Annotated in this window: 134 protein-coding genes, 3 tRNA genes, 3 rRNA genes and 1 pseudogene (2 of these 141 cut by a window edge); 48 read left to right on the forward strand and 93 right to left on the reverse strand. The window is 39.5% G+C overall.

Features of this window, described 5'->3' with window-relative positions:
• The 8 genes in view from CVT15_RS08155 to CVT15_RS08190 are tightly spaced (at most 14 nt apart) and all read right to left on the reverse strand, a layout consistent with a single transcriptional unit that may run on beyond the window.
• Positions 1-1,073, reverse strand: the 5' portion of a protein-coding gene (locus CVT15_RS08155; RefSeq protein WP_107898016.1) for a site-specific integrase. Its footprint begins 163 nt before the window's first position; 1,073 of the gene's 1,236 nt are visible here — the first part of the coding sequence; its start codon is at positions 1,071-1,073; its stop codon lies beyond the left edge, outside the window.
• Positions 1,066-1,551, reverse strand: coding sequence for a hypothetical protein (locus CVT15_RS08160; RefSeq protein WP_107898015.1), 486 nt, complete (start codon positions 1,549-1,551; stop codon positions 1,066-1,068). The genes CVT15_RS08155 and CVT15_RS08160 overlap by 8 nt, the downstream gene beginning before the upstream one ends.
• Positions 1,548-1,940 carry a hypothetical protein gene (locus CVT15_RS08165; RefSeq protein WP_107898014.1) on the reverse strand — a complete coding sequence of 131 codons (393 nt, stop codon included), beginning with the start codon at positions 1,938-1,940 and terminating at the stop codon, positions 1,548-1,550. Before CVT15_RS08165 ends, CVT15_RS08160 begins: the two co-directional genes overlap by 4 nt.
• 14 nt (positions 1,941-1,954) lie before the next feature.
• Positions 1,955-2,779, reverse strand: coding sequence for a hypothetical protein (locus CVT15_RS08170; protein ID WP_107898013.1), 825 nt, complete (start codon positions 2,777-2,779; stop codon positions 1,955-1,957).
• The gene (locus CVT15_RS08175) at positions 2,776-3,012 is read right to left on the reverse strand and encodes a hypothetical protein (protein ID WP_107898012.1); all 237 of its coding nucleotides are present in this window, start codon (positions 3,010-3,012) and stop codon (positions 2,776-2,778) included. Before CVT15_RS08175 ends, CVT15_RS08170 begins: the two co-directional genes overlap by 4 nt.
• A complete protein-coding gene (locus tag CVT15_RS08180) occupies positions 3,009-3,353 on the reverse strand; it encodes a hypothetical protein (protein WP_107898011.1) in 345 nt (114 codons plus the stop codon). The genes CVT15_RS08175 and CVT15_RS08180 overlap by 4 nt, the downstream gene beginning before the upstream one ends.
• A 3-nt stretch (positions 3,354-3,356) precedes the next feature.
• The gene (locus tag CVT15_RS08185; RefSeq protein WP_107898010.1) at positions 3,357-3,824 is read right to left on the reverse strand and encodes a hypothetical protein; all 468 of its coding nucleotides are present in this window, start codon (positions 3,822-3,824) and stop codon (positions 3,357-3,359) included.
• 13 nt (positions 3,825-3,837) lie between these two features.
• The gene (locus CVT15_RS08190; protein WP_107898009.1) at positions 3,838-5,259 is read right to left on the reverse strand and encodes a hypothetical protein; all 1,422 of its coding nucleotides are present in this window, start codon (positions 5,257-5,259) and stop codon (positions 3,838-3,840) included.
• Positions 5,260-7,364: 2,105 nt separating this feature from the next.
• Between CVT15_RS08190 and CVT15_RS08195 the strand changes: the two genes are divergently transcribed.
• Entirely contained in the window at positions 7,365-7,625 is a 261-nt protein-coding gene (locus CVT15_RS08195) for a hypothetical protein (RefSeq protein WP_107898008.1), read from the forward strand.
• A 341-nt stretch (positions 7,626-7,966) separates the two neighbouring features.
• Here CVT15_RS08195 and terL read toward each other — a convergent pair whose 3' ends face one another.
• The 42 genes from terL to modA form a co-directional block, all read right to left on the reverse strand.
• A complete protein-coding gene (gene terL, locus CVT15_RS08200) occupies positions 7,967-9,646 on the reverse strand; it encodes a phage terminase large subunit (protein WP_107898007.1) in 1,680 nt (559 codons plus the stop codon).
• Positions 9,636-9,920 carry a hypothetical protein gene (locus tag CVT15_RS08205; RefSeq protein WP_107898006.1) on the reverse strand — a complete coding sequence of 95 codons (285 nt, stop codon included), beginning with the start codon at positions 9,918-9,920 and terminating at the stop codon, positions 9,636-9,638. Before CVT15_RS08205 ends, terL begins: the two co-directional genes overlap by 11 nt.
• A complete protein-coding gene (locus CVT15_RS08210) occupies positions 9,917-10,471 on the reverse strand; it encodes a putative peptidoglycan-binding domain-containing protein (RefSeq protein ID WP_107898005.1) in 555 nt (184 codons plus the stop codon). Before CVT15_RS08210 ends, CVT15_RS08205 begins: the two co-directional genes overlap by 4 nt.
• Positions 10,464-10,610 (reverse strand): anaerobic ribonucleoside-triphosphate reductase, encoded by a 147-nt coding sequence (nrdD, locus tag CVT15_RS08215; RefSeq protein WP_107898004.1) that lies wholly within the window; start codon positions 10,608-10,610, stop codon positions 10,464-10,466. The genes CVT15_RS08210 and nrdD overlap by 8 nt, the downstream gene beginning before the upstream one ends.
• Positions 10,598-10,981, reverse strand: coding sequence for a hypothetical protein (locus tag CVT15_RS08220; RefSeq protein ID WP_107898003.1), 384 nt, complete (start codon positions 10,979-10,981; stop codon positions 10,598-10,600). Before CVT15_RS08220 ends, nrdD begins: the two co-directional genes overlap by 13 nt.
• Complete coding sequence (locus CVT15_RS08225) at positions 10,968-11,177, reverse strand: hypothetical protein (protein ID WP_159070238.1); 210 nt, start codon at positions 11,175-11,177, stop codon at positions 10,968-10,970. The genes CVT15_RS08220 and CVT15_RS08225 overlap by 14 nt, the downstream gene beginning before the upstream one ends.
• Complete coding sequence (locus CVT15_RS08230; protein ID WP_107898002.1) at positions 11,143-11,496, reverse strand: hypothetical protein; 354 nt, start codon at positions 11,494-11,496, stop codon at positions 11,143-11,145. Before CVT15_RS08230 ends, CVT15_RS08225 begins: the two co-directional genes overlap by 35 nt.
• Entirely contained in the window at positions 11,493-12,101 is a 609-nt protein-coding gene (locus tag CVT15_RS08235; protein ID WP_196373520.1) for a DUF7338 family protein, read from the reverse strand. Before CVT15_RS08235 ends, CVT15_RS08230 begins: the two co-directional genes overlap by 4 nt.
• Positions 12,064-12,213, reverse strand: coding sequence for a hypothetical protein (locus tag CVT15_RS08240; protein WP_180998518.1), 150 nt, complete (start codon positions 12,211-12,213; stop codon positions 12,064-12,066). The genes CVT15_RS08235 and CVT15_RS08240 overlap by 38 nt, the downstream gene beginning before the upstream one ends.
• Positions 12,210-12,548, reverse strand: coding sequence for a hypothetical protein (locus CVT15_RS08245; protein ID WP_107898330.1), 339 nt, complete (start codon positions 12,546-12,548; stop codon positions 12,210-12,212). The genes CVT15_RS08240 and CVT15_RS08245 overlap by 4 nt, the downstream gene beginning before the upstream one ends.
• Positions 12,549-12,559: 11 nt before the next feature.
• Positions 12,560-14,164 (reverse strand): gp53-like domain-containing protein, encoded by a 1,605-nt coding sequence (locus CVT15_RS08250; protein ID WP_196373521.1) that lies wholly within the window; start codon positions 14,162-14,164, stop codon positions 12,560-12,562.
• Entirely contained in the window at positions 14,161-17,913 is a 3,753-nt protein-coding gene (locus CVT15_RS08255; RefSeq protein ID WP_107898255.1) for a hypothetical protein, read from the reverse strand. Before CVT15_RS08255 ends, CVT15_RS08250 begins: the two co-directional genes overlap by 4 nt.
• On the reverse strand, positions 17,810-19,621 hold the full coding sequence (locus tag CVT15_RS08260) for a hypothetical protein (RefSeq protein WP_159070261.1): 1,812 nt from the start codon (positions 19,619-19,621) through the stop codon (positions 17,810-17,812). The genes CVT15_RS08255 and CVT15_RS08260 overlap by 104 nt, the downstream gene beginning before the upstream one ends.
• Positions 19,622-19,624: 3 nt before the next feature.
• On the reverse strand, positions 19,625-20,263 hold the full coding sequence (locus CVT15_RS08265; protein ID WP_230853922.1) for a virion core protein, T7 gp14 family: 639 nt from the start codon (positions 20,261-20,263) through the stop codon (positions 19,625-19,627).
• Positions 20,264-20,276: 13 nt separating this feature from the next.
• Positions 20,277-20,759, reverse strand: a complete 483-nt coding sequence (locus tag CVT15_RS08270; RefSeq protein ID WP_107898252.1) for a hypothetical protein — start codon at positions 20,757-20,759, stop codon at positions 20,277-20,279.
• Entirely contained in the window at positions 20,756-23,407 is a 2,652-nt protein-coding gene (locus CVT15_RS08275; RefSeq protein WP_107898251.1) for a hypothetical protein, read from the reverse strand. The genes CVT15_RS08270 and CVT15_RS08275 overlap by 4 nt, the downstream gene beginning before the upstream one ends.
• Positions 23,388-24,716, reverse strand: coding sequence for a hypothetical protein (locus CVT15_RS08280; RefSeq protein ID WP_107898250.1), 1,329 nt, complete (start codon positions 24,714-24,716; stop codon positions 23,388-23,390). The genes CVT15_RS08275 and CVT15_RS08280 overlap by 20 nt, the downstream gene beginning before the upstream one ends.
• Before the next feature lie 56 nt (positions 24,717-24,772).
• Positions 24,773-25,825 carry a hypothetical protein gene (locus tag CVT15_RS08285; RefSeq protein ID WP_107898249.1) on the reverse strand — a complete coding sequence of 351 codons (1,053 nt, stop codon included), beginning with the start codon at positions 25,823-25,825 and terminating at the stop codon, positions 24,773-24,775.
• Positions 25,826-25,852: 27 nt separating this feature from the next.
• A complete protein-coding gene (locus tag CVT15_RS08290; protein ID WP_107898248.1) occupies positions 25,853-26,560 on the reverse strand; it encodes a capsid assembly protein in 708 nt (235 codons plus the stop codon).
• Between the two features lie 9 nt (positions 26,561-26,569).
• Positions 26,570-26,800, reverse strand: a complete 231-nt coding sequence (locus CVT15_RS08295) for a hypothetical protein (protein ID WP_107898247.1) — start codon at positions 26,798-26,800, stop codon at positions 26,570-26,572.
• Complete coding sequence (locus CVT15_RS08300) at positions 26,793-28,364, reverse strand: portal protein (protein WP_107898246.1); 1,572 nt, start codon at positions 28,362-28,364, stop codon at positions 26,793-26,795. Before CVT15_RS08300 ends, CVT15_RS08295 begins: the two co-directional genes overlap by 8 nt.
• Positions 28,365-28,375: 11 nt before the next feature.
• Positions 28,376-28,576, reverse strand: a complete 201-nt coding sequence (locus CVT15_RS08305; protein ID WP_107898245.1) for a hypothetical protein — start codon at positions 28,574-28,576, stop codon at positions 28,376-28,378.
• Between the two features lies 1 nt (position 28,577).
• Positions 28,578-28,787, reverse strand: coding sequence for a hypothetical protein (locus CVT15_RS08310; RefSeq protein WP_107898244.1), 210 nt, complete (start codon positions 28,785-28,787; stop codon positions 28,578-28,580).
• A 214-nt stretch (positions 28,788-29,001) separates the two neighbouring features.
• Entirely contained in the window at positions 29,002-29,889 is an 888-nt protein-coding gene (locus CVT15_RS08315) for a hypothetical protein (protein ID WP_107898243.1), read from the reverse strand.
• A complete protein-coding gene (locus CVT15_RS08320; RefSeq protein ID WP_107898242.1) occupies positions 29,858-30,316 on the reverse strand; it encodes a hypothetical protein in 459 nt (152 codons plus the stop codon). The genes CVT15_RS08315 and CVT15_RS08320 overlap by 32 nt, the downstream gene beginning before the upstream one ends.
• Positions 30,313-30,570 (reverse strand): hypothetical protein, encoded by a 258-nt coding sequence (locus tag CVT15_RS08325; protein WP_107898241.1) that lies wholly within the window; start codon positions 30,568-30,570, stop codon positions 30,313-30,315. Before CVT15_RS08325 ends, CVT15_RS08320 begins: the two co-directional genes overlap by 4 nt.
• On the reverse strand, positions 30,571-30,738 hold the full coding sequence (locus CVT15_RS08330) for a hypothetical protein (RefSeq protein ID WP_159070260.1): 168 nt from the start codon (positions 30,736-30,738) through the stop codon (positions 30,571-30,573).
• Between the two features lie 149 nt (positions 30,739-30,887).
• Positions 30,888-31,070, reverse strand: coding sequence for a hypothetical protein (locus tag CVT15_RS08335; RefSeq protein WP_107898239.1), 183 nt, complete (start codon positions 31,068-31,070; stop codon positions 30,888-30,890).
• Positions 31,063-31,386, reverse strand: a complete 324-nt coding sequence (locus CVT15_RS08340; protein ID WP_107898238.1) for a hypothetical protein — start codon at positions 31,384-31,386, stop codon at positions 31,063-31,065. The genes CVT15_RS08335 and CVT15_RS08340 overlap by 8 nt, the downstream gene beginning before the upstream one ends.
• On the reverse strand, positions 31,379-31,747 hold the full coding sequence (locus CVT15_RS08345; protein WP_107898237.1) for a YopX family protein: 369 nt from the start codon (positions 31,745-31,747) through the stop codon (positions 31,379-31,381). The genes CVT15_RS08340 and CVT15_RS08345 overlap by 8 nt, the downstream gene beginning before the upstream one ends.
• Before the next feature lie 219 nt (positions 31,748-31,966).
• On the reverse strand, positions 31,967-32,455 hold the full coding sequence (locus CVT15_RS08350; protein ID WP_107898236.1) for a hypothetical protein: 489 nt from the start codon (positions 32,453-32,455) through the stop codon (positions 31,967-31,969).
• Positions 32,456-32,553: 98 nt separating this feature from the next.
• Positions 32,554-33,483: a DNA cytosine methyltransferase gene (locus tag CVT15_RS08355; protein WP_107898235.1), complete on the reverse strand. Its 930-nt coding sequence runs from the start codon at positions 33,481-33,483 to the stop codon at positions 32,554-32,556.
• 111 nt (positions 33,484-33,594) lie between these two features.
• Positions 33,595-34,248, reverse strand: a complete 654-nt coding sequence (locus CVT15_RS08360) for a DNA polymerase (RefSeq protein ID WP_196373522.1) — start codon at positions 34,246-34,248, stop codon at positions 33,595-33,597.
• A gap of 185 nt (positions 34,249-34,433) precedes the next feature.
• Positions 34,434-35,825: a DNA polymerase gene (locus CVT15_RS08365; protein WP_107898233.1), complete on the reverse strand. Its 1,392-nt coding sequence runs from the start codon at positions 35,823-35,825 to the stop codon at positions 34,434-34,436.
• Between the two features lie 14 nt (positions 35,826-35,839).
• Positions 35,840-37,489, reverse strand: a complete 1,650-nt coding sequence (locus CVT15_RS08370) for a DnaB-like helicase C-terminal domain-containing protein (protein ID WP_107898232.1) — start codon at positions 37,487-37,489, stop codon at positions 35,840-35,842.
• Between the two features lie 2 nt (positions 37,490-37,491).
• Positions 37,492-37,935, reverse strand: a complete 444-nt coding sequence (locus CVT15_RS08375) for a helix-turn-helix domain-containing protein (protein ID WP_107898231.1) — start codon at positions 37,933-37,935, stop codon at positions 37,492-37,494.
• Entirely contained in the window at positions 37,920-38,324 is a 405-nt protein-coding gene (locus CVT15_RS08380; RefSeq protein ID WP_196373523.1) for a GxxExxY protein, read from the reverse strand. The genes CVT15_RS08375 and CVT15_RS08380 overlap by 16 nt, the downstream gene beginning before the upstream one ends.
• 28 nt (positions 38,325-38,352) lie before the next feature.
• On the reverse strand, positions 38,353-38,988 hold the full coding sequence (locus CVT15_RS08385; RefSeq protein WP_107898230.1) for an ssDNA-binding protein: 636 nt from the start codon (positions 38,986-38,988) through the stop codon (positions 38,353-38,355).
• A gap of 12 nt (positions 38,989-39,000) precedes the next feature.
• The gene (locus CVT15_RS08390) at positions 39,001-39,291 is read right to left on the reverse strand and encodes a hypothetical protein (protein WP_107898229.1); all 291 of its coding nucleotides are present in this window, start codon (positions 39,289-39,291) and stop codon (positions 39,001-39,003) included.
• 105 nt (positions 39,292-39,396) lie between these two features.
• Positions 39,397-41,877 (reverse strand): DNA-directed RNA polymerase, encoded by a 2,481-nt coding sequence (locus tag CVT15_RS08395; protein ID WP_107898228.1) that lies wholly within the window; start codon positions 41,875-41,877, stop codon positions 39,397-39,399.
• 400 nt (positions 41,878-42,277) lie between these two features.
• A complete protein-coding gene (locus tag CVT15_RS08400) occupies positions 42,278-42,937 on the reverse strand; it encodes a molybdate ABC transporter permease subunit (protein ID WP_103577432.1) in 660 nt (219 codons plus the stop codon).
• An 8-nt stretch (positions 42,938-42,945) separates the two neighbouring features.
• Positions 42,946-43,644, reverse strand: coding sequence for a molybdate ABC transporter substrate-binding protein (gene modA, locus CVT15_RS08405; RefSeq protein WP_107898227.1), 699 nt, complete (start codon positions 43,642-43,644; stop codon positions 42,946-42,948).
• 129 nt (positions 43,645-43,773) lie between these two features.
• Here modA and CVT15_RS08410 point away from each other — a divergent pair, with 129 nt between their 5' ends.
• From CVT15_RS08410 to CVT15_RS08460, 11 genes are all read left to right on the forward strand, one after another.
• A complete protein-coding gene (locus CVT15_RS08410; RefSeq protein ID WP_103577316.1) occupies positions 43,774-44,862 on the forward strand; it encodes a nicotinate phosphoribosyltransferase in 1,089 nt (362 codons plus the stop codon).
• Between the two features lie 8 nt (positions 44,863-44,870).
• Complete coding sequence (locus tag CVT15_RS08415; protein WP_103577317.1) at positions 44,871-45,368, forward strand: chemotaxis protein; 498 nt, start codon at positions 44,871-44,873, stop codon at positions 45,366-45,368.
• A 112-nt stretch (positions 45,369-45,480) separates the two neighbouring features.
• Positions 45,481-46,296, forward strand: coding sequence for a menaquinone biosynthesis family protein (locus tag CVT15_RS08420; protein WP_230854000.1), 816 nt, complete (start codon positions 45,481-45,483; stop codon positions 46,294-46,296).
• Complete coding sequence (fliQ, locus tag CVT15_RS08425; protein WP_223154231.1) at positions 46,293-46,562, forward strand: flagellar biosynthesis protein FliQ; 270 nt, start codon at positions 46,293-46,295, stop codon at positions 46,560-46,562. The genes CVT15_RS08420 and fliQ overlap by 4 nt, the downstream gene beginning before the upstream one ends.
• Positions 46,559-47,356: a UDP-N-acetylmuramate dehydrogenase gene (locus CVT15_RS08430; protein WP_103577319.1), complete on the forward strand. Its 798-nt coding sequence runs from the start codon at positions 46,559-46,561 to the stop codon at positions 47,354-47,356. The genes fliQ and CVT15_RS08430 overlap by 4 nt, the downstream gene beginning before the upstream one ends.
• Positions 47,357-47,364: 8 nt before the next feature.
• Positions 47,365-47,853 carry an addiction module antitoxin gene (locus CVT15_RS08435; RefSeq protein ID WP_103577320.1) on the forward strand — a complete coding sequence of 163 codons (489 nt, stop codon included), beginning with the start codon at positions 47,365-47,367 and terminating at the stop codon, positions 47,851-47,853.
• A 62-nt stretch (positions 47,854-47,915) separates the two neighbouring features.
• Complete coding sequence (gene recA, locus CVT15_RS08440; RefSeq protein ID WP_002940852.1) at positions 47,916-49,013, forward strand: recombinase RecA; 1,098 nt, start codon at positions 47,916-47,918, stop codon at positions 49,011-49,013.
• Positions 49,013-50,263, forward strand: a complete 1,251-nt coding sequence (eno, locus tag CVT15_RS08445; protein ID WP_103577321.1) for a phosphopyruvate hydratase — start codon at positions 49,013-49,015, stop codon at positions 50,261-50,263. The genes recA and eno overlap by 1 nt, the downstream gene beginning before the upstream one ends.
• Before the next feature lie 104 nt (positions 50,264-50,367).
• Positions 50,368-50,550, forward strand: coding sequence for a hypothetical protein (locus CVT15_RS10240; protein WP_180378667.1), 183 nt, complete (start codon positions 50,368-50,370; stop codon positions 50,548-50,550).
• Positions 50,551-50,555: 5 nt separating this feature from the next.
• Positions 50,556-51,416: an AMIN domain-containing protein gene (locus CVT15_RS08455; protein WP_103577323.1), complete on the forward strand. Its 861-nt coding sequence runs from the start codon at positions 50,556-50,558 to the stop codon at positions 51,414-51,416.
• Positions 51,417-51,492: 76 nt separating this feature from the next.
• Positions 51,493-52,557 carry a tyrosine-type recombinase/integrase gene (locus CVT15_RS08460; protein ID WP_103577324.1) on the forward strand — a complete coding sequence of 355 codons (1,065 nt, stop codon included), beginning with the start codon at positions 51,493-51,495 and terminating at the stop codon, positions 52,555-52,557.
• Positions 52,558-52,875: 318 nt separating this feature from the next.
• Here the strand turns inward: CVT15_RS08460 and CVT15_RS08465 are convergent, their stop codons facing one another.
• The 8 genes and pseudogenes from CVT15_RS08465 to CVT15_RS10070 all read right to left on the reverse strand — a co-directional run bounded on the left by CVT15_RS08465 (position 52,876) and on the right by CVT15_RS10070 (position 61,651).
• Complete coding sequence (locus tag CVT15_RS08465; protein ID WP_103577325.1) at positions 52,876-54,009, reverse strand: glycerate kinase family protein; 1,134 nt, start codon at positions 54,007-54,009, stop codon at positions 52,876-52,878.
• Positions 54,006-55,400 (reverse strand): GntP family permease, encoded by a 1,395-nt coding sequence (locus tag CVT15_RS08470; RefSeq protein ID WP_103577326.1) that lies wholly within the window; start codon positions 55,398-55,400, stop codon positions 54,006-54,008. Before CVT15_RS08470 ends, CVT15_RS08465 begins: the two co-directional genes overlap by 4 nt.
• A gap of 165 nt (positions 55,401-55,565) precedes the next feature.
• Positions 55,566-56,531, reverse strand: coding sequence for a phospholipase A (locus tag CVT15_RS08475; protein WP_107898257.1), 966 nt, complete (start codon positions 56,529-56,531; stop codon positions 55,566-55,568).
• Positions 56,524-57,099 carry a molybdenum cofactor guanylyltransferase gene (locus CVT15_RS08480; RefSeq protein WP_103576437.1) on the reverse strand — a complete coding sequence of 192 codons (576 nt, stop codon included), beginning with the start codon at positions 57,097-57,099 and terminating at the stop codon, positions 56,524-56,526. The genes CVT15_RS08475 and CVT15_RS08480 overlap by 8 nt, the downstream gene beginning before the upstream one ends.
• Before the next feature lie 185 nt (positions 57,100-57,284).
• Complete coding sequence (locus tag CVT15_RS08485) at positions 57,285-58,007, reverse strand: hypothetical protein (RefSeq protein ID WP_107898226.1); 723 nt, start codon at positions 58,005-58,007, stop codon at positions 57,285-57,287.
• 161 nt (positions 58,008-58,168) lie between these two features.
• Entirely contained in the window at positions 58,169-59,434 is a 1,266-nt protein-coding gene (gene leuC / locus CVT15_RS08490) for a 3-isopropylmalate dehydratase large subunit (protein WP_103576439.1), read from the reverse strand.
• Positions 59,435-59,518: 84 nt separating this feature from the next.
• Positions 59,519-61,447: pseudogene (locus CVT15_RS08495) on the reverse strand (TonB-dependent siderophore receptor); the annotation flags it as partial.
• Between the two features lie 12 nt (positions 61,448-61,459).
• Positions 61,460-61,651: a hypothetical protein gene (locus CVT15_RS10070; protein ID WP_230853924.1), complete on the reverse strand. Its 192-nt coding sequence runs from the start codon at positions 61,649-61,651 to the stop codon at positions 61,460-61,462.
• A 232-nt stretch (positions 61,652-61,883) separates the two neighbouring features.
• Between CVT15_RS10070 and CVT15_RS08500 the strand changes: the two genes are divergently transcribed.
• The 3 genes from CVT15_RS08500 to CVT15_RS10075 all read left to right on the forward strand — a co-directional run bounded on the left by CVT15_RS08500 (position 61,884) and on the right by CVT15_RS10075 (position 63,872).
• Complete coding sequence (locus CVT15_RS08500; RefSeq protein WP_107898256.1) at positions 61,884-63,206, forward strand: NFACT RNA binding domain-containing protein; 1,323 nt, start codon at positions 61,884-61,886, stop codon at positions 63,204-63,206.
• 3 nt (positions 63,207-63,209) lie between these two features.
• The gene (locus CVT15_RS08505; RefSeq protein WP_103576441.1) at positions 63,210-63,554 is read left to right on the forward strand and encodes a hypothetical protein; all 345 of its coding nucleotides are present in this window, start codon (positions 63,210-63,212) and stop codon (positions 63,552-63,554) included.
• A 132-nt stretch (positions 63,555-63,686) separates the two neighbouring features.
• On the forward strand, positions 63,687-63,872 hold the full coding sequence (locus CVT15_RS10075) for a hypothetical protein (protein ID WP_269059543.1): 186 nt from the start codon (positions 63,687-63,689) through the stop codon (positions 63,870-63,872).
• A 141-nt stretch (positions 63,873-64,013) separates the two neighbouring features.
• Here CVT15_RS10075 and CVT15_RS10350 read toward each other — a convergent pair whose 3' ends face one another.
• The 7 genes from CVT15_RS10350 to CVT15_RS08540 form a co-directional block, all read right to left on the reverse strand.
• On the reverse strand, positions 64,014-64,460 hold the full coding sequence (locus CVT15_RS10350; RefSeq protein ID WP_087586583.1) for a ComEA family DNA-binding protein: 447 nt from the start codon (positions 64,458-64,460) through the stop codon (positions 64,014-64,016).
• A gap of 223 nt (positions 64,461-64,683) precedes the next feature.
• Positions 64,684-64,802: ribosomal RNA gene (rrf, locus tag CVT15_RS08515) — 5S ribosomal RNA — on the reverse strand.
• 133 nt (positions 64,803-64,935) lie between these two features.
• Positions 64,936-67,840, reverse strand: a 23S ribosomal RNA gene (locus tag CVT15_RS08520).
• 328 nt (positions 67,841-68,168) lie between these two features.
• A tRNA-Ala gene (locus tag CVT15_RS08525) sits at positions 68,169-68,244 on the reverse strand.
• A gap of 12 nt (positions 68,245-68,256) precedes the next feature.
• A tRNA-Ile gene (locus CVT15_RS08530) sits at positions 68,257-68,333 on the reverse strand.
• A 94-nt stretch (positions 68,334-68,427) separates the two neighbouring features.
• Positions 68,428-69,938, reverse strand: a 16S ribosomal RNA gene (locus tag CVT15_RS08535).
• Together the 16S, 23S and 5S rRNA genes with 2 tRNA genes alongside form the textbook arrangement of a ribosomal RNA operon.
• 446 nt (positions 69,939-70,384) lie before the next feature.
• Positions 70,385-70,759 (reverse strand): RidA family protein, encoded by a 375-nt coding sequence (locus CVT15_RS08540; RefSeq protein ID WP_087586721.1) that lies wholly within the window; start codon positions 70,757-70,759, stop codon positions 70,385-70,387.
• Between the two features lie 96 nt (positions 70,760-70,855).
• On the opposite strand from CVT15_RS08540, the gene CVT15_RS08545 reads away from it, so the two are divergent.
• On the forward strand, positions 70,856-71,329 hold the full coding sequence (locus CVT15_RS08545; RefSeq protein WP_084041562.1) for a cysteine permease: 474 nt from the start codon (positions 70,856-70,858) through the stop codon (positions 71,327-71,329).
• A gap of 32 nt (positions 71,330-71,361) precedes the next feature.
• Here the strand turns inward: CVT15_RS08545 and CVT15_RS08550 are convergent, their stop codons facing one another.
• From CVT15_RS08550 to CVT15_RS08560, 3 genes are all read right to left on the reverse strand, one after another.
• Positions 71,362-71,922 carry a Fe-S-containing hydro-lyase gene (locus CVT15_RS08550; RefSeq protein WP_084109801.1) on the reverse strand — a complete coding sequence of 187 codons (561 nt, stop codon included), beginning with the start codon at positions 71,920-71,922 and terminating at the stop codon, positions 71,362-71,364.
• A gap of 9 nt (positions 71,923-71,931) precedes the next feature.
• Positions 71,932-72,777, reverse strand: coding sequence for a fumarate hydratase (locus CVT15_RS08555; RefSeq protein WP_084041560.1), 846 nt, complete (start codon positions 72,775-72,777; stop codon positions 71,932-71,934).
• A 240-nt stretch (positions 72,778-73,017) separates the two neighbouring features.
• Positions 73,018-74,328, reverse strand: a complete 1,311-nt coding sequence (locus CVT15_RS08560; protein ID WP_230854001.1) for a hemolysin family protein — start codon at positions 74,326-74,328, stop codon at positions 73,018-73,020.
• Between the two features lie 201 nt (positions 74,329-74,529).
• Between CVT15_RS08560 and CVT15_RS08565 the strand changes: the two genes are divergently transcribed.
• Positions 74,530-75,843, forward strand: coding sequence for a sodium-dependent transporter (locus tag CVT15_RS08565; protein ID WP_103576919.1), 1,314 nt, complete (start codon positions 74,530-74,532; stop codon positions 75,841-75,843).
• A gap of 44 nt (positions 75,844-75,887) precedes the next feature.
• Here CVT15_RS08565 and CVT15_RS08570 read toward each other — a convergent pair whose 3' ends face one another.
• Entirely contained in the window at positions 75,888-76,334 is a 447-nt protein-coding gene (locus CVT15_RS08570) for a DUF411 domain-containing protein (protein WP_103576918.1), read from the reverse strand.
• 109 nt (positions 76,335-76,443) lie between these two features.
• Here CVT15_RS08570 and CVT15_RS08575 point away from each other — a divergent pair, with 109 nt between their 5' ends.
• The 5 genes from CVT15_RS08575 (at position 76,444) to CVT15_RS08595 (ending at position 80,669) form a co-directional block, all read left to right on the forward strand.
• On the forward strand, positions 76,444-77,412 hold the full coding sequence (locus tag CVT15_RS08575) for a putative transporter (protein ID WP_103576917.1): 969 nt from the start codon (positions 76,444-76,446) through the stop codon (positions 77,410-77,412).
• Between the two features lie 437 nt (positions 77,413-77,849).
• The gene (locus CVT15_RS08580) at positions 77,850-78,653 is read left to right on the forward strand and encodes a M48 family metallopeptidase (RefSeq protein WP_103576916.1); all 804 of its coding nucleotides are present in this window, start codon (positions 77,850-77,852) and stop codon (positions 78,651-78,653) included.
• Between the two features lie 2 nt (positions 78,654-78,655).
• On the forward strand, positions 78,656-79,138 hold the full coding sequence (locus tag CVT15_RS08585) for a GNAT family N-acetyltransferase (protein ID WP_103576915.1): 483 nt from the start codon (positions 78,656-78,658) through the stop codon (positions 79,136-79,138).
• A gap of 43 nt (positions 79,139-79,181) precedes the next feature.
• Positions 79,182-79,269 (forward strand) — tRNA-Ser (locus tag CVT15_RS08590).
• A gap of 209 nt (positions 79,270-79,478) precedes the next feature.
• Positions 79,479-80,669 (forward strand): tyrosine-type recombinase/integrase, encoded by a 1,191-nt coding sequence (locus tag CVT15_RS08595; protein ID WP_107898328.1) that lies wholly within the window; start codon positions 79,479-79,481, stop codon positions 80,667-80,669.
• On the opposite strand, the gene CVT15_RS08600 is transcribed toward CVT15_RS08595, so the two are convergent.
• From CVT15_RS08600 to CVT15_RS08670, 15 genes are all read right to left on the reverse strand, one after another.
• Entirely contained in the window at positions 80,643-80,825 is a 183-nt protein-coding gene (locus tag CVT15_RS08600) for a hypothetical protein (RefSeq protein ID WP_107898327.1), read from the reverse strand. The two genes, CVT15_RS08595 and CVT15_RS08600, sit on opposite strands and share 27 nt — an antisense overlap.
• The gene (locus CVT15_RS08605; RefSeq protein ID WP_196373524.1) at positions 80,822-81,004 is read right to left on the reverse strand and encodes a hypothetical protein; all 183 of its coding nucleotides are present in this window, start codon (positions 81,002-81,004) and stop codon (positions 80,822-80,824) included. The genes CVT15_RS08600 and CVT15_RS08605 overlap by 4 nt, the downstream gene beginning before the upstream one ends.
• Positions 80,997-81,356, reverse strand: coding sequence for a YopX family protein (locus tag CVT15_RS08610; protein ID WP_103576512.1), 360 nt, complete (start codon positions 81,354-81,356; stop codon positions 80,997-80,999). The genes CVT15_RS08605 and CVT15_RS08610 overlap by 8 nt, the downstream gene beginning before the upstream one ends.
• 11 nt (positions 81,357-81,367) lie before the next feature.
• On the reverse strand, positions 81,368-81,817 hold the full coding sequence (locus CVT15_RS08615) for a hypothetical protein (RefSeq protein ID WP_230853925.1): 450 nt from the start codon (positions 81,815-81,817) through the stop codon (positions 81,368-81,370).
• Entirely contained in the window at positions 81,804-82,058 is a 255-nt protein-coding gene (locus CVT15_RS08620) for a hypothetical protein (RefSeq protein ID WP_107898265.1), read from the reverse strand. Before CVT15_RS08620 ends, CVT15_RS08615 begins: the two co-directional genes overlap by 14 nt.
• A 77-nt stretch (positions 82,059-82,135) precedes the next feature.
• Positions 82,136-82,879 (reverse strand): hypothetical protein, encoded by a 744-nt coding sequence (locus CVT15_RS08625; RefSeq protein ID WP_107898266.1) that lies wholly within the window; start codon positions 82,877-82,879, stop codon positions 82,136-82,138.
• A gap of 148 nt (positions 82,880-83,027) precedes the next feature.
• Positions 83,028-83,621 carry a helix-turn-helix domain-containing protein gene (locus CVT15_RS10085; protein ID WP_230853926.1) on the reverse strand — a complete coding sequence of 198 codons (594 nt, stop codon included), beginning with the start codon at positions 83,619-83,621 and terminating at the stop codon, positions 83,028-83,030.
• Between the two features lie 50 nt (positions 83,622-83,671).
• Positions 83,672-84,142, reverse strand: a complete 471-nt coding sequence (gene ssb / locus CVT15_RS08635; RefSeq protein ID WP_107898267.1) for a single-stranded DNA-binding protein — start codon at positions 84,140-84,142, stop codon at positions 83,672-83,674.
• Between the two features lies 1 nt (position 84,143).
• A complete protein-coding gene (locus CVT15_RS10090; RefSeq protein WP_230853927.1) occupies positions 84,144-85,052 on the reverse strand; it encodes a hypothetical protein in 909 nt (302 codons plus the stop codon).
• Between the two features lie 11 nt (positions 85,053-85,063).
• Positions 85,064-85,807, reverse strand: a complete 744-nt coding sequence (locus tag CVT15_RS08645; protein ID WP_107898268.1) for a phage regulatory protein/antirepressor Ant — start codon at positions 85,805-85,807, stop codon at positions 85,064-85,066.
• Entirely contained in the window at positions 85,807-86,010 is a 204-nt protein-coding gene (locus tag CVT15_RS08650) for a hypothetical protein (RefSeq protein ID WP_103576507.1), read from the reverse strand. Before CVT15_RS08650 ends, CVT15_RS08645 begins: the two co-directional genes overlap by 1 nt.
• Before the next feature lie 389 nt (positions 86,011-86,399).
• Positions 86,400-86,828 (reverse strand): TFIIB-type zinc ribbon-containing protein, encoded by a 429-nt coding sequence (locus CVT15_RS10095; RefSeq protein ID WP_230853928.1) that lies wholly within the window; start codon positions 86,826-86,828, stop codon positions 86,400-86,402.
• A gap of 1 nt (position 86,829) precedes the next feature.
• Positions 86,830-87,678 carry a hypothetical protein gene (locus tag CVT15_RS08660; RefSeq protein WP_107898269.1) on the reverse strand — a complete coding sequence of 283 codons (849 nt, stop codon included), beginning with the start codon at positions 87,676-87,678 and terminating at the stop codon, positions 86,830-86,832.
• A 69-nt stretch (positions 87,679-87,747) separates the two neighbouring features.
• Positions 87,748-88,554 carry a PD-(D/E)XK nuclease-like domain-containing protein gene (locus CVT15_RS08665; protein WP_107898270.1) on the reverse strand — a complete coding sequence of 269 codons (807 nt, stop codon included), beginning with the start codon at positions 88,552-88,554 and terminating at the stop codon, positions 87,748-87,750.
• A 62-nt stretch (positions 88,555-88,616) separates the two neighbouring features.
• The gene (locus tag CVT15_RS08670; protein ID WP_107898271.1) at positions 88,617-88,964 is read right to left on the reverse strand and encodes a hypothetical protein; all 348 of its coding nucleotides are present in this window, start codon (positions 88,962-88,964) and stop codon (positions 88,617-88,619) included.
• A gap of 536 nt (positions 88,965-89,500) precedes the next feature.
• On the opposite strand from CVT15_RS08670, the gene CVT15_RS08675 reads away from it, so the two are divergent.
• The gene (locus tag CVT15_RS08675; RefSeq protein WP_107898272.1) at positions 89,501-90,562 is read left to right on the forward strand and encodes a type I restriction endonuclease; all 1,062 of its coding nucleotides are present in this window, start codon (positions 89,501-89,503) and stop codon (positions 90,560-90,562) included.
• A 36-nt stretch (positions 90,563-90,598) separates the two neighbouring features.
• On the opposite strand, the gene CVT15_RS08680 is transcribed toward CVT15_RS08675, so the two are convergent.
• The 9 genes from CVT15_RS08680 to CVT15_RS08720 form a co-directional block, all read right to left on the reverse strand.
• Positions 90,599-91,042: a hypothetical protein gene (locus tag CVT15_RS08680; RefSeq protein WP_103576501.1), complete on the reverse strand. Its 444-nt coding sequence runs from the start codon at positions 91,040-91,042 to the stop codon at positions 90,599-90,601.
• The gene (locus CVT15_RS08685; RefSeq protein ID WP_103576500.1) at positions 91,032-91,625 is read right to left on the reverse strand and encodes a Panacea domain-containing protein; all 594 of its coding nucleotides are present in this window, start codon (positions 91,623-91,625) and stop codon (positions 91,032-91,034) included. The genes CVT15_RS08680 and CVT15_RS08685 overlap by 11 nt, the downstream gene beginning before the upstream one ends.
• A gap of 105 nt (positions 91,626-91,730) precedes the next feature.
• Positions 91,731-91,907, reverse strand: a complete 177-nt coding sequence (locus tag CVT15_RS08690; RefSeq protein WP_159070264.1) for a thermonuclease family protein — start codon at positions 91,905-91,907, stop codon at positions 91,731-91,733.
• Positions 91,904-92,260, reverse strand: coding sequence for a hypothetical protein (locus tag CVT15_RS08695; protein WP_107898273.1), 357 nt, complete (start codon positions 92,258-92,260; stop codon positions 91,904-91,906). Before CVT15_RS08695 ends, CVT15_RS08690 begins: the two co-directional genes overlap by 4 nt.
• The gene (locus CVT15_RS08700) at positions 92,257-92,442 is read right to left on the reverse strand and encodes a hypothetical protein (protein ID WP_107898274.1); all 186 of its coding nucleotides are present in this window, start codon (positions 92,440-92,442) and stop codon (positions 92,257-92,259) included. Before CVT15_RS08700 ends, CVT15_RS08695 begins: the two co-directional genes overlap by 4 nt.
• Before the next feature lie 197 nt (positions 92,443-92,639).
• Complete coding sequence (locus tag CVT15_RS10100) at positions 92,640-92,783, reverse strand: hypothetical protein (protein WP_230853929.1); 144 nt, start codon at positions 92,781-92,783, stop codon at positions 92,640-92,642.
• Positions 92,784-93,080: 297 nt separating this feature from the next.
• On the reverse strand, positions 93,081-94,028 hold the full coding sequence (locus CVT15_RS08710) for a hypothetical protein (protein WP_107898276.1): 948 nt from the start codon (positions 94,026-94,028) through the stop codon (positions 93,081-93,083).
• 33 nt (positions 94,029-94,061) lie between these two features.
• Positions 94,062-94,784 (reverse strand): XRE family transcriptional regulator, encoded by a 723-nt coding sequence (locus CVT15_RS08715; protein WP_107898277.1) that lies wholly within the window; start codon positions 94,782-94,784, stop codon positions 94,062-94,064.
• A gap of 455 nt (positions 94,785-95,239) precedes the next feature.
• Entirely contained in the window at positions 95,240-95,557 is a 318-nt protein-coding gene (locus CVT15_RS08720; protein WP_159070265.1) for a hypothetical protein, read from the reverse strand.
• Positions 95,558-95,599: 42 nt separating this feature from the next.
• Here CVT15_RS08720 and CVT15_RS08725 point away from each other — a divergent pair, with 42 nt between their 5' ends.
• The 25 genes from CVT15_RS08725 to CVT15_RS08845 all read left to right on the forward strand — a co-directional run.
• Positions 95,600-95,914: a hypothetical protein gene (locus tag CVT15_RS08725; RefSeq protein ID WP_196373525.1), complete on the forward strand. Its 315-nt coding sequence runs from the start codon at positions 95,600-95,602 to the stop codon at positions 95,912-95,914.
• A gap of 83 nt (positions 95,915-95,997) precedes the next feature.
• Positions 95,998-96,810 carry a hypothetical protein gene (locus CVT15_RS08730; RefSeq protein WP_107898280.1) on the forward strand — a complete coding sequence of 271 codons (813 nt, stop codon included), beginning with the start codon at positions 95,998-96,000 and terminating at the stop codon, positions 96,808-96,810.
• A 12-nt stretch (positions 96,811-96,822) separates the two neighbouring features.
• Positions 96,823-97,665: a helix-turn-helix domain-containing protein gene (locus CVT15_RS08735; RefSeq protein WP_107898281.1), complete on the forward strand. Its 843-nt coding sequence runs from the start codon at positions 96,823-96,825 to the stop codon at positions 97,663-97,665.
• On the forward strand, positions 97,662-98,288 hold the full coding sequence (locus CVT15_RS08740) for a DUF6475 domain-containing protein (protein ID WP_107898282.1): 627 nt from the start codon (positions 97,662-97,664) through the stop codon (positions 98,286-98,288). The genes CVT15_RS08735 and CVT15_RS08740 overlap by 4 nt, the downstream gene beginning before the upstream one ends.
• A complete protein-coding gene (locus CVT15_RS08745) occupies positions 98,285-98,503 on the forward strand; it encodes a hypothetical protein (RefSeq protein WP_107898283.1) in 219 nt (72 codons plus the stop codon). Before CVT15_RS08740 ends, CVT15_RS08745 begins: the two co-directional genes overlap by 4 nt.
• On the forward strand, positions 98,493-99,326 hold the full coding sequence (locus tag CVT15_RS08750) for a DNA adenine methylase (RefSeq protein ID WP_159070266.1): 834 nt from the start codon (positions 98,493-98,495) through the stop codon (positions 99,324-99,326). Before CVT15_RS08745 ends, CVT15_RS08750 begins: the two co-directional genes overlap by 11 nt.
• On the forward strand, positions 99,326-99,994 hold the full coding sequence (locus CVT15_RS08755) for a DNA-methyltransferase (RefSeq protein WP_107898285.1): 669 nt from the start codon (positions 99,326-99,328) through the stop codon (positions 99,992-99,994). Before CVT15_RS08750 ends, CVT15_RS08755 begins: the two co-directional genes overlap by 1 nt.
• Positions 99,991-100,293, forward strand: a complete 303-nt coding sequence (locus CVT15_RS08760) for a hypothetical protein (RefSeq protein WP_107898286.1) — start codon at positions 99,991-99,993, stop codon at positions 100,291-100,293. Before CVT15_RS08755 ends, CVT15_RS08760 begins: the two co-directional genes overlap by 4 nt.
• Positions 100,293-100,688, forward strand: coding sequence for a VRR-NUC domain-containing protein (locus tag CVT15_RS08765; protein WP_107898287.1), 396 nt, complete (start codon positions 100,293-100,295; stop codon positions 100,686-100,688). Before CVT15_RS08760 ends, CVT15_RS08765 begins: the two co-directional genes overlap by 1 nt.
• Positions 100,689-101,066, forward strand: coding sequence for a hypothetical protein (locus CVT15_RS08770; protein ID WP_196373526.1), 378 nt, complete (start codon positions 100,689-100,691; stop codon positions 101,064-101,066).
• 9 nt (positions 101,067-101,075) lie between these two features.
• Positions 101,076-101,603: a helix-turn-helix domain-containing protein gene (locus CVT15_RS08775; RefSeq protein WP_107898288.1), complete on the forward strand. Its 528-nt coding sequence runs from the start codon at positions 101,076-101,078 to the stop codon at positions 101,601-101,603.
• Complete coding sequence (locus CVT15_RS08780; RefSeq protein WP_107898289.1) at positions 101,596-102,855, forward strand: phage terminase large subunit; 1,260 nt, start codon at positions 101,596-101,598, stop codon at positions 102,853-102,855. The genes CVT15_RS08775 and CVT15_RS08780 overlap by 8 nt, the downstream gene beginning before the upstream one ends.
• A gap of 29 nt (positions 102,856-102,884) precedes the next feature.
• On the forward strand, positions 102,885-104,282 hold the full coding sequence (locus CVT15_RS08785; protein ID WP_107898290.1) for a DUF4055 domain-containing protein: 1,398 nt from the start codon (positions 102,885-102,887) through the stop codon (positions 104,280-104,282).
• The gene (locus tag CVT15_RS08790; protein WP_107898291.1) at positions 104,269-105,636 is read left to right on the forward strand and encodes a minor capsid protein; all 1,368 of its coding nucleotides are present in this window, start codon (positions 104,269-104,271) and stop codon (positions 105,634-105,636) included. Before CVT15_RS08785 ends, CVT15_RS08790 begins: the two co-directional genes overlap by 14 nt.
• Positions 105,637-105,858: 222 nt before the next feature.
• Positions 105,859-106,449, forward strand: a complete 591-nt coding sequence (locus CVT15_RS08795) for a hypothetical protein (protein WP_107898292.1) — start codon at positions 105,859-105,861, stop codon at positions 106,447-106,449.
• A gap of 4 nt (positions 106,450-106,453) precedes the next feature.
• Positions 106,454-107,425 (forward strand): major capsid protein, encoded by a 972-nt coding sequence (locus CVT15_RS08800; RefSeq protein WP_107898293.1) that lies wholly within the window; start codon positions 106,454-106,456, stop codon positions 107,423-107,425.
• A gap of 10 nt (positions 107,426-107,435) precedes the next feature.
• A complete protein-coding gene (locus CVT15_RS08805; protein ID WP_107898294.1) occupies positions 107,436-107,732 on the forward strand; it encodes a hypothetical protein in 297 nt (98 codons plus the stop codon).
• Positions 107,729-108,193, forward strand: coding sequence for a DnaT-like ssDNA-binding protein (locus tag CVT15_RS08810; RefSeq protein WP_107898295.1), 465 nt, complete (start codon positions 107,729-107,731; stop codon positions 108,191-108,193). Before CVT15_RS08805 ends, CVT15_RS08810 begins: the two co-directional genes overlap by 4 nt.
• A complete protein-coding gene (locus CVT15_RS08815; RefSeq protein ID WP_107898296.1) occupies positions 108,187-108,552 on the forward strand; it encodes a hypothetical protein in 366 nt (121 codons plus the stop codon). Before CVT15_RS08810 ends, CVT15_RS08815 begins: the two co-directional genes overlap by 7 nt.
• Positions 108,549-108,935 (forward strand): HK97 gp10 family phage protein, encoded by a 387-nt coding sequence (locus CVT15_RS08820; RefSeq protein ID WP_107898297.1) that lies wholly within the window; start codon positions 108,549-108,551, stop codon positions 108,933-108,935. The genes CVT15_RS08815 and CVT15_RS08820 overlap by 4 nt, the downstream gene beginning before the upstream one ends.
• The gene (locus tag CVT15_RS08825; RefSeq protein WP_107898298.1) at positions 108,928-109,317 is read left to right on the forward strand and encodes a phage tail terminator-like protein; all 390 of its coding nucleotides are present in this window, start codon (positions 108,928-108,930) and stop codon (positions 109,315-109,317) included. Before CVT15_RS08820 ends, CVT15_RS08825 begins: the two co-directional genes overlap by 8 nt.
• Before the next feature lie 2 nt (positions 109,318-109,319).
• On the forward strand, positions 109,320-109,817 hold the full coding sequence (locus CVT15_RS08830) for a hypothetical protein (RefSeq protein WP_107898299.1): 498 nt from the start codon (positions 109,320-109,322) through the stop codon (positions 109,815-109,817).
• Between the two features lie 3 nt (positions 109,818-109,820).
• Complete coding sequence (locus CVT15_RS08835; RefSeq protein WP_107898300.1) at positions 109,821-110,165, forward strand: hypothetical protein; 345 nt, start codon at positions 109,821-109,823, stop codon at positions 110,163-110,165.
• Positions 110,166-110,320: 155 nt separating this feature from the next.
• The gene (locus CVT15_RS08840; RefSeq protein ID WP_107898301.1) at positions 110,321-110,518 is read left to right on the forward strand and encodes a hypothetical protein; all 198 of its coding nucleotides are present in this window, start codon (positions 110,321-110,323) and stop codon (positions 110,516-110,518) included.
• A 66-nt stretch (positions 110,519-110,584) separates the two neighbouring features.
• Positions 110,585-111,172, forward strand: the 5' portion of a protein-coding gene (locus tag CVT15_RS08845; protein WP_107898302.1) for a hypothetical protein. 36 nt of this gene lie beyond the right edge of the window; the window shows 588 of its 624 coding nt (coding positions 1-588); the start codon lies at positions 110,585-110,587; the stop codon falls past the right edge of the window.

The following is a 111,172-nucleotide window of genomic DNA, read 5'->3' on the forward strand; positions in this document are numbered from 1 at the left end:
AGTCCGTGAGTGTTGTTTTCTCCCTTATATCCTAAATGGTTTCTTACAGCCCACCACATACGATTTGCTGTATCGTGGTTTAGATGAGTTATGGGGCACTTGTTTAAGGGTAGGTCTTTGCAGTTATCATAAGCACCTTGAGATACCCAGTAGTAAGCCATACGAAGCACTTGGTCGTCTTTAGTTTCAGTAAAGAGTTTGCGAGCCTCTATTTTACTTACGCTCTTAGCTATTTCTAAGCGTTGTTTTATGGCTCTAAAAACCTCCATAACGTTCTCTCCACAAGGCAGTGTCCTGCTTTGTCCGTTCTTCGGAGCCCCTATGATAGTTCCAACACCTTTGTGCGTCTTAACTGCCCTAGAGATAGTGATAGTATCATACTCAAAACTAATATCCCCTAACTCAATAGCAAAGTATTCAGCAGGTCTTAGCCCAAGATTTGATAACACTATAAAGAGCTCATATAGCTCTACACTAGATAATGCTTTAGATTTCTTAGCTCTGTTATATAAAAACTCTTTAGCACTAAGTAGTTCATCATCTCTTAGAGCAGGTCTTTTGCCTACTACTTGCCTAGCTTGAAGTCCTTTGAAGTTCGGTTTAGATTTAAACTTAACTACTTCAAGGCCTTCAAGTATCCTAAGGGCTGTACCTAGAGCTACTAGAGATGAGTTAAAAGAGTGAGGCGAGTATATCTTACCATTAACTCCTTTGTTTAACATCTTATCTTTTAGCTCGTATAAATCAGCTGTCGTAAGTGCAGATACTTCTTTGTCTCCTATGGCTTTTATAATCCTATTTAGACACACTCTATAATGTGTTGTATCATCTAGGTACTGCCAGTATCTGTCGTGTAAGAAGTCTAAGGCTTCTGAGAGTTTCATACCACCTCTAGCTGAGCTTACATCAGTTTCCCATAACTCATCCTCAGCTTTGCCTTTGCGTATTCTTTCTTTCCACTCTTTTTCTAATCTTAGAGCTTCTGCTTTGGTGCTGTTGGGGTATCTCCTTTGAAACCTAACACCATCTATAAGAAAATCACTGCACCAAGTTCCACTCTTATTCTTATACATCCTTACGCTCCTTTTTGCATCTTAAGCCCTTTGGCGTTCTAGTCTTTCTATCTAGCTCATACATATCATAGTAGTGCTGAAGTCTTTTGTAGATAGCATCAGCTCCACCATAAAGCTTTGCTTGTTTCTCTAGTATCCTTATAAGATACTCCTCATCGCTTTCCCCTTTAAGTCGTCTTGTGTAATGCCTAGATGGTTTAGGCTCTGTCTTTATTCTTTGTTGTTTTATTAGCCCTTTACGATAGTTTTCTATCTGTATTTCTGCTCCGGATATACCACAAACAAGCCAAACGCAAAACAACCCAAAGACACCCCAAGCATTATACTTTGGAAACCATTGCATTTCCTCTACTATTGTGGCAATAATAAGCCCAGCCAAGAATAGCAGAAAGGCTATCTTAGGCACTCCAAAGGCATTAAACCCAAGAAACCTAAGCTCATCTTGTGTTAGCTCTTGCCCTAATACTTTGAGTTTCATTTGCTTGCCCTTTCCTTGATTAATTCCTCTAGCAACTCTTGACTTCTTTCCTTATACTCTCTTGCATATTTGTCATAGAGGTTTATCATATCTTGATTAAAATCAGGTGTGTTGCCTAAGCCTAAAAGCACACGCTTTATCATTTGTTTCTCAGTTTCATTGAAAAAATCCTTACCACATTTAAATCCAATGTAATTTCCCTCTACTCTAAGAAAAGGAGGCGTAAGTAAATCTTTAGAAAACTTAAACTCTTTCCACGTATCGGTTGGCTCATCCTTATATTCTAGCTTATTGCCTAAGGATAAATGGTGAATAAGATAAAGTCTATTCTGTCTATCCCCATCATTATAAAACTCTAAAAGTCTAACGTCTAAAGGCTTCTTTACCATCTCTCTATCTCCTCTCAGTTATACCCATAATAAAGCTTGCTATAATCAAAGCCAATCTCATCACCATAATACATACCATCATCTCCGTAGCATATAGCATCATCATAATAGCTGCATAACGTATCACAATCAGCCATAAACTCTTTACTATTTAAAAACTCTATAATCTTACCAGTGCTAAGAGTTTTAAGAGTGTTAAGTGTTGCTGAAAAGTCTATAAACTCATTATGTGTATGCTCGTGCTGGTATCCTATTGATAAGTTTATGCAAGCTATACCAAGAGCTCTTGCAAGGTTGCTTGCATCAGTAAAGCTCCCCCAGTCGCTATTATAACCCATAGCTTCAAAAAGGCATATTAATTCTTGATTATCATAGCCATATAATGCCAGCTCATTACTACCCTTTCTATCAAGACCTATAAAAGAAGTAACGTTAAGCTCTTTAATAGTATTAACGCATTTAGCACTCCCTTGTCCCCCTATCTCTTCATTAACAAAGAAGCCAAAGGCATAAGGCACACCTCTATCCATTAGCTTAAGAGCTATATAGCATCCGCAGCGGTCATCCCCACCTAAGCAAGCACAATCAGAGTTTGGTAATAAAGCTATATAGTTTCGCCTTACATATAAATCCCCTTTAGCTGGGGCTTTAGTGTTTCTAGCATCATTTATTGTGTCTATATGTGTGCATATAAGGGCATACTGCTTTTGTCCTTTTGGTGTAAATATAATACCCCCATCAGGTATAACAATCTTTTCATAATCAACGTAAGTTAATCCATTTAAATATCTCCATAGGCTTTTTTGAGAATGTCCTAAAAGTTTTAATAAATCCCTCATATTCTTACCCCTCCAGTAGGTATAGCTCTATTATTGAGCATTATAAAATCCCTTGAGCTTACATATATTTCTCCAGCTGCATAAGCTGTCCTAAGCTCCCTAAAGTTTGTCTCTGGGCAATGCTTTATTCTCTTACCACACATTGCCTTTACTCCTCCGCTATCATTTATATCAATAGCACCTTTAAAAACTGAGCCATCCCTTGATAATTTAAAATAACCTTTAACAATCATTGTGCTACCTCCTGCTTTAGTAAGTTTTCATTGTATATTTGCTTAATATATTTTAGTAACCCCATATTTTTTAGAGGGCTCTTTATATCCTTTAACCAAGCATCAAAAAGCCTTTCTCCCTCTTTGCTTATTATGTTTATATAAAAGTTTTCAAAGGCTACTTCGTCTTTGTAATAATGCCCTTGTAGTTTATCCAGCTTTTTAAAGAAAACCTTTTGGATATAAAAGGTATCATCTATAACATCTAGGTATAATCTGCCGTGTCCCTCGTGTCTTTGCTTGCCTTGTTTAAGCCTCCCATAAAAGGGGATAACTATATTCTTTTTTGTAAAAGTTTTCATAGCTTAGTCCTCCTTTGTTAATAGCTTTGTTTCTATGATGCGATATATGCCACCTATATCCAAAGTCACTAGGGGTGGTAGGCTATCTATTTTATAAAACTCATAACCCCTTTCTGTCTTTTTTGATACCAAAGAGATAAGCCCCTCTTTTGTAAAGTTTAAGGTTATATGTCCTAAACCTCCCACGTAAACACGCTTAGGCTCAGTATCGAAAAGGTAAGCCTTACGCTCAGGGGCTGTAAAGTTAAATACCTCTTTTAGCAGGTTACAAAACCTGCTTGTAGTTACACTATAAAAACTATTATCAAAATATAATATATCTCTACCCTTTTTTATTACAAGTATAGTTTTGCCGTAATCCTTTACAGTGTATGTATCCCGAATAAGAGTAGCCTCAACGTGTCCGCCATAAGTAAAATCTTTATAACCCCAAAGGGCTTTAATAAGCCCCTCTTTATTTCTTACTATCATAATGCACCCCTTATTAAAATCCATATTTCTCTACAAGCTCGTCTAAAAGCTCGTCCGTCCAGTCGCTCATACAATCCGCTAGGCGGTCTTTTAGGTCTCTAGCACTCCAAGAGGTTGGCACGTATTCATCTATTTCATCAATGAATATGGCATCGTCTATATGTATGTATTCATCATCATAAGCAATATATGCTGCATTATCTATATGTATTCTTTTAAACTCCATGTCAGCATAGGGCACATAGTTTGGATTATCAGTAAACACCCATTGATTAGTCTCTATATCCTTAGCAATGCCACTATCGTGCTCAAAGGTTCGTTCGCCGATATAATCATCCTCTATGGTTGACCAAAGGGCATTATTTTGATGAATATAGTCGCTTAAATAGTTACTATATACTGCCTCATCTCTGTATATGTAGCTATCTTCATACGATGAATATTCTGCATCTTCTTCGTCAATATCTTCATTGTAATAGCTACTGTATACTTTGTCATCATCGCTTAAAGCCTCTAAGTCTGTACCACCCAGTTCATCAACGTTTAAAAAGGCACGCTCAAAGCCATAATCGCTGTATAGCTCTTTTAGGTTATCATCTTGGTAGCCCTTATTGCTCCAGTCATAGCAATAAAGGTTATCCCCCCTAAGCATACTAAACGTATCAAGCCATGCTATATTATGTATTCCTTTAGGGGCTTTAACATAAAAGCCCTCTGTATCAGGCTTTAAAGTATTGTTTTGCTTACCCCATAATAGGCTAATCCCCTCAGCCTCAAGAGCCTTTACAAATGCTATGCGGTCGTCGCTGTCGCCATAATAGAGTTTATCAGCCCAGCGAGTATTTAAATATTCATCTGTCGCATTATTAAAGATTATGCCATTATTCCATACAATAGCCCTTGCAGCTATCCTTGAGCCTATACGTAATAATGCCATCTTTGCCATATTGTCTATACACTCAAAACGATGCCCCTTACCACTTTGACAAGAGCTAGGTAACCCCTCAAGGTTATATCCCTCAGAAACTTTTACAAACTCTAGTTTAGGCTGGGGCTTTGTATTTGTTAATAGCTCTATTAGTTTTTCATCAAGATTAGCAGCTTTGCAAAAATCCGCTTTTAAGCTGTCTTTGATTTTTGAAATTTTTGGCTCAAATCCTTGTTTTTGTTTAATGTTAAATAATGTGCCATTACTCGAAACAAGATAGCAAGGGGCATTAAAATCTATTGTTGTGCGTATATGAGTAGGTATTCTTAAAAGCTCAAGGCTACCTTTAGCATTTTCTATTAATAGAGCTTTACCGCTGTATAGCATACCATCAATAAAAAACTCATTTTTACCGTCTTGGACTAGCTCACGCCATCCCTCAAAAGTACCACTTGTTAAGCTTTTGTAGATGCTTAAAGCCAAGTTTAATGTATCATTTGATAACATTTTATTTGCCCCTCCTAAAGGGCGTATTTAGTGCTATATTGCACTTTATACAAGCGGATAAAATCCGCAACTTCCAAAGGGCTTAAGACGTTTTAAACTTGGTAGGTTATGGGCGTCTTTAGCCTCTTTTTTATATCTCTTTTAACATTATTTACAAAACCTTTTAGAAACTCTTTATAACCTTTTGGCTATCTCTAGGCTTTTTCAAGCTCCTTTTTGTTTTGTTGAGAGAATTATTGCATAAGTTAGCTTAAATAATTCTTAACAACAAAGAGAATTTATTTATTTTTGAAAAGAAAATACTTAAGAGACTAGCAAAGCACGATAACAATGCTATTTTAGCTATAAAATGTAATGGTAATTACAGAATTATTTTGGGGTGTTTGAGTAGATATTTAAGGCAGTTTTTGGGGTGTTTAGGCTTGTAGTGTATATGGTTGTGAGAGTGTATTAAGAGGGCTTTGGGCTTGCTCTTGGGTTGTTCGGGAGTGTTTGGGCTTTTATGGGAAAATAAAAATAAGTGAGATAAAAAGTGTAATAATGATTACAGAATTGAAAAAAAAGAGAGATAACAAAAGCTAGGGCAGCTTTAGGCATCTCTCAAGGGATTATAGGTTTGTTTATATTAGCCATTACTTCGGCTTGCTCTTGGATTAGCTTTAATAGCTCTTGGCAGCTCTTTATATCTCTTGGCTTTTGTTTTGGATTGCTCTAGCTTTATTTATAGGATACTAACGGCTAACGTAACCGAGCGTATTATTTATAAAGATAGCGATTTTAAGGCGTTTGTATAGCTTTAGCTTTAGATAGTAAGGGATTTTATAAGGGATTATCTAGCAATGTTTAGATTATTTAGCTTTTGTTAGGCTATCTTTTGGCTATATATGATTAATTATTATTCTTTATAGGGCTCTTGGCTTGCTGTGCTTTGCCTGCCCTAGCTTTTAGTGCGTGGCTCTAGCTTTTGTTAAGGGGCTTATTTATCGAAAATCTTAAGGGGCTATGGGGGAAAGGCGGAGACCCTAAGCGTTATCTAGGGTTTCAAATATTTTTCCCATTTTCTTAAACCACTCATAAGGTAATCCTTAAACAACTTTTAAGACAATTCTTAAGCAATCCTGATGAAATCCCAAAGAAATCTAAAGTAATCCTAGACCACTCTTAGATGAGCTCTTGGTTGTCCTTAAGAAACTCAAAGCTTCTCTTGGCTATCATAGGCTACTCTTAACAATCTTTAGCTTCTATTAGCTCTCATATATCAATAAACGTTAATAAACCTATCTAGGAAGCTCTACAATCAACGAAAGGTCTCTAAGAGTATTTTGTATTACCTTAGGTTAGTTTTGCTCTCTATGGCTCTCTAAATGCTTCTAAATAACATATAAGGCTTATTCCTATATCCAAGAGACAACCTATGGCTATCTCTCAGGTATAGTTAGGGAGCTTCAAAGGTATGTTATCTCTGCTCCGAACTATCTGTTTATATCCCTATAGCTGACTTCAGCCATAGTTAAAGGAGTTTTGACATTATCTACCTCTCCAAACGTTTTTATAAATCCAAGCCATACCTAGCTCATCTAAGTATGGCTTGGTAGGTAGCTTTAACTACCTAGGGGGATATGTGATCTTTGTTTTAAAGACATCTATAACAATCCTTTTAACAATCCCAAAAGGTCATAGCTTTTGAGTAAGTTAAAGGTATCTTATAGCTATCTTTAAAGCTAGTATGCTTATCTTAAGGACACCCTTTATAAATATTCCTTATAGGTTTTAGATTAAGAACTCCTAAGCTATCCCTAAACTATCCCTAGAGTATCACAGAATATATCTCTGTGTTATTCTAGAGTATCCTTTAGATTATCCTAGAGTTATCTAAGAGTTATCCTTAAGTTTTCTATATCCCCCCTACCCCCCTTTTCTCCTATAAGTGGCGTGTGACTTCTAACGCCCTATTTTAGGGGCTTCTAGCGTTTAAGAAAAAAGTTTAAATATCAAGACATTATTGGTGTATTTTAAGTCTTGTTTAAGTATTTTTATGTTATGTTTAGCTCACTATGAAACATATATACACAGTGCCTATTACTCAGGACAACTTACATTATCTAATGCAAGACCTAGTAAGAGGCGATGAAATAGTCTTAATGAGTATCAAGCTTCTAGGCAAGAATGCTAAAGAAGCCCTAAGAAACTTTGGCTCTCTAAGTACAAAGGCTAAGGTCTATACAGCAGCAGGACTAAGAGTGGATAGGACACTAATAAAGAGAGAGTTCAAGCCACCTGAGCTAGCTCCTCGCTTCTCTGTGGCTGATATGGATTACATCCTTCCTTTTACTGAGCCTAGATTTGATTATATGAATAACAAATAGAAAATCAATTCTAAGGCATCTAGGAGGCTCTAGGTTAAACGAAAGGGTTGCTAGAGGTATAATCTATCGTCTAAAGACGTTCGTTCTTTGTAGAAGCTCCTAGACCCATTTATAAGCCTTAGCGTTTCTAAAGACCATTTTTAGGCTATTATTTAAAAGTACTCCTTTAAATGGGCTAAGAAATCATAAACGTTCATAAAGCTATCTAGGAGGCTCTCTATTGCATTTTAGCTTTAAAGAGGGTAATTACACTACCCTAATAGCGTTCGTTTAACTACGAGCTTCCTAGACACCTTTATGAATGAAATGGGAGAAACATTTAGCTTCCCCCTTAACTTTAACTATATAAACTTCCTAAACTTTGTTCTTTCTCTCTTACTCATATTAAGCTCGGCTAAGTATTCATCAAGTAGCTTGTTATCAATGCGTTCTTGATAGTTCTTTAGGAGTTTCTTAGGGTCAGCTCCAACTTGCTTTTGCCAGTAAGCTACTGCCATAGCTAGTGCATCGAGGCGGTCATCGTGCCTTAAAGAGCCTCTATCTTTTGTTATATGAGTAAGTTGATAAAACAAGCTATATACAAACCTGCTATCGTCATAAGAGCCATCAAGAAATGGCTTTAAATCTTCCTTAACAGCCTTATAGTCAAAGACAAGCTTATGAGCATTTAGGACTGGCTCAAGGGTGTCTATGATACGTTTCTCTTTTTGGGTTGAATGAGATACCTCAGAGACAGCACAAGGATAGATAGTATTTAGTATAGGCTTAAGTAGCTCTACATACATACCATCTCCAAAGTTACTCTCTACTAATATCTCATTTACCCTATGTTCTTTAGCTATCGAGGCTAGCTTTATGAGTGTCTCTTCGCTGTAACCACCGCTAAGACCACCACAAGCTGTGGCAAATAACCTACCGTGAAGATGTTTAACTACTGCATAACCAGTCTCATCTCCACCTCTACCACTTGGGTCGATAGCCATTACAGCACCAGTATAGGAGGCATACTCACTATCACAAAACATAGGATAAAACCATCTATCTCCCTCAAAACCAACGTTAGGTAGCTCTCTTATTATCTGCTCTTTAGCACTACCATAGCTAAGGTTTATTGGTGCTTTGTCATAAGGCAAGCTAGTAACTACCAAATCTCCAGTCTTAAGAGGGTATCTCTCACTATCGCTTAAGCTAGTATCTAGCATATATTGAAGAGCATAACCACTTCTACCATAAGAGAGCCTACGTTCGTTTAGGTCATCTTTTGTAAATCTCTTAGGGTCCGTTGGAGTTCCTGCTGGTTCTCCTCTTTCTATCATCTCTTCAATGCTAGGGGCTAGTGCTCCGTTATAGGTATCCTTTTGAGGTATCTCCGCAGTCCAAACTCTGCAATGAAACCCAGTAGCCCTTAGCTTGTTATAGATACTCTCTTCAGTTTGTGGTGTTCCTAAGTATATTATCTGAGATGTCTCCTTTGGTGTTAATATAGCTTCAAACTCTTTTACAGCTTTAAGTAGCTTCTCTCTTAGGTCTGCTGTGGCTGAGTTATTAGGCACTTCAACGTCATCTGCTATTATGTAATCAGCACGTGAGCCAGTAAGCATAGATGTGATACCAAGTGATTTAACACTAGGGGCGTGGCTGGCTAAAGCTGGAGCTACATCAAAAGCTACCTTTGATTGCCTTTGGTCGCTTGTAGGGATTAGATGTTGAAGTATAGGTAACTCACATATTAATCTCTGCGTAAATACACTAAAGTCATCAGCTCTTTGTTTAGAAGCTGAGACAACTAATACCTTAGCTTGTGGGTCACGTAGTAGTAACCAACAAACAAAGCTTGACGTTATCCAAGACTTTCCTATACCTCTAAAGCCCTCTATAATCTTTCTTTTTATATCAGGCTCTTGTAGATAATCTGCTATTTGAAACTGTACTGGGGTTGGGTTAGGGAGATTTAGGTGTTTCCATACTATAAAGAGAAACTGCTTAAAGTCTCCCTTTATACGTTCTAAATCACTCTCCATCAACTATCTCCTCAGGCTCTGCTATGATTTCTCCATATTTATTTAGCTTAGGTAGTCTTGGCATATTCTGTGCTAACTCAGCAAGAAACTCATCAGGGTTCTTTGCAACATCAAGGTCTCTTAATGTAAAGCCATTATCCTTTAGGAGTGTTATAGCATTTCTTATATCCTTACTGTCTGCTTCGCCTCTCTTTAGCTTCTCAATAGTGTCTTTTAGAGTTAGCTCCATAATGTCTATAAATAGACCTTGTATTCTCTCTTTTGCTTCATTCATACTGCTTTTGCTCTCCTTATCCAGCCTTGCCTATTTATAGCAAGACTAGGGTCTCTCTCGATGAGTGATTGGTAGTAGGCTATCTCAAGCCTATCGTAACCTAAATCAAAGGCTAGTGTATCATAAGCATTTATAGCTCTTATAGTCTTTTCTCCTATGATGCCATCAACACTTACTCCAACTAGTTTTTGGGCTGCTTTAATAGCATTGGCTTGACCTGCATTTACACCAAAGACAAATATCTCATTTGCTTTTACGTTATCTTCTATGTAATCAAGCTTCATTACATCCCAAAACTCACTCTTATAAAACCTATATACAAGCTCTTTTAACTCACTATCTTTTGATAAGAGCACACTAGCTTTCTCTAAGTTGCCCGTCTTATCTATGGCTTTTAATACTTTATTCCAACCAGCCCAAGATGGATGAGCATATTTGTAGATGCCATAAAAAGTTATATCCTTTTCTTTAGGGTTTTTATGCAAAATATCAGAGCTAGAGGAGAACTCTAGGCTCTCTAAGAAACCCATTGCTTCTTTAAAGTTAGCCATTAGCTCTCTCCTTAAACTTTACTCTCTCTTTATGCTCTGCTTTTTTACCTATGTTAAAGCTCTCTATTGGTCTGTGATAGCCCATAACTCTTGTATAGATAACACATCTTGTTCTTTTACTATCATCTAGTTTAACCATTTATCATCCTCACTCTCTCTGTTTTTTCTCATTGTTGGAGGCATAACTGATTGATAAGTAACACTACCACTTTGATTAAATCTAACCTCTTTACAGCAGTCGTGAATGCTCTCTGTCTTTACCTTGATTTCCTTTAGGTCACTTCTGATTTCACTATTTAAATCCCTTGTGTAATCCATAGCTTGTTTAAAGAGCTCATTACTTACCTTGCCATTTTCAGCTAGTTGGTGCATAGGCTCTTTAAGAGCTTTAATAGTGTAATAGCAAAACCCAACTAGCCCAAAGACAACCAAGATTAATATACTCACTACTCCAAGCTTGTCAGCTTGTAGAGCAAAGTTTAAGACTTGCCCTACGCTATTCTCGTCCATCCCTTTTCCTTTCGTATTCTTTTATAGCTTCTAAGTTTTTTACACACTTCTCATAACCACTATAAACATCTATTAGTAGCACGCCAGCATCACTTTGATTTGTTACATTTCTATCTGCGATGATAGGAGCTTGTAGCAAGTGGTTGGGTATCTTGTCATACTTATTTACTACTTCCTGCTTGCTTTCGCAACCCATCAAGCACATAAGATACGCTAAGGTTAAGAGCGTTAGACATATCTTTTTTATCTTCATTTAGTACCCTTTCTTTGACTTTATTTGATTTTTGTTCTATGGCTTGTCTTTGTTTGCTGGCTTTTTCTATAACATCAAGCTTAAGAGATATGAGCCTATCTTGCTCGTTTATCTCATCTTTTAGCCTAAGGTTCATCTTATCGCTAGCACTTAATCTCTCTTTGGTAACGCTTAGCTCATTGTCTAAGCTTTGATACCTATACCCAAGAAATAGAGTAGTTAGTAGCAAGAAGCCACTAAGATATAAACTAGGACTTATCATTGCTCTTCCTCTACCCTCTTAAATGGATTTACACACCACACGCTTTTTAGCACTTTCTTATCATCTGCTTCAAGATATGTGCTTTTGTTCCCTTCATTCATCCCACATATATCCATAAGCTTCCAGCCTAAATATATTCTGCAATAAAACTTAGATTTGCCATATCTTATTTCTTTGTAATAACCAAAACGCTCACGTCCATCTTTAAGTCTGCAAGTCACTAGACACTGGGTGCTTTTTGCCCCTTTGTTTTCTGTAGCTAGAATATCGCCTACACTTTCTACACTGCTTGCATCTATATCTTCAACCTTTACGCCTAGATACTTCGCGCTAAAGTTTCCTATCCTGTTACGATAGAGCCAACAAAGCCTTGCAAAGTAGGTTCTATTTTTTGGCTCTTTAAAGTGACATCTCCTCCACCCATCATCGCCATTTATGCCATAGTCGTTCTCATCAAACCAAGCAGCCCACTTTGGCAGATGCTCGCTCTTTTCATCGCAAGCTAGCAGAGCGATAGGCACGATGATAAAATGCACTATCTCAAGCGGTAGCTCGGTGGCTACATTTTTAAGAATTTGTAGTTTTTGTTTCGGTTTTAGTCTCATCTTTCACCTCTGCCTTATACTTAGGGCACTTAGGACAACCCTCCCAAGTGCAGTTACCATCTTTGTCTATCTTTGACGCACACACTTCGCATCTTTTTACTCTTGTTCTCATTTTTTTAGCTCCTCTCTTTGCACTATTAGCTCTTTTAACTCCGCCCTTAAGCTCTCTAGCACGGCGTTGTTGCCAATGATAAGAGCATGCTTTATATCATCTTCGCATTCTCTTATCTGCTTTTCAAGCTCAGCTAGTTCATCTCGCTTTGGTTCCGTTTCTATCCTGACTAGTTTTTTATTTTTTGTATCTACGCTATTTGCATTTTCGTTTAGAGCTCTTAGCCAGTCCTCGTCCGAGATTTCAATATTAGGCGTTGGGATAGTATCGTGGATTTCATCATCGTAGTATCCTAGCAGCGTTTTTTCTTTTTCATCGTAATGGGCATATTTCATAGTTTCTCCTTTTAATGTCCTATTGCAATCCAGTATGCAGGATATGCACTATCTGTATCGGTATTTTGAATAGTGAATTTTTCCTTGAAAAATCCATTAATATGCACAGAATAGATACCGTTGTTCGGACTTGGCAGTCCAGGCGTTGCCACTACCGATAGCGTCCAGTTTGGAAAAACTATAGGGAACATTATCTCTCTTTCTTCGCCTACGCCTAGATTTTGAATTTGCCCCCATTGGAGTATAAGCCCCGTTGGCAGCCCAACCCAGCCACTTGCACCCACACTGCCTCTTGAAAGTCCTAGTGCCTCCTTGAACTTTGCTAGCGTTGCAAATCTCATGTGAGACGGACTATTTTTGCTTGCTTGTGCATTTCGAAAACATATCTCGCTATTTGCATCAAGATTTTTGTCTTGAGCCTCTGTTCTCATTAGAAAATGATCTGCCGTTATCCATCTTCCTACAAAGTCTCCGTTTACATCTCTACCAACTATTGTGTTAGCAGTATTTAATGGGGTTGAAATTTGCTTAGCAAAGTTCTTTGCAGTAACAAATCTGATATGTTTTGGGTCATCCTCTTTAAGTTGCTGTTGACGAAAGGCTATTTCACTATTTTCATCAAAGTGGGTATCTTGTGCTATTGCCTTTTGTAAGAAGTGTGAAGCAATAACCCATCTTCCTACAAAGTCTCCGTTTACATCGCGTCTTACTAAAGTATTGCTGGAAGAATTAGATGTCGCCTCTTTTAGCATGTCAAGATTATATCCATCGGCAGTAACTACCTCTTTCCATGGATGCCAGCCACGGTCGAGATTATTTGTGCGATAAAATATCGGTTTTGTTCCGTCCTGAGATATTTGAACTATTGTCTGTTTGATCCAGTTTGCGTCTACGCGCTCTACAAGAACGTGAGCGTGCCTTGAGCCGCCGTAAGGCTGTGGAAATGTACCAGAGGTTTGATTTTCGACTGCACGATAAAAGCCAGTAGGGGTAGTGGTATCATCAATGTTTCGCAAAACAGGCATATTATCTAGCCCACCTAAGCCATAGTCACCTATTTTTAGGAATTTTTCATCGGTTTCTTGTTTGGTATATGCATCGTTTTTGTCAATCTTTTGTTTCAATGCTGCCATAAGAGTAGCTTCAGCACTATCAATTAACTCCTTTATCTTTTTACTAGAGTATGTCTGGATTAAGTTACTAGTGGCATCATCAATAACTCCCATTATCTTTAGCTTCTCTAAGCTAACCTTTAAAGCTTCTAAGTTACTCTTAAGAGTATTAAGCTCTGTTTGCCTGCCTTTAAAGTCATTAACAACATCTCTTATTTCTCTAAGAGCTGTTGTAGCTGTATTAATGGCTTCGCTAGTTTTACTATCTAACTCAGTACTTTTAGCAAGAGCCTCTTCTTCCAGCTTAGTTACAGCATCCTTTTCTTTTTTAAAATACTTAATAGCCCAAGACTTGTTTATGGCATCCCTATCATCTTTAGGGTCAGCCACATAAGCTATTCTTGAGCTTTTAGCATCAATTACTCTGCTTCCGTCAGGCAGATGATAGCTTTTTAAAAACTTATCATCTGTTCTCTCATTTTCTCTAAAAACTTCGTCTATCATTGTTTATCTCTCCTTAACATCCAAAGTGGTCTTTGTCTATTTGCCTCATTAGCAAGAGCAGGGTCAAACCTTGTTTCAATATCTTTTTGTATCTTTGCCTTAACCTTATCTATGCGTTCTTCCTCTTTGGTTACATAGATTTGTTTAGCATTTGTATAAAAGTTTGAGATTATCTCTTGAATAAAGGCAGCCTTATCGCTATCTAGCATTAGCTCTTGATAGCTTGGGTTATTTAGTAGATTTGTTAGGGCTTCTTTTAAACCCAACTCTTTAACAATACCTCTAATAATGGTTTTATCAACAGCCTCTATTGGTAGATTAACACCATTAAAACTAATAGTATTTCCCTTTAGGGGCTCTACATCAACTCCAAGACTAGCTAGCTCATACTCTAAAGAGTTTCTATCAAATACAGCTGTATTGGTAACACCAAAGAATAGCTTTTCAGACTTAGCTCTAGGTTCTCCAAAGAGGTCTAAGGCTACTGGCATCTTTCCAAAAGGTGTATTAGCCATTATATAGTCCAGAAACTCTTGCTTCTCTGTCTTGCTATCATCAAGCCAGTGCTCTCTTATAACTTTATTAGCCGAGCTCATAGGGACAAAAGAGCCTATCATATTGTAAGCGTACTTAGTCATACGCTCCCCTTTATCGTTGTTAGGGTCACTAAAGAGGTTCATAAAATCTTTTACACCCTTTAGATAGGTCTTATCTGTTAGGGTCTTTGTAACTGCTCCAATCGTTGCTATGAAGTAACTCTCATCTTGTTCAGGGTCGCTCTCTACTTTATCCCAAGCACTAAGAGTGTTAGCTACAAGGGCTACTAGAGATGATACTGGGTCAAGCCCATCAAAGCTATAGGCTTTATCTCCTATGATTATGCTGTTTTCAGGGATATTGGCTAAGCTTAAAGCATTTCTTACTTTGCTATCTGTTGTAGTTATGATTAAGCCATTTCTATAAAGCTCCCAAATAGCTCCTATTAAAGAAGCACTAACAACTACTTGAGATATTGCTTGAGCCTTTCTTGTTCCTCCAGCTGCAAAATCACTTAACCACTCTCTACTAAAAGCATTAAATGGTGGCATTCTTCTTAATAGCTCTTTTGTGATATTTCCTGGAGTTGTCCTAAATGGCACAGCAAGTCTTGCTGCCATCTTCATAAGGATATTAGGGCTGTTTGCCATCTCTTGAAGCCAAATGAGAGGTTGGTTTATACCTATTGAGCCCTTTGCTAAGTTATGATATATAGGCTGTGTTAAAGCATCAAAGGGGTTAGCCTTAGAAACTGGAGTTGTAAAGGTTGTTCTTCTAGCTACGTCTATGGCTCTGCTGTGCTGTTTAGTGGTTGGATTATTAATCACATTACTGAAATACTCAGCTTGCTCTAGCTTTGAGCCAAACTTAAGACCTTTTTCATTCATAGTCTCTATTGCTTGTCTATAAAGCTCCCCTTTATAAGCTATGTTTTTAAACACTTCATCTACACCTGTTAAGGCTCTAAAGATAAAGTTATAGGTTAAATCAGCCACGTAGTCTTTAGCATTAGCTTGCTCTCTCATCGCTTTAGGGATTAGCTTGCCATCTTCATCAAACATCTTTCCAAAGAGACCTTTAACGTTAGCTGTTAAAGCTTCGTTCCACTTCTCGCCTATATCAAGCTGAGGCTTATTTGTTAAAAAGGCTTTTATGGCATTACCATTCTTACCATCTTTAGAATATTTAGCTAGCTTTAGGCTATCTTTAAAACCAGCCACATAACCAGCCCATTTATAGTAGTATTCTTTAAAATGCTTTAAATCTCTGTCTATGATGGTTCTACCACTAAGAGCTAATAAGTGCTCTGTCTCTCTTAAGCCAACCATTGTTAAGTTGCCAAGAATGTTTTTTAAGTGCGTAGCTGGAGATGAGAGCATACCTCCTTGTCTTGCACCAAAGACTACATCAAGCCAGTCGCCACCTCTTGAAGCCTTTTTGGTTAGGTTAGCTCCCTCTTTTATGCTTCTTTCATAAGCTATTGCATACGAGTTTAAAGCTTTGTTTATGCCTGAGAGACCTCCAAGATTAGTAACATTCATCTCAAGCTCTTCAGCTGGTAGGTCTTTTATTTTAAATGGCTTATCTAACATCTTATGAGCGTTTAAGCCTCTACCTATCTCTGAGCTTATGCCTTTAAACATATCTTGCATACGTCCGTGCTGAAGCATCTTTGTATAAAGCTCTGTTGCCTCTGCTAGATCAGTAGCCCCTTTTGCTGTATAAGCTTTGATACCATCATATAAATCCTTACCAAAGTCATTTAGAGTTCTACCTATGGCTACTACTTTAGCATTAACATTTAGCACACCTTTGTAAGCATTTCTAACAAAGTCCATATCCACATCATAAGTGTTAGAGATTTCCTCTACCTCTTTGTGGGATACTTTGGTTTTGTTAAGACTGCTCTCTAACTCATCTACATGGGCTACAACGTCGTCTTTAGTTACAAGCTTTTCTGAGATACTCTTTGGGGCTTCTTTAGCTTGCATAGGCTCGCTCTCTTTGCCCATAAGCTTATTGGCTCTACTGGTATCAAGGGCTTCTTGAAGCTCTTTTGTTCTCTCTTTATTGATAGTTTCTTTTACCTCTTCTTTAGGTATCTTAAGCCCTTTTTCTCTTGCAACTTCCTCTATCTTGTTTTCATAGTAACCTGCTGAGCCATTAGCTTTTATAGCAATATCTCTTTTAATAAGACTTATGCCTTTAAAAGCTCCTTCTACAAATGCACCAAGCCCAGCATTCTCTAATGTATGCTTAAACCTTAGCATAGTAGCACTATCCCCTTCTTTGGCTCTTAAGGCATCAAAGAGAGCGTTATCTATTGGGCTATCTTTAGCAAGATCACTAAGCTTGGTATCTTTACCATCAAAGGCTGTAAAATCTACACTAGCACCTCTAGCCATACCAAGTAGTGCTGGATTTTTAATGGTATTTGCAAAAGCTCCGGCTTTAGTTACACCTACATAAGGGATTAAGAATTGAGCTAAGGTTCTTATGCTCTCTCCAAAAGTATCTTTATCTTTTGGGAGTATCTTAGAGAAGTCTATAATGTCTTGTTCGTTAGGGTCATTAGGATATAAAGACTTTTGGTGCTCTATCATCTCTCCTAAGTTTTTACCACTCCACACATCATCAGCCCAAATCTGAGCCCTCTCAGGTAATCTTGAGATACCTCTTACGCTGTCATATACTAAATCCTTAGTGTTTTCAGCTGCATCTAAAGCACCCCCAAGAGTGTTATAGCCAGTCTCCCATAGGTAGTATTTAAGCTTATTGGTGTGATACATCCTATATCTCATATCATCAATATCTGTCATAGCCCCTATGTTGGCTAAAACGTTAGCGTCCTCTGGGCTAATATTTACTAAGCCTTTGTTTCTAAGGTTATATCCAGCTCTTGCTATATATGCTCCGTCTTCATCTATCAACCCCTTTTTATAAAGCACGTAAGCATCATCAGCTGATTTAATATTAAAAGGGTCAGCTACTTTGCCTTGCTCGTTTAAAGGGTAATCAGGAGTAGGGGTGTTATCTATTGAGATACCTAGCTGTTCTCTAAGAACCATAGGCTCAGGCATAGTGGCTTCTTTAGTTGATGGACTAGCATCACTTATTAAAGAAGTCTTTGTCGAGCTCTCCTTTGCCTCCTGATGTTGTAGATTTGAGGTCATCATATTTTCCACTTGTGATTGGTCTTTTGCTACCTGCATCTACTTTATCCTTTTGTGTTGTCTTTTTTCCTATATATTCAGGGTTTATAAGCCCACTATCTTCGTTTATAACTCTTGATGTTAATTCATCAAAGAAGCTGTTTATATCGCTTATGCTTACCTTTCTACCCTCTTGCTGTGCTCTCTCTAAAAAGCGAGTACACTCTCTATTTATTAGTTGTAGAGCTTTTGTGGCATCTCCTTGTAGCTTTTGACCTAACGTATCTAGCATAGGTTTTCCTACACGATTTTCTAAAGCTTCTTTTAGATATGTAAAGGACTTCCACTCAGCTGTTCCACTACCCATACCTATGCTTTTTAGACCAGTCTCTGTATCTCCTATGCTCTTTAACAAGCTTGAATAATCAGCCTTTGTAAGGTTTGCCTTGTTTGCTTCTACGTCCTCAAAGGTAAGCTTGCCTCCTTGATTTCTTAGTAGTAAGCGAGTATAGACCTCAGTATTAGAAGTCTCAGCAAAGCCTGCATTTTGACTTAGGCTAACACTAGCTTTCATAAGTCTTGCTCCCTCTTCTGCACTTATCTGACCGCTATTTATCATTGAAGCTACTTCAAAAGGCATACTATTGGCTTGTTTAGTCTTGCTAGCTGGGTCTAAAAGGTCATTAGAAAATATTCGCACCCAAAGGTTAGCTGCATTCTTTTCTTGAGCTTTCTTAAGTAAAGCCTCTTGCTCTTTCCTATACTCCTCTTTAGCCTTTATGCTTTGAGCTTCTAGGTTGTTTATGATGTCCTTATATGGCATTGATAAAACTCCAGCCTTAGAGTTGCTATCAACTACCTTGTCATAAAGTAAAGTTCCATCAGCATCTCTTAGATTTCTAAGGGCATATAGGGTTGTATCAGCTCTTTTAAAGTTACCCACTGCAATATCATCAAGCACCTTATCTCCAGTTCTACTTACCACAAAGCTTGCTAGCTCGTTTGGGCTTATGTAATCTCCTCCCTCGCTTTGCCTTGTTTGAATAGATATGGAGTTCATAGTCTCTTGAAATGAAGCAGGGTTTAAGTTGCCTTTATCATATAAGCTATCCACATAGTGGTTTATCAAAGTGCCAGTAGAGTTTAAAAGCTTATTTCTTCTATCTTGGATGTAAGCCTTGTTATACTCCTCTTCTCCAGCAAGCAAGGCGTTTTTAGCCATTAAAATACCACTCTCACTCATCATTCCATTACGTTCATTTGAGTTCATATACTCTTCATTAAAAACACTCTTATATGTATCTTTATAAAGGGCATCTATCCTTGCTCTAGGGTTTGGGTCATCTACAAAGTAGTTGCTAGCCTTTAACTGCTCTAAGAACTGAGCCTTTAAATCAACTGCTCTAGCTTCATCCTCAGTAGCTCTATAACCTCTCTTGTAAGCCTCTTCAGAGTGCAAGAAGCCACTAACCCTTGAGCTATCCATCTCAAGCCTCTCGTTGGCATCTTGCATACCTCTTAAGGTATCTTCCTTTACATTCTCTTGATATTTAGCTCCTGCTATCCTTACAGTGTTACCTGCAAGCTCTTTTAGTAGCCCTCCTATCCTAGCATTTTGTCCTGCACGCTGCACGTCAGAGTTTAGGCTCAAATCAGTAGGCACATACATGTTTATAGGCTGTGCTACAACGCTTGGCACTGACGAGCTACGAGATAGCATAGGGGTATCAACTCTCCTAACTGCTATCCTAGAGTTTTCTATTCTCATTTATTACCCCCAATTCGACTTAAAGTTAGGTGCATGAGAAGAGCTTTTAATCATAAGGTTCTGTACGTGGCTAGCTCCTGCTTTTGTAGTTTTAGATGTTGCTTGTGAGCTTTGTTTTAATAGCCCTGCATCTCCAAAAGCAGAGCTTACTGAGCCATACATCTGCAAGCCTCCCACAGCTCCTGCAAGGGCTGCTTCAAGTCCTGTTGCGCCCCCACTTTTATATTGTGACCTTAAGCTAGCTGTTTTGTTTGAATAGTTGCCAGACATTCTCTCATACTCTCTAGCATTCTGAGCGCGTTCGTTCTCTTCATTTTGGTTTATAACACTTAGGTCTTGGTTCTCATTAAATCTTGAAGCATTAAATAGTGCATCTATTGAGTTACCAACTAAACCGCCACTCTCAACTCTTAACCTAGCTCTCTCACGTAGAGCCTCAGCCTCTCTTTTTTGCCTCTCAACTGCTCCCTTATCTGCTATCTGCTGGCTTTGTTCTTTTAAAGCTACTTGCCCAGCCATCATGTTGCTCTCTTGTTGCTTTAACTCAGCGTCTATGGCTCTGTTTTGTGCTTTACCTTGCTCTATGGTTTGGTAGGCTGTAGTTGCCATAGACATAGCTGCCATTGCTATCGGTATAGCCATCATATAACACATCTTAAAAATCTCCTTTATCTAAATAGAATAAATCAAATAGCTCGTCTTTGTCTTTGAAAGTTACGTAGGTATTAGCAAACTTAAAGCCTAAGCTTCTAAGCCACTTTATAGAGGGTTTGTTATTTAAGCTTACATAGTTATAAACCCTTGTAAGACCCAGTTTAAAGAAGCAGTAAGCTATGCCATCATAACAAAATGAGTTAGTGCTAAATAAGTGCTTATTAAAAAGCTCATCGCTACAAAGCACCCATACAATACCTATGCTCTCATCCTTGCTATCTCTAGCAACTCCACCAGCCCCTATGCACTTCTCATCTTCATCTAGTAGTAGCCAAGCTATGATAGAGTTATCTAGGCTTTCCTTTAGGGCTTGTTTAGGGCTTATATCGCTTTGTGCTTTTAGCTCATCTACCTCACGCTTGCAAATCTTAAGAGCCTTAGCTATCTCCCAATAGCTAGGCTTATATGTAAGTGTTCTTATCATAGTGGCTTATCTATTAGTGAGGTTAGGATTTCAAAAGATACTGACTGGATATATACTGGCTTAATATCAGCACTCTCTATACAAAGCTTATTCTCTTTGGCTTCTCCACGAAGTATGAAAGTCTTTTTAAAGATTTTAGGAGGGTAGTTTTGATTAGGTATAGCCCAAGTATATTTAAGCCTCTCTTTATCAGTGCCATAGTCTTTTATACTTATACTTGTGTTAGCCCCTTTTGATAGGTATATAGTAGCTCTTCTTAGGAGTGTTCTACCATCTATTGAGCCAACTACATCATTAGTAAACTTTAGAAAGATAGGGGAGAAGTGGTATCTAAAGCGGTATTTATACCCTAGCTTTGCGTAAGGAGCTATCCCAGCCTTAAACTGCTCGTAGGTATACTCTTCATTTGTTAAAGAGTTTCTTAGCATATACTCTTTACCAATGCCCTCTACTAGATTAATATTATCAGGGGAGACCTCTTTTAGAAAGTCTAAGCACTCATAGTGGCTTCCTACTCTACCTAAATCTATCTTACCAAATACTCCACCATCAAAGAATAGATAGAGTTTATCTTCAAAACAAAAGACACCTAACACGTTTCTACAAAACGTCCAAACACTCCAAGAGCTTTGGGTCTTTTTATCTCCACTCCAAGCATACTTATAGACATATAGCTTTTTTGAGCTATTGCATACAAAGAGTAAATCCTCATTAGCCATACCAGCTATAAGGCTTCCTAAATGAGAGCTTTCTAAAAGGCTTGGCACGTGGTCTGTGATACTTGGAGCATCATTAATCATCCCATCACTTTGTATAAAATACTCTCTAACGCATATCTCATTCCAGCCTTTAGGCGATAGAAAGTAGGTCATTTGTCCTAAGCTAATAGGTCTTACTGACCCATCAAAAGGATAGGATAGAATAGGGGCTACGTTTATAGTCTTTGATGATAATGGGTCATTACCACTATTAAGGATAAACTGCTGGTCGTCTCCAAATATCATAAGGTTATCTCTACTCGCTTTTGCATAGTAAAGCGTAGTTACAGAGGTTGATGGCACATCCACATCTATTGGAGCATCATCAAGGGCATCTGTAACAGTGCTTGCAAAGAAGTTAAAGAAGTCTCCAACCTTTGTAAGAGATACTGACTGACCACTTAATATCCCAAGCCTATTTGAAAATAGAAAGATGTCATTTATGGTATTATCAACAAAGCTAGGGTTTGGGTTTGAGTTCTCATCTCCTACAGCTCTATCAGCCCATAAGCAATACTCTAGTGCAAAGTAAAGACCTAAAGGATTGCCTGCACTTTTATATCTTGCAACGTCTTGTTTTCTAATAAGCTGTAAAGGCATAGTAGCATTATCAAATCTATGAAAGCCATTAGGCTCTCTATACTCTTTCCATACACCAGTTGTTGATATTCTCTCGCCATCTTTTAGATAACTATTTTCAAATCTAACCCAGTATGTCCCCTCATCACTATCAGTCTTACCAACTATTTGAAGCACAGTTCCCTCAGGAGCTTTAGGAGGCAGGGATGTAAATGCTTGGGCTCTACCTTTAAAAGCTTTAAGAGCTGCATCTCCCCAGCTATCCCCCACCTCTATATCAAAGTCTTTTTTATCTTTAGCCCAAACCTCTATAACAGCTCCATAAAGCTTTGTCTCAAAGTTACCGTTGCTTTGTGAGTTTATCTGACTAGCTAGGTTTGAAGCAATTACCTCTGTTCTATATGTGCTTCCTTGATTTGTATTACCAGTTGTATAAGATACCTCGACCTTTACAGAGCCCTCTTTGCTGTTTAGCTTAACTCTGTAATTCTGCTCTGCTACACCTTTACTTACATAGATGATAGCCTTTTTATCATACTCTATATCATTTACTATGTTACCACCTAGAGTAGAGTAGGTAAGCCTATCGCTGGTATCTACTACAAACTTAGTGCCATCAGCCCTTCTAAACTTAAACGTAAAAGAGCTACCCTCTTTGGTTATATCAGTAGCAGAAAAGCCAGTTCTAGCATTTATCTGCTCTCTTAGCTCCTTTAAGACATCCTCTTCATCCTCTAGCTTCTCTTTAGGTGTCTTAGCACCTTTAACGTGGGTATAGGTTGCTAGTGTAGTGCCATCCACTTTTATAAAGTAAGCTCTTGTTTCATCGGTATAGCCCTCACTTTTAGTACTTACCTTTACTTCAAAATCAGAAGTTGCCTTAAAACTATCAAAGGTCTTTTTCATCTTTACATCTCTACGTTTATTAACTATAAAGGTGTAGTCCCCTATGGTAGTCATAGCTATATCTGTTCTAGGGTTTTTAGCAGTTATATAGTTTTGATGGGATGCTAGCCCCTCGATAGGATAGGTAAAGCCATTTAGGTTCATAACCCTTAAATCTCCACCTGAGCTAAGGCTGATGATATATCTCTCTTTTTCATCTCTATTTATAGTATGCCAAAAGGTGTAATAGCCAACGCCTTGCATCTCTTTTATAAGCTCTACTGGAGGTCTTTGACATAGCCCATAGACTAAAGAGCTAATAGCATTTTCTTGGTAATCTCCTTGTGTTTCAAGCCTAAGCGTTGGAGCTTGCTGACTCATACCATTAAATAATCCAGCATAGTGTTTAGTTATTAGAGTTTGCATTTGCTACCTTTAATCTATATTTAGCTCTTACACTAGATGTAACAGCCTCAGGGTTATTATCTTTATCAAGTATCCTTGAGACACTCTTGGAGCTCATAAAGGATAGCGGAGATAGGCTCTGACCTGCTAGGGCTTTAGCTCTAATAAGCGTCATCTCATCTAAGACATACTTTCTAGGATTTATAATGGCTGTTGGTTGATGTAAGAAGCTGGCTTTATATCTTGCATAGTTAAATACAGCCTCAGGTATGTCTTTATCTTCCACACCCTCTTCAATACCAAGCTCAATCTTAATCTCTCTTAAGGCTCTCTCATAGATAATTTTAGGGGATATTAGATTTGTTATAAGGCTCGCTTCTGCATTATCCATATCCTCCAACGTTATTGGTCTTTGAGCCTCTGTTGGGATAAGAATGCTTTGCAATCTAAACATAGTTTTATTTAGAATGTAATCCTCTATTATAGAGTTAAACTCGCTCTCTATATATCCATAAGTAGTTATAAACTCATCTTTAACTCTTATATAAAGCTCAGGCGGATAAAGTCTGTTTGCTATTATTGCTAAGCGTAAGTCAAGTTCGTTTTGGTTTTTTTCAGCATCTGATATGACATAATCATCAGTGCTTAGGATTGACTTTTGAAAGTTATAACAAGCTAGAGTTCTTAGAGTTTGTGTTATATTACTAGGTTTTGATATATCAACTGGGATTACATTACTAAAGCCATATATTGCAAAGAGCTCTTTAGCTGTGGCTTCAAGCACTTCATTAGGTACTTCTCTTTTAGTTATTAGCCTCTTTTTAAAATCCAAATAACTTCGCTCTACACTCTCAATACTAAGTGGATACTCATCTACTTTAGCAAAGAGGATTGCTTCTAGCTTAATAAGTGCTAGGTTTTGCTTTAAGCTGTTAGGCACAAGAGCACTAAAGCTGTAAAGCTCTCTTAGCTCTGTATCAACTTCTGCTTGAATGTTCTTTGGTATTAGTCTCTTTCTTATGATAGCTCTTTTATTATAGGCTTCATCCTCTACCGTAAACTCATGCAATACTTCGCTAGATACTACGTTTGTTTGAAACTTACGCCCAGCTACTGCCACAACTAAGTTATACACCTCTATTGACATATTATTAAGTGTTTCTATCTCATTATATGTAAAGTCATCGTTTGTATAGGGTAGCTCATCTATTGCATTTTGTAGCATACGCTTAGCCATAAGTGCACTAGGGTCATCCATATCATCTAGCATCTCTTGACCTATGCTTAACAATAACGTATTTACTGCATCTTTTATTCTATCTCTTGGCATTATTCCTCCTTATTTTATTTTTGACAAAAAAAAAGGGAGCATAACGCCCCCTTATGTTATGCGTGTGAGCCTGCTGGAAGCTTGCCTGCTCCAACTCTGTTTCTATCATAGATAACCTGACCCCAGTTAGCTGGTAGTGCAGACTTACGGATTTCTACGGCACATTCTGGTCTAAGTACACCCATACCACAAGCTAGGCTAGCACGTGTCCAAGTGCCCATACGACCATTATCATCCCAAATCTTAGTGGTAATATCTCCACCTTTTAACACGCCTACTGCTTCATCAGTACCTACGTAAGCAACAGTACCCTCGCAGTTAATTCCGTGATACTCATCATAAAACTCAGCATTAGCTGGCTTTGTAGCATCAACTGTTGGTAGGTAGTTATGGTAAGTTAGTGGGATACCGCCAATCTTAAACACAGTGCCTTCAGCATAATCTCCCACGTTGCCATAATCTTTGTTAAGCAAAGTTCTATTTTCTACTATTTCAAAGTAGACATCAGGAGTTGTTACAGCAAAGATTTGCCCTGTAACGTTCTTTTTGATAAGCTCTTTTTTGGCATTAATCAAAGCCTTAGCAAAGGCATTTACTCTTGTTGCTAAGTCTGAGTTAGCTAGGTCAGCATTAACGATTACAGAGCCTCCTTGATATTCATCCATTACGTTCTTTAGGCGTGCTGCTGTAATAAACTTCATCTGAATGTTTCTATCATACTTTTGAGCTAGGACTTCTCCCATCTTTCTTGTATACTCTTTACGAGCATCGTAGTGAAGCATACTCTCGTTAAAGTCATCAGTGAAGAATGAGCTCACAAGAGGTCTATCAAGAGTAAGCTCAGACTTATCGTGAGCTACTTCAGAGCCTTTGATGTGCTCTCCAGCGTTGTGGTAGTAAGCTCCAATTCCACCTACGTGCTCAAAGCGTAGTGACTTAGCACCACTGATTTCTTTTCTTTGGTACTTACCCTCCATCGCAACTGTTTTCTCAAAACTAGCGATGATTTCTCCAGTTACTTTCTCTGTTAAAAGCTCTCTATCTTTTGTTTCAAGCCCACTAAATGAGCCATTCTTAGCTCCACTATTCAAAGCTGTTGCTTTATCCATTTATATTCTCCTTATTTGTTCTTATATTTATTGTCTAAATCCACCTAGCTTTAATGTATTAGCTAGTCTTTCATCTACTTCTGCCCTATATTGTGGGCTCTTGTTATATCTCTCATCAGCTATTGCGTTGGCATAATCTCTGCGTGTTAAGAAAGTATCATCCCTAAGTTTTCCACCACTTGTATCTCCCATAGTTAGCTTAGGCTTATTTGAGCTAGCTAGACTTTTCCTTGCATATAGACCTTTAATGGCTGTATTCATACGTCTTTGGTTGCCACTATTTATAGCTTCGTTATAGTCTTCTATCTCATCTTCTGTAAGGTTTTCACTAGCCCAAGCTATCATCGCTGTGTAATCATCTTTACCACCAACTAAGTTATAAGCTTGGTTTGCTGCTTGTTCTGTTACATAAGCCGAAGCTACCTTTAGGTTCTCTATATAGTTATCCACTAGATTTTTAGGAAATGTTTTGTAAAGCTCCTTGCGTGAAGCTTCTCCTATATCTCCAGTACTTCTTAGTTCATTCTCATATCTTGAGTAATCGAAGTCTTCGCTAGGGTCATAAGTCTGTCTATGAGTATCTTGTGATTTCTCTGCTGTGATTTCAAGACCAGCATCTTGTCCGCTGTTAGTGGTCTTACTATCAGTTGTTTGAGTAGGTATCTCTGTCTTGCTTGGCTGAGCGTTAATCTCGTCATTAACAGCCATTTGGTTATCAATATTGCTACCATCCATTACCTCTCCTTAAAATCTGATTATTGTTTGATTACCATCTACAACTTCGCCTGAAGTTATGGTGCTATTAACCTTAAACTCTGCACTCTCACTAAAGCCTTTTGCCTCTACTGCTAAGCTGTCAGCGTTAGATTTAGGTTGCTCTTTAGTTTCCTCAGCCTGCTCTAGGTTCTCGTTAGCTTGCTCTTGGTTTTCTAAGTTTTCTTTGTTTTCTGCATTCTTGCTATTATTTCTAGCCATTTATCTCTCCTTGTTGTTGTGTCATTTGTTGCATTACGCTTGGATCTGTCATAGCTTTGCTAATACCACTCACTAAGTTTGGAGTAGCCTTACTCATAAGCTCTTGTTGTTGTGCTTGTTGTTGTTGCTGTGCTATCGTCTCAGCATCCAAGAGTATGTCAGTATCCTTTATACCTAGCGATGTGGCTAGGCTTTTAAGCACGTACTCATAGTTAATCATAGAAGCTGCTTGTGGTGCTAGAGTGCTCGCTGTTTGCATAAAAGTTATAATCTTGTTATAGTCTTGTCCTCTGCCTAAGCCCTCTAAACCAGTTGTGATAAGTGGTTCTATGTTCTCACTACCATCAGGGAATGCTCCGCTCTCTCTAAGCTTTTGTATCTTTAGCTTGATATAAGGGAGTTGAAACTCCTGAGATAGCACACTATATGTGCCTCCTAAGCTCTCTTCAAGCTCACTTGCCATTGTTCTTATCTCTTCAGCTGTTACCCTCTCAGCTTGTCTTTGTATGCTGGAGTTCATCATAAAGTGAAATGCTAGGTCTTGTTTAAGGTCATTAACGCTCTCTCTTATGGTTGCTATATCTGCGTTCTTATTAACTTGTAGCACACTAACATCTTCTGCATTACCCTCAAGCACCTCTAAGTTTTCAGCATTAGCTATATCAATACTTCTAGTTGTGCCGTTAGGTGCTACAAAGAAAAGCACTTTTGCACTAGCACTACTAGCTTCTAGCCTTGCTTGAGATAAGCCCTCTAAGCTCCTTAAGTCTCCTATGACTTCATCCACATAGCTTCTGCCATAGTTCTCATTAGGTAGTGCAGACCACCTGAGAGCTAGATAGGGTAGCTCATCTTTCTCAAACTCTCCATCAGCCTCAGGTAAGTTAAAGCCACCCACTTCTTGAGCTGTTATCCATTTACCTTTGTCTTTATCAAGATAGACCCTTGTATAAAGCTCTACGTAGTTTTTAGAGCTCTCTAGCTGTTTTGTTTTAGCCAGTACTGCATTTTTAATGGTTTCATCAGTTATAGCCATAGGAGCTATTTGCTCTTTTATTAAAAACTCTAGTAGGTTGCCTAGTGGGTCTCTTTGACATACATATTGGTCTAGCCTATAAATCTTTAAGGATGCCCCTTTAACATCACTAGGGAAGTAGAGCAGGGCGTTACCAGTAATGATTAATAGCCTTAAAAACTGAAAGATTTGCACCCTCTCTCCACTAGCTTCTATATGATTTACTAACACACTCTCCATCTGCGATAGCGTAGCTTCTACGTCTGCACTCTTAGAGCCCTCTTGCACTAAGCTAGGGTCAATGGTAAATCTGAAAAATGGACTATTAGGTGGAAGTAGGGTTAGCATAAGCTTTGAAGCTAAGGTATTAACACCTCTAGCCCCTTGTGATTGAAAGGGTTTATAAAGCTTTGTTTGCTCATCACTGCCATCAGGCGGTAGTAGTGAGGGGATGGTAAGCTTAGCACACTCTCTTGCTCTCTCTAAGACAGAGCTACGTTTATTTTCTAACTGCTTGTATCTGTTTGCTAGAGAAGTTACCTCTATCATTTAGCTCCTTTCTAGCCCATTATGTTTAATCCAGTACCACTATCAACTGTCTTTTGGATTGGTATAGTAAGCCTTGAGCTTCCTCTACGTTTCTTCTTTTGGTTCTTGCTATCCTCACTATCTCCTACCTTTAGTTCTGCTGTCTCAGCTGGAGCTGGTGGTGGTGGAGCTGGTTGTGGGTCTGGTGCTCTTCGTTTTCCGCCTCCGCACATATTAAATGTCCTCCTTATGTTTTTGTTGTTTTGTTTTCTCTAGTTCATCTAATAAAAAATCTATTACACTTCTTTGTCCTAACTTAAAGTAGAGTTCTTTCTCACTTAGGTTAAAGTCAGGGCTTCTTGTGTTTCTTATGGATAATCTAGGATAAGCTTCATCTAAAGCCATTACTAATCTCTCGTGATTTATGTTTAATGGTATAGCCATATAACTCCTTTAGGATAATCTATATAATCCCCCCTTACCCCCTTTGGAGAATGTGTTTTTCTCCTATAAGTGGCGTGTGATTTCAAATGCCCTATTTTAGGGGGTTTCTAAAGTTGCAATAAGCGGACTTTATAATCTCTCTTTTACCCTTTTAGAAAGTGCTTTTCTCCTATAGGGGGGCAAGGTTCTACAAACGTCGTATTTTAGGGGGTTTCTAAAGCTGTGGTAAATGAGCTTTTTTAAGGTCAATATTAAGGGGTTTATAGTTCCAAAGGATAGGCTTACCACCTTTAAACTCATCAACTCTTAACATCCTTGCAACTCTAGCTTGTGTAAGGGCCTCTTTGATTGCTTTAGTTTTGTATGTGTCAGGGTTGCCCTCCATCTCTTTGTAATAAGACTTTATATACCAAGAGATAATAGCCTCCCATATATCATCACAAGGTAAGCTCTTTTGGATAGTCTTATCATCCTCTAAGCTTATTTGCCACTTTAGGTATTCATCTAGGATTTCCTCAGCCTTTACCTTACCTATGCCTTTACAACCGCCATAACCATCTGTGCTGTCTCCAGTTAGAACCTGCGTATAAAAGACCCTTTGTCCTTGAGCGTAGTTAAGCTCGTATCTTAAGTCCTTACGCCAGTTGTAGTGCTCTCCCTCAACTTGGTTAAGGTCTTTATCTATATGGGCTAAGATGTTGTTTAAGGGGTCATTGCTAAGATGTATAGAGCAAGCATCGTCTGCTTCTATCTTAGTGGTTATCTTCGCACCATACTTATCCACTGCATACACTTTTAGCATTGGTAAGAGACGTGGTTTTGGTAGGTCTTTTCTGTTGTGTTTGTAGGTTGGTAGGATGTCATACCTAAAGTTTGTTGCACCTGTAAGATAAAGCTGTGTCTTAGAGCATCTTATGCTATCTTTAAGTTTCTCTATGGCTTCATCTAAACTCTTTTTTGCTCCCTCTTCATCAAGGACTACTGCTTGGTTATCTTCTGAAAAGTTAAAGGTGCTCTCATTAACACTAGCAGCCTCATAGAGCAAGCTATCCGCATCTACGATAAGTGTCTTATCTCTTTTCTTTAATAATCTCCTTGCCAAATATAAGCTCCTCTATATCTTCTTTACACAAATCCTTGCTTCTGTTTTCTTCATAGGCTCTGATTAAATACTCCATAGCCATATTTAAATCCACGTTACCTACTGGCACAGTCTTACTTAGTATCTCAAGCATTAAAAAGCCTTGATTGGTTAAATCATTTACGTAAGCTAAGTCCTTTCTATGTGCTGAAACGTTATCCCCATAGTAGGTTGATATTAGTCTAGCTTGAAAGACCCTTAGCCAAAAGACGTAAGAACAATACTGATAAACCATCTCTGTCATATTGTTGGCTATATAACCTGCCATAAAATCTGATGAGATGTCAGACATCTTTAGGGCTACCTTGCTAGGTAAAAACTCATTAGACATATTCTTGTTGTTGATAGCCCAGTCAAGTATCCTCTTTTGTTTGCTCCCATTTATCACTTTTCACTCTCCTTTATTTTTAGTAGTATTAGATAGCCTATAAGGTCAGTTATGGTGTCTTCATTGTAACTCTCATTACCTTTTGCTATACGACTTAGCTTGTCATCTATGCGAACCCTTAGACCCTCTAACTCATCAGCCTTGCTAAATATCCTCACTGGCTCAAAGGCTGAATTGCCATAGCTCTCATTTTTCTTTATAAGGGTTGCACCAATATCAGCTAAAACGTCTGTTACGCTCTCTTTAAAGCTCATCTAAACCTCCTTTATGTAGTAGCCCTTATATCTTCTCTCTTTAGGTTTAAGGGTATTATTTAGCTCTTTAACTCTAGCAAGAGCAACTACACGTGATGAATAAGTAGCTATTGTCTTAACCTCATTTGAGCTCTTATCAAACTCATATATCTCGTAACTCTTTGCCATAACTATCCTTTACAACGTGAGGCTTGACGATAAAGATACCTGCCTCCTTATCTGCTCTCTCATTTTGTTGCTCTGCTTCAAACTCTGCTAGCTTCTCATCAAAGAAACATTGATGAAAGTGCGACCTATCATCTTTGATTATTCTGACTTCATATATTTTTATCATCTCTTATAATTACCTCCACATCACTTTCTTTTATAAAATCTATAAGCTCTTTCATAGCTTCAGCCTGCTCGTTGGTAAGCCTTATCTCTATAACTTCCTTAGACTTGTCAAACGCCTCTAGGCTTGTAAGGGCGGCTAGGTGTTTTTCTTTTTCTGGGCTACTCATCTAGTTGTCTCCTTTTCTCTCTTTCTTTTTCTAAACTGGGCTTACTTCTCCAAGCCCACCACTCAGCACCATCATACTCTTCACGTTCTAGCCAGTCAGGGGTATCTTTAAAGGTTATCCAACCATCCCAATACTGCAAGCCATAGCCACTATCATAAGTAAGCTCACTTTTTGTTACTACGTCCCACTTGATTTCATCGCTACCCATATAGGTAGGGTTCTCTGATAAAGTCCAGTCTCTTACATACTCAAGCTTATACTCAGCTACTTTGTGATCTCCTATGCGCTCTATTGTTTCTTGTTTAAAGTTAGTCATTGAGTAACTCCTTATTTTCATAGGTGTTACCTAAGACTTCCAAGTCAGAAACATTATTAAGATACTCCGCGTAACGTTCTTTAGCTGTTATTAAAAAGCTTGCACCATCCTCATAGTATTTGACTTTTCCTATAAGCTCCGTGCCATTTAGTGTGCGAAAACTTACAATATCTTTTTCAAATATTCTGTGGTTATTAATATCCTTTTTACCAGTGTATTGCATAACATCAAAACGCTTAGTATTCTCTAGCATAGCTCCAAAAGAAGCGCAGCTGGTTTTCCAGTCGTCATAGATATGCTCTACGTCATAGTACATTTTCTCTTGTTCTTTATCCCATGCTCTATATCTTGGTCTCATCATTAACTCTCCAATAGTTCTTTTATATCTATTAATATAGTCTTTATAAAACCTAAAGGGTCTTTCATAAACTCTTTAAAGTTCATTACTATGTATAAAGGGGTACTTACTAAGAATATAACTGAGCCAAGTAGAACCACATATACTGAGAAAAACACTAGTCCTATAAGGGCTAAAAAGCATTTACTACTTTTAAGGCTATTTTTTGTATAGTTTTCATCTCTATTTCTCCTTTAATGCAAAACCTAAAGCATACATAGGTCTCCATTTAGTTATATGGTGGCTAGATGCAAACTCTTTATCAGCTTCTTTTATAGTGAATCTCCAAGCAGTAATTAGTCCCCACTTCTTAGTAGTGCAGTCATAGGTCTCAAAGTACCATAGGACATTCTCAACACTGGTATAACGTTCGCATAATTCTCTTAACGAGAGTTCCGAACAACTATTAAGCCTAACTCTGTCGTTGCACATTTCTGTAAGGGTATTTATAATAGGACTAGCTTTCCCCTCATCCCTTATAAGGACTATCTTATCTCCTACTTTAAACTTAGGTGCAGTTTCTTCAGGCTTTATTCGATAAATGCACTTTTGAAAATCCCAAACATCATTTACCTTAGTTTCCCACCACCCATGTATGGTGTAGATTTCCACGGGCTTACCCTCAGAAAAAGCCTTAATAACTTCCATCTTTCCTTCCGTTGTCATCCTCATCGTATATCCTTTAAAATCGTTTACAGAGCCTTAAAGAGCAATTAAGCTCTTAAGGCTTCATTTATCATCCAAGAAGCGTTCGCCCTTTGTGGAGCTTCCTAGACACCTTTATGAGCTTCTTTGATACTTTCTAAAACCATAGTAAGCACATTTAAGCTCATTGCATTTCCTGCTTGCTTATACATTTGAGAGTTACTAACAACTATCTTGTAGCTATTATCAAAGCCTTGAAGTCTTAGATACTCTCTTGGAGATAAAACTCTTATCTTGTCTTGTATAAGCACTTTAACTTGATTGTTTCCGCCTGTTCCTGCTGCTGCTAGTAAGCAAGGAGAGATACCAGCAATGCTATAAACTCTTGCTCTATCTAACCTAGCACTATCTACCTTCGCCACTTGAATGATGGATGAGCCTATTGGTTTTGGTAAGAGTTCATAAGGTTTGTTTAAATACTTGTTGTTATTAGTATCCAAGAAGTCTTTGATGCTCTTAGTGAGCTTTATAGGCTTTTTAAAGCTAATACCTAAATCCTCTTTACTTCCAACTAAATATAGTCTCTCTCTGTTTTGAGGTATGCCGTAGTCTTTAGTGTTAAGGATTTGATATGTTAAGAAATATCCCAGTTCTTTAACGTATTCTAGTAATGTGTTAAAAGTCTTACCCTTGTTTATACTTAGAAGTCCTTTAACGTTTTCAAAGACAAAATACTTTGGTCTAGCTTCTTTTAAAACTCTTAGGTATTCATAGAGAAGTTGTCCTCTTTCTCCTGCTATGCCTGCCCTTAAACCTGCAAGAGAGAAGTCTTGACAAGGGCTACCACCTATTAAGATGTCTATCTTATCTTTGTATTTAGAGCCATCTATCTCTCTTATATCTTTGTAAAACTCTTCACAAGAGACGTTAGCTTCAAAGCTAGCTCTAGCATACTTATCTATCTCACAAGCAAAGACGCATCTAGCATCATCAAACACAGCCTTAGTAGCTATCTCAGCAGTTCCAAGCCCACTAAATAGCGAGCCTAATCTCATCTTATTACTTCTATAAAAACCATCATAGCTATCAAGCCAACACTGCTTGAAAGCATAAATCTATTAAGGGCAATATCTATCTTTTCTTCAAATAACATCATCTATCCTTTATTAATGTGTTTCTTTCCAAGAGTTGCCTATCTTGGCTTCTCCTGCTAGTGGTATCCTAAACTTAAAGAACTCCGTAACAAGCTCAAAACTCTTTAGGCATATCTCACTAACTCTAGTGACATACTCTTCCTTGACTTGGATTTGCACCTCGTCGTGAATGTTTGCCACAAACTCATAATCTTCTCCAGCCCTTAGCTCCCTTTGTAAGAGTTCATCAAGGGTTATTAGATACTGCTTCATCACAATAGCTCCAGCACTTTGTAAGAGCACGTTAAGAGCTGAGTGTGCTGAGCGTATCTTTAGCGTTCGCCCATCTAAACCTTTAATAAACTTTTGGGATTTTGCTTTAGCTGCCACGTCTTCACGTAGGCTTGTAAGAGCTGGTAAGCTTTTTAAAAATCTCTCTTTGATAAGCCAACCATCTATGGCATAGCAGATAAGATCAGAGTTAAGCTCCACCCATCTGCCTTTGCTTACCTTAGTGTAATGCTTACCATCTTTTGTAAAGCTATCTTTTAGAAATCTCTTTTTGTATTCTTCATATTTTTTAGGATACTCAGCCTTAAGTTTCCTAACTTGCTCTAAGGAGTTGTTGATACTTAAGCCTATCCTTAAGTCTCCTCCGCCATAAAGCCAGCTATCAGTTACGTTCAATAGGGGTCGCAAGCCCCTACCAGCCTTTGTAGGCATCTGTATATTTCTATACAGCTCAGACTATATCTTCATCCTATCTCTAGGAGCAAGGCGTTTCAGACACCATAAGCTTGTGCCTTACATAATAGTCGTTGCACCTTCCAAGCATAATACTTGGCTTGGCTCAGGATTGTCTTTAGCATTACCTAGTAAGAGTTCCCCTGAATTAACCTTGTTTTTGTCATTATAGTTACCCATAAAGTCATCCTTAACTTGTTAGTCAAGATGAAAGTTTTTGCTGAGTTTCTCGTAGGCAGTCCAGCAGCCTTTTGGTTTGCTGTGTGTATATCTCCACTAACTACCTCACGTCCATAAGCTCCGTCATCATAACGTGCTAGATAATGTGAGAGTGTCCTAAGCTCAAGTCCGCTAGCATCACAGCCAACTAACTTGTAGCCCTTAGGTACTATAAAGAGTTCTCTAAACTCTGTTTGATAATCTCCTGCTGCTCCATAAAGGTAGTTACCTTCTTTGTCTAGCTTTACAGCAGGCACTTGTGCGAGGTTCGGAGATGAGTGTGTCATCCTACCAGTTACCGCTCCACAGCTATTTACATATCCGTGAATACGCTCGTCTAGCTCACAGCACCCTATAAGAGCTTGTGAGCCAGTAGCTAGCTGTGAAAGTCTTTTGGATATTAGCTGATACTCACAGAGCTTAGGGGCTTCAGGGTAGCTTAGGCTCTCTAAGACCTCTGTATCAACCTTAGGCTCTCTAGTATCCGTATAGCTTTCAGGATGCCATTTATATTTTTCTATAAAGAATTTAGCTATATCAGCTCCTGAGCTTGGCTTAAACTCCTTTAGCTTTAGCTTCGTAAATGGCACACCCTTTGTGTATCCTTTAGTCTTGTTATTGACCTTTGGGATAAACTCTCCCTTGCTCTCTAGTCTAGGTGGAAACATTTCTCTAAACTCTTTTAAGAGCTCACTTTGTCTTTGTAGTAGCATTATGTAGAAGTCCTCAGCCTTGTCCTTATCAAACATAAATCCAAAAGCTATCTGTCTTGAGATAATCTCTTGTACCTTATGCTCTAAGGTAAGGGCATAGCTATCCTCTAGGTTAAACTTCTTAAGATATTCTAATAGAGCTACTGTTACTCTAACGTCTTGCTCGCAGTAGTCGCTCATCTCTTCGCTCCACTCTTGCCAGTCAGTAGTCTCTCCGTAATCTCCCTTTAAAACTCCTAAACGCTCTCCCCAAGCTCTTAATGAGTGTGAGCCATAAAGTTTAGTGCTTATAGCTTTCTTTGCTAGGTCGTACTTCTTTATATCTGCTAAGGCTAGCCTAACCATCACAAGGGTGTCTAGGATTTTCTTAGGTTTAAAGGAGGGGTATAGCTTCTTTATAGCTGGTATATCAAAGGCTATAATGTTATGACCACATATCTCAGCACCATCAAGTCTAGCTACACCTTCGCTAGTATGTTCTTTGTCATATCTTTTATATTGTTTTGTATCTGTATCATAGATAGTCATTGTGTGTATCTTGGATAGCTCATTAAGTAAGCCATCAGTCTCAATGTCAAAAACTAGCATTGCTCTCCTTTTTATTAAAAGTCCGTGTTTTCCACAGCTTTGTTTTCTACAACTTTAAAGTGTTCATTGTCATCTTCTTCTATTGCTTCAAGCCTACCAGTCTCTCTGTTATATCTTAGGCTATCAGCCACTCCAGTTATCCCTATCTCTCTGTTCTTTAGGATACGAAGTGTCGAAGTATCTTTAGCATCTCCGTCAGCTTGTTGGTTACGTTCAAGGGCGATTACACTATCACTTAGTTGCTCTAGTGCTCCACTACCTCTTAGGTCTGATAAGCTTACTTGAGCTCCCTCGTTAAAGCTTCCTTTGCTTGTTCGTTTAAGATGGACTATCGCATCTATATGACACCCAGTCTCTTCTACAAGTGAGCGTAAAGAGGTCATAAGCATATCAATGTCCTTACGTTCATTTTCGCTCTCATTACCACTTATAGCTATGCTTATATGGTCTAAGAATACGTGGGTTACTCCAAGTCCTACAACCATATAGCGTATCTCGCTTAGTAGGTGTTCGCTCTCTAGTGAGCCAAAGTGTTTATAAAAGATTACTCTGCCACTATCAAAGAGTTTAACCTTAGAAGCTTGCCACTCCTCAGGGGTTAATAGACTTGGGTTGTATCTTAGCTTTGCAAGTGAGATGTTGTTATCAAGAGCTATAAAGGCTTGAGCTGTCTTCTTTATGTTCTCTTCAAGAAATATCATCCCTATCTTTGCATTGTCCGAAGCTAACACAAAGTGATAGGCTAGCTCACGAAGTATTGTGGATTTGCCTATACCGCTTCCAGCAGTCCAAATGATAAGCTCGCCACCTCTTGAACCTAGTGTCATCTCTTGAAGTCTAGGGTAGGGGTAGGCTATGCCTTGTTTTACTGGAGCTTTTAAATCATCTAGGCTTAACTCGTTTGAGCTTATGATGCCCTCAGGTCTCCATGCCTTTGCCTCTTTAATGTTCTTATGAATATCAGCTAGCATTCCTTTTACAAGCATATCATTAGCATCTTTACCACCGCTCCAGTAGCATAGCTTTACACTACCTGCTTTGAATAAAGTAGCACACTCTAGCATAGCCTTACGTCCTACCTCGTCATTATCAAGAGCTAAGATAATAGTTTCATATTGACTAAGATAATCTAGTTGCTTAGCTAAAGCTTTCTTAGCTCCCTGAGCTCCATTAGGTATGCTAACTACTGGTCGTTTATTGTTATAGACCTGAGAAACGCTAAGGGCATCTATCTCTCCCTCTACAATGATTATGCTATTTGCGTTCTCCTTGCTCCAAAGCTGTGCTCCATATAATGGGAGATGCTTGTCTCCAAGAACTGCAAAGCTTTTATCAGGGTATCTAACTTTCTGAGCCACTACCTCTTGCTTATCGTTGTAGTAATTTGCTATCTGACACGTGTTGCCTTTGCTGTCCTTGCCTATCTGATAATTCCAAAAAGCACAAGTAGCATAGCTTATCTCCCTCTTATTTAGAGGTTTGATAGCTCCATTAGTTATCATTGCACCTTTTACTTTTGGCTCAGGTTTTTGTGTTTGCTTCATATCATCTGCCTTTCCTGCTTTCTCACACACAAAGCAATATGTAGAGCCATCAGAGTAAATAGCTTTACCATCACTACTGCCACAGAGCTCACAAGGCTCGTGTCTCAGAAAGTCTGCCATAGCTATCTCCTTAGCTTTTGTGCTACGTCTTCTAGTTTTACTAACAGCTCTTTGCCTCTCTCATCTTCCATAACTAAAAGACCAGACTTATAAACACCTGTTACAAAGCCTTTCGTTCCATCTATTAGTTCTACTCTGTCATCTATTTTGAAGTTTCTTATGTTAAATATACGCCGTCCATCTAGTGCTTCTCGCTTCTCTGCTTCACTTAGAAGTCTCCAAGATGGGTCTAGCTTATATTCAGCATATTTAGAGTTGCTGTACTTTGACCTCTTTAGCTTTGTAGTGATGTTCCAGCCCTTGTGCCTTAGGTTATGTATGTGGTAGGCTAGAGTTGAGCCAATAAGCCCTAGCTCTCTTGTAGCAACCACTGGGTTAAGTCTAAGTCCAAGCTTTAAAAACTCTAGGACTTGTTTTTCTTGGTTGATTATTATCTTTTTAGCCATTGCTTTATGTACTCCTTATTTGTAGTATTCGTTGGCTCAGCTATCCAAGCAGGGGGGATATGCCCCTCACTGCACTTAATGTCATTACTCTTACACCACATTGCATAGGATGTCTTAGAGCCTTTATTTATTTTTTGGTTTTGATTTTGAAACACGAAGCGAATGTCTAGATTAGGGTAGTTAGCCTTGATAGCCTTATGCTTTTGTCTATCAGGGCTAGTAAAACGTCCTTTAATCTCTACGATTATTCCGTTAGCTAGCACAAGGTCAGGCACGTAGTGTTTGATTTTTTGGATAGGTTGATAGGGTATCTTGATAGGCTCATACTCATAAGCTATCTTAAACTTTGTAAGCTCATCAGTGAGAGCAGCCTCAAAGCCACTCCGCACTCTCTCTCCTTGCTTGTTTAGCTGTGGCTTAGAAGTCCTCATCATTGACTTCATCCTCAGCTGTGTCATCGTCTGCATCCATAGACGGAGTTAAGCTGTAGCCTTCTTCTTCTCCAAAGCCATAATCTTTAGCGTCTCCATTACCACCACTTACAAGGTTGATAATCTGGACTGCATTTAGATACAGAGTTACGCCATTGTTTGTGCCATTGAAGTATCCACTTGGGCTGAAATTAACTATCATAGTAGTGCCATTGTAGATTGAGATAGGCTCTTTTATCTGTTTGCATTGAGCGTCAAAGACAGCTGGAGCTACCTTCTCAACTCTCTCGCCTTTCTTGTTTATGAAGCTAGCCTTAGCTTTAAACTTAAACACAAGATTACCAGTCTCATCACCATTATCATCAGTCTCAGGCTCAAAGCCAAGATGCTTAGGCTCTTTCTTAGCTTTCTTAGGGTCATCTAAGGTTGCCTTGAAGTCATCATAGGTAGCTTTTATCTTCGCTACTATCTCTTTAGTCTTTGGATTGTCTTCACTAAGAACTAAATCTACGTGATACTCCCCTTCATCTTTGAAGCGAGTATCTGGCTCATATAGCCAGCACCATCTAGCTTCTCCAATAGGTGTATTAAGTTTTGCAAGTTTCTTTTTTGTTTCTGCCATAAGCTCTCCTTTTTATATAGTTTGTAGCAGTTGGTCTAATGAGCGAATATATCTATTCTGTCTCATATAAGATTGATTGTTTAATAGTCTCTTTACATCTCTCTCATAAACTCTATTTGGTGCATCTAGTGCATCTGTTTTATGTTGTAAGAGTTTTTTAAGTGGTATGCCTTGAGCTATAACCTCTTTTAACTGACACGGATGTAGCCCTATTGCTACGAGTTCCCAATATAGTTTAGAGTTTAGCTGTTCTCCTTTCTTGAGTTTGTTGTAAGCTGTTGTGATTGTTTTGTTAAATGTCATAAAATGCCTCCTAAAGGTTTTTCTTCCTATAAGTGGCGAATGTTAGGGAGTTATTTTTATAAAAAGGTATAGATTAAGATTAGGTTAAGCCCTAAAAAGATAGGGCTAAGAAAAGAAGTATGTAGAGTTTAGGACTTTTGTAATATCTAAGTTACCTTGTTTAGGTAGCTCAGGGAGCTTCTTAGCATTCTTAGGGCTGAGCTGTGATGCTATTTCATCTCTAAACTTTGCTAGGTTATTTTCACTATACATCTTAACAAACTCTTCGCGAAGCGTATCACGCAATGTATCTGTGTTTCCTGCGTGAGTTGCAAAGCTGTCATGTATCATTGCAAAGTTTTCTACACCTTTATCTAGGCAGGCATCAACTGTGAGGACTAGATGTGAAGCATCCATTGAGTGAATATAGTTCGGAGATTGTCCGTTAGTTGTAGCTCTGCTATCTATCTTTTTATCACTATCTTTTGCCTCTTCTTCTACGCTCAGTCTTACTCTAGTGCCTCCCCAATATGTTTCAACAAGCTTTGATGTTAGCTTGCGATACTCTTGCTTTACCTTGAAGCCACTTGGAGTAGTCCAATAGAGTGGTTTATCTTCTTTTGATGCTACTTTTGCCATATCTTTTAGAAAAGCCATAGCGTCCTTTGAGGCTACTACAACTTTCTCTATGCCTTCTTTGTTTCTATCTGCTAGATACACGCACATCTTGGCAAAGCTTGTATCAACAAAGGTATAGTCTTTTGGGTTAAGCTCTGATAATAGCTGTCCTTTCATACCGTCTCTACTAACACCATAAGGAGTTGTCATAGTATTTCTCTTTGTAACTTTTCTATCAACCTTTCCTACTAAAGGTTTAGCTTCAAGAACTCCGTTAGCTGCATCAATCTCCACAGCCTTTGAGACTTCTTTCGCTACCTCTGCATAGATGTCATTAGGTTTATCCTCATCTCCATTTATAACATTAGTAGCAAGAGCTCCTCTTTCATCAAGCAACAGTGCTGAGAAGTGCTGTATGCCACTACAAGAGCCATCAAGAGGCACTGGTAGATAACTAAGAAACTCAGAGCTATAACTACTAGCTACATAATCACTCCACTCAAAGCAAAAGGCTAGAAACTTAAATGGCTCATCTGCTTCAAACCACCACTTATTCTCATAAGGGTCTTTAGCTACCATTAGGATGTCTTTCTCGTGAGCTTTAGCCCAAGTCCATCTCTCAATCATAGGAAGCTTATCATCTCCAAAAGTATTAGCACCAAGCATTGAAAGCCATTTAGCTCCCTCAGCTCCTAGAGCTACACCATTAGCAAACTTTAGGAGTGCTTTTGATAAGTCATTACCTTGTGGGTTAGGGCAACCACCACTTTGTAATGGGTATATCCTGCCTCTCCAATCTAAGTTATAGCAGTAGTAAAACTCTTGCTCGTCTTTAAACTTCATAGCAGTAGCTAGCTGAGACACAAGAAGAAGTCTTTTACCTCTATCACTTACTTGTTTTCTATGTGCTGTTCTACTAGCTTTCTTCCACTCTGCAAAAGCTTCAGGATTTGTAGCCTTAAACTGCTTATATTCTTCATCCGCAGCATCTATTGGTAATCCCTCAGGTCTAGGGACATAATCAAGTTCAGTTCCACTTGTTATTTCAAGATCAGATATTTCTTTATCTAACTCTACGAAATGCTGAGCTACCTCTAGCACTCTCTTGTTTATACACCAAGCAGTGTCTTGCAGTGCGTTAATAGCTCTATAAACCTTAGGCATCTCGTAGTCTTTTAGATAGTTGTTAGGCTTACCTGAGAGGTTCTTTACTAATGGTACTTGTAATACTGGAGTTAAGAAACCTCCTAACTTTCCTACTTCGTATGGTTTAGGCTTAACAAGCATAGGATAGAGTATAGGGGTAAGAAGCTCACACTCTCCCTCTACCTTTACTAGATACTCTCTAAACTCTTTTGTAGGAGTTAGGGTTTTAGCTATTCTATTATAACCATCTCGCTTATCGCCTATTTCAAATACACCAGTAGAAGCTATAAGAATATCTAAGAGTTTCTGACCTATCAAGAGTTGTTCTTTAGCATCTAATGTCTCTCTTGTAAAGTCCTCAGTCTCATCCATAAATCTATGAAAGCCTTTAGCTATCTTTTCTTTACTTACGCGTTTTTGTAGTTGGCTTTTAATATAGAAGTCAGCAGTTATAGCAATCCTAGAATTAACAGCCTTGTAGTTTTTGATATTTAGCTCTTCTAATAGAGCTTTAGCTATGGCTGTGGCTACGGATACTAGCCTAGTCTGCTTAGTGCATACGCTATTAAAGATAATCTTTAGAGTTATATATCCAGCCTCAGCATATCCTATACGCTCTATAAAGTCTTTAATAAACCTTTCATTATGCGTTAGCCTACCTTTCTTGTAAGTCATCAGACCTTGCATAAAAGGTTGCATAAGTTGATAGATAAGTACTGAGCTAACCTTAGTTTCTCCGTAGCCACCTTTAGCTTTAGCTTTAGCTACTTCTTTTCTTATCTTCTCAACACCTTCGTTAATACCCTCAAGTTCAAGATTTAATTGTCTTTGCTCTAGTGTCATAATGTCCTCCTTTATGGACTTTTAGTAAGACCAAGAGAAAGACAGAGAGTTCTATAACCATCCTATGGATATCTAAGAGTAATCCTTTACAATCCTTTACCCCCCTCTGCTCCTCCTATAAGTGGAGTGTGTTAGGGAGTAAAAAGATTAAAATCTTCACGATTAAGATTAACCTAAGCTAATAATAGTAATAAGAATAGGCTCAATTCTTCCTATTAGTCTAACCTACTAACGACATAAAAAGGTAAAAGTTTAGGGGTAGGGACTTCCTGCGATTTTCCCTATAAAGTTAATAAGAATATCACAGAAAGCCTTAAGATTACGGGCTTCAAACCCGATGACTGGGCGGTTGACCGTCTGGTGGGGAGTTCGATTCTCTCATCCTCTCGCCACTCTCATTTTAAATTTTGCTTTTATCAAGCAAATTTATAATCCCAAACAAAATAAAGCTTAATACAACCAAAACAAGGCTTAAAACTAGAGCCTCATCGCTTTTACCATCATATACGGCATTATAAATGGCAAGCGAGATAGTGTCGGTTTTTCCTATTATATTTCCGCCAAGTATAAGTGTTATGCCAACCTCGCCAAGCCCACGCGAGATCGCTAAGATAAAAGCCGCTGCTACGCTTTTTGCAACACATGGGAAGAGCACGAAAATAGCTGTTTGAAATTTATCTTTTCCAAGGCTATATGCTGCTTCACTTAGGCTTTTTGAAAGTGAGCCAAGAGCAGATGCGACAGGCTTTACAAAAAGTGGTAGCGAAGCTATAAAAGCAGCTAACACAAGAGCCTTAAAACTAAAAATAATTTCTAAATTTAAAGCCTTGCCGACGATGCCATTTTTGCCAAGCAGATAAAGCAGTAAAAATCCAGTAGCAATGGGCGGAAAGATGAGTGGAAAAGTTACGATCATCTCTAAAATGGCTCTAAGTTTACCTTTATAAAAGGCCAAAAGATAAGCTAAAGCCAGCCCAAAAACGATAAGCAAAGCCCCTTGGCACAAAACGACCTTTACACTTAAAAATAGTGGATCAAATAGCCAAGAGAGCTCTTGCAAATTTAGCCTTATCTTATGCCAAATTTAGTGTAAATTTCTTTTGATCTCTCGCTTTTTAGCTCAGTTAAAAATTTCTCACAATCAGCCTTTTTATCGCATCCTTCAAGCTTCGCAGCCACGATGTTTGCTGGAGCGTAAAGCGATTTGTCTATCAAGACAAAACTACCAAATTCATCTTTGTGTGCATTTAGTTCGGTTTGGTTGATGAATCCAGCATCAACTTCGCCGTTTAATATATATGTAACGACCTGTGGCACACCAGCAACTGCTAAAATTTTATCCTTTAGCTCGCTGCTTAAATTCGCTTTTTGCATAAATTCATTCGCCCTTTTGCCATAAACCGTCTTTACAGCATCTGGCATAGCGATCTTAGAAAGAGCTTTTAGCTCGTCAACTTTTTCTATTTTCACGCCCTTTTTAGTAGCTAATACCAAGGCGCCTGAGCCTAAATTTACATACTCGGCGATCTTTAGATCAGACTTTTTCAAAAAGTCCTCATCGCCCACTATCACGTCAGTTTTGCCCTCTTTTGCCTGCGCCATGATCGCTGTGATGTTTGCAAAAGAAGTATCGATATTTACGCCATCTTTTTTGAGATTTTGCGCGACTGCTTCAACTATCTTTTTATATCCACCACCCGCACTTACTAGCAAATTTTCATTGCCAAATGCAAATAGTGCAACCATTAGAAGTAAGAACTTTTTCATATTTTTCCTTTAAAAGTAAAATTTCAAGATTTTATAAAATACACTCTTATACATTCTTAAAATATATTTTTATAACTTATTCGGATTTTTGCCAAAATGGTATAATCCCAACAAAACAAAAGGACAGACATGAACGAACTTGAGCTAAAGATGCAGGGCAAGATAGATAGGCTAACAGACAAGACCTTTAAGCTAGATCCAAGGATCGGCGAGGGCTACTTTACTGCGAAATATTTTCTAAAAGTAAATGAGATAATTAAGCAAAACTTACCAGATCAGCATGTGACGATGCAGTTCTTTCAAAGGCGCGATGATATCGTACTTTGTGGCATCGACGAAGTTTTAGCCGTCATCAATAAATTTGCCAAAGACCCAATCGAGCTTGAAATTTATGCGCTTAATGATGGCGATGTCATAAATGCAAACGAGCCAGTTTTAAAGATAAGCGGCAAGTATGAAAATTTTGGCTTTTTAGAAAATGTGATCGATGCGACACTTACTAGAAGAAGCTGCGTAGCGACAAACTCAAGAGATGTGATAAGAGCGGCAAATGGAAAGGACGTTTTTAGTATGGCGGATAGGCAAGATGACATCTGCACGCAACCAGGCGACGGCTATGCATCATTTGTAGGCGGTATCAAAAAAGTCGCTACTGACGCTCAGGGCGAGCTTACGGGGCTAAAAGGTGGTGGCACCATGCCTCATGCGCTTATTCAAATGTGCGGTGGAGATATAGTAAAAGCCTCAGAAATTTATGCTAAAACCTTTGAAAATGAGAAGGTCACGGCCTTAGTGGACTATAACAACGACGTGATCACAGACGCATTAAGAGCTGCAAATGCCCTAAAAGAGAGGCTTGGCGCAGTTAGAGTTGATACTAGTAAAAATTTGATAGATAAGCATTTTGAAGACAAAGATACGAGTAAATTTGACCCGCACGGCGTTTGCAAGGAGCTTATATTTGCCCTAAGAGAGGCGCTTGATAAAGCTGGCTTTAAGCATGTTAAAATCGTCGTTAGCTCAGGATTTAATCCGCAAAAAATGAGCGAATTTGAGAAATTTAACACCCCAGTTGATATTTACGGCGTGGGAAGCTATCTTGTTAAAAATGACATTTGTGGCTTTACAGGCGATCTAGTCGAGCTAAACGGCAAAAGTGAGGCTAAATTTGGCAGGAAAAATTTCGCTTCAGATAGACTAAAAAGAGTTAAATTTTAGGAGAAGAGATGAAATTTATAAAAATTTTAACGTTTATAGCACTTTTGCTCTCTAGCTGTATGGCTGCAAACTACGCTAACGCCTTTGAAAAAGTTGGCATCCTTGAAGACGGCGTTTACCGCTTTAGCCAAAATGGCATAGGAGTCAAAAAAGACCTGCTTGTAAAGGTGATCTCAGTGCAAAACTTGGATAGCTCACGCAAAAAGATCATCTCCATGCTAAATATCCCTAAAAAATCTAAAATCACAGACTTTAAAACAAGCGATGCAGGCGTTATAGTCTGGCCATTTTACGAGTTTGAGGGCAAATTTATAACGACAATAATCGTTGAAAATATAAAAAAAGAAGATAGCGATCAAAAACTGATTAAAATGCTTGAACTTAAGCATCCATTTTACTCAACGATCCTCGCTCGAAGAAAAGGTGCTAAAGACGCCATAGACGTGAAATACGTGCTAAATTTCAAAGAGGCAAAGCTGGTAAAATCGTTTAAAAACCACCCTTAAAACTTTATTTTAAATAAATTTCATTAAAATGGCGTAATCAAAAAAAGGATCATCTTTGCATAATCTAAAAACCATAAACGTCGCTCACTCGCCGGACGCTGACGATATTTTCATGTATGCCGCGGTCAAATTTGGCTGGGTTAGCAGTAAAAATTTAGCCTTCACATCAAAGGCGCTTGATATAGAAACGTTAAACGAAGAGGCGCTAAAAGGCACTTATGAGGCAACGGCAATTAGCTTTGCCCTCTATCCTAAAATTTGCGATGAATTTGCACTTTTACGCTGTGCGGTGAGCTTTGGCAAAGGATATGGCCCAAAGCTTATCAAGCTAAAAGATAAACAACTAAAGCGAAATTTCAAGGTCGCGTTATCTGGCAAAAACACGACAAATGCCCTGCTCTTTCGCATAGCCTACCCAGAGGCAAGGATCGTTTATAAAAATTTCCTTGAGATCGAAAATGCCGTGCTTAGCGGCGAAGTCGATGCTGGCGTGCTCATACATGAAAGTATCTTAAATTTCTCTGACCAGCTCTGCGTAGAGCGTGAAATTTGGGACATTTGGAGCGAGCTAAATGGCGAAAATTTACCGCTTCCACTTGGTGGCATGGCGCTTAGACGAAGCCTACCCATAACTGACGCCATCGAGTGCGAGAGGGTGCTTAGCGAGGCCGTTAGGATAGCCACTTCGCACAAGCCATTTTTATCTCACATGCTAATGGAGCGAAATCTCATCAGAGTTGGCAAAGACGAGCTTAAAACGTATCTAAATTTATACGCAAATGACGAGTCAATAAGCATGAATGAAACTCAGCTAAAAGCACTAAATAAGCTCTATCAAATAGGCTACGACAAAGGCTTTTTTGAAAAGCCAATCGACGTAAACGACTACTTAATCCCAACTGAATACAACGAAGTAAGGTTTAGCTGATGCAAAGTACGCTCGTCTCGCTTGGAGTTGAAACCTTTAAGATCGCCCTTTATATCAGCCTTCCGATGCTGTTAAGCGGCCTAATAGCAGGTCTTATCATCTCCATCTTTCAAGCGACCACGCAGATAAACGAAACCACGCTAAGCTTTGTGCCAAAAATTTTGCTAGTCGTCGTTGTTATCATATTTTTAATGCCTTGGATGATCTCGATGATGGTTGAATTTACCACTCGCATGCTTGATTTTATACCGGAATTTATCCAGTGACGAGGCTTGTTGATTTTTCTAAATTTACCTCAGTTAGGATAGGTGGCGTTCATAAAATTTTCGAGGTAAATAGCCTTGAAGACCTAAACTCGCCTCACTTTTTAGGCGCTGTGATGATAGGCGGGGGCAACAACCTTCTTATCTCGCCAAATCCCCCAAAAATGGCGATGCTTGGCAAGAGCTTTGACTATATAAATTTAGAACGTATCGGCGAGAAAATTTACCTTGAGATAGGTGCTGCGACAAAATCCGCTAAAATTTATAACTTCTGCAAACAAAACAACATAGCTCACCTTGAGTTTTTAAAAAATATCCCAGGCATGCTTGGCGGACTTATAAAAATGAACGCTGGACTGCTTAAATTTAGCATAAGCGACAACCTCACGCATGTGCGTCTGGCTCGTGGCTGGGTGAGCAAAGATGAGATAAGCTTTAGCTACCGCCACAGCGGCATAGATGAGGCCATTTTGGGAGCTAAATTTGAGCTTTCTAGTGGCTTTGACGCGAGCGTTTCTGAAGCTATAAGCGCAAAAAGGGCAAATCAACCAAAAGGTGCTAGCTTTGGCAGCTGCTTTGTAAATCCTGAGGGACACTTTGCAGGGGCGTTGCTTGAGGCAGTTGGACTAAAGGGACACGTGATCGGCGGAGCGAAATTTAGCGAAGAGCACGCAAATTTTTTGATAAATTTTAACCACGCAAGCTTTGAAGACGCCACTAGCCTTATAAATTTGGCTAGAGCTAGAGTTTTAGAGAAATTTGGCGTAGAGCTTAAGACTGAAGTTTGCATTTTATAAGGATGATGATGAGTGAGTTTTTAGCAGAAGTTTTAACACTTTCTATTTTATTTATTATGATTGGTTTTTATGCCGTTTATAGGGCTAAAAAGGCGCAAAGCGAGCATGAGAAAAATGTGGCCAGTTATGATAAAAATCTGCTAAATTTTGCTCAAATTTTAGGTGTGCAAAACTACATCGACCTAGTTAAATTTGATGAAATTTTAGCCCAAGCCTTAAAAGAAAAACTAATTTTTAAATTTAATAAATCTACCTCGCAAGAGAAATTTATCTCTTTTATAAAAGATGAGAATTTCAAAACCAAACCCCAAATTTCTCAAAACAGTATCGATGAAGCTTTTTTAAATCTTTGCGCAAACTCGCTTGTAGAGCCGCTTAAGCTTGCGATACTAAAAAATGAAGATCAAATTTATGGATTTTTATTTGAAAAAGAGCAGCTTTTTGCTCTTATTGATAGCGCTGCGCTACTTGGCGAAAATATTATAATTTGCGAGTAAATCAAGTAAAATTCATCTCTTTTTAGATAAAATCAAGCCAAATTTCAACTATAAGGTAAAAAATGGCAAAAGAAAAAGATAGTGACAAAAAGATAGCTATCCCAGAGAGCGAAGCGGACAAGAAAAAGGCGCTTGAGCTTGCACTAAAGCAGATCGATAAAGCTTTTGGCAAAGGCACGCTTTTAAGACTTGGCGACAAAGAGGTTGAGGCCATCGAGTCGATACCTACTGGCTCGCTAGGACTTGATCTGGCTCTTGGCATAGGCGGCGTCCCTAAAGGCAGGATCATCGAGATCTACGGACCAGAGAGCTCTGGTAAGACCACGCTCACACTTCACATCATCGCTGAAGCGCAAAAAGCTGGCGGAATTTGTGCATTTGTCGATGCAGAGCACGCACTAGACGTAAAATACGCTTCAAATTTAGGCGTAAATACCGACAACCTTTACGTCTCTCAACCAGACTTTGGCGAGCAGGCACTTGAGATCGTTGAGACACTTGCAAGAAGCGGTGCGATCGATCTTATCGTAGTTGATAGCGTCGCTGCTCTTACTCCAAAGAGCGAGATAGACGGCGATATGGGCGATCAGCACGTTGGTTTGCAAGCAAGGCTTATGAGCCAGGCGCTTAGAAAGCTAACTGGAATTTTAAGCAAGATGAAGACAACTGTTATCTTCATCAACCAAATTCGTATGAAGATCGGTATGATGGGATATGGCACGCCAGAGACCACAACTGGTGGTAATGCGCTTAAATTTTACTCATCTGTAAGGATCGATGTAAGAAAGATAGCCACACTTAAACAAAACGACGAGCCTATCGGCAACCGCACAAAAGCAAAAGTCGTTAAAAATAAGGTCGCGCCTCCATTTAAAGTAGCTGAATTTGACATCATGTTTGGCGAGGGTGTGAGCAAAGAGGGCGAGATCATCGACTATGGCGTAAAGCTCGACATCATCGACAAATCAGGTGCGTGGTTTAGCTACAAGGCCGAAAAACTAGGTCAAGGTAGAGAAAACGCTAAAGCCTACCTAAAAGAGCACCCAGAAATTTCTGATGAGATAGTAGCGGCGATCAAAGGCTCAATGGGGATAGATCACCTAATAAGTAGCGGCGCAAAAGACGAAGACGACGACACAAACGAAGCAGGAGATGAATAATGGTATTTATTGAAGATGTAGAAGCTCACGAGGTTTTAGATAGTAGAGGCAACCCAACAGTCCGCGCGACAGTTAGACTAAGCGACGGCACCGAGGCAAGCGCGATCGTACCAAGCGGCGCAAGCACTGGCAAGCGTGAGGCACTCGAGCTTCGTGACAAAGACGAGAGATACGCTGGCAAAGGCGTACTAAAGGCTGTTTCAAACGTAAATGAAAAGATCGCTGAGGCGATAATCGGCCTTGATGCTTACAACCAAAAGGCAGTCGATGAAGAGATGCTTGAGCTTGACGGCACGCACAACTACTCAAATTTAGGCGCAAACGCAGTTCTAGGCGTATCTATGGCGGTAGCTCGCGCAGCTGCAAAGAGCCTAAATATCCCACTCTACCGCTATCTTGGCGGTGCAAACGCTAGTATCTTACCAGTGCCAATGTTTAACATCATAAATGGCGGCGCACATGCAAACAATAGCGTTGATTTTCAAGAATTTATGATCATGCCATTTGGATTTAGCACATTTAGCGAGGCACTTAGAGCTGCGACTGAAATTTATCACAAGCTAAAATCTATCCTAAACGCAGCTGGCCACAGCACTGCCGTCGGCGACGAGGGCGGCTTTGCTCCAAATTTAAAAGACAACGAAGAGCCATTAAAGCTCATCTGCTTAGCTGTAAAAGAGGCTGGATATGAGCTAGGCAGCCAGATAAAACTTGCTCTTGACGTCGCTTCAAGCGAGCTTTACAAAGATGGCAAATACGAGCTTGAAGGCAAGAAATTTAGCAGCGACGAGCTCATTAGCTACTACGAAAAACTTTGCGAAAAATATCCGATATTTTCTATCGAAGATGGCCTTAGCGAGGATGACTGGAGCGGCTGGGCTGAGCTTACAAAAAGGCTTGGCAGAAAGGTGCAGCTAGTTGGCGACGACCTTTTTGTTACAAATGAGAAAATTTTACGCGAAGGCATCGAGAAAAATATCGCAAATGCGATCTTAATCAAGCCAAATCAAATAGGCTCAGTCACGCAAACTATGCAAACTGTCCGCCTTGCTCAAAGAAATGGCTACCGCTGCATAATGAGCCACAGAAGCGGCGAGAGCGAAGATGCGTTTATCGCTGACTTTGCGGTCGCACTAAACACTGGCGAGATAAAGACAGGTGCCACTTCAAGAAGCGAGCGCAACGCGAAATACAACCGCTTGCTCGAGATTGAGCTTGAGGCAGGTGAGTTTTTAGGGGATAATATTTGAGCGAAATTTTAGATGAATATGGCAAAGAAGATGGCATATTTCATAAAATCATAAAATTTGTTCGGCCGACATTACGCTACGTCATAGCCACCATTTGCGTGGCTATGTTTGCCTTTTACGTGGGCAATATGATGTTTGGCAAACGCTCACTTGACGTAATGCTAAGCCTTCAGAGCAAAAAAGAGAGGCTTAGCGAAGACGTGGAAATTTTAAAAAAAATGAACGCGCGTCTACAAAAAGATTATTTTGAATTACAAGGCCTTGAGCCAGACTTTAATAAAAAGTAGGAATGATGAAAAAATTTTGGTTAGTTTTATCTATATTTGCAGCAAGCGTCTTTGCTAGAGAGAACCCATTTATGCCTATTAGCGAGCTAAATACAAGCGTTATGACAACAAATATCATAGAAAAATTTGATAGCTTTGATTCTCTTTCGTTTAAATTTCCAAGCGATGCGGCACTTTTACTAGATGTCACTATAAGATATAGAGCAAATGACGGCACCATAAAGGAAAAAAGACTAGCTGATATAAATAAAACTATCGATTACAGCGATGAATTTGCTTTAAATAAGGTAAAAAATCCAGAACCAGTCGTGGCAAAAAAGCTAGATGTTTCAGTCACAATGGCAAATATGCCTAGTCAAAAAGTAAGCACTCCTGTGATAATAGAAAAAAATGAAACTAAAATTTCAAATAAAGATAGAAATAAAACTTCAGATATGCCAACTCCAAATGTTGTAGTAATCGATCTTAGCACAGACAAAACAAAAGAAACTACCATAAAGCCTGAACAAAAGGTGGTCGAAATAAAGATTGAGCCTAGTGCAAAGCCAGTTGATAGTGTCAAAAATGGAAAAGATGTTAAATTTCTAGGTTTTATAAGCTTTCTAGCCAACGACAAAGAGCTAAAAATCGCTACAAAAGCTAAGAATTTAAAGCATTTTACTTATGAGAAAAATAAGATCGTGCTTGACTTTGCAAGGCCGCCAAGAAGCTTTAAAACTAAGAGCTTAAAACTTGAAAATGAACATTTTAAAAATGTGATCATAGGCTGGCACGATAGATATTTCAGAGTGGTTTTAGAGCTTGATAAGATGCATAAATATAAGCTTGAAGCCGCTGAAAATGGATATTTGCTTAAGCTTTTATAGTTGAATTTTAAAAAGATTAGATTTTATAAAATTTCAAATATAATACTTTTCAAAATAAAAATTTAAGGCTATTGGTTTGAAATATCCGCTTGATTGTAAAGATAATTTTGAAAACTCATTTATATTTTGGCTCACTCGCTACGTCAAATTTAAACTTAGCTCACTTTCAAATAAAGAGCTTAGGGATCCAAAGGCACTTGCAAGTGTAAATTTCGCTCTAAGCCGCGAGATAAAGAACATTGATCAGCTTGATGGCTTGGTAAAAAGCGCGAGAAACGCAGGACTTACTGGCATAAATACCTACTTTAATCCACTTAAAAAAATATATGAAACGATGAAATTTTACGAGCTTAGCAGCCTAAAGCAGATCGATGAAGAGCTACTAAGCGAAATACTAGCTAGTACAACTGGCGGACTAAGCGATGCTAGTAAGAAAAATTACCGCATCTCAGTGATAAATTTCTTTGCGTTTTTAGACAAACAAAACGAAGAGGATGGCAAGGCCCATGTTTTTGATATAAATTTAAAAAACTGGGGCGGAGTGAGCGGTAACAAAGGGCAAAAGTTGCCTGAGTTTATGGGCGAAGATGAGGTCAAAAAATTTCTAGATGCGATCGAAGAAAGTGACTTTAAGCAAAACTCAAATCGCAATAAGCTCATAATAAAAACGATAATTTTTACTGGCATTCGTGTGAGCGAGGCTCTAAATTTAAAGCGAAAGGACATCACTGAAGATGGCGATCTTTTTATCATTAGGATCCGAGGCAAAGGTAACAAATACCGTATCGTTATGATAAAACGTCACCTAATAGAAGCTCATCTAAATGCGATCGCAATAAATTATATCAACAAAGAAGGCTATCTTTTCATCAATAAAAAAGGCACCAGGCTTACGCAGGCTTATGTTAGCCGCATAGTTGAGCAAATTTTATTTAAAGCTGGCATCAGAAAAGAGAAAAATGGTGCCCACATGCTGCGCCATACCTTTGCAACGATGCTTTACAAAAAGCAAAAAGACCTTGTTTTGGTACAAGAAGCTCTTGGGCATGCAAGCTTAAATACCTCAAGAATTTACACTCACTTTGATAGCGACAAACTAAAACTTGCTGCAAAGGTAGCTGAAGATTTAGCGGGAGAGTAGATTTTGCTTCTTGTGTAAAAAGCCACAATAAACAAAGCTTTATGAGAAAACTTATGCGTGATTTATAAATTTAGATAAGTCCACCTAGTAGTAAGATTTATTGGGATTTAAAAACATCTTTCATATAAATACAATGAAAAAATGATGGCAAATTTTAAGAACAAATAGTAACTAAGAAATAAAAATTTAAAGCTCTAGTTTATATTTAAGATTAATAAAAAACCTTTTAAAAATTTATATCCCAAACCAACAATAGCCATTTTTATAAATCAATCATCAGATTTAAGGGCTAGTAAAATTTTACCAGCCTGCTAAATATCAAAGTTTATTTGCTACTTTAAAGAGTCTTACAGCCTGCTCTGCTGTCATCTTTAAATTTCTAATCGCGACATCTTTTCTCATAGCTTCTTCAAGACTCACTGGCTCATTTAATATACAAAAATAGGCATCAATCCCATTTTTGTGGCAGTCTTTGGCACATTTTTGTACGCTTCCAGCAAATGCGATCACTGGCTTATGATACTTTTTGGCTAGTTTTGCAACCCCAGTCGGAGTCTTGCCCATTGAGCTTTGAAAGTCCATACGGCCTTCACCAGTGATGACTAGATCAGCCTTTTTGATCTCATCCTCAAGTGCGATGGTCTGCGTAATGATCTCAATACCTGGTCGAAGTTTCGCTCCCAAAAATGCCACGAATGCAAAGCCAAGTCCACCAGCGGCACCAGCGCCTTTTTGTATGTGAAATTTACTATTAGTCTTTTCCTTTACAAGAGTTGCAAAGTGTTTTAGCCCATCATCAAGCTCTTTTACCATACGGCCATTTGCACCCTTTTGAGGGGCATAAACATGGGCTGCTCCATTCATGCCATAAAGCGGATTATCTACATCGCAGGCGATTAAAAATTCGCAATCCTTTAGCTCTTTTAAAGCATCTTCATCTGTAAACTCATAAATTTTGGCTAAATTCTCGCCTTTTCCTTCAAGCAAAGCACCATTTTTATCATAAAATTTAAAGCCAAGTGCGCTAAGCATGCCTGTACCAGCGTCATTTGTCGCACTTCCGCCGATGCCAATGATAAATTTTCTAGCACCTTTAGCAATGGCATCTTTTATCATCTGACCAAAACCAAATGTGCTAGTTTTTAGTGGATTTCTCTCGTCTGGATTTATGAGTGTAAGGCCAGAAGCACTTGACATTTCAAGTATTGCAAGGTCATCTTTTAGTGCATATCTAGCTAAAATTTCAACTCCAAGTGGATTTTTAACTATCGTATCTATAAATTTCGCACCAAGTGCATCAGCCATCGCCTCTACACTACCCTCGCCACCATCTGCGATAGGTTTAACAACAACCTCGCAGCCAATCTCTTCTAGTCCTTCTTTTACAGCAAGGCCCGCTTCAAGCGAGCTAAGCGAGCCTTTTAATGAATCAATCGCAACTAAAATTCTCATAAAAGCACCAAAGATAATATGTAAACGCTAATTATACCAACGATACCCATTATAAACGTCATAGCTGTTTGCGTGCGATATCCTTGTTCTGCGCTCATCTTGCTAAAATTTGTCACAACCCAGAAGTAGCTGTCATTTGCATGAGATACGCACATCGCACCAGATGCTATCGCCATGACGCAAAGTGCAGCCGAAAGCTCGGTCGTAAAGCCAAGTGTGTGCATGAGCGAGTTATCAGCACTAAACGCACCCATGATAGATGCTGTCGTGATGATAGCCACGGTCGAGCTTCCTTGGGCAGTTTTTAGTACGGCCGAGATAATGAATGGGAAGAAAATTCCTATCGCTTTTATGGCGGCTGCGTTTTCTTTTATGAAATTTACAAAGCCAGCCTCGGTAATAACGTTACCCAAAACACCGCCAGCTGCAGTGATAAATAGGATCGGTCCAGCAATCTTTAAAGATTCATTCGTGATATGGTCAAATTCTTTTATCTTTTTAGACTCAGCTAGTAAAAATACGCAAAAGATCACGCCGATTGCAAGAGCAATGATAGGATTTCCTAAAAACAAAAGTATCTTTGGCAAGAGAGCCGTTTTATCAAACATGCCTTGTTTTGCTAAAACATCGACAATAGAACCAATCGCCATAAAAATGATAGGCATGATGATAGGAGCAAGGCTCAAAAATCCACTAGGTAGCGTGCCAAATTTCTTTAAAAGCTCTTCGTAACTAGCTGTGATAGTAGCGTCAGCATCTTTGTCGCTGATAGTCACGCTTTTGCCAACACTCTTTGAAAAGAAATAAACAGCTATCAACACAGGCACTGAAACGACTGTTCCCATAATGATAACAAGGAGTAAATTGCCGCCAAGACCAAGTGTTCCTGCAGCTGCTATCGGACCAGGAGTTGGCGGGATGAAGACGTGAGAAGCGTATAGGCCGCCACTTAGAGCGACTGACATCGCGACTGGGCTTGCTGAAATTTTCTTATAAAGTGCCTCGCGAATAGAGTTTAAAACGACAAATCCACTATCGCAAAATACCGGAATGCCGACAACCCAGCCCATTATAAGCATAGCAAGCTCTGGACGCTTTTGTCCGACTAGCTTTACGACCATATCAGCTAGCTTTAAAGCAGCTCCCGTTTTTTCAAGCACAGTGCCGATGATCGTTCCAAAGATAATAACGATACCGATACTCTTAAATGTGCCACTAAAGCCAACACCTATCATCGCTGGGATTTTGGATAGATCGATACCTGCGACGATCGCAAGAACCAAAGAAATGCTCATAAGTGCCAAAAATGGATGCACTTTTAGCTTAGAGATCATAACGATCATAAGTATGATGGCTACAATAAAACAGACAATTAGTGAGATTCCGCTCATAAAAACTCCTTTGCTCTGAGATTTTGCTTAAGATTTTAGCAAAATTTGCTTGTATTTTTTCTAATATTTTTAAGTTTTTTGATTAATTAAATTTTTTGACATATTTGAGTAAATTTATGACTATTTGCCTAAATTTAGCCATTTTATAAGTTTAAAATTTTTAGCTTATTTTAAAATAACAAAACCAAGACCAAATTTATCAGTATGCCTATTATAATCAATCAAACTCTCGCCATATCCCGTAAAATACTGCAAATAGCCATAAACTCCTGTTGAGAAAATAGGAAACATATATGAAATTTCAGCAGCACCTTTATTTGTTTTATAAAAATATAAGTTATTTCTTAGCATCAGGCTAAAAATGTGATCATTAAGGTTGTAGCTAAGCCTTACATCGCCATGCCCGATGTATTTTAATATATCTTTATTGTCACCCTTATTGCCCACTACCATCCAAGCTCTTGGTGAAATGCTAAGCTTACCAAAAACAAAATCACTTTGCACATAAGCTCTATTCCAGCTTCTTGAATTGCTACCATCTCGTCCATTTGACTCATGCAAAAGTCCAAATTTTAGGTTTTTTATGCCTATTTGCTCCAAATATTTTGGAGAAGCAAAATTTAGAAAAATTTCTGGCTGATAGTTCGTCTCACGAAATGGCGCAGATGTCCTTGTTATCTGCCACCAAGATGTCTGCGCGTAGGCTGCTACAAGGCTCTCTCTAAGCCCAAACAGGTCATAAAACAACGGCTTTGCAAGGCTTATTTGAAACTTAGTTTCAACGCTCTTTCGCTCATCGTTTGGCACATTTTTGGCATAAGTTACTGGCAAAAGGTAGTTAAATTTATAAAGCTCGATACCAAGTGCATTTTGTAAATTTTTATCACTTTTATCTTCTCTTAAAAGATCAGCTTGCTTTAGCTTCGCCTCTTTTGGCGCTGACTCGCTTGTTTGCAAATTTTGCATCACGTTTTGCTCGTTTAAAGAGCTTTTGGCTAGCTCTTTATAAATTTGCATCGCAGCCTTTATATCGCCACTTTGCTCCAGCTCTTGCGCCCTTTTAAAATCATCTAACCCACTTGCTATCAAAAAACTAAGACTAAGACTTAAAAATAATAAAATTTTACTCATCATCTATCTTCTTTTCTTGGATTTTCTTTGCCATTTCGTATTCGTCAGGGAAATTTATGTTAAAAAACTGCTCACTATCTTTAAAATTTACTACTTTGCATTTACAGCTTTTTCTCAAAAGTCCGATTTTATGCTCATTTTTTAAATAAAACTCATGAGCCAAAGTGGCAAGCCTTGGGCTAAAAAAACCACAAAGCGAGTGAATGTGCTCATTATCACTAGCCACAACCATGTCAAATTCATCTTTAAATTTAGCAAGCTCCTCTAAGCTTTTAAGATCAAAAAATGGCATATCAGCTGGTATCACAAAAATGCTATGATCAAAATTTTTAAGAATGGAGTAAAGTGCGAGCATTGGCGAATAGTTATTGCTATTTTCATCTTTTATAAGCTTTAGTGGCGGGCTAAATTTCTCAAATTTTGAGCTTACATAAACTTCGCCAAAAACTTTGCTAAATTTCGCAACCTCATAATGAGTAAGCGTCTTAAAACCACCAAATGGCAAAAGTGTCTTATCTTGCCCCATACGCGAGCTTTTGCCACCTGCTAAAATCACGCAAGTTTGCATTGCTGTCCTTTTAATTTTATAAAATTACAAAAGTATAACCAAAATTTCTGCATGCTGGTTTTAAATTTATAGACAACTCATTAAAAGGCTTGTTAACTTGAGCGTATTTTAATAAAAACAAGAATAAACATGGCAAATTTAGCGGTAAACCAGCTACTACAACTCTTTCAAATTTATAGACGGCTTTATTTTTTATAAATTTCAGCCCTCTCTTTTAAAAGACCAGTTTTTAAATTTGGCAAGGAACTAAGCTCGTCAAAAAGGCCAAAAAGTTTGTGTTGTGGTGGCAAGCTAAGATGAGTGAGCTCTTTTAGAGATAAAATGGGTGAATAATCTTTGCTTTTTAGCCTTGCTACTAAGATCACGAGGCTGGTAAGCCCTGGCATTGGGCGTAAAAACTCTAAGCTATCTATGTGGATAAATTTTGGCGAAAGTCCGTCACCGCAGATCTCAAGACTCTTTAAATTCTGTAAATTTGCAAACAATGAGTAGTCATTTATCTTTTGAAAATTCTCAACGCATAGATTCTCAAGTCCGGTTAATTTAGCGATCGGTGCTATACTTTTCACTCTTGCTCCTGAGCCTATAAAAAGAGATTTTAGATGAGAGAGGCTAGCCAGTGCGTCAAGCTCCTCGTATGAGCCCCATTTGATATGAAGGCTTTTTAAATTTCTTTGACAGCACACCGCATCAAGGAGCTCTTGCGGCATTTTTGTGCAAAAGTTAAGCTCGTTAAACGTGTCTGGCTCGCTTCTTAAAAATTCACACCACTGATCAAGCACGGCTCTTTTTTGCTTCGCGGTTTTATACTGTGGCGTAAAGCTATCGCCTAGCTGCGTGCAGCTTATGATAAGGCTTTTTTGCCCTTTATATTCGCTAACTTCGACGATAGTATCGATATTTTGCATTTTTAAATCCGAAATTTATAAATTTATGGTGATCAAAAACAAAAGCCGTAAAGTTTTAATATATTTGGATATCTCGGCGAAATTTTTACACAAGATAAAAGATGCGATTTATCAAAGTGTGAAAATTTCTAACTTGTTCAAAGAGACTTAAAAGCTAACGTCTATAAATCCCTTGGATCAGCTATCTTTCCTGCTATCGCCGAAGCCGCTACAACTGCTGAGTTAGCTAGATAAATTTCACTTGTTCTATCGCCCATACGTCCTACGAAATTTCTATTGGTCGTTGAGATACAGCGTTCGTTTGCACCCAAAATTCCCATATATCCGCCAAGACAAGCACCACAAGTTGGGTTGCTCACAACTGCTCCTGCTTCGATAAAAATTTCTATCAAACCCTCTTTTTCGGCCTCTCTAGCGATCTTTTGCGTAGCTGGGGTGATGATGAGCCTTGTTTTTCGAGCTACTTTTTTGCCTTTTAAAATCTCGGCCGCTATACGAAGGTCGCTTAGGCGACCATTTGTGCAAGAGCCAATAAACGCTTGATCTACGCTAAGATCATCTTTTACAGCCTCTCTTACGCTCTTGCCGTTGCTTGGCAAAAATGGATATGCGATAACTGGATCAAGATTGGCCACATCTATCTCTAAAATTTTGTCGTATTTTGCACCTTCGTCTGAGTAGAAGAATTTTGGTTTATCGCGCAAATTTTTATCTTTTAAAAACTCTTTTGTAATCTCATCAACCGCGATGATACCGCTTTTGCCGCCGGCTTCGATCGCCATGTTACACATAGAAAATCTATCATCCATGCTAAGGCCCTCTATCACCTCGCCGCAAAACTCAAGCGACTTGTAAAGTGCGCCATCAACGCCTATTTGGCGGATGATCTCAAGGATGAGGTCCTTGCCATAGACGTGTCTGTCAAGCTTGCCTTTAAATACGACTTTGATGCTCTCAGGTACTTTAAACCAGTTTTTGCCAGTGATCATAGCGTAGGCTAGATCTGTGCTACCCATACCGGTGCTAAACGCTCCAAGAGCACCATGTGTACAGGTGTGGCTATCGGCACCGATAATGACGTCGCCTGGGATGACTAGACCTTTTTCAGGCAAAAGAGCATGCTCGATACCCATATCTTTTTCGTCAAAATAGTTTTTAAGGTCGTGTTTGTAGGCGAATTCACGTGAAATTTTGGCTTGATTTGCGCTTAGGATGTCCTTCGTCGGGATGTAGTGGTCCATCACGATGGCAAAGCCGTCTGGGTTAGCTAGCTTTTTAGCGCCACTTCTCTCAAACTGCTTGATCGAGATAGGCGTCGTGATGTCATTACCTATGATCATATCGATCTTGCTCTCGATGATCTCTCCTGCGCTTACCTCTTTACCAACGTGATCTGAAAATATTTTCTCGGTGATAGTTTGTTTCATAAATTTCCTTTAAATTTTTGAGGCGATTTTAACGAAAATTGCTAAATTTAAAGAAAATTTACTAAGCCAAAAGGCCTAGTAAATTTAGAATTTAACGCTAGCTGTTAGCATAAACTGCCTCGCATACCCCGGCTGTATCGGTATGATATTAGCCTGCGTGCCGGTAGATGAGGACGTATAGTAGAGCTTGTCGGTCAAGTTTTTGACGTTAAACGAGAAATTCGTCTCGTAGCCCGCGATCTTGGTATCGTAGCTGATAAATGCGTCGTAAACGACCGCATCGTCCATCTTAAAGCCCGTTCCTGCCGGCACGGCCGGTAAATTCGTCCTCATGTAGTAGGTGTACCATGAGCCAAAGTACCTCGCTCCGCCGCCGATCCTTAGGCCTTTTGCGCCTAGATGGCTAAAGTCGTAGTTGGCAAAGAGACTGGCTTGGTGCTTAGGCGTGGCTTCTAGCGGTTTGCCCACTAGCACGGCAAACGCGCCGCTATCCTTGCGCACCTCGGTTTTAGTGTATGCGTAGCTAGCGCCCACGCTTAGCCCTTGCGTCACGCGGCCGTTAAAGTCAAACTCAAATCCTCTCGAGCGCGCCTCGCCCACGGGCGTACTTACGCTATTTACGGTGCGCATGATGTTTTTCTTGTCGATGTTAAAGACCGCCGCGCTAGCCGTTATGCTATCGTTTTGAAATTTAGTTCCCAGCTCTATACTTTTGCCTTCTTCTGGCTTTATGTCGCCGATGTCGTCGCCGCTGATCGCCATTTGCGGGCTAAAGCTTTGCGCGTAGTTGGTATAAACCGACCACTCCGGCGTTATCAGGTATAAAAGCCCCGTCTGCCACGTAAATTTGCCGTCTTGCTGATCGGTGGTGTTTGGTCCGCTAGTAGTGCCGCGCGCGACTTGGTCGTAGTATTCGTATCTAACACCCAGAGAATAGATCAAATTTTCGGTCAAATTTATACTATCTTGCGCGTAAAATCCGATCGTTCTTAGCTTTTGATACTGGATACCGGAGGCTCGGTCGGACGGATAGGCGACCGTGCCGTAGACCGGACTGTAGATATTTATCGGGAAGTTTCTGTGCGTCGTGCCTGAGCTGTAGCTGTTTAGCGCGCCGGGTCTATAGCGGTAGTACTCCTTGGCGTCGATACCGAAGAGCAGGTTGTGCTCTATTTCGCCCGTTTGCACGTAACCGTTTAAATTTAGTGATCCAGCATGTGTGCGGTGGATAAATCCGTCGTAGTATTCGTTTCGTCTAGCTGCAACGCCCGTGTTTAAATTTACGTTCATTAGCCTGATGTGACCGTAGTCGTGCTTGGAGCGGGAAAACGCGTAAGCGCCGCGCAGTAGCCAGTCCTCGCCGATATTTTTTTCAAAATTTACGTCCACGGTGTCGAGTCTGGTTTTTAGTTTATTAAACGGCTCGTCAAGACGTCTTTTCTTATCTATCGGAAGTAGCTTGCCCGTGCTTGGCACCAGATACATACCGCGGTCGATCGGATCGGTCGAGCGCGTGTGCGTATAGGCTAAATTTATGCGGTAATCATCGCCTTTATACGAGAGCGAAGGCGCAAAGAGGACGTTTTTATATTCGCCAAACTCCCTCCAGTAGTCTTTTTGCATCATATCAAATATAAATCTATACGCAAAGCCGCTATCCGCGATCGGTCCCGTGGTGTCAAAGCCTGCGCTCCAGTAGTTGCGGTTGCCGATACCAGCCCAAATTTCGTTTGAGAAGTCGTATTTTGGCTTTTTAGTGACCATATTTATTATGCCGCCGGGCTCTTGCGCGCCGTAGAGCAAGCTAGCCGGGCCTTTTAGCACCTCGACGCTTTCTACGGTTTTGTTAAAGCTATGCATGACGCTAGCGGGCACGCCGTTACGCATGATCGAGCCGTCGCGTCCGCCGCCGAATCCTCTTTTTATGATCGAGTCAAAGATGCCGCCCGTGGTGTTTCCGTAGCTAACTCCGCTCACGTTTTGAAGGCTCTCGGCTAGAGTCTCCGGTTTTTTATCTTTTAGCTGTTATTGCGTCACGACGTTTACCGTCTGCGGGATCTCTAAAATAGGCGTATTTGTTTTGCCTACTTCGCTCGTTGTGGCTCTATATCCATCGTCTGTGCTATCTTCAACGCTGATACCATCTAAGCTTACATCAGTAGCATTTAAAGCAGAAATAGCAAAACAAAGCACCGCACTAATGCGAAATTTATTCATCTATTATTCCTTAAAATTTTAATATTATAAAAATAGTTATCATTATATATAAACAAGATTTAAATTTTTATGAAAAAATTTACGAAAAATTTATATTTCAATAACATTACAAATGAAGCATTTTCAAAATTAAAAATAGAACCATAAAAAACAGATCTTTACTACTCTGTCATAAAAAGCGATGAAACTTTTGTTAAAACATTTTTGCAACATTTCTGATATAATCTTTGGCATGAAGTACGCACATTTAGTTCAAATAGCAAGTTATTTATCAAATTTTACAAAGATAAACCAAGCAAAACGCATCAATGATATGGCTATTTTAATCGAATTTAATGGCGAGAAGATCATCTTTGATCTAAATAAATCAAACTCTGCGATTTATAAAGATGATGAGCAAAAAGAAGCAAAAATTTATCAAGCGCCTTTTGATAATGTTCTAAAAAAGCGCTTTAACGCCTCGCATATAAAAAGCGTTGAGTGCTTAAAAGATAATAGAATTTTAAAATTTATCTGCACGCAAAGCGGCTCATACAAAAGTGAAAATTTTGTCCTTTATCTTGAATTTACGGGTCGCTTTACAAATGCTGTGATAACTGACGAAAATAACGTGATAATCGAGGCACTAAGACACATCGATAATAGCTACCGAAAAATAGAAACTGGCGAAATTTTAAAAGAACTGCCAGCTATCGAGATAAAAGAAAAGCCGTGCAAGCCTATAACGGACTTTGATCACTTTTTTAAAGCTGAAGCGGCTAGAGTAAATGAGTCCAGGATAGCTAGCTTAAAAGAGGCGAAGCTCGCAAGCGTACAAAAAAAGATAGATAGCATGAGTGAAATTTTAAACTTGCTTGAAGACAAAGATGAGCTAATGAAAAAAAGCGAGGAAGCTTCGAATTTAGGATCGCTTTTGCTCGCAAATTTGGGAAATTTTAAGGGCTATGAGAGGGAAATTTGTCTGAAAGATTTTGATGGCAACGAGATAAAACTAACTCTTAGCGATACTCCAAAAAACAGCGCAAATGAGTTTTACGTAAGATCAAAAAAGCTTCGCGCAAAAGCCCTTGGCGTAGAGATAGAAAAGAGAAATTTAAAAGAAAAAATCGAGTTTTTTGAAGGATTAAAATCGCTTTTAAAAGAGGCAAACAGCCTCTATGAGCTTGAAATTTTAAGCCCAAAAAACAAGGCAAAACAAAGAGAACGCCACGTAAAAGATGTGAGTGAAAATGCTGAAATTTTTTACGTTAGAGAGTTTAAAATACTAGTTGGTAGAAACGAAAAAGGCAATATAAATTTGCTTGACCTTGCTAAAAAAGACGATATATGGTTACATCTAAAGGATAGTCCAAGCGCCCATGTCATCATCAAGACAAACAAGAGTAGGGTGCCTGAAGATGTGCTAGAAATGGCAGCTAAATTCTGCGTGGAATTTAGTGTAAAGGGAGCTGGCAGGTACGAGGTAGACTACACTAAGCGTGAAAATTTAAAACGTGAAAACGGCGCAAATGTCACTTACACGAACTATAAAACTATCATCATAAATAAAGGCTAAAAAATGGCTGTAACACCTTTAGGAAATAGTAATTTTATAAACCAAAATGCCCCAGTGGTATCTCAAGTGCATGCAAATCAACAAGCCAGATTTGATATGCAATCTTTGATGGCAGCTGAGCTTGCTACACAACAAAGTGAAGAGATCAAAGAGGTGCGTCCGATGGAAGAGTCTTATAAAATAGACCCTGAAAAGGAGCATGAGCGCCAAAAAAATGAAGAAGAGGCAAGTGAGTTTGAGAGTGAAAAACAAAATTCAAGAGATAGTGACGAGGAAAATTTGGACGATATAGCAGATAGTGAGGAAATAGCGCCTAGCGAACATCACATGCTTGACATAACTATTTGATGCCTAAACACCCCAGCTCCAGCTGAAGGACTTTATCTAAATAGAGTTTTTTATAAATTTAACTAGGTATTTAGAATATTTGATAGTAAGCTTATTTAAAATATTAAATAGAGAATCTTAACCCTCCTTCAAATTTTTAACGCAGTAAATGATAAAGAAAAACTTTTCAAGATCCACTCTGACTCACCTAAAGCCTGCCCACTTGGTGGCAAGATCGAGGGACTTTTAACCGGTCACTTCCTAAAAGCACAAGAAGCTTTAGAAGATAGTTTAAGAAGCATTACTTTACAAGATCTATTAGATGAACTTATTAATTAAAAGCAGGTAAACTAAGTTATAGAATTTAAAAAGCAGGCAGATATATAAAAAACCAATCTATTTTATTAGTTAGAAGCACCATACACTCCTAACTATTTTTATATACTTTATGTAAGAATTTTTATAAATTTCTAGCTTTTATTACTCTTTACTCTTCTCTTTTTTAGCTTTACTCTTTTTCTCTGTTTTATCTTTTAGGCTTTCTTTCTTATCTTTTATCTCTTTTATACTATCATCTTTAGCACTATCTTTTTTCTCTTTTACTTCATCACTCTTTTTACTTGCTTTTTCTTTTATCTCATCTTTTTTAGATTTTATTTTTGATTTTGTGTCATCTATCTTTGTAGTACCTGATACTGATATATCTGATTTTAAATTTTCAAATGTCTTATCACCTATACCATTTACATTTTTTATGTCTTCTATTGAGTTAAATTTATTTGCTTTTCTATACTCTATTATTGCATCTGCCTTTGAAGATCCTATACCATCTAAACTCATTAACTCTTCTTTTGTAGCTGTGTTTAAATTTATGGCTGCTAGTAATGTAGAAGCTGCTACTAATAGTGAGAATACAATCTTTTTCATTTTTGTCCTTTTTGGGTAAATTTGGGTTTGGAGTCTATCATATTTGGTGTTTTTAGTCAACACTCGTATAAAAGCATAAACTAAAAGATATTTATAAATGTAAAGATAAAAAGTCTAATTATTTAAAAATATAAATAAATATAAGATTTGATATTTTGTTATAAATTAAGAAATAATATTTTAAAAGATAATTGTTTAGATAAAGAATATTAAAAATTAACAAAGCCCGCAACGACCTACTTTTCCAACATCCCAGTAAGGGAGAGTATCATCAGCCAGGACGAGCTTAGCTTCTTGGTTCGAGATGGAGCAAGGCGTTTCCTCGTCTGTATAGTCACGGGCAGTGTTAAATAAAAGATATATTAGATAAATCTCTTATTTAACACTACTTGATAAAGTTAAAAGTCATAAACAAAGTTTTATAAAAACATATCTTATTAAGTTTTTATCCTTAACAAGGAAGTGATGCTTATTAAAAGATAAGCAGACGAGCTATTAGTACTGGTCAGCTAAAGGACTTTCATCCATTACACACCCAGCCTATCAAACACATAGTCTATATGAGCTCTTAAAAGAAGATTCATCTTGGAGTTGGCTTCCTGCTTAGATGCTTTCAGCAGTTATCACATCCCAACATAGCTACCGAGCGGTGCTCTTGGCAGAACAACTCGTACACCAGTGGTTGGTTCGACCCGGTCCTCTCGTACTAGGGTCAACTCTCCTCAATCTTCTTGCGCCCACGGCAGATAGGGACCGAACTGTCTCACGACGTTCTGAACCCAGCTCGCGTACCGCTTTAAATGGCGAACAGCCATACCCTTGGGACCTGCTCCAGCCCCAGGATGCGATGAGCCGACATCGAGGTGCCAAACCTCCCCGTCGATGTGAGCTCTTGGGGGAGATCAGCCTGTTATCCCCGGGGTACCTTTTATCCTTTGAGCGATGGCCCTTCCACACAGAACCACCGGATCACTAAGACCGACTTTCGTCTCTGCTTGACGTGTATGTCTCGCAGTTAAGCTGGCTTATGCCTTTATACTCTACGAACGATTTCCAACCGTTCTGAGCCAACCTTTGTAAGCCTCCGTTACATTTTGGGAGGCGACCGCCCCAGTCAAACTACCCACCAGACATTGTCCTACTTGAGGATAACTCAAGCTAGTTAGCTATCAGAATAAAAAAGAGTGGTATCTCAACAACGGCTCACCATAAACTGGCGTCTATGGATCAAAGCCTCCCACCTATCCTGCACATTTTTATCCCAATAGCAGTGTCAAGCTGTAGTAAAGGTCCACGGGGTCTTTCCGTCTTGCCGCGGGTAGGAGGAATTTTCACCTCCACTACAATTTCACTGGATCCCTCTTCGAGACAGCTCCCATCTCGTTACGCCATTCATGCAGGTCGATATTTAATCGACAAGGAATTTCGCTACCTTAGGACCGTTATAGTTACGGCCGCCGTTTACTCGGGCTTCGATCAAACGCTTCGCAGAGCTAACGTCATCAATTAACCTTCGAGCACCGGGCAGGCGTCACACCCTATACATCCTCTTACGAGTTAGCAGAGTGCTGTGTTTTTGGTAAACAGTCGGGAGGGACTCTTTGTTGTAACCTTCAATGCTTACGGAGTAAATCCTTCACAAAGTTAGGCACACCTTATACCGAAGATACGGTGCTATTTTGCAGAGTTCCTTGAAGAGAGTTCTTCCACGCGCCTTAGAATACTCATCCCACCCACCTGTGTCGGTTTACGGTACGGGCAACTATAACTAAACTTAGAAACTTTTCTTGGCTCGACAGTATCAGCAATTCGCTATCCATTCCGAAGAACTTCAAACGCCTGTGGGGTCTCGGCTTAAAAAGATCCGGATTTGCCTGGATCTTAACCTACACCTTTCGACTAGCACTACCATCCGCTAGCTTGCTTAACTCTAAGCGTCCTTCCATCGCACATTATAGTTGGCATTGGAATATTAACCAATTTTCCATCGCATACCCCTTTCGGACTTTGCTTAGGACCCGGCTAACCCTACGATGACGAGCATCGCGTAGGAAACCTTGGGTTTACGGCGTTGGGGATTCTCACCCCAATTATCGCTACTCATGCCTGCATGCTCACTTGTATTCGCTCCAGCACTCCTTACCGGTATACCTTCGACGCAAATACAACGCTCTCCTACCACTTAGTAAAACTAAGTCTAAAGCTTCGGTACTCATTTTAGCCCCGTTATATTTTCCGCGCAGAATCACTAGACCAGTGAGCTATTACGCTTTCTTTAAAGGATGGCTGCTTCTAAGCCAACCTCCTGGTTGTTTAAGTAACTCCACATCGTTTTCCACTTAAATGAGATTTAGGGACCTTAGCTGTTAGTCTGGGTTGTTCCCCTCTCGACGACGGATTTTATCACTCGCCGCCTGACTGCCATGATTACACACTAGGTATTCGGAGTTTGATAGGGTTTGGTACATTGGTGTATGCCCTAGCCCATTCAGTGCTCTACCCCCTAGTGTTACTACATGACGCTATACCTAAATATATTTCGGAGAGAACCAGCTATCACGATGTTTGATTGGCCTTTCACCCCTATCCACAAGTCATCCCATAGCTTTTCAACGCTAGCGGGTTCGGTCCTCCACCGGCTCTTACACCGGTTTCAACCTGCTCATGGATAGATCACATCGTTTCGGGTCTGCAACGTCTGACTAAACGCCCTATTAAGACTCGCTTTCGCTATGGCTCCGTGTTTCCTTAACCTTGCCAGACATCACAACTCGCAGGCTCATTATGCAAAAGGCAGTCCATCACCCTGATAAATCATAGGGCTCTGAATGATTGTAAGCAAATGGTTTCAGGTTCTATTTCACTCTGATCACCTCAGTTCTTTTCACCTTTCCCTCACGGTACTTGTGCACTATCGGTCTAGTAGTAGTATTTAGGGTTGGATAGTGGTCTACCCAGCTTCAGACAGAATATCACGTGTTCCGCCCTACTCAGGATACTGCTAAGTAAAACAAAGCTTTCATATACGGGAGTATCACCCTCTACGCTTAATCTTTCCAGATTATTCTATTAGCTAAGTTTAGTCTATATTGCAGTCCTACAACCCCGTTAGTAAACTAACGGTTTGCCCTCTTACGCGTTCGCTCGCCGCTACTAGCGTAATCTCTTTTGATTTCTTTTCCTGAGGGTACTAAGATGTTTCAATTCCCCTCGTTCGCTCCGTTATACGGTAACTAATATCTCTATTAGTTGGGTTGCCCCATTCAGAAATTCCCGGATCAAAGCCCCTTGACGGCTCCCCGAGACTTATCGCAGCCTGGCACGTCTTTCATCGCCTCTACTAGCCAAGGCATCCACCACTTGCTCTTTGTAGCTTACCTTTTCTATATTAGATTATTCTAATTCGCATCACTTCCTTGTTAAAGATAACTTTAATGTTATTACATTTAAATTCTAGCTCTCAAGACGGAAAGCATTGACTACTATTTAGATAAGTTTTAAATCCTAATTAGATTGTGATGTCAAACTTTTGCATTAAATGCAAAGAGAATAGAAATTTAAATCTTTAACAAGTCCTGTAAAATTGTTTTTAAAACTTGCTTGTGACTATTAACAATATTAATTAAAAGAACATTTAGACAAAAGTCTAATTAGAAAGTTTAAATTTTTAAGCTCTCTAATTAGACTTAATATAGTTAAACTATTTTATGGTGGAGAATAGCGGGATCGAACCGCTGACCTCCTGCGTGCAAAGCAGGCGCTCTCCCAGCTGAGCTAATTCCCCAATTAAATTCTCTGGTGGGCCTAACAAGACTTGAACTTGTGACCTCACCCTTATCAGGGGTGCACTCTAACCAGCTGAGCTATAGGCCCCTATAGGTCTATCAATCTTTCAAAACTAAACAAGGATGATTGAGAATATCTTTCTTATAGATATCTTGTGAGAGAATATCTATATGTACTCTAGAAAGGAGGTGATCCAACCGCAGGTTCTCCTACGGTTACCTTGTTACGACTTCACCCCAGTCGCTGATTCCACTGTGGACGGTAACTAATCTAGTATTCCGGCTTCGAGTGAAATCAACTCCCATGGTGTGACGGGCGGTGAGTACAAGACCCGGGAACGTATTCACCGTAGCATGGCTGATCTACGATTACTAGCGATTCCGGCTTCATGGAGTCGAGTTGCAGACTCCAATCCGAACTGGGACATATTTTATAGATTTGCTCCATCTCGCGATATTGCTTCTCATTGTATATGCCATTGTAGCACGTGTGTCGCCCCGGACATAAGGGCCATGATGACTTGACGTCGTCCACACCTTCCTCCTCCTTACGAAGGCAGTCTCATTAGAGTGCTCAGCCGAACTGTTAGCAACTAATGACGTGGGTTGCGCTCGTTGCGGGACTTAACCCAACATCTCACGACACGAGCTGACGACAGCCGTGCAGCACCTGTCTTAACATTTCTGCAAGCAGACACTCTTCTATCTCTAGATGATTTGTTAGATATCAAGTCCGGGTAAGGTTCTTCGCGTATCTTCGAATTAAACCACATGCTCCACCGCTTGTGCGGGTCCCCGTCTATTCCTTTGAGTTTTAATCTTGCGACCGTACTCCCCAGGCGGTATACTTAATCCGTTAGGTGCATTACTGCCAAGACTAGCTTAGCAACAACTAGTATACATCGTTTAGGGCGTGGACTACCAGGGTATCTAATCCTGTTTGCTCCCCACGCTTTCACGCATTAGCGTCAGTTGAGTTCCAGCAGATCGCCTTCGCAATGGGTATTCCTGGTGATCTCTACGGATTTTACCCCTACACCACCAATTCCATCTGCCTCTCCCTCACTCTAGATTATCAGTTTCCCAAGCAGTTCTATGGTTAAGCCATAGGATTTCACAAGAGACTTGATAATCCGCCTACGCGTCCTTTACGCCCAGTGATTCCGAGTAACGCTTGCACCCTCCGTATTACCGCGGCTGCTGGCACGGAGTTAGCCGGTGCTTATTCGTTAGGTACCGTCATTATTCTTCCCTAACAAAAGGAGTTTACGCTCCGAAAAGTGTCATCCTCCACGCGGCGTTGCTGCTTCAGGGTTTCCCCCATTGAGCAATATTCCCTACTGCTGCCTCCCGTAGGAGTCTGGACCGTGTCTCAGTTCCAGTGTGACTGATCATCCTCTCAGACCAGTTATGCGTCATAGCCTTGGTGAGCCATTACCTCACCAACTAGCTGATACAATATAGCCTCATCCTACACCGAAAAACTTTCCCTATCTAACTTATGTAAGACAGGAGTATAGAGTATTAGCAGCCGTTTCCAACTGTTGTCCTCTAGTGTAGGGCAGATTAGCTATACATTACTCACCCGTGCGCCACTAACTCATAAGAGCAAGCTCTTACTTGTCCGTTCGACTTGCATGTATTAGGCACGCCGCCAGCGTTCACTCTGAGCCAGGATCAAACTCTCCATATTAATTACCTAGCAAAATTTATTTTGATAGGATTTTATTATGAAGTTTTTAATCAAAAAAACTTTTAGTTTTATTTATTAGTTTGTCTAATCTATTATAAATTATAAAATAATAGACTGGCTCAATCGATCACTTGTTTAGATTTCAAAGATTGACTAATAGTTTAACAATTGTAAGTTAAAAGAACAACGATAAAAAGAAAAGGCTTTATTAACCAATGAAGTTAAAGGTGGTTTCTCGTTTCGTGAGCTGGAATTATATACGAGCAATACTTAAAGATAGTTGAAATATTTAGGGAATTTTAGAAAAAATTGTTAGGCACTTAAAAATTTTAAAGTATGTATTTTTATTATAGGTTTAAGGGTTTAGTTTTTGAAGTATAAATTTGGAGAGTTTCTGCTCTCCATCATTTAAACATTAAATTATGTGAACTTTTACACAATGTCTATTAATAAGCCGCGATAAGCTCTATTTCCACAAGTGCGTCTTTTGGCAAGGTCTTAACGGCTACTGTACTTCTAGCAGGATAAGGCTCTTTAAAAAATTTAGAATACACAGTATTCACCTTAACAAAATCTCCCATATCTGCTAGAAATATTGTGGTCTTTACAGCATTATCAAAAGTAAGCCCTGCTTCAGCCAAGATATTTTTTAAATTTTCAAGAGATTGCTCAGCTTGAGCTTCTACGCTACTACTTGCAAACTCACCCGCTGGTGTGACACCAAGCTGACCTGAGATAAATAAAAATCCATTTGAGCTAATAGCTTGAGAATATGGTCCAATCGCTTGTGGAGCATTTTTTGTTGAGATTTGCTTTTTCATATTTTCTCCTTTTGAAATTTTTTAAAATCCTACTATAAATTTTCTAAATTTTTAGTCTCCAAAAGCTATAATGGACAAAATTTCAAAAGGATGAAGATGCAAAATATACTCGCACCAAATGAGTTTTTAGATGATTATGTGCTCGGTGCTGAATTGGCTAAAAATGCCGGCATCTCATCAAATGCTTATCTTTTTTGGAAAAACGTCATAAGTGCTAAATTTGAAAACTCAAGAATAGTTTTTCTTAGAAAAAATAGCATTCCAGTCAAATTTCAAAACATTATAAAAACTTGCACGCCTTTAAATGGCCTTATTCCAACAGGTGTATTTTGCTCTTTTACCTCGCTTGCTCCTTCTCATCTTGTAGCAAAAAATGGCTCTAAGATCTACGAGCTCTTTAAATTTTATGAGATTTGCGGCATCAAATTTATAGACTTGAAGAAATTTTATGATGATTTTAATCTTAGCTATTCTTATAGAATTTACATTGAAAAGTGTAAATTTTTCTCACCTGCTCCATTTGAAAAACGCATAAAATTAACTGAAACGATGTGTCTTGGATATTACTAAAGTCCGCTAGCTAGCTTGCTAGCGGGATAAATTTATATCTTTTTGTAAGGTGCTTGGCCAACTTCATAGAAGTTATTACCCTCGCAGTCAATGGCAACTATTGCTGGGAAATCCTCAACTGTAAGCCTAGCAACTGCCTCTGGTCCTAGCTCTGGATAAGCTAGCACTTCATATTTTTTGATACTTTGGCTAATGAGAGCTCCAATGCCGCCGATAGCAACCATATAAACACAGCATGATTTTTTCATAGCCTCGACTACTGCGTCACTCCTGTAGCCTTTACCGATCATACCATTTATACCAACTTCATTTATCATAGTTGGGGTGTATTTATCCATTCTGCCGCTTGTTGTTGGGCCTGCTGCACCGATAGCTTGATTTGGCTTGGCTGGAGTTGGTCCAACATAGTAGATAGTCTCACCCTTTAGTTCAACTGGCAGCTTTTCGCCACGTGCCAATGTTTCAGTAAGTGCCTTATGTGCAGCGTCACGAGCTGCTATGATAGTGCCTGATATTAGGACATTGTCACCTGCCTTTAGGCTCTTTACCACCTCTTTATCAAATGGTGCTGTTATTCTTTTTACTTCTGACATTTTCTCTCCTTAAAGCTCAGCGTCTGCGTGGCGTGCAGCATGGCAGTTAATGTTTATAGCAACAGGAAGACCTGCTATGTGGGTTGGGTACCACTCGACATTTACTTTAACAGCAGTGGTGTCACCGCCAAGTCCTTGAGGACCAACACCAGTTTTACAAGCAAGCTCTAGTAACTCGTCTTCTAATTTGGCATATCTTGGATCAGAATTTTTACTATCGACTGAACGAACTGCTGCTTCTTTTGCCAAAAGTGCTGCCTTATCCATCGTACCACCTATGCCAACACCTATTGTTAGTGGAGGACAGGCGTTTGGTCCAGCGTATTTTACAGCCTCTAAAAAGACTTTTTTTACACCCTCTATACCATCAGCTGGCACAAGCATTTTTAAAACCGATTTATTCTCACTACCAAAACCTTTTGGAGCTACTTTTATCTTTAGCTTATCTCCTGGTACGATCCTAGTGTGAATGACGGCTGGAGTGTTATTTGTGGTATTTTTTCTCTCAAAGAGTGGCTCAGCAACGACTGACTTTCTTAGATAACCTTCAGTGTAGCCTTCCGCAATACCCTCATTTATCGCATCTTCAATATATCCACCCTCGATATGCACATCTTGGCCGATCTGCACGAAAACAACCGTCATACCGGTGTCTTGGCAGATAGGTGCAACGCCCTCTTCCGCAAGCTTAGCATTTTGTAAAATTTTGCCCAAAATGTCTTTGCCTAGTGACGAGCTTTCGCTACTTTGAGCCTTTGTAAAAGCAGCCTTTAAATCTGGCGTCACGACATAACAGGCCTGTTTGCAAAGCTTGGCAACGACTTCTCTTATATCTTTTACATTTATTATTCTCATCTTTACTCCTCGTAAAAAACAATTTTTAATTATATTAACTATATTTAAAATTTAAGATTAAATTTTACTGCTGGATATCTACTCGAAAAAATTTATATGAGTTTATTTTATTTGACTACAACTAGAAGACTTGTCTAAAACAAATTTAATGAAATAAGCGATGGTGAAATTAAGTCTATACATCACAATATTGACAGAAATTTACATAACATGGCTTATTTAAGCCATAAATATATAAATTTAAGATTGAATACTCTCCTCTTCATTTTTTATCTTTTTTCTAACTTTGACTCGTGAGATACTGGCTCCATCCATCTTTCTTACTTCGTAGTAGCAGTTTTCATCCTCGATCTTGTCCCCAACTACTGGCAAACGACCGATTAGGTTGAAGACATATCCACCGATTGTAACTTGATCTGTCTCTTCGTCAAAGCTTATACCAAGAACCTCTTCAACGCTCTCTAGATCATATCTACCTTGAAATTCGTAAATATTGTCATTTATCTTTTTATAGTGCTGATCAACTTCATCGTGCTCGTCATTAAAATCACCAAGCACCTCTTCCATTATATCTTCCATCGTAAGAAGTCCGGCTGTGCCGCCATACTCATCAACTACGAGCGCAGCTGAAATTTGCTCTTTATTCATCATTACAAGTACTTTTGAAATAGAAAGGCTCTCAGGCACGATGACAAATTTACGAACAATTGAGTCAAAACTCTTCTCTTTATCTTTGCTAAAGTGAAGCTGCAAAATATCTCTAATGTGTATCATGCCCAAAATAATATCTTTTGAGCCGTCTATATAAGGAAAGCGAGTGTATTTTGACTCAAATACAACTTGTAAATTCTCTTCAAAACTCTTTTGTTTATTTATACAGATCATATCACGCCTTGGCGTCATGATCTCTTTTGCGACTGTGTCACTAAAATCGACTGCATTTTTAATAATCTCAGTCTCAAAACTATCAAGCACACCGCCCTTTAAGCTCTCGCCGACAATGATCTTTATCTCTTCTTCAGAGTGCGCTAGTTCATTCTCTTTAGCTGGCTGGATACCTAAAATTTTAAGTCCAATGGTCGCTAAAATATCAAAAAGCTTAATTACAGGAGAAAATAGCACCCAAAAAAAGTGAAGTGGACGAGCGATTTTTAACACTGAAGTCTCAGCCTTTGCGATAGCAACTGACTTTGGCACAAGCTCGCCCATTACAACGTGAAGTAGTGTAATAAGCGTAAATGCGATCGCAAAACCAACCGTATGAACTAAGATATCGCTAAAGTTGAAGAAATTTTTAAGTGGTGCTTCTATAAGTCTTGCAACTGCTGGCTCACCGATCCAACCAAGAGCAAGTGAGCTTAGTGTGATGCCAAGCTGAGTGGCACTAAGATAGGTATCAAGCTTGTTTGACATCTCAAAAGCAAGCTGAGCGTTTGGCTTTTTCTCTTTGATAAGCTCTTCAAGTCTAGACTTACGAACTTTAACAAGAGAAAATTCTGATAAAACAAAAAAGGCATTTAGTAAAATGAATACAACGGCAAGTATTACCATTAAAAGCGAATTATCGCTACTGGGGTTCAATTATGATCCTTAAGAGTTAAAAATTTTTGCCTGATTATAGCGAATTTATATTTAGCGGTCAAATTATCCACGTCCAAAAGTAACAACATTTCTTAAATTTAAGATTTATAAAAACTTCTTAAATCATATTTTGATAACATTATTTTCATCACTAAATTTATGGATTTTACAATGAGCAAAAAGAATTTTTCATCGCGTTGGGCATTTATATTGGCCTGTGTTGGATCAGCAGTTGGCATGGCAAATGTCTGGGGCTTTCCTTATAAACTTGGCACAAATGGTGGTGCAGCGTTTTTACTCATCTATGTTTTTTTCATAGCTCTTTTTTCATATGTTGGTCTAAGTGCGGAGTATGCGATCGGTAGACGTGCAAAGACTGGTACGCTTGGATCATATAAATATGCTTGGCAAAGTAGAAATTTAGGCGTATTTGGCAGTATTATTGGCTGGCTTCCGCTTGCTGGCTCACTTTGCATAGCTATTGGCTACGCAGTCATCATCGCTTACGTGCTAAAAGCCCTTACTCAGGCACTTACTGGCTCATTTATGAGCGTTGATACGAACGTTTGGTTTAACTCATTTGCACTTCAAGATTACTCAGTCTTGCCTTATCATTTTGTCATCGTTGTTGGTACGCTTCTTACACTATTTTTTGGGGCAAAAAGTATCGAAAAAACAAATCAAATAATGATGCCACTGTTTTTTGTATTGTTTAGCATCTTGGCTATAAATGTTGCGATGCTGCCAAATGCATTTGATGGATATAAATTCCTTTTTATTCCTGACTTTAGTAAGCTTGCAGACCCGATGGTATGGGTTTCTGCGATGGGTCAAGCCTTTTTCTCGCTCTCTATCACAGGATCTGGCATGATAGTTTATGGGGCTTACCTTTCAAAAGATGAAGATATCGTTGAGAGTGCTAAAACTACGGCCTTTTTTGATACTATTGCGGCTCTTGTAGCCGCTCTTGTTATGATCCCAGCGGTCTTTGCCTATGCTATGGATCCGGCCGAAGGTCCAAAGCTACTTTTTGTAACGCTTCCAAAAATTTTACAAAATATGATCGGCGGTCAAATTTTTGCGATCATACTATTTACAGCAGTCATCTTTGGCGGTATCACCTCACTTCAAAATATGTTTGAGGTCGTGGCTGAGTCACTTATGCATAAATTTCCGTTTCTTAATAGATTTTGGACACTCACGCTACTTTGTGCAGTTTGCTTTGGCATAGGAGCATTTATGGAGCCTATTAGTAGTTGGGGACCTTGGATGGACTTTGTGTCGATCTATATCATTCCAATCGGTGCGGTAATCGGTGCTATTTCTTGGTTTTGGATTATTAAAAAAGATGAAATTTTAGATGAGATAAATTCTGGAGCAAATAAATCTTATGGTAATTTCTGGTATTTTGTAGGCAAATTTATCTATGTTCCGCTAACATTTTTACTTTGTATCATAGCCGTAAGTAAGGGAATTTCTTTTTAAATTTAGCTCGCTAAGAAATGAGCTAAATTTAAAAATTTTTGAAGTTATCTTAGTTTTTTTGTGCCGATGTAAGTGGCAAAAATTTCTTGTGAGCCATCTTTTTTAAATAAAATAACATCGTATTGCTCAGCTTTACTGCCTTGCTCCATGCCTTGGCTCTCCATCGGCATGCCAGGTACTGCGATACCAACTACATCTTTTGGCTTAAGCTCTAATAGGCGCTTTACCTCATCGGCTGGAACGTGACCTTCAACGACGTAGCCATCAACGATAGCTGTATGGCAGCTTGAAAGCTCTAGCGGTACGTTAAATTCTTTCTTAACTTTAGCTATATCATCTACTTTTATAACCTCTTCGCTAAATCCAGCCTTCTGCATCGCCTCACCCCAGCTAGTACAACATCCACAAGTTGGGCTTTTATAGACCTTCATATCAGCCGCAAATGCAAGTGTTGCAAAAAAACCAAGAGCCAAAAATGCTAATTTATTCATCATTTTCCTTTACGTTAAAATTTGCAAAATGATATAGTTTGGGTTTAAATTTTATATAAATGCTTAAACCTTGCCTGCTATAATTGCCAAAATTTACAAAAGGTAATTTATGTTTTCATCATTTTTTAAAGATAAAAAATGGGCACTCTGGGCTTATGGCGGAGCGATATTTATCATCTTGCTTCTTGTCTATCAAACGCACCTAAATGTCCGTATAAACGAGTGGTATAAAAATTTCTACGACATAGTGCAAAACTCAAAAGATCATGATGTAAGTGAGTTTTGGCGAGAAATTTTTAACTTTATAAAAATTGCTATGCCTTACGTCGTGACTTACACTGTGATCTCGTTTTTTGCTAGCCACTGGGTCTTTCGCTGGAGAGAGGCGATGACGTTTAGATATCTAAAATTTTGGCAAAACTGCAAAAGTGACATCGAAGGCAGTTCGCAGCGTATCCAAGAAGATGTCTACCGCTTTGCCAAAATAATGGAAAGCCTTGGCGTGCAGGTTTTAAGGGCGATTATGACGCTAATTGCCTTTATACCAGTGCTTTGGGAGCTAAGTAAGAGCGTAAGTTTGCCTTACATCAAAGATATCGAGGGCTCGCTTGTTTATATCGCTTTAATAATTAGCATAGGTGGCTTAATTATTTCGTGGTTTGTGGGCATTAAACTCCCGCATATCGAGTATAACAACCAAAAAGCAGAAGCGGCATTTAGAAAAGAGCTGGTTTACGGTGAAGATGACAAGGTTAAATTTTGCGGGCCAAATGTCATGCTAGAGCTTTTTACGGGCGTAAAGTTAAATTATTACAAACTATTTTTGCACTATGGCTACTTTAACCTTTGGCTCATCTCATTTTCACAAATTCTTGTCATCGTGCCTTATGTCATCATGGGAAATGGCCTATTTAGCGGCGTTATAACGCTTGGTGTGCTTATACAAGCTAGCAACGCTTTTTCTCAAGTTAGAGAGAGTTTTAGCGTCTTTATCGACAACTGGACGACGATAACAGAGCTAAGATCTGTAAATAAACGTTTGAGAGAGTTTGAGAGAAATATAAACTATAAGGCGTAAGGGTAAATTTACATACCAAATAAACTCTAGTAAATTTTAAAATTTCATGAGCGAGTAATTTCGGCTCTAAAATTTGAGCTAAGCGATAAGCGAAGCCAAATTTTAGTAGTTAATTATTAGGAGTGATGAAAGTTTAAAATTTGCAAAATAGCTTTATTAAATTCGTAAATTTCTTTTTATTTAAAAGGGAGACAAGGGGACTTGAATTACGAAGCCGTCCCCTTATCCCCCTTTTTAAATCCCCTAAACCCCTCGCACGTTAGGAGTGGCATGCAATCGTGCTGGCGCACTGCATGCGTTTTATTTTAGAAAATTTCTGACAAATTTTAAAATTTGCAAGCCGTTTCAGCTCCAAAAATTAAATTTCTCTCACCGTTTAACAATGCATATCTAACTCAGGCTATAATACGCAAAATTTTAGTCCAAAAAGGATAAAAATGAAAAAATTTCTACTTACATTGTTAGCGACTAGTTTGCTCTTCACTGGCTGCTCAAGCGTTACAAAATCAGGTGTCGTTGGTGCTGATCGTAAGCAACTCATGCTAATATCATCTGAAGCTATGGAGCAAAGTTCAGCTCAAGCTTATGTCAAGACGCTCACAGCTGCTAGAAGCAAGGGCGAGTTAAATGTCGATCCGATCCTTACAAAAAGAGTTCAAGATATCGCAAAAAGACTGATCGCGCAAACTGGCGTTTTCAGAGAGGACGCCTTAAAATGGAAGTGGCAAGTAAATGTCATAAACGAAGATACGCTAAATGCTTGGTGCATGCCAGGCGGCAGGATCGTCGTTTATAGCGGCATCATCAAGAGGCTAAATTTGACAGATGCGCAGCTAGCAGCGGTCATGGGTCACGAGATCGCCCACGCGCTTAGAGAGCACAGCAGGGAGCAAGCGAGCACCGACCAGCTCAAAAACATCGGTATCTTCGCAGTCGCGACCGCCACAGGACTTGGCGACCTTGGCGCAAGCGCTCTAAATTTAGCCAGCCAATACACCATCTCACTACCATTTTCTCGCTCACACGAGACCGAGGCCGATCACATAGGCACTGAGCTAATGGCAAGAGCTGGATATGATCCAAAAGAGGCGGTCGAAGTTTGGGTCAAGATGAGCAAGATGAGTGGTGGCAAAGTGCCTGAAATTTTAAGCACACACCCATCAAACGAGAGCAGGATCAAGGATCTAAAAGAGATCTCAGCAAAGCTTGAGCCAGTATATCAAGCAGCCAAAAAAGGTTAGGCTTGATCGAGCGAGCAAATTTAAGCGACCTTGAAGCGATCACGCAAATTTATAATGACTACATATTAGAAAGAAGTGCGACTGCTGATATGCGGCCAGTTAGCACAAAGGAGCGAGAGCCTTGGTTTAACGCCCACGGCGGCTCGCGCCCTATCTTTATCTACAAAGAAAATGATGAAATTTTAGGCTACTGCTCGCTAAGTGACTTTAACCCCAAAATCGCTTACGATATAAGCGTAGAGATAAGCATCTATGTCGCTAAAAAAGCCATTAAAAAGGGCATCGGCAAGCAGCTTTTAGCCCACAGCCTAAATGAAGCTAGAGGGCTAAATTTAAAAAACATCATCGCGCTAATCTTTAGCAAAAACAAAGCAAGCCTTGGGCTGTTTTTGAAATTTGGCTTTGAAAAATGGGGCGAACTGCCTGGCGTTTGCCTGATGGATGGCGAGTACAAAGATGTCGTTATCTTGGGGCTAAAGCTCTAAAAGCCAAGCATTAAGCAAATGAAGATATAATCACCTTCTTCTTGGGTAGATGTCCGAGCGGTTTAAGGAGCACGCCTGGAACGCGTGTGTGGGGCAACTCACCGAGAGTTCGAATCCCTCTCTACCCGCCATCATATTAAGAAACACACAGAATTAATAAGCAAATTACAGCAATAAAATCTCGATTTTAACAATAATTTAAAGCATTATCTCATAAACTTATGGCAATAAAAAGAAATAAAAAGAAAGTAATAGCAAAGACTTTTTAGCTGACTTTTGGCTGATTGCCTTTAAAAAAGTAGCTAAAAATATAAAAATAGTCAGCCAAAAAGGATTATAAATGCCTAAACTATCACGCCAACTCACGATCACGCAATTTAAAAATCTAAAAGCCAAAGAGAAGCCATATTTTGTCAGCGACGGCGATAACCTGCTAATTAAAATAATGCCAAACGGCACAAAATTTTTCATATATGAGTTTCGAGAAAATGGCAAACGTCACCGCCTAACTCTTGGCAAATATGATGAAATGAGCCTAAGCGAGGCAAGAGATAAAAGAAGCGAGCTAAGATTAAAACTCAATCAAGGCGAGAGCCTAACGCAAACAGCAGAAAAAACAAAATTTAAAGCAGTATTTGAAGCGTGGTATAAAACAAAAAGTAAGTTGAGTGAAAAGCAGCAGTTTTGGATGAAAAGGCGGTTTGAAGCGTTGTTATTACCAAAACTTGGCGAGATGGACATAAAAGAGATAAGCAGAAAAGACATAATAGCTGCCATTAGCCCCCTGCTCGAGGACGAAAAGCTAGAAACAGCCGATAGAGTGCTAAGTATATTAAGCGGCTTTTTCAAATATGCTCTATTACACGAGTATGTAGATCACAATATAATAGCGGATATTGACAAAAAGACACTATTGGGGCGTAGAGAAGTGAAACATTTTGCCTACCTAAAAAACGATGATGAGATAAGAGCCGTATTAATGGCGATAAGAGATTATTTTGGGGATATAAGGGTAAAAACTTGTGCGGTTTTTCAACTATATACCGCAGTAAGAGGGCAAAATGCCAGAAATGCCAAATGGTCGCAGATAGATTTTGAAAATTGCCTTTGGCATATCCCAGCTGACGAGATGAAAACGGCAAAGCCCCACGAAGTATTTTTAAGTAAAAGTGTAATCAACCTATTAAAAACATATCGTGAGCGCTTGCCTTTAAAAAGTGAGTTAATTTTTCCGTCCATAAAATCAAACATTGCCCCACTAAGTGACAACACTATCCGTGTAATGCTTAGAAATCTAGGTTTTAATAAGGATATGGTAACTCCACACGGCTTTAGAGCCACGTTTAGCACGATCGCCAACGAAAACATAGATAAGCACGGCTGCAATAGTGATGTTATTGAGCTTTGCCTAGCACACGTTGAGAACAACAAGGTTAAAGACGCATACAACCACGCCAAAAATTTAAAAGCAAGAGCTAAGCTTATGCAGTGGTGGAGTAATTATTTAGATAGTTTGGGCGGTTTTGCCTGATTTGTAGACACGGATAGATTTTAGCGAGTAGTAGATTACCCGCGAATTGACCTTATTTGCTACGATCACGCCTTGCTTCACTTTGTCATAAAGTGATCGTGCAGATATGCCTAGCTCTTTTAGGGCTTCATCTTTAGTTATAAATTTATCGCTCATTTCTTGTCCTTTATATAATCTTTCAAATCTCGCAAAGCGCGCCGTAAAAAACGGACGTCGCATTTAAATAAAAGAGCTTGTATTCGCTCAACTAAGCTCATCTTTTCATTGTGCTCCTCACAAAACGCTTCTAGGTTTGCAAGTGCTGCTAAATGTTTATCTCTTTCTGGGCTACTCATCTAATAACTCCTTATTCTCGTGGATATTGCCAATAATAGAAGCTTCTTGATTAAAGGCAAAAAGGTCAAACTCTTCCGTACCTTCCACGATGCACCTAAACATTGCTAAATCATCAGCCCAATAAACTTCAGCAATTACATTATTACCCCAAGTGAGAATATCCCCTGCGTAAATTCTTTTGCCGTCTTTGTCTTTTAAGCCAGTGTCTTGCATAACATCAAAAAAGTCAGGACAATCTAGTATTCCTCCAAAAGACGTTACGTAGCTAACAGGGTCGCCGTCATAGGTGCTCTCTGCGTCATATATCATTTTCTTTTCTTCTTTATCCCAAACTCTATATCTTGGTCTCATTAGTTATCCTTTCAAATATTCTCAATATAAAAATAAGCCAGTGTTTGGCTATCCTCTGCTTCTTTGCGATATTTTGTGTCGCAGCTTTTATTTGAGATATACGCTATTTTCTCTTTGTTTGCCGCGTAAAAATCGGCTAGTATCGGAGCCAGCCTTTGCCCCTTGCGTTCGTTTGGCGCTAGTCTCAAATAAAGCAGATCACAAGCTAGCTGTGGAGCTGTCGTACTAAAGTTTTGCTTGGCAATGCTTGCTTTGTTATCCAAAGCGTTTATTTGAGTTTCTATCCGCCTTTTAAATGCGTGGTAGTGTCCTATTATTGGCGTCATTGCCGTTATTAGCTCGTCGATAAATTTGCTCGCTTTTTTATTGATGAAAAGCCCTAGCTCCTGCGTGCTGTCCATTTGCAAAAAACTATACGCCATAATAAAAATGGCTGCGTCTTTTAATTCAGCCGTTGTCATCGCTTGCTCCATTTAGGTTTTTGCCTTTTAATATTCGTAGCACGTCTTGCTTTGAAAATTTAGAGCTTGGGCTTAGCTCAATTTTACTAAGCCAGTAGCGGTCTAGTTTTTCGCAGTAGTATTTATATGCCTCAGTGCTAGTTGCAAAAGGCTCGTAAGGCTCTAGCTCATCAAATACCCAGACACCATTTTCCATACGTTGGCTTTCTTGCTGTCGCACCATTGCTTCGCCGTAAGTCATTTTATTTTTCCTTTTTAGAAGGAACTTTTTGAGCGCTTCTTGTTTGTGTTACCACTAAAATTTTTGCCCATCGCAGTTTATCCTTTCAAAATTTCATTTTGTTCCATAAAAAAGCGGTCGTCGTTTGCCACGTATGCTTCGACCGCGCCTATTGCCGTAAAGACGTGGTCTAGCCGTTCTTTCGTCTGCTGCAACGCTCTAAACGTCCTCAATTCCTTATCCCTTTTTTCATTCTCTAGTTTTATGCTCTTCGTTCTGTAAAAATCCCGCTCTTTCCTTGCGTGTTCTAGTAGCGTTTTTAAGGTTTTATATCTAGGTTCGCCGTTTTTAGGTTTAAATTCGGCTAGTTCGGTTTTTAAACTAGCGATAAGGGCGTTATGCTGCGAAATTTGGGATTTGTAGCCGTTTATCTCTCTTTTGTGGCGTTTTGCGTTGTCGATCAAGACGGCGTTAAGGTCAGCTACTTTGCTAACAAGGGATAAATTCTTTTGTCTAGTCTCTTTTGCAAGTGCTAGCTCGCCTAATATCGTTTTTTCTAGCTCTTGTTCCGCCCAAAGCCTGAAGTATTTAGCCTCTTTGCTACGGATAAACATACCTAGCTTTACGATGCCACGCAAAGTCCATTTGATAGCCGTCTTTCTAAATTTGTTTGTCTCGACGATGAAATGAATACCCTCGACGATTTCGTCCGCATGCTCTCGCTTGTGGTCTCTGATATTTGTTTCAGAAGTGCCGTAACGCTTGGCGACATATTCGGTAGTGAATGTTTGGAAATTTAGAATTTCAACTTGCGGGTTGCTGTTCTCAAAAAGTGAGTTCATAGTAAAAATCCTTTCAAAATTGATTTTAAATCATCTTTTGGCAGAATTATACTATTTTAAATAATAAAAGTCAAGTATTTTTTTATTGTAGATAATGTTTTTTTAGAAAAAGTTTATTTAAAATCAGAGCGACGGAATTTCCGTCTCTCTAAATTTCGTTTAGCAGCTCCTTAAATGCCGTAAGCTTAGCAATTTTTTCTTTTAGGTGCTTATTTTCTAGCATAAGCTCTAAAAGGTATTGATATGTCGGCGGCACTTCTCCTTTGCTTACCCACTGCGCAGGCGTGCCGGGATTTACCTTAATAATCTCCGCCAGCTCTCGTTGCGTGATGTTTAGCTCTTTACATACGCGCTTAACGATGTTTTCGTTGTTTTGTTCCTCTAGCTTGGATATGATTCCTTGCTCTTTAAGCTCGTAAACCCCGTCGCTCCCTTGTTGCATTTTCGCTACGATCACCTTTTCGTCTTTATCGAATTTTAGTTTTGTGTAGTCGATTTCATACAGAAGTCTCAGGCTCATCGTTTCTTTGCCTACGTCCGTCAGCTCAGCAACGCATTTAAAAGGTAGCCACTTTTTATCCTTAGCTTCTCCCGTTAAATTCATATCATATAAGAAAACGACGTCGCCCATCTCCATGCTTTTTTTAGGGGTTTGGCACCATTCTTCAAAAAAACCGTCTTCGACAAGCTGAGCTATTGATTGATCTGCATCCGTTTTTACAATAAAATATTTTTTACTCATTTTCTTCCTTTGAATTTACGCGATTATACGAAAACGCGCATTAAAAACCTTTAAAACGGTATCGTTTCGTCGCCGTCGTCGTATTTGTCGGCATCAATGTCTACGTCAGGCACATCGTAACTTTCAGGCGGTTTTTGCTGTTGCGGTTTCTTAGGAGCTATTTGTTGCGGACGTTGCTGATAGCCTTGATTGCTTTGCTTCGGCTCGCCTAACATTTCCATTACTTCCACAGCGACACTATGCTTACTTCTGTTTTGCCCGTTGCTATCCTGCCATTGGTCGAATTTTAATCGACCCTCGACTAAAAGCTTACTTCCCTTTTGTAGGTATTGGTTACTTACTTCCGCTTGCTTACCGAAAAACGTGAGATCAATAAAGCACGTTTCCTCGCGTTTTTCGCCATTTAGCGTATATTTGCGAGTTACGGCAATGCCCGAACTGCCTATTGCCGCGCCGCCTTGGGTGTAGCGTAGCTCGATCGGTTTTGTTAAGTTTCCGACTAAAACTACTCTATTAAACATATCAGCCCCTTAAATTCTCTATTAAATTGTCTATACTGCTTGGGTCGTTTAGATACGCAGTCGCCTCATCAATACTTAACCTCTCAACTAATTTTTCAGCCTCTGTTTCACTTGCACCTCGTTTTACTAGCTCACTTTGTAGTAGGTCGTGAGGCATTGGCTCAACTGTCAAATTTTCTTTTACAGTTGCCATTTCAACTTCAAGGGGCGCGGCTTCGATGTATTCGGCTTCCTCAGTTTGTGAATTTTTTGCACCAACTGAGATGTTTGGTTTTTCCGAACTACTCAAAAGCTCATTTAGGCCAGCCTTTGGCGGTGTTTTTTGAGTTTTTGATTGCTCATTAGGCTCAAATGTAACAATATCTTCCGCTTCATCAGATGTTTTTAGTCCATATTTTACTTCTGGAAAAAATTCATTTATAAAAAAACTTTGTGCTCTATATTTCATCATTAGCTCTGGCATTGTCTGCCATTTTGAGCCATTTTTACTTAGCCAACCCTCTCGCCTTGCCATTTCCATTGTTATGGTTGTACCTTTTAATAATTGTCCAGTTTGGGCATCTATGGCTTCACAATGTGCGCTATTGCCATCAGGGCTTACAATAGTTTGCAATCGCCCCTTTAAAAGTCCGCTCGAGTTTAGTCTAGCAACTAGGAATTTTGTTTCAAAACTAGGTTTGCCGTGAATGATATAAATACTTTGTGCTACCTCTAAAGCGCCTATATTCATACGCTGAGCTAAATCAAGCACAATAATCGCCGTTCCAATATTTGCTGTTTCGTTACCCTTGCGTAAATGAGTTGGGAAAAAATCAGTAGCCACAAAAGCTTTGGCTTTCCTTTGTTCAAGCTCAAATTTCTTTACCTCAAGCTCCGTTTTCCTATCTTGATATTCTTGTAGTTGGTTCATTTATCTATCCTTTATGCTGCTATCTTAAAAGCATTTACTATTTTTACACTTAGTGCGACTTGCCCTTTAGCTGTTATCCTAGTTGTGAATTTTTCTTTATTGCCTTTTGGTGTTACTATGATTTGCGGGATAACTTCAAAATATCCAGCCTCTACCCATTTTTGATAAGGCAAGTTGTCGATCATTAAGTATTTTTCATCTCTTAGCCACTTAAAGACCCTATTGCGACCCACCCTTATTTCACTATCACAAAGAGTTTTTACAAAGTCGCCTATTAATGCACTTGTAGCGCTAGCCTCGACGGCTTCAGCAAAAATAAGTTTTGGCATATCGGCAAGGCGTTGCGCTTCTAACGCTTCGATTTTGTCTATTTGGGTTATCGCTAGCTCTAAAGCCTCTTTATAGTTACGCGGAACGTTAAACGGATTTTTTAGTTTTTGCTCCATTAAGTTAAACGCTTTGATAAACTTAACTTTCCATTGATAGGCACGCTCGCCTGTAAAGCCCATAACAAGCAATGAAAAGCCGTCGCGAGTCATCTTATACATCGGTAATTTACGCCCCGTGCTATCTGCGTATTCACTCACCCGAAAATTCGGGGCAGTGAATTCGTCTTGTGGCAGCTCCCTTATTTTGGCTATAATATGGTCATGTCTTTTTTCAAAGACGTCTGCAATTTGTAGAGAAGTAGTCCAGATTTGACCGTCGGCTACTTCCAACTTGATCTCTTGGTTGTTGATGATTAGGTTTTCCATCATTTATCCTTTTCTTTCGGTTGAAGTATGTTTAAAATTTTGGCTCTCATCGCGTTGTGATTTTTAGATAGCGCGTCTAAAGCGCAGAATAAATCATAAGCGCAGTCAAGCACCTTGTAGCTTACTTCCTCGTCGCTGTCGGTCGGCTCTATTTTGTATAGCTCTAAATACTCGGCAAATTTCTGTTTAGTAGGGGCTTTCATTTTTGCCCCCTTGTAAGAAATATCCAAATGCAAGTAGCGAAAAAGGCTACAACCATTATGACATCGGTAAAATCTACTGACATTTTTGCTCCTTAGGGTATAATGTCAAAAGGCATCAGATTAAAGATTTTCTTTGTCCCCTTTCGGGGAGTGGATTAAATCCACCCAAAAATTCGCAAAATCCAATAAAGGATCTGCAAAACCAGACACAGAAGTTGCAACAATCTTGTCATCTGATGCTCCTTTGATTTATTTCAAAAGTAAGTTTTAATTACCTTTGATGAGAGCATCATACTAAATTAATTACTTAAAGTCAATAGATTTGTAAATAAAAGTGAAGCTATTTTGTAGTTTTTGGTAAAAATTGATGACTTTTTAGAAAAAGTAGCTTATTTTAGCCACTTTTTCAAATTCTCTTTTACGGCTTCGCTGTCGGCTATGTCGCGCTCAAGTTCTAATATCCGCTTATACATCTTGATGGCGTGCGCCATAGGCTCGCTTACGTTGCCCGTCGAGGCTGAATTTTTAATCGCGCCCTCGCCATACCCTATCATTTCGCCAAGTTGCTTGTAGGTTAAATTTAGCTCTTTGCAGGTAGCTTTGATTAGATTTTCTTTGGGTATATGCAAATTTGGATGATCGGAAATTTCATCATCTAACTCTTGATCGTATATGTCTCGGTTAAATTCATTAGATGTACCAACAAATCCACAATCTTGACATATTCTATCGCCAGTATCGATTTCTCGTCCAGCTTCTTCGACATAAATTCGCTCTTTTTTTATACTAGAACTTCCGCAGTTTGGGCATTTATACATTTTATTCCTTTATCTCTAAATTTCGTTGCTCGGCGCTTTTAGATGCTTCGATGCCTAAAATATCGTCTAAATAATAATCCGTGCTAACGACGTTTAGATCGGCGTCTATTACGGATTTAGATATTAGCGTGCCTGCTATCTTATCACCATATCTTAGTGCTATCTCATGGCGTTTTAGTTTTTTTAGCCACGTTTCGTCGATGATTTTTACGTCTATGGCAGCTCCATTTATGATAGTCCATTTGCTAGCGCCAGCCAAATCTGGCTTTTTGATAATAAAAGCACCTTTAAACTCGCTTTTTTGTTCTATTGCACCGTCTAAATCGTCGGCGCTAAACTCGTAACCACTTTTTACTTCTCGCTCTTTGCCTTTTAAATTTATGCGTGGTGACATTTTAAATCCTTTCGTGCTTTGGGATAGGTTTGACATCGCCCGTAAAAGAGTGGTCTTGTTATGTTTATAGCCATAACTTTTTAACTCACTATCCTCTATAATTTCACAAACTATCTCGTCGGCTCTATATGGCAACTGCTTTGGGTTGTCCTCTAAAAGCTCTATTAGTTTATCTTTAGCCTTAATCAACAAATCAGCTATGGCGTCTCTTGGGTCTTTCACGTAGCTCCTTATCTTGTCGCTATCTATGCTTTTTAGCACGTCTTTTACTTTAGCTTTTAGCGAGCCGTTTTCTACGCCCTCTAAAATAACGCGGGTTGTTATTTCACTATCGACATAGGAGCAAATAGCGACGTTTAGCTCGTCTAAGCTAGCGATAAAGGTGGATACGTTTTTAAAAAAGTCCGCTCCGCCGTCCGCGTCGAAATCAAAATGCAGGTCGTAGCTTGCGTCCATTTTCGGCCTTTTAAAGAAATTTATGCGATTATACAAAACCCTACTTTGATTTTAGATAATCTTTCAAATTTATGCTATCTGCTCGTAAAATTTCCACGCTGGTAAGCTCAAAGTTTGCACCGCATTTATCTTATCACCATCTTTTTTCGCATAGCCCCACCACTCGTCACGCTCACGGCAATATTTGTAAAGCTCTAGCAATTCAAGATATGTTTTACGTCCTTGCTCTATCGCTGCGGCGTCAAGTTCATAAAAACCTACAAAATAAGGGGCTTTTGTTTCAACAGCGATAAACAAGAAATAATTTACTTCTTTGCCTAAACTTCTTAAAATATCGCTGTAAAACGCTGCTTGCACGTGGTAATTAAAACTAGCGACCGATCTAGCAAAGCCAGTGGCCGAAGCGTCAGAAGTTGTTTTTAGATCAATTACTGCACCCATTTTTTCATTATAAAAATCAGGGCGACATTTAACCGCTACGCCCTCTATTTCACTAAAATAGCTTTGCTCGGCTAATCCGTCTTTTAAAAATATAGCTGTTTCACGCATAGAATTAACAGCATTTGCTATCTCTACGGCTGAGCCAAAAGTATCAATATCAAGCGAGGTTTTATCGCCTAAATTTTCTAAAAAATCGTTATAAATTGCTTTGCCCTCTTTGGTGCGTTTATCTATTTCAGGCTCTACGCAAAATTCATTTGAAAAATCTTTTGGCTCTAATACTAGCTTATGCACCGCAGAGCCTAAGAGTAAAGCTTTTGTAGGCTCACTCCTAAGCTCGTTTTTCATTTTTAAGTGCAAAGGGCTTTTGGCTAGTAGGTCGAGGTCACTCTTTGATATTTCAGGGCGTGCGTGGTATTCTTTATTTGTTAGCATTGTTAAGTCCTTTTATAATCTCTAAAAACTCACCTACAGTCATATTTGGCTTGCCGTAGAACTCAACAAGCCTCTTTAGTGTGGAGTATCGCATCTCTTTCAGCCTCCTCTCGTAGTTTTTTAAGTGTTTGTTGGTAAGTAGCCGTATAACTTAAAACTGCATCGTTGCTCATTTCAGCTTCAACGCATAGCACATAGACAAGCGCTGCGTAGGCAAAAAAGTCTTTTTTACAATGCTCGATAAGCAGATCAATTATTTCGCCACTATTTTCGCCAAGGGCATTTTTAAACGTGTAGCGATGGAGGTTATATACAGCTTCGATGTCGCTTATTAGTGGGTCAAACTCTTGATTTAAATTTATGTGTGCCACGTCGCTTTCGGCACACGCTAAGTCATGGCTTAAACTCATTTTTAACCCCTTTTGATATTTAGATAGGCGATATTCTTTATCTCGCCACCATTGCTGAAAAGCACCCTAAAAAACTTGATTAGCTTTTTCATCTCTAGCTCCTTTTTCTAATAGAAACCTTGCTCGCCACCGCCAGCTAGATGTTAGAAATCAATTTATACTTAAAGGAAAATTTGTATATGAAAATATTAGTGGGCTTTCGCCTACTCCAAGCAAGCAAGGCTTTTATTAGAAAAAGTGGTGTTTTTCGTTTTATTAATAACCCTGTGAAAAACTATCCTAAATCAGGGCTAATACCGAATAGCGACGTTTCGGCTCGCTATATCCGCTTCAGATTGAAACGTGATTAACCTGCAACTCGCAGGAGGCTCACTCTGTCAAGCTTTGCTTTGAAGCCTACAAAACGTTTTTTCGTTTTGATGAGTAAAGTGTATCATCACAACACTTAAGAGATACTTAAATAAGAGTATAAATAAAACACTTTTAAAAAATATTTTTATGGTATAATTTCATAACCCATTAAAAAGGCATAAATTATGGAATTTAAAGACCAAATAAAGGCTATCGCGAGCAAGATAGAGGATGTAAAAGGCAAAATCCATACAGAGGAGGCTACAAAAAATGCCCTCATTATGCCATTTATCCAAGCTTTGGGTTATGACGTATTTGACCCGAATGAGGTGGTGCCGGAATTCACGGCAGATTTAGGCATAAAACAAGGTGAAAAAATAGATTACGCCATTTTTAAAGACGGAGCGCCGATAATTCTGGTGGAGTGCAAAAAGGCTAACGCTGATCTAAACGTTAATAACGAATCACAGCTCTTTAGATATTTTCATACGGCATCGGCAAAATTTGCAATACTCACAAACGGTATTATTTACAAATTTTATACCGATCTTGACGAGAAAAACAAAATGGACACTACGCCATTTTTGAGCTTTAATATCCTAAAAATCAAAGATAATCAAATAACCGAGCTCGCAAAATTCCAAAAAGAAGCTTTTAACTCCGATGAAATTTTTAGTGTCGCAAACGTCTTAAGATTTTCAACAGAATTTAAGCGCGTGATAAATGCTGAAATGTCGGAGCCAAGCAAAGAATTCATCAAGTTTTTTATCAAAAAAGTATATACGGGCGTCGTAACGGATCGTATAATAGACCAGTTTGCAGGGGCGATAAAAAACACAATCGCGCAATACATAACCGACAGCGTAAATGAGCGGCTAGATGCTGCTAAAATAGACAAAAGCGGAGACAAGCAAGGATTAGAAATAGGCGATGACCTAAAAATGCCTAAAATCATAACGACTGACGAGGAAATAGAAGCGTTCCATATCGTCCGCGCCATTTTGTGCCAGTCGGTACCGCTAGAGCGCGTAAATTATCGCGATGCGCAATCGTATTTTGCCGTGCTGTTTGACGACAATAATCGTAAAACTATTTGTAGGCTTTATTTATCTGGTAGCAAAAAATACATCGGCATAGTAGATAAAAAGAAAAATGAGGACAAAATTTTAATCAATAGTATTGATGATATTTACAAAAACGGCGAAAAGTTGATTAGCATCGCAAGCTTTTATAACTCTGAGAAATAATTTATCTTTTTCTCCACACCCACGGCGGAGTAGGTTTTATTGGTCTGATAATTTTGATAAATCTATACTTTTCTTTAGGGTCAATCTAGGCGCCTTTGAATTATTGATCTTTTTAGCTATATCTTTTACAAGAGATAATGGGATATTTGCTTTTTTTAAGCTTAGTTTGTCTTTTTTTAAAATTTCATCAATATTTGTTTTAAACGGAGCATTGCAATCAATTAAAGATTCTTTGATTAAAAAGTCTAAGATTTTCCCATCTACATAAAGCAAGGATTCTAGTGCTACTTTATCATTTTTATAGACTTTTAATTTCTTATCTATCTGTGATGTTATCATAGATAGTATTATAATTTCATTTTTATCTCGAGTAGGCAAAATTATATAATAATGAGGTTTATCAAAGCCACTTTCCTCGAAATATAAAACAAATTTCAACGGATCGTCTAACGCTTTTATAAGCCTATCTTTATCTATCAAATATAGCTTCTTTATAAAATTCTTGGCTTATTTTTACGCGTTCATCAGGGATTATAGAATATTCTAATGTCTTATCGTTTGTTTTTTCAAAAAAGTCATCTATTTCCATTTTAAAGCTTGTATCGCTCTCTCTTAGTTTTTTCTCGAATCTATTCCACTCTTTATATTTGTGGGTTATATCTATTAACTTGCTTGAGCTATACTGACCGAATTGTTCTATTGAGAAATCTAACGCTTCAATATCCGTGTCACTCAGCTCATCATAGTCGTCTCTTATTAAGAGTGAGCCATTTGATTTTACAAAATATGGTGGAATTTTGCTTATTATATCTTTGGCGTAGTCCTTTTGCTCAATAGGGACAGTATCTTTGAAGCTAATAATATCATAAGTTGCACTAGCCACTGGACCACATCTCATAGCACAAAATTGATCATTGGTGATTGATTGGAAATACTTCCTTAGGCTATACCTTTCTGCAAAAAATAGTAATTTCAAAATCGTGAGCTTATCTAATAAGCTATCGGGAGATGCTCTTTTTACTATATAATCAACAGCTTGTATCGCAGCTTTGTAATTTAGCATATTGCCTCCTTTAGCTTTGAGATTTCCATTGTATAAACTAATTATTCTTTTTATCACGTGGAATTTGATTATATCAAACTTTTATCAAACTTCGCTTAAAGTAAATTAGGTCTTTTGATTGTAGTCTTGCTTTTTCTCTGGGGCGTCAATGCCGTATAGTCTGACCTTTGTTTGCTCTTTGCCACTTAACACAGTGATAGTGTCGCCGTCAGATATTTTTATGACTTTGGCAGGGAAAGCAAATAAAAATAAAGGGTAGATGAAAAGTAAAAAACGGATCACTGCTTTTTGACAAAGTATATTAAAAATCTATATGCGTCGTAAGTTTTAAAAATTGCGATAAGAAACAACAAAAAAGATATAATGCAAATAACTATTTTGATGGTATCACTCATAAAATCTAGACGAATAAACCAAAACAAACATATAACAACACCACTAATAAAATTCCAACATATAGAGCTATTATATCGCTTTATAACGCTATCAATAAGCCCAGTTTCTCGAAACTCTGCTATTCGCCCAGTGCTAATAGTTTGCAATATAGTAATAGCAGCAATAACAAAGGCTAGCATGGTAAAGCTTATAGTAAAAAGTTTATCTAAATTAGAATAAATAAAATCTACATCTATCATCTTGATAAATCCATTATTTCTTGTATATGTTTTTCATAAACGTCTTTTATGACGACAAGCATGTCTTCAGGTGCAACACGCTTTTTATTTTCCCTTACGCTCATAGATACCGTATAAAACTCATCTAGCAAATCAATTAAAACACCACTTTTTAAATAAGAGTTTGATGTCTTTATTCGCATTCTACTATAATTTTCTTTATTCCCCAACAATTTTTTAAAAACATCGGCGCCAAATAAACCTCTGCCTTTTTTGGCTGTTATTTTTATCTCGATTCGCCCCAGATCGTCATCGTCTATTTTTAATATTCCTTTATCGTCAAGACCGAGTTCTTGTAGGATTTTTATCGATGGGTTAGCTAGTGCGATGTCGTATGCTTTTATGATGTCGGAATTTGCTGCGGTGTCAAAATCCCCGCCTCTCTAGCCCTTAAATACAGATCAGCCACGAGCGGCAAAATTTCGGCATTAAACCCCTCTTTCTTATTGTCGTCTTTATCCAAGTATGGCACTCGCTTGATCATGGCTCGCAAGTCCGATGAAATCAGGCCTTGCAGGTTTTTAGCATCCATAAAAGCGGGGGTCTGATCTTGCCTTGAATTCCCTCTAGGCTCACGCCCTAAAGCCCTAAAAACGGCGTTATGACCGATAACTCTCGCCCCATCCTCTAAAACGGCGACATCAAGTTCTGTATCGCCGATTTTTAATATGCCGTCAGCTAAAGACTTTAAAATCTTGCTTATTATTTTTTATCCTTTCTAAAACCTCTTTGAATTTATGGAGTAACTACCGACTACGCGTCTACAAAAACAACTAATATTTTATTTAAGAACATCTAAAATATAAGCATTCTTTATTTTTTGCGTTTTGCCGTCTTTAATAAGTTTTATTTTTAAATTAACTGGCTCTTGTTTTTCGGCTTTTTGTATAAGTGTTATTCTTTTTTCTACAGAGAGAATATCGGAGTTTAAATTTACATTGCCAAGCTCTTTTACTCTAAAAGGTCTTTCACTTGTAAAAAATTGAGATTGTATATGAAATAAATCATCTATTTCTTCTTCTAAATCTGGCACTTCTGTTTGTGACAATACGACCCTAAATTTGTCCTTGTCTGCTGAAGTTATAGGGGCATTTATTTGATCGTCTAGTTCAGGGGCTATTATGGCCTTTTCTTGGTCTTGTAAAACTTCTGCAATCCTTTTTTTAACATGATTAGCTGGCTCTTGCAAACTACGATCAGCAGACAAATCTTTTACCATTTTTGATACAGTTTCTAGTCGTTTTTGTTCCGCTTCATCTCTTGCTTGCTGAGCTTGCTTTTGGATACTTTCTGCTTGGAGATCCGTATATTTATGGAAGCTGCTATTAGCAAACCAGCCACCAATGGCAATTATAAAAACTACCATTACTTGCCATCCATTCATACGCTTTAGCCCCTCTTTCAAAATATCTTTTATGTCAGTTGAAATTTCTAAACAACCCTTTTCAAGTTTGAATTTTAACATTCTTTGGCTTTGTGGAATTTGAATATTAAATTTTTGTTCCAGCCCTGCAATAAAATTCTCATATTGGACTTGATACTCCAATACTACTCTTGCAACACCTGCATCTATATAAGTCAAATCGAAGTCGTTAAAACGACCACCATCGAGTTTAATTTTATACTCTATATCGCCTATTTTAGAGATTTTTATGTCGCTTTGTGTTTGCAACATAAAATCCTTTGCTCGCAACAAATCGGCAACTGAATTTATTTCAATATCTCTCATTTTTTACCTCTTTTTTTCATTTTGAAAATCTCCTTACTTTATCCCATAATCCTCAAACGTTAGCCCTTTATACACTTCGCAATGGACTTTACCGCAGACTTTACCAAGTATTTCCCATTCATAGCCCTCTTTGTGTGGGTACATTTCGCCATATTTTGTATTTATACTAATTAACTTTATCCCGTTATGTGGCAAAAACTCAACCCTTTTTATATAAACACTCTCTCCCATTCTGACGATATAAACACCAGCAATACGTACAAATTTATCCCTACCTGCTACCATATCAGCAATAGCCCAGTCACCCTCGTAAAAATCAGGCTCCATGCTATCGCCCACCACTTCAAAAATACGCAAATTTTTAGTGTCAAGCCCTTTTAAAAAAGCCTTATCAACTGCGATCTTTCTCTCGTCTTTTTGAAGCATAGCGAGATCATAAATCCCCTCGCTACCGGCACCGACGCGCATTTCTGATTTTGATAAAAATACAATATTGTCGAGTGGTAAGTCTTTAAGCGTGTCCGACCCGCCGATTATTAATTCGTCAAGGCTTGTATCAAAAAGCTCGGCAAGGGCTCTTAAAGTTTTAATTTCAGGGTTATTTCTCGTCTTTTCGTCTTTTCTAAACCAATTTTTTACCCCGTCCAAAGTATAGTTTATCCCTTGATCGGCAAGAAAAAAAACTATATCGTTTTGATTTATCCCTTTTTCTCGCATAATCTCTTTTGCGCGCTTAAAATCAAACATCTTGGCCATTTTTTGCCTCCTTAGATAGGTGTTTTTATTGAGCACTATTATACCAAATTTTAAAATTTAATTAATGTTTTTATACTACACTAATTAAACTGCTCTTAAGGGTTTTAATACTACACTTACACCATGAATTACAAAACACTAAAAAAAATTTTGTTGCAATATCTAAAGATCGATAGAGTAAAGCGGTTATTAGCAAAAGGCAACAAAGGCAAACACAAACCATCGGGCACGTTAATGATAGTTTTGGAAAAGAAACACGATGTCCCCGCCGTCGCTTGGGAAGACATCCGCCTTTGGCTATCCGAGCAAGAAGCCAAACAACTCAAAAAGGCTAAAAAATGATCGCTGAATTTTTATATGTCGTTTTTGCCGTAGCGTGTATTTACGGCATCGGCTGGATTTGCGGCATTACGCTCCTATTATTTTGCCGTTTTTTAGCGTTCTTTGCCGAAAAACTAGACTAAGGTAGAATGAATGAGACATCTATCGTTTGATTTGTTACAAATTCCCTTCTTAACGAAGGGGCAGTCTATGCGCGTTATTTTATCGTTTTTAAAAGCGACGGGCACGATCATGTTTTTATCGTCGAATTCGCTATCTCCTCTTAGTAGGCATAGATATTCTTTTTCATATCTAAAAGTTTCTTTAATGAGATACTTTTTCATATTCCAGCCTGAAACAAAGCCGAGAATAAAAATAAATAAAGCTATCGCAAACGACGTAAAACCGCCATTAGCTAAGGCTTTTAAAAAAGCGTCGAATATTTCGACCATAAAAATCCTTTTTGCTAATTATATCCAAAAAGAGTGCAAAAAATGATCGCCGAGACAAGCATAAACGGCTACATAGCTAGCATAGATCAGCACGAGATACAAAAAACGCAGATAATGAAAGCGCTTTTAAAATACCCAAACGGCGCGTCAAGACATATGTTGTCAGTAGCAACGGGGCTACCTACTGCTACCGTGAGCGCTAGAGTTAACACCCTTGTGTATTTAGGGCGTATAAAAGAGCGGGGCAAAGATAAATGCCCTATCACCGGCGTAACCGTGAAATGGTGCTATTTTAATGAAGCTCACCTTATAAACAAGGAGCTTATAAAATGCATAAAGGCGGCGAGCAATGCCTGACATTGAGTTTATGATCGCGTCTTTTGCGATCGGCGTTATTTTGTTTGAGCTGATAAATTACTTCAACTTTAGGATATGAAAATATGAATTTAAGCGACTTTAGTAAAGAGCAAATTTTAAGAGAACGTAGGCGACTATCGGACATGAAGAAGCGTTGCAACGATCCTAAAAACAAAGACTACAAATTTTATGGTGCTAGAGGTATAAAAATCTGCGAGGAGTGGATGAACAATCCAACTAGCTTTTATCTTTTCGCACTTAAAGAAAACAAAGGACGCGAGGGGCTCACGATAGATCGTATAGATCCGGACGGAGATTATGAGCCCTCAAATGTGCGTTTTGTGTCACGCCACCAAAACTGCGTAGAAAATTTTGTAGGCAAGCAAGGCAAAGATACGCCTAATTTTCGCATTTATGCCAAACATGGTGGACTTTACGAAAACCAATACGAAAAGAAGCACTTTAAAGATGTGTGCTACCACTTTTGCAATAAACGTCGCCAAGGTGGCTGGAGCTTGTATGAAAGCTTGAACGTCCCAGTAGGACAAAGGCGCGATATATTTTGGTACAAGATAGAAAAGCGAAAAACCGAGTTTTTTAACGAGATATTTCTAAATTTAAAAGATCAATTAGCTATTTATCCTGAACTAGGTAGCCCAAGAGCTTGTCCTAAATGTAAAGAAGAATCAATGTTTTTAAAAATGGATTATCCAGTGAGAATGGAGTGTGCCTGCGGTTATCGTTTAGACTTACAAACGGTTAAGGCTAAATTTAGTGCTAGACACGCGCCTAGAGTAAGCAAAGTAAAAATCAATGCAATACTAAAAAAGAGCAAATACGAACCTAGAACGGAATATATAAGCAGTCTAGGAGCTCAAAGCGGTATAGAAATTTAAAAGGGGGTTTAGATGAGCGATAATTTGCAAAACGGATATGCAATTTGCTTTAATTCCTGGCTATTTGATGAAAGGATACAAAATGAGCTTAGGCTCTTGCTTTTAATCTCTTCATTGTCAGCTAAAGAGGGCTATTGTTACGCGTCTAACGAGTATTTAGGCGAGAAGTTTGGCAAGTCTAAAGATTGGGCTAGCTCTGGTGTAACAAAATTAAAAAATCTAGGTTACATCGAGGTTGAATTGCAAAAATTCGGCGCGGTAGTAACTAATCGAAAAATTAAGATGGTAGCCCTAGAAAACGCAGCTCGTCCGCGAACGGAAAATCCAACGTCCGCCGACGGAGAAAATCAGGTCGCCGACGGAAAATCCAACGTCCGCGAACGGAAAATCCAACGTCCGCCATATAATGTATGCGCGCGAATGAATAATACAAGCAGTAATCAATTACAAGCCTTAAAATTACAAGCTAATAATAACCCCCTACCCCCTAAGGACATTTCACTACCTGACTTCATCGACCCTACTCTTTGGCAAGAATATCTAGCCTACAAGAAAGAGCGACGAGAGAAACTAAGCACTAAGGGTATCGAGATGAAATTTAGAGACTGGGCTAAATGGCGAGATGAAGGCATAGACGTAAACGAGTGTATAAGAGAAGCAATGCGGAATGAGTGGCAGGGCGTCTTTAAGCCAAAGCCCGACAAAAACGGCGGCGGGCGAAACGTGCCAAACAATGCTACGACAAATCCTCACGGGCTAAAACAAGGCACATTAAACACAATGGCGGCGTTTAGGGAGCTAGCTAGAGAAATGAGAAAAAACGGAAAAAGTGATTTAGTGGGAGATTTTCAATGACGATACAAGAATTTTACGGCGTATTTATGCCGACAGTGGAGTATTACGGAGCGAATTTAAGCAAAGCCGTGATCGCACTTTATTTCGAGGACTTAATGGACTACGAGGCGAGCGAATTAGCCGCGGCGCTAAAACTAGTCAGGCAAACGCGAAAATATCCTACGATGCCTACGTCTGCGGAAATTTTAGAAGCGCTTAACGGAGATGAGGGCGACAAAGCGCAAAAAGCGTTAGACGAGCTAACTTACGCGATAGGACGCTACGGACCTTATCGTAGCGTATGCTTTAAAGACGGAGCGATAATGTCAGTAGTGCGTGCTAGGGGTGGCTGGGTAAAGGTTTGCAACCTAGAAGGGCAAGACTGGGAGAATTTTAAAAAGTGGGACTTTGCCAAGCTTTATAAGATTTACGCGAAAAACCCACAAATTTGTCCAGATTATCTAATTGGCGAGAGCGAGGCGAATAATGGCTTTAACGGCGTAGGCGGAAACGAGCCAGTGTATTTTATCGGCGGGACTAACGACGGCAAATTTATGGATGTGACTAAATTTAAAGCCCTAACAGAGCAAAAATCACCCATTAAGGCGATATTGTCAGGCGTGATAAAAAGGATTGGCGCGTGATCAAATACGTGAGCAAAAAAGAGCGTGAGATGAAAGCCGTATATATCACGATAACAGAAGTTGGAGCGAGCATAATCGCAAAGGTGGCAGACGAAAACAAAAAGATACTTGATAGCTTTGAGATAAGTCGCAAGGACGCAAGCGGTGTGCTTGAAGTAATGAGAAAGTGGAATGAGAAGCACAAGGGCGAGAAGGAGGCTAGCCTTGATATATAACTCTGCCCCTTTACCATTTCAAGGACAAAAAAGAAACTTCATTAAGCATTTTAGAGAGCTTATAAAAAACGAGTTTAGAGCGCATCGAAACGGAGTTTTTATCGATGCTTTTGGTGGCTCTGGACTACTTAGCCACAATATAAAGCAAATTTATCCTAATGCAAGGGTAATTTATAACGACTACGATAATTACAGTGAGAGGCTGGCAAATATAGAGGTAACAAACGAGATTTTACAAGCAATAGAGCCTATCACAAAAAAATACAAAAAGAATGAAAAAGTAAGTGGAGAGGATAGAGAAAAAATTATAAAAATCATAGATGAGTATATAAAGAGAGGATATTTCATCGACTGGCTAACACTCAGCTCAAGGCTTCTTTTTTCTGGTAAATATGCTCATAATGAAGATGAATTTAAAAAAGAGAAAACATTTTTTATAACCAGCACAGGAATGTCTTTATATCAAGTAAATGGTTATTTAAAAGGCGTTGAGATCGTCCGCAAAGATGCAATAGAGCTGATAAAAGAATTTGAAAATAAAGATGTTGTATTGGTTTTAGACCCACCATATTTGCAAACAAACAAAGCAGGTTATAAATGCTTTTGGGGGCTACGCGACTTCTTAAAGCTGATTAGACTAGTACGAGAACCTTTTATATTTTTTTCAAGTGAAAATAGCGACATTTTGCCATACATAGACGACCGTGTAGAGTGTGGTGATGAAGTTTTTAAAGGATACGGCCTAAAACAAGCAATTTTAGCTAATGGACAAGCGAAGACTGATTATATGATCTACAAAAGCGGAGCAAGGGGGCTATTTTGATGGAACTAAATAAAATTTATAACACTGACTGCTTAAATTTTATGAAAAATATGCCTGATGCGTGCGTTGATTTGGTCGTTACTGATCCGCCTTATATCATCTACACAAAAGGCGGAGGGTTAGGTAAGAGCCCAGTCTATGAAAAGGGCGATTTGGCAAAGATAGCTGATGGCTTTGATGTAAAAACAACACTAAATGAGCTTGAACGAATTTGTAAAAAAACAAATATTTTTATCTTTTGCTCTACCAAACAAAAGCCTGAGATAATGAGCTGGGCTTATGAAAAAGGACATAACGTAGCTGAGTTATTTTGGCACAAGCCTAACGCAGCACCATTTACAAACAATACTTTTAAAAGTGACATCGAAAATATTATCTACATAAGAGCAAAAGGTGTCAAGATAAAAGGTAGATCAAAGCTCTTTACTCAAAACGCAAAAAAGAGCGAATACGGACATCCTAGCGAAAAGCCACTAAGTATTATCAAAAGCTTGATTTTAACTAGCTCAAGCGATGGTGAGTTAGTTTTTGATCCATTTATGGGTAGTGGGACAACGGCGGCGGCGTGCAAAGAGCTAAATAGAAATTTTATTGGCTGTGAGATAGAGGCTAAATACTGCGAAATGGCCGAGAAAAGGTTAAGAGAAACGATAAAGGGGCTAATATGAGCGAAATCTTAAATTATGCAGTTTATAAACTAGATCTTGACGAGATAGAGGGTAGCGACGATTGGTTTGACGCTAATGGACGGCTAAAATACAAAGAGCGGTTTTTATTTGATACGCTCAAAGAAGCGGGCGAGATAGAAAAAAGTTGGCTAGTGGCCTTATTTGCAAGCGAGCAAGACGCGATAGAGTTTTGCGAGGGCGCAGGACTAAGCTCAGACTCGGATTATTTTTATTTTTGCACTCGTGGACACTACTCATTAGATGTAGAAATGGGCGAATATGTAGAGGTAGGATATTGATGCCGCCCAAATACGAAAACACCCTAGCGTATGCAAAATCGACGGGGCAAGTACCGCTAGAGGATTGGGAGATGAAATTCTTTGCCGGCTGGCTAAAAAGAAATAATCTAAAATTTACCCACGTAGCAAACGAGAGAGTAGCCAGCGTGCAATACAAAAAGAAACTAAAAGCTATGGGAACTAGCGCAGGTTTCCCCGATATGCTCGTATTTTTGCCGAGCAAGATCGTATTTGTCGAGATGAAACGAGCCAAAAAGAGCCTAAGCAGGGTATCGGACGAGCAAGAGGATTGGGTAGATACTATCAACTGCTACGGCTACGCAAAAGCTAGAGTTTGTTACGGCTCGGGCGAGGCGATAGACTTTATCAAGAGCGAGATGGGGAGAACGCGCTGATTGAAATACGACGTCGATAAATTTTACGCCTTATCTGAACACTTTAAGGACAACTTATCGGTTGTGGCTTGTGCTGCCGCCATAGCGATATACGCTAAGGGCATTTTAAAAGATTTTTCATTTGGCCGCTACAAAGATGAGCTCATAAAACCGCTGCAAGCACTGACCGACGGGCTAACACCGGACAAACTCGAAACCTTTGCGCGTGGTGTAGAAGCTATAATAAGCAAAGACAAAATATTATCGCGCGACGACTTCGCAAACATCGAAGCGTATAGCGTATTTGAAAAGTCGTACGACAAAAGCGGCGTAAAGCTAAGAAATAAAACTAAACGCCCGCGTAGGGTTAAAAAAGAACAACTAGAGTTTAAATTTTAAGGGGAGCGGGTGGCGAAGCTATCAGAGCAGGTAAAAAAATTAATAATAGCCGACCACTTGACGGGCAAATTTTCGCAAAGAGAGTTGGCTAAAAAATACGATTTATCCACCAGCACGATAAATAAAATTACAAAAGGGGTGGAAGCCAAAAACGAACACCTAGTGAACGCCCAAGTAGCGTTGCTGTCGGCAAGAGAAACATTACCGCCCGAACAAACGAACGCGATCGCGAACGCTGCGAGAGACGAATTTTATAATAGGCGGCTAATCGAAAACGCTACCCAAAAAAACCTAGCCAAAATCACTGAAATGCTAGACAAAAACACCAAATACGAAAAGGTGGGTGTCGGCGACGGGGTGCAAACTTTCGAGCCGGTGGAATTAAACGCAAACGACTATAAGGCACTACAAGACGCGATAGATAAAGCCAGCCTAACGCTCGGCGTTAATCCCCGCTTTTCAAATACTACGATAAACAACGCAAACGTAAGCCAAGAAGCACAAATTCAACAAATCGTGATAAGCAAAGATGAGTAAACTAGAGGTCAAGCTGCTACCGCACCAATACGAGCTACTAGCCGATACAAGCACGAAAATCATAGGCTTAGTCAGCGGTTACGGCGCGGGCAAAACCTACGCCGCGGTTAGAAAAGCCTTGCAGCTAGCATTTCTAAACCCCGGTTGCGCGGGCGTGATAACCGAGCCAACCTATCCGCTTTTGCGCGACATCTTATTTGGCGACCTTGAAAACGCGCTCATTGAGTGGGGCGTGCCGTATAAATTTAACAAATCAAGCGCAGTATTTACGCTGGACGTAAACGGCGCCAAAACGCCTATTTTATGCCGTAGTATGGAAAACTGGGAGCGATTAATCGGCATAAACGCCGCTTGGATAATATGCGACGAGTTTGATACGTCAAAAACCGAGATCGCACTAAAAGCTTACGAGAAGCTACTAGGACGCTTAAGAGCGGGGAACACTAGGCAATTTATTATTACGACGACGCCCGAGGGCTTCCGCGCCACGTATCAAATTTTCATAGAAAAAGGCGGCGATACTAAACGGCTGATAAAAGCAAAGACCGCCGACAATAAATATCTGCCGCCCGATTTTATCGACACGCTAAAAGAGCAATACCCCGAGAATTTGCTTAAGGCTTATTTAGAGGGCGAATTCGTAAACCTCACTAGCGGCACCGTGTATAGTTACTTTAGCCGCGATACTCACGCAAGCACGGAAACTATCAAAGAGGGCGAAACGCTACACATCGGCGCGGATTTTAACGTGGGCGGCTGCATAAACATAGTCTGCGTAGAGCGAGCGGATAAAAACGGCATAATAACCACGCACGCGGTAGATGAGGTTATTAGTTACGATACATACGCTATGGCGCAGACGCTAAAAGATAGATACAAAGGCCATAAAATTATTATTTATCCCGATGCTAGCGGACAAAATAGAAAAACGAGCGCGAGCGAAACGGACGCGCAAATTTTAAGAGGTGCTGGGCATTTGGTATTCGTAAACCACTCAAATCCGAGCATTAAAGACCGCGTAAACTGCGTGAATAACTTATTTGACAAACTCCGCTTGCTCGTCAATGTCTCAAAATGCCCGAATTTAACCAAAGCTCTTGAGCAGCAAGCGTGGGATAATAAGACCCAACTGCCCGAAAAAAGCGACGCTCACCCTGCAAACGATGACTACAACGACGCGCTTGGGTATCTAATCGCGTATAAATACCCGATAGCTGCGCGAGATTACCAAATCAAGGTAGTCGGCATTTAGTAGTAGAATGCAAAGAAAAAAGGCTTCTTATGGCGGTAAATGCAAAACATCCCGAATATTCTAAGAATTTAACCAAATGGCAGCTAATGCGCGATGCCTTAGCGGGCGAGGTGGCAAAAGAAAAATACGTGCCTAAATTAAGCGATCAAGAAGCGGAGGAATACAGCGCCTACGTAGGGCGAGCAGAGTTTTACAACGCGACGGCTAGAACGCAGGTCGCGCTAACAGGGCTACTATTTGCAAAGCCGCCTAAAGTTGAGCTGCCCGAAGCGCTAAAGAGCATCGGCGAGAATATCAGCCTAGATGATGACACGCTAGAAGCTCTTGCTAAAAATATCGCCGACGAGTGCCTAAGCGTCGGGCGTTGCGGGGTGCTTGTGGATCTGCCTAGCGTTGAAAAGGCGGATTATTCCAAGCTGGAAGCCGAGCGATTAAATTTAAGAGCCTACGCCACGCTTTATAAGGCCGAAAACATTATCAACTGGAAAACCACGAAAATAAACGGCTCAAACGTTACATCGCTCGTGGTGCTTGCTGAAACCTACGCCGAGCCGACGCAGGACGAGTTTGTAGATAAGATAAAAACGCGCTACCGAGTACTTGATTTGCACGAGGGCTACTACCGTCAAAGAGTATTTAGCGAAACCAAGGCGGGAAATTTTGAAGTAGTTAGCGAAATTTACCCGAGCGCGAACGGGCAAAAGCTTGAATATTTGCCGTTTACGTTTTTTAACGTGAACGACTTAAAAACAGCGGTAGAAAAGCCACCTTTGCTTGATTTGGCCAAGGTTAATATTAGCCATTTTAGGAGCGAGGTCGATTTAGAACACGGCACGCATTTTACGGCGTTGCCTACGCCTTACGTCACGGGCTATCAAGGCGAGAGCAGCGAAAAGCTAAAAATAGGCTCTACCGCCGTTTGGGTCATAAACGATCCGAGCGCAAAAGTAGGCTTTTTAGAATTTAGCGGCGCGGGGCTATCTACGCTTGAAAACCGTATTGCGGTAAAAGAAAAAAGGATGTCGATTTTGGGCGCGCGCTTGCTGCTTGACGAGAAAAAGACGGCTGAAGCTACCGAAACGCTACAAATGCGAAAGAGCGGTGAAAATGCGGTATTAACCAACGTCGCATCTACGATCAGCGAGGGGATAGTATCGTTTTTAAAAGACATCGCCTTTTTTGAGAATATCGCGAGCGAGAATTTAATATACGAGATAAATACCGACTACAACCTAACTATGATTGAACCGCAACTATTAGCGCAAATTATAGCCGGCATTCAAAGCGGGGATATTCCAAACGAAGTGCTTTATGATGCACTACTAAAAGGCGAGCTAATGCCTGAAACTATCCAAAGCTACGAGGATTATCAGGCCAAACTAGAGCAAGCCGCGCCGCAGGTAACGCCGAGCGATGAAGCCATTTAACCAACTTATAGCCGAGCTTGAAGTCGCGCGCTCTCTTTTGCACGAGCGGATAAAAAACGGGCTAAGTAAAAAAGTAGCTAAATTTTACGATGAGATGATCGCAGATTTGCAGGCTCAAATTTTAAAAAAGAAAAATATAACGAATAATTTAGCCCAAACGATAAGCGACCTCAAACAAAGCCTAAAAACGCCCGATCTGCGTAAAGATTTTTTAACACTAGCGGAAAACGAGCAAGACCATCTACTAGACTACAACGAGCTGGCGGGGATTGTTTTGTTTTCTAGTGTATTGCCAGAGAGTAGCATCGAGCGGATAGTAGATAGCGCGCAACTAGAGGGCGCGACCGTCAAAGCGTGGAATAACGGGTTAAACGCCGATCAGAAAAAGAGACTAGAGCGCGAGCTAAAGATAGGCGTAAGCTTAGGCGAGACGACGCCTATGCTAGCGCAAAGAATAGCGCACGTTTTAGAGAAAAATAAACGTGACGCTACCGCTATCGCTCTAACCGGAGCGGGCGCAATAGTAAGCGAAATTCGCCAAGCCTTTTTTGAAGCAAACGACGACGTCATAAAATGCTACAAATATCAAGCTACGCTAGATACTCGCACATCTGCGCTGTGTAGAGCCTACGACGGGTTAACGTGGGATAAAGACTACAAGCCTATCGGGCATAACTTCCCGTTTCGCAAACCGCGCGTAAATACTCATTTTAATTGCCGCAGCACCATAATACCGGTAACCAAAAGCTGGGATGAGCTGGGCACCGAGGGAATGGACGAAGCGAGCGGTCGCACTAGGTCAAGTATGAACGGCTACGTACCGCAGGATATGAGCTTTAACGACTGGCTAAAAACCCAAAGCCCCGAAACGATAGAAAAGACGCTGGGTAAAGGCAGAGCCGAGCTATTTATGCAAGGCAAGATCACGATGCGGGATTTGATAACGCAGCAGGGGCGCGCGCTTGACTTGAGCGAACTAGCCAAGAAAAAGAAAATTTGGGAATATTCAAAGGAAAATATTAAGCATTTTGATATACCAAAAGGCATTAAGAGTCGAATAGGGCTTAAGACGGACAAAATACGAGGTAGCTTGGAATATCTATTTAATAAACACCCTGAAATGTTTGACGGTAAAGCGGATATTGTAAATATAATAAAAGATGTTTTTAACGCGCCCGATATTATCAAGCCTGCAACGCGTCGTAGTGGCGGTTTCATAATAGCAAAGTCGATAGACGATAAGAAAAAGAAAATGATCGACATCGGCATTTACCCTAATAATGGTGTAATTTTTCACATAAACAAAAGAAAATGGGATGCTGATATGAGAGAATTTAAAAAAGGCAAGCAGTGAGACCGCCCAACCCTCACACGAACGGATACCGCAGAATAACTACGTACCGCACGGGGCGATAATGCGCTTGCTAAGAGCGCTAGGGCATTTCGTTTTCACTCATCCCTTTTGCTTGCCACTGTCGTAATTATACCATATTTTCACCAAACCAGACCACTTTAAAATTTAAGCTACTATTCTATCAAAGGCCGTGCCTTAAATTTAACTCTTGTGGAGGACAAAATGGATATTGAGGAGCTAAAAAAGCAAGTCAGTGATTTGCAAGCAGAAAAAGAGAGAATGGAAGCCAAAAACAAAGAGCTTTTAAGCGAGGTAAAAAAGCTAAAAGCTAAAAATAGCGACGCGGTGGATGCCGAGAAATACGCCGAGCTTGAAGCTAAATACGACGAGCTAAAAGCAGAGAACGAAAAGCTTATCAAAAAATACGATGCCGATACGAAAAAGCTAAACGCCGATCTAGCTAATGCTAACGGCTCGCTAAATAAGTATCTAATCGACGCAGGGCTAAGCGATAATCTCGCAAAAGCGGGCGTAAAAGCGGAGTTTTTAGAAGCGGCTAAGGCGCTACTGCGCGGCAATGCTAGCCTAAAAGACGACAAGGGCGAGCTAAAAGCGTATATCGCGGATAAGCCTATAAGCGAGTTTGTGAGCGAATGGGCGCAAAAAGACGGTAAAGCTTTCATAGCAGCGCCTCAAGGTCAAGGCGGAGGAGCGAGCGGAGGCGGCGGTAGCGTAAATATCGGCGCTAAATGGGGCGGCACTCGCGAGGAGCGAATAGTCGCGATAAAAGAGAAATATAATTTAAAGGAATGAAAATATGGCACTAAGCGACATGAAGGTATTTTCCGAATACCTAGCAGGTACAACGATCGAAACGCTAAGTCAAGACATAGAGAAATTTAACGCGGCTAGCGGCGGCACGATAATTCTAAACGCACAGGGCATAGACGGCGATTTTATGCAGGAGAGCTTTTTTAGAGGCATCCACTCCGCACAGCGTAGGGTAGATAGATACGCGGCCAATGCCGCGGCTACGGCTACGACCTTAAGACAAGAGCAAGACAACGCCGTAAAAGTAGCGGGTGGGTTTGGTCCCGTGGTATTTGAGCCGGGACAGCTAACGTGGATAAAAAAAGACCCGTCCGTAGCTCTTGAAGTGATTTCAAGAAATATGAGCGAGGCGATGATAAGCGATATGCTAAATACGGCTATCTCCGCACTCGTAGGCGCTATCGGCAATAACGCGGGCGTAGTAAACGACGTAAGCGCAAGCGGCGGCATAAACCAAGCCAACCTAAACAACGCGTATGCAAAATTCGGTGACAGAAGCGCGGCCATAACGGCTAATATAATGAGGGGAGCGGTATTCCACAAGCTAATCGGGCAAAATTTAGCAAACGCCGCACAACTATTTAAGGCCGAAAACGTGCTCGTTGTCGAGATTTTAGGGCGCCGCGTAGTAGTAACAGACGCACCGGCTCTTTACAAAGCTGGAACGCCGAATAAAGACTACGTTTTGGCGCTAACGACTGGTGCCGCGATAGTAAGCGACGCGGGCGATCTAATCACGAATATTCAGACCAACAACGGCAAAGAGCGCATAGAAACGACTTATCAGGCTGATTATACATTCGGGTTGTCGCTCAAAGGCTATTCTTGGGATACGGCAAACGGCGGCAAAAGCCCGGATAACGCAAAACTAGGCACCGGCACGAACTGGGATAAGATAGCTGCTAGCGATAAAGATACCGCGGGCGTGCTACTAATAGGCGACGCGGCTAAAAACTAGGAGGCGGTAAATGTCTAAATGGTATGTAGAATTCCCAACGTTTCAGTATAACGAGGACGTTAAAGCCCTAGCCAAAGAGCGAGGGCTAACAATCATAGACGCTAAATTCGACGAGGGCGACGGTGTGAAAGACCCGCCCGAGCTGACGCTAAAGGGTGCGACGCAAGAAGTCGATTACGACGAGCTGATTTCAAGGCTCGATACGTTAAAAGCGGGCGAATTGAAGTTGCTAGCGGCTCATTTGGGCGTTGAATATACTAACGCGGACGGCACGAAAGCCGCCATAAAAGAGAAGCTGGAGCAATGATACCCGAGAACGGCACTGGGCTAGCTAATGCCAACGCTTACGTTTCGGTCGAGTTTGCCGATGAGTACTTTTCGGCACGCGGCAACCAGACGTGGGCGGGGTTAGATAATGCAGCCAAAGAGGCGGCCATTATCAAGGCGACGGATTATTTAGAGGCCATGTATTTTGATAAATGGCAAGGCGAGAGATTAAAAAGCGATCAGGCTTTGAGCTTCCCGCGCTCGCCGTTTGGGATGCCTGCTAAATTTAAATCCGCCGTTTGCGAGCTAGCTATAAGGGCAAACGTGGGCGAGCTAATGAGCGACGTCGAGCGGCTAACCACTAAAGAAAAAGTAGGCGGTATCGAGGTGGAATACGCACAAAATGCAGACCCCGCCACCAAATACGCTTACGTAGCTAGCCTTTTAAAGCCGTTTTTAAAACCCGCAAACGCAATGGTAATGAGGCTAGAGCGATGCTAAACGAAAAAGCCAAGAATACGGCGTTTAAATTGCTTGATAAATTCGGCAAAGTAGGCACGTATAAACGCAAAAGCAGGCAAATTTACGACCCTGAGACGGGCGGAATGACTGAGCAAATAAGCGAATACAAAGTAAAGGCGTATATCGATAGCGCGAAAAGCTACTCAAATTTAATAGAAAAAAGCTTATTAGACAAGGGCGATAACGTGATCTTGATAGCCGCTAAATCTTTACCTTTTATGCCGCAAAACAACGACGTGATAGAGTTTCCCCACTGCTCTTATACTATCAAATACAACGACGCGGTATGGGGCGGCGAGGACGTGGCGCTGCATCAGCTAATAGGAGTTGCAAAATGATTGATAGGCAGATAGATAACTTTAGCGCAAAGGCTCAAGAAAAAGCGCTGAAAATCTTTAAAAAATCAGTCATTGATCTAACTTCAGACATCATCAGCGACACACCGGTAGATACAGGCAGGCTAAAAAATAATTGGTTTCCTAGCGTAGGCGCAGCTAGCGAGCAGACAACAGAAGCGACCGCAAACGAAGCGGGCGATCGAGCGGAAAAATACGCACAAAACGAGCTAACACTAGACAAGACCTTTTATTTTACAAACAATTTGCCTTACGCTTTTCGCATAGAATTTGAGGGGTGGAGTAAAAATAAAGCTCCGCAAGGTATGGTAAGGCGCAATGCGATCCGTTGGAAGCAAATAGTAAAAAGGGCGGCACGTGCTTAGAATTCGTCAAGCTTTGGAAAAGGCAGTTTTGGCGGTTACGCCTGCGATTGATACGGCGTTTGAAAATACTACGTTTAATCCTAGAGCGGGCGAGCCTTACCAACAACTTTATTTTTTGCCCGCCAAACCAAGCGTTGCTGTAATTGATGATAGTATTGCGGAAATTGACGGCGTGTTTCAGATAACCTTACGCTACCCCGCGGGTAAAGGCGTCAAAGACGTTTTAGAGCGCGCGAGGCTTTACGAAAAAGCTTTTAAAGTAGGCATAAAGCTAGAAAATGAGGTTTTTATTACCGCTCCGACGAGCGTTAATATTTTAGGCATTGACGGCGATCGCTACGGCGTGGCCGTTTCTATTTATTTTAAATCTTATAAGGAGTGAAAATGGCGGAGCAGTTAAAAGTAACAGATAGCCAGCTTACTAAATTTTATATTTGCGACACTAGCGTCGATTTGGGCGATGCGGCTAAAATAAAAACGGCGCTAACATCGGCAAAACGTATAGCGTATTTAGAGGATTTGGGCGACTTTACCAAAACCCGTAAAACCAACGAATACGAGTGCATAGACGAGGATGCTACGGCAGTATCCCAGGGAGCTATAAGTTATAGCGAGACGGAATTAAAGCTATTTTATGCGGCGGGGCAAAATAACGGCGTAAAAGAGCTTACCGAGATGTTTAACAAGAAACTACGAAAGCAATTTATCATCGTGGGTAGCGACGAGCCTGCGACGGGAGCAAATAAAAACCCGACCTACATCACGGGCGAGTTTATAAACACTAAAACTGGCGTATCTATCGCAAAAGACAACGTCGTGCGCGTACCGATAACCATCAAAATAACACGCCTAGACGACATCATAGAGGCTAAGGGGGCGTAAGTTATGGATTTAAAGAATTTCGATATAAGCAACGGCGAAACAGGTGTCGAGCTAACCATCCTCGATCTTGACAATAAGCCGACCGACATCAAAATCAAAGTGCTAAGCTTTCACGGCAAAAAAGGACGCGAGGTGTTTATGAATGCCGTAAAAGAAAATAAAGGCGCCGAACAAAGCACGCTAGAGGTTATGGTGGGGCTTACGGTAGGCTGGAGCGGTATTAGCGAAAACGGCAAAGAACTAAAATTCAGCCACGACGAAGCTAAAAGAATTTACGAAACCTATCCGCTAATCGCTAATCAAGTCGAGCGTTTCGTAGAGAATGCGAGAAATTTTTTAAAAAAGTAAGCGACGAGCTCGCGCTATACGTCAGACAGCTAGCCTACTACGCAAAAACCGACGTTAAAGAGCGCGAGTTCCCTCCGGTAACACAAGGACGACATCTACTACACGCGCTTGACGAGCTAGGATATTGCAAAAATAGCGGCTTTGGCGCGGTAGCCTTGGATTTTAACGATATTAAAAATTATATCGAGCTAACGGGCGATAAATTTAACTGGTGGGAAATATCGGTTTTACGTAATTTAAGTCGTATCTACGCCGCCGAAATAAATAACGACGACAAGCAAGCCTATGCGCCGTATCAAGGCGAATTTAGCCCGAAATCTTTTTCATCTATCAAAGAAAAATTCATGAAGTAGTCTTTTAAAGGCTACTTTTATACAAGATTATTATAAAATTTACTGAAAATTTATTAAGGAGAGAGAATGAAAAAGCTTTTGTTGCTGGCTCTAACGGCTGGGGTTGTATTTGGTGCTGGGCTAAATGATGAGCTAATACAACTAAGACTTGAAAATAAAATATTAAAAGCCTCACTGGAACGTTGTGTGCAAGAGCTGAATGCCACAAAGATGACAACGGGAGCCCAAGAAACAATAAAAAATAAGCGCGAGATTAAATTTAATGAAAAAATAGTAATAGATGACCTTATAGAGTTTGAATTCCAAAAAACGTTTTTTGCTAAACAAATAAAGCCATCAAAACACACTGGAGTTTATTCTTATTACTCATCAAAAGGCGATGATACAACGATGGTTGCAGCTATTTTAAAACTTAAAAACCTAAGCGCCGAGGGCATTGACCTACAAAAGATATTTAAAGCCACGCTAATATATGATAATAAATTCAAATATCCTCTGGGTTTGGCTGAAGAAGAGGCTGATGGGTCGAATTTTAAAACCCGTATGTTTGGCATGAATAAAATAATACCGCTGATTAAAACTACAATATACGTTTTTGGCGAAGTGCCACTAGAAATAGAAGCATCTGACAAACCACTAAACATAATTATTGAA

This window comes from Campylobacter concisus (assembly GCF_003048595.2).
Classification (GTDB): Bacteria; Campylobacterota; Campylobacteria; order Campylobacterales; family Campylobacteraceae; genus Campylobacter_A; species Campylobacter_A concisus_L.

What these genes read in the sequence shown, in the direction of transcription:
- CVT15_RS08160 (WP_107898015.1), bottom strand. Translation starts at nt 1,551, where the DNA reads ATGAAACTCAAAGTATTAGGGCAAGAGCTAACACAAGATGAGCTTAGG.
- CVT15_RS08165 (WP_107898014.1), bottom strand. Translation starts at nt 1,940, where the DNA reads ATGGTAAAGAAGCCTTTAGACGTTAGACTTTTAGAGTTTTATAATGAT.
- CVT15_RS08170 (WP_107898013.1), bottom strand. Translation starts at nt 2,779, where the DNA reads ATGAGGGATTTATTAAAACTTTTAGGACATTCTCAAAAAAGCCTATGG.
- CVT15_RS08175 (WP_107898012.1), bottom strand. Translation starts at nt 3,012, where the DNA reads ATGATTGTTAAAGGTTATTTTAAATTATCAAGGGATGGCTCAGTTTTT.
- CVT15_RS08180 (WP_107898011.1), bottom strand. Translation starts at nt 3,353, where the DNA reads ATGAAAACTTTTACAAAAAAGAATATAGTTATCCCCTTTTATGGGAGG.
- CVT15_RS08185 (WP_107898010.1), bottom strand. Translation starts at nt 3,824, where the DNA reads ATGATAGTAAGAAATAAAGAGGGGCTTATTAAAGCCCTTTGGGGTTAT.
- CVT15_RS08190 (WP_107898009.1), bottom strand. Translation starts at nt 5,259, where the DNA reads ATGTTATCAAATGATACATTAAACTTGGCTTTAAGCATCTACAAAAGC.
- CVT15_RS08195 (WP_107898008.1), top strand. Translation starts at nt 7,365, where the DNA reads ATGCAAGACCTAGTAAGAGGCGATGAAATAGTCTTAATGAGTATCAAG.
- terL (WP_107898007.1), bottom strand. Translation starts at nt 9,646, where the DNA reads ATGGAGAGTGATTTAGAACGTATAAAGGGAGACTTTAAGCAGTTTCTC.
- CVT15_RS08205 (WP_107898006.1), bottom strand. Translation starts at nt 9,920, where the DNA reads ATGAATGAAGCAAAAGAGAGAATACAAGGTCTATTTATAGACATTATG.
- CVT15_RS08210 (WP_107898005.1), bottom strand. Translation starts at nt 10,471, where the DNA reads ATGGCTAACTTTAAAGAAGCAATGGGTTTCTTAGAGAGCCTAGAGTTC.
- nrdD (WP_107898004.1), bottom strand. Translation starts at nt 10,610, where the DNA reads ATGGTTAAACTAGATGATAGTAAAAGAACAAGATGTGTTATCTATACA.
- CVT15_RS08220 (WP_107898003.1), bottom strand. Translation starts at nt 10,981, where the DNA reads ATGGACGAGAATAGCGTAGGGCAAGTCTTAAACTTTGCTCTACAAGCT.
- CVT15_RS08225 (WP_159070238.1), bottom strand. Translation starts at nt 11,177, where the DNA reads ATGGGTTGCGAAAGCAAGCAGGAAGTAGTAAATAAGTATGACAAGATA.
- CVT15_RS08230 (WP_107898002.1), bottom strand. Translation starts at nt 11,496, where the DNA reads ATGATAAGTCCTAGTTTATATCTTAGTGGCTTCTTGCTACTAACTACT.
- CVT15_RS08235 (WP_196373520.1), bottom strand. Translation starts at nt 12,101, where the DNA reads ATGAGACTAAAACCGAAACAAAAACTACAAATTCTTAAAAATGTAGCC.
- CVT15_RS08240 (WP_180998518.1), bottom strand. Translation starts at nt 12,213, where the DNA reads ATGAGAACAAGAGTAAAAAGATGCGAAGTGTGTGCGTCAAAGATAGAC.
- CVT15_RS08245 (WP_107898330.1), bottom strand. Translation starts at nt 12,548, where the DNA reads ATGAAATATGCCCATTACGATGAAAAAGAAAAAACGCTGCTAGGATAC.
- CVT15_RS08250 (WP_196373521.1), bottom strand. Translation starts at nt 14,164, where the DNA reads ATGATAGACGAAGTTTTTAGAGAAAATGAGAGAACAGATGATAAGTTT.
- CVT15_RS08255 (WP_107898255.1), bottom strand. Translation starts at nt 17,913, where the DNA reads ATGCAGGTAGCAAAAGACCAATCACAAGTGGAAAATATGATGACCTCA.
- CVT15_RS08260 (WP_159070261.1), bottom strand. Translation starts at nt 19,621, where the DNA reads ATGAGAATAGAAAACTCTAGGATAGCAGTTAGGAGAGTTGATACCCCT.
- CVT15_RS08265 (WP_230853922.1), bottom strand. Translation starts at nt 20,263, where the DNA reads ATGGCTATACCGATAGCAATGGCAGCTATGTCTATGGCAACTACAGCC.
- CVT15_RS08270 (WP_107898252.1), bottom strand. Translation starts at nt 20,759, where the DNA reads ATGATAAGAACACTTACATATAAGCCTAGCTATTGGGAGATAGCTAAG.
- CVT15_RS08275 (WP_107898251.1), bottom strand. Translation starts at nt 23,407, where the DNA reads ATGCAAACTCTAATAACTAAACACTATGCTGGATTATTTAATGGTATG.
- CVT15_RS08280 (WP_107898250.1), bottom strand. Translation starts at nt 24,716, where the DNA reads ATGCCAAGAGATAGAATAAAAGATGCAGTAAATACGTTATTGTTAAGC.
- CVT15_RS08285 (WP_107898249.1), bottom strand. Translation starts at nt 25,825, where the DNA reads ATGGATAAAGCAACAGCTTTGAATAGTGGAGCTAAGAATGGCTCATTT.
- CVT15_RS08290 (WP_107898248.1), bottom strand. Translation starts at nt 26,560, where the DNA reads ATGGATGGTAGCAATATTGATAACCAAATGGCTGTTAATGACGAGATT.
- CVT15_RS08295 (WP_107898247.1), bottom strand. Translation starts at nt 26,800, where the DNA reads ATGGCTAGAAATAATAGCAAGAATGCAGAAAACAAAGAAAACTTAGAA.
- CVT15_RS08300 (WP_107898246.1), bottom strand. Translation starts at nt 28,364, where the DNA reads ATGATAGAGGTAACTTCTCTAGCAAACAGATACAAGCAGTTAGAAAAT.
- CVT15_RS08305 (WP_107898245.1), bottom strand. Translation starts at nt 28,576, where the DNA reads ATGTGCGGAGGCGGAAAACGAAGAGCACCAGACCCACAACCAGCTCCA.
- CVT15_RS08310 (WP_107898244.1), bottom strand. Translation starts at nt 28,787, where the DNA reads ATGGCTATACCATTAAACATAAATCACGAGAGATTAGTAATGGCTTTA.
- CVT15_RS08325 (WP_107898241.1), bottom strand. Translation starts at nt 30,570, where the DNA reads ATGAGCTTTAAAGAGAGCGTAACAGACGTTTTAGCTGATATTGGTGCA.
- CVT15_RS08330 (WP_159070260.1), bottom strand. Translation starts at nt 30,738, where the DNA reads ATGGCAAAGAGTTACGAGATATATGAGTTTGATAAGAGCTCAAATGAG.
- CVT15_RS08335 (WP_107898239.1), bottom strand. Translation starts at nt 31,070, where the DNA reads ATGAGTAGCCCAGAAAAAGAAAAACACCTAGCCGCCCTTACAAGCCTA.
- CVT15_RS08340 (WP_107898238.1), bottom strand. Translation starts at nt 31,386, where the DNA reads ATGACTAACTTTAAACAAGAAACAATAGAGCGCATAGGAGATCACAAA.
- CVT15_RS08345 (WP_107898237.1), bottom strand. Translation starts at nt 31,747, where the DNA reads ATGATGAGACCAAGATATAGAGCATGGGATAAAGAACAAGAGAAAATG.
- CVT15_RS08350 (WP_107898236.1), bottom strand. Translation starts at nt 32,455, where the DNA reads ATGAGGATGACAACGGAAGGAAAGATGGAAGTTATTAAGGCTTTTTCT.
- CVT15_RS08355 (WP_107898235.1), bottom strand. Translation starts at nt 33,483, where the DNA reads ATGAGATTAGGCTCGCTATTTAGTGGGCTTGGAACTGCTGAGATAGCT.
- CVT15_RS08365 (WP_107898233.1), bottom strand. Translation starts at nt 35,825, where the DNA reads ATGCTAGTTTTTGACATTGAGACTGATGGCTTACTTAATGAGCTATCC.
- CVT15_RS08370 (WP_107898232.1), bottom strand. Translation starts at nt 37,489, where the DNA reads ATGGCAGACTTTCTGAGACACGAGCCTTGTGAGCTCTGTGGCAGTAGT.
- CVT15_RS08375 (WP_107898231.1), bottom strand. Translation starts at nt 37,935, where the DNA reads ATGGCTAAAAAGATAATAATCAACCAAGAAAAACAAGTCCTAGAGTTT.
- CVT15_RS08385 (WP_107898230.1), bottom strand. Translation starts at nt 38,988, where the DNA reads ATGGCAGAAACAAAAAAGAAACTTGCAAAACTTAATACACCTATTGGA.
- CVT15_RS08390 (WP_107898229.1), bottom strand. Translation starts at nt 39,291, where the DNA reads ATGACATTTAACAAAACAATCACAACAGCTTACAACAAACTCAAGAAA.
- CVT15_RS08395 (WP_107898228.1), bottom strand. Translation starts at nt 41,877, where the DNA reads ATGACACTAGAGCAAAGACAATTAAATCTTGAACTTGAGGGTATTAAC.
- modA (WP_107898227.1), bottom strand. Translation starts at nt 43,644, where the DNA reads ATGAAAAAGTTCTTACTTCTAATGGTTGCACTATTTGCATTTGGCAAT.
- CVT15_RS08410 (WP_103577316.1), top strand. Translation starts at nt 43,774, where the DNA reads ATGAACGAACTTGAGCTAAAGATGCAGGGCAAGATAGATAGGCTAACA.
- CVT15_RS08415 (WP_103577317.1), top strand. Translation starts at nt 44,871, where the DNA reads ATGAAATTTATAAAAATTTTAACGTTTATAGCACTTTTGCTCTCTAGC.
- CVT15_RS08420 (WP_230854000.1), top strand. Translation starts at nt 45,481, where the DNA reads ATGTATGCCGCGGTCAAATTTGGCTGGGTTAGCAGTAAAAATTTAGCC.
- CVT15_RS08435 (WP_103577320.1), top strand. Translation starts at nt 47,365, where the DNA reads ATGAGTGAGTTTTTAGCAGAAGTTTTAACACTTTCTATTTTATTTATT.
- recA (WP_002940852.1), top strand. Translation starts at nt 47,916, where the DNA reads ATGGCAAAAGAAAAAGATAGTGACAAAAAGATAGCTATCCCAGAGAGC.
- eno (WP_103577321.1), top strand. Translation starts at nt 49,013, where the DNA reads ATGGTATTTATTGAAGATGTAGAAGCTCACGAGGTTTTAGATAGTAGA.
- CVT15_RS10240 (WP_180378667.1), top strand. Translation starts at nt 50,368, where the DNA reads ATGTTTGCCTTTTACGTGGGCAATATGATGTTTGGCAAACGCTCACTT.
- CVT15_RS08455 (WP_103577323.1), top strand. Translation starts at nt 50,556, where the DNA reads ATGAAAAAATTTTGGTTAGTTTTATCTATATTTGCAGCAAGCGTCTTT.
- CVT15_RS08465 (WP_103577325.1), bottom strand. Translation starts at nt 54,009, where the DNA reads ATGAGAATTTTAGTTGCGATTGATTCATTAAAAGGCTCGCTTAGCTCG.
- CVT15_RS08470 (WP_103577326.1), bottom strand. Translation starts at nt 55,400, where the DNA reads ATGAGCGGAATCTCACTAATTGTCTGTTTTATTGTAGCCATCATACTT.
- CVT15_RS08475 (WP_107898257.1), bottom strand. Translation starts at nt 56,531, where the DNA reads ATGAGTAAAATTTTATTATTTTTAAGTCTTAGTCTTAGTTTTTTGATA.
- CVT15_RS08480 (WP_103576437.1), bottom strand. Translation starts at nt 57,099, where the DNA reads ATGCAAACTTGCGTGATTTTAGCAGGTGGCAAAAGCTCGCGTATGGGG.
- CVT15_RS08485 (WP_107898226.1), bottom strand. Translation starts at nt 58,007, where the DNA reads ATGCAAAATATCGATACTATCGTCGAAGTTAGCGAATATAAAGGGCAA.
- leuC (WP_103576439.1), bottom strand. Translation starts at nt 59,434, where the DNA reads ATGAAACAAACTATCACCGAGAAAATATTTTCAGATCACGTTGGTAAA.
- CVT15_RS10070 (WP_230853924.1), bottom strand. Translation starts at nt 61,651, where the DNA reads ATGAATAAATTTCGCATTAGTGCGGTGCTTTGTTTTGCTATTTCTGCT.
- CVT15_RS08500 (WP_107898256.1), top strand. Translation starts at nt 61,884, where the DNA reads ATGAAGTACGCACATTTAGTTCAAATAGCAAGTTATTTATCAAATTTT.
- CVT15_RS08505 (WP_103576441.1), top strand. Translation starts at nt 63,210, where the DNA reads ATGGCTGTAACACCTTTAGGAAATAGTAATTTTATAAACCAAAATGCC.
- CVT15_RS10350 (WP_087586583.1), bottom strand. Translation starts at nt 64,460, where the DNA reads ATGAAAAAGATTGTATTCTCACTATTAGTAGCAGCTTCTACATTACTA.
- CVT15_RS08540 (WP_087586721.1), bottom strand. Translation starts at nt 70,759, where the DNA reads ATGAAAAAGCAAATCTCAACAAAAAATGCTCCACAAGCGATTGGACCA.
- CVT15_RS08545 (WP_084041562.1), top strand. Translation starts at nt 70,856, where the DNA reads ATGCAAAATATACTCGCACCAAATGAGTTTTTAGATGATTATGTGCTC.
- CVT15_RS08550 (WP_084109801.1), bottom strand. Translation starts at nt 71,922, where the DNA reads ATGTCAGAAGTAAAAAGAATAACAGCACCATTTGATAAAGAGGTGGTA.
- CVT15_RS08555 (WP_084041560.1), bottom strand. Translation starts at nt 72,777, where the DNA reads ATGAGAATAATAAATGTAAAAGATATAAGAGAAGTCGTTGCCAAGCTT.
- CVT15_RS08560 (WP_230854001.1), bottom strand. Translation starts at nt 74,328, where the DNA reads ATGGTAATACTTGCCGTTGTATTCATTTTACTAAATGCCTTTTTTGTT.
- CVT15_RS08565 (WP_103576919.1), top strand. Translation starts at nt 74,530, where the DNA reads ATGAGCAAAAAGAATTTTTCATCGCGTTGGGCATTTATATTGGCCTGT.
- CVT15_RS08570 (WP_103576918.1), bottom strand. Translation starts at nt 76,334, where the DNA reads ATGAATAAATTAGCATTTTTGGCTCTTGGTTTTTTTGCAACACTTGCA.
- CVT15_RS08575 (WP_103576917.1), top strand. Translation starts at nt 76,444, where the DNA reads ATGTTTTCATCATTTTTTAAAGATAAAAAATGGGCACTCTGGGCTTAT.
- CVT15_RS08580 (WP_103576916.1), top strand. Translation starts at nt 77,850, where the DNA reads ATGAAAAAATTTCTACTTACATTGTTAGCGACTAGTTTGCTCTTCACT.
- CVT15_RS08595 (WP_107898328.1), top strand. Translation starts at nt 79,479, where the DNA reads ATGCCTAAACTATCACGCCAACTCACGATCACGCAATTTAAAAATCTA.
- CVT15_RS08600 (WP_107898327.1), bottom strand. Translation starts at nt 80,825, where the DNA reads ATGAGCGATAAATTTATAACTAAAGATGAAGCCCTAAAAGAGCTAGGC.
- CVT15_RS08605 (WP_196373524.1), bottom strand. Translation starts at nt 81,004, where the DNA reads ATGAGTAGCCCAGAAAGAGATAAACATTTAGCAGCACTTGCAAACCTA.
- CVT15_RS08610 (WP_103576512.1), bottom strand. Translation starts at nt 81,356, where the DNA reads ATGAGACCAAGATATAGAGTTTGGGATAAAGAAGAAAAGAAAATGATA.
- CVT15_RS08615 (WP_230853925.1), bottom strand. Translation starts at nt 81,817, where the DNA reads ATGACAACGGCTGAATTAAAAGACGCAGCCATTTTTATTATGGCGTAT.
- CVT15_RS08620 (WP_107898265.1), bottom strand. Translation starts at nt 82,058, where the DNA reads ATGACTTACGGCGAAGCAATGGTGCGACAGCAAGAAAGCCAACGTATG.
- CVT15_RS08625 (WP_107898266.1), bottom strand. Translation starts at nt 82,879, where the DNA reads ATGAACTCACTTTTTGAGAACAGCAACCCGCAAGTTGAAATTCTAAAT.
- CVT15_RS10085 (WP_230853926.1), bottom strand. Translation starts at nt 83,621, where the DNA reads ATGAGTAAAAAATATTTTATTGTAAAAACGGATGCAGATCAATCAATA.
- ssb (WP_107898267.1), bottom strand. Translation starts at nt 84,142, where the DNA reads ATGTTTAATAGAGTAGTTTTAGTCGGAAACTTAACAAAACCGATCGAG.
- CVT15_RS10090 (WP_230853927.1), bottom strand. Translation starts at nt 85,052, where the DNA reads ATGAACCAACTACAAGAATATCAAGATAGGAAAACGGAGCTTGAGGTA.
- CVT15_RS08645 (WP_107898268.1), bottom strand. Translation starts at nt 85,807, where the DNA reads ATGGAAAACCTAATCATCAACAACCAAGAGATCAAGTTGGAAGTAGCC.
- CVT15_RS08650 (WP_103576507.1), bottom strand. Translation starts at nt 86,010, where the DNA reads ATGAAAGCCCCTACTAAACAGAAATTTGCCGAGTATTTAGAGCTATAC.
- CVT15_RS10095 (WP_230853928.1), bottom strand. Translation starts at nt 86,828, where the DNA reads ATGTATAAATGCCCAAACTGCGGAAGTTCTAGTATAAAAAAAGAGCGA.
- CVT15_RS08660 (WP_107898269.1), bottom strand. Translation starts at nt 87,678, where the DNA reads ATGGACGCAAGCTACGACCTGCATTTTGATTTCGACGCGGACGGCGGA.
- CVT15_RS08665 (WP_107898270.1), bottom strand. Translation starts at nt 88,554, where the DNA reads ATGCTAACAAATAAAGAATACCACGCACGCCCTGAAATATCAAAGAGT.
- CVT15_RS08670 (WP_107898271.1), bottom strand. Translation starts at nt 88,964, where the DNA reads ATGAGTTTAAGCCATGACTTAGCGTGTGCCGAAAGCGACGTGGCACAC.
- CVT15_RS08675 (WP_107898272.1), top strand. Translation starts at nt 89,501, where the DNA reads ATGGAATTTAAAGACCAAATAAAGGCTATCGCGAGCAAGATAGAGGAT.
- CVT15_RS08685 (WP_103576500.1), bottom strand. Translation starts at nt 91,625, where the DNA reads ATGCTAAATTACAAAGCTGCGATACAAGCTGTTGATTATATAGTAAAA.
- CVT15_RS08695 (WP_107898273.1), bottom strand. Translation starts at nt 92,260, where the DNA reads ATGATAGATGTAGATTTTATTTATTCTAATTTAGATAAACTTTTTACT.
- CVT15_RS08700 (WP_107898274.1), bottom strand. Translation starts at nt 92,442, where the DNA reads ATGCGAATAAAGACATCAAACTCTTATTTAAAAAGTGGTGTTTTAATT.
- CVT15_RS10100 (WP_230853929.1), bottom strand. Translation starts at nt 92,783, where the DNA reads ATGATCAAGCGAGTGCCATACTTGGATAAAGACGACAATAAGAAAGAG.
- CVT15_RS08710 (WP_107898276.1), bottom strand. Translation starts at nt 94,028, where the DNA reads ATGAGAGATATTGAAATAAATTCAGTTGCCGATTTGTTGCGAGCAAAG.
- CVT15_RS08715 (WP_107898277.1), bottom strand. Translation starts at nt 94,784, where the DNA reads ATGGCCAAGATGTTTGATTTTAAGCGCGCAAAAGAGATTATGCGAGAA.
- CVT15_RS08720 (WP_159070265.1), bottom strand. Translation starts at nt 95,557, where the DNA reads ATGGTCGAAATATTCGACGCTTTTTTAAAAGCCTTAGCTAATGGCGGT.
- CVT15_RS08725 (WP_196373525.1), top strand. Translation starts at nt 95,600, where the DNA reads ATGATCGCCGAGACAAGCATAAACGGCTACATAGCTAGCATAGATCAG.
- CVT15_RS08730 (WP_107898280.1), top strand. Translation starts at nt 95,998, where the DNA reads ATGAATTTAAGCGACTTTAGTAAAGAGCAAATTTTAAGAGAACGTAGG.
- CVT15_RS08735 (WP_107898281.1), top strand. Translation starts at nt 96,823, where the DNA reads ATGAGCGATAATTTGCAAAACGGATATGCAATTTGCTTTAATTCCTGG.
- CVT15_RS08740 (WP_107898282.1), top strand. Translation starts at nt 97,662, where the DNA reads ATGACGATACAAGAATTTTACGGCGTATTTATGCCGACAGTGGAGTAT.
- CVT15_RS08755 (WP_107898285.1), top strand. Translation starts at nt 99,326, where the DNA reads ATGGAACTAAATAAAATTTATAACACTGACTGCTTAAATTTTATGAAA.
- CVT15_RS08760 (WP_107898286.1), top strand. Translation starts at nt 99,991, where the DNA reads ATGAGCGAAATCTTAAATTATGCAGTTTATAAACTAGATCTTGACGAG.
- CVT15_RS08765 (WP_107898287.1), top strand. Translation starts at nt 100,293, where the DNA reads ATGCCGCCCAAATACGAAAACACCCTAGCGTATGCAAAATCGACGGGG.
- CVT15_RS08780 (WP_107898289.1), top strand. Translation starts at nt 101,596, where the DNA reads ATGAGTAAACTAGAGGTCAAGCTGCTACCGCACCAATACGAGCTACTA.
- CVT15_RS08785 (WP_107898290.1), top strand. Translation starts at nt 102,885, where the DNA reads ATGGCGGTAAATGCAAAACATCCCGAATATTCTAAGAATTTAACCAAA.
- CVT15_RS08790 (WP_107898291.1), top strand. Translation starts at nt 104,269, where the DNA reads ATGAAGCCATTTAACCAACTTATAGCCGAGCTTGAAGTCGCGCGCTCT.
- CVT15_RS08795 (WP_107898292.1), top strand. Translation starts at nt 105,859, where the DNA reads ATGGATATTGAGGAGCTAAAAAAGCAAGTCAGTGATTTGCAAGCAGAA.
- CVT15_RS08800 (WP_107898293.1), top strand. Translation starts at nt 106,454, where the DNA reads ATGGCACTAAGCGACATGAAGGTATTTTCCGAATACCTAGCAGGTACA.
- CVT15_RS08805 (WP_107898294.1), top strand. Translation starts at nt 107,436, where the DNA reads ATGTCTAAATGGTATGTAGAATTCCCAACGTTTCAGTATAACGAGGAC.
- CVT15_RS08810 (WP_107898295.1), top strand. Translation starts at nt 107,729, where the DNA reads ATGATACCCGAGAACGGCACTGGGCTAGCTAATGCCAACGCTTACGTT.
- CVT15_RS08815 (WP_107898296.1), top strand. Translation starts at nt 108,187, where the DNA reads ATGCTAAACGAAAAAGCCAAGAATACGGCGTTTAAATTGCTTGATAAA.
- CVT15_RS08820 (WP_107898297.1), top strand. Translation starts at nt 108,549, where the DNA reads ATGATTGATAGGCAGATAGATAACTTTAGCGCAAAGGCTCAAGAAAAA.
- CVT15_RS08830 (WP_107898299.1), top strand. Translation starts at nt 109,320, where the DNA reads ATGGCGGAGCAGTTAAAAGTAACAGATAGCCAGCTTACTAAATTTTAT.
- CVT15_RS08835 (WP_107898300.1), top strand. Translation starts at nt 109,821, where the DNA reads ATGGATTTAAAGAATTTCGATATAAGCAACGGCGAAACAGGTGTCGAG.